Annotated in this window: 110 protein-coding genes and 1 tRNA gene (2 of these 111 cut by a window edge); 44 read left to right on the top strand and 67 right to left on the bottom strand. The window is 36.4% G+C overall.

From position 1 onward, the window contains the following. Positions 1-1,080, top strand: the 3' portion of a protein-coding gene (locus ACMAYL_RS04310) for an ATP-binding protein (protein WP_412470785.1). 267 nt of this gene lie to the left of the window's left edge; only the last 1,080 of its 1,347 coding nucleotides appear in the window; its start codon lies beyond the left edge, outside the window; its stop codon occupies positions 1,078-1,080. Here ACMAYL_RS04310 and ACMAYL_RS04305 read toward each other — a convergent pair. Together ACMAYL_RS04305 and ACMAYL_RS04300 are read right to left on the bottom strand one after the other, a co-directional pair. After that, a complete protein-coding gene (locus tag ACMAYL_RS04305; RefSeq protein ID WP_412470784.1) occupies positions 1,077-2,147 on the bottom strand; it encodes a hypothetical protein in 1,071 nt (356 codons plus the stop codon). The two genes, ACMAYL_RS04310 and ACMAYL_RS04305, sit on opposite strands and share 4 nt — an antisense overlap. Positions 2,148-2,397: 250 nt before the next feature. Further along, positions 2,398-2,934: a hypothetical protein gene (locus tag ACMAYL_RS04300; protein ID WP_392991372.1), complete on the bottom strand. Its 537-nt coding sequence runs from the start codon at positions 2,932-2,934 to the stop codon at positions 2,398-2,400. Between the two features lie 138 nt (positions 2,935-3,072). On the opposite strand from ACMAYL_RS04300, the gene ACMAYL_RS04295 reads away from it, so the two are divergent. Continuing rightward, positions 3,073-3,876, top strand: coding sequence for a TIGR02147 family protein (locus ACMAYL_RS04295; protein WP_103216763.1), 804 nt, complete (start codon positions 3,073-3,075; stop codon positions 3,874-3,876). A gap of 139 nt (positions 3,877-4,015) precedes the next feature. Here the strand turns inward: ACMAYL_RS04295 and ACMAYL_RS04290 are convergent, their stop codons facing one another. Continuing rightward, positions 4,016-4,441, bottom strand: a complete 426-nt coding sequence (locus ACMAYL_RS04290; RefSeq protein WP_412470783.1) for a hypothetical protein — start codon at positions 4,439-4,441, stop codon at positions 4,016-4,018. Between the two features lie 75 nt (positions 4,442-4,516). Here ACMAYL_RS04290 and ACMAYL_RS04285 point away from each other — a divergent pair, with 75 nt between their 5' ends. Further along, the gene (locus ACMAYL_RS04285) at positions 4,517-4,933 is read left to right on the top strand and encodes a hypothetical protein (protein ID WP_392991376.1); all 417 of its coding nucleotides are present in this window, start codon (positions 4,517-4,519) and stop codon (positions 4,931-4,933) included. Here the strand turns inward: ACMAYL_RS04285 and ACMAYL_RS04280 are convergent. From ACMAYL_RS04280 to ACMAYL_RS04225, 12 genes are all read right to left on the bottom strand, one after another. Then, positions 4,930-5,421: an RrF2 family transcriptional regulator gene (locus tag ACMAYL_RS04280; RefSeq protein ID WP_392991378.1), complete on the bottom strand. Its 492-nt coding sequence runs from the start codon at positions 5,419-5,421 to the stop codon at positions 4,930-4,932. The genes ACMAYL_RS04285 and ACMAYL_RS04280 overlap by 4 nt on opposite strands. Before the next feature lie 88 nt (positions 5,422-5,509). Next, positions 5,510-5,713 (bottom strand): DUF5522 domain-containing protein, encoded by a 204-nt coding sequence (locus ACMAYL_RS04275; protein WP_392991380.1) that lies wholly within the window; start codon positions 5,711-5,713, stop codon positions 5,510-5,512. 8 nt (positions 5,714-5,721) lie between these two features. Beyond that, entirely contained in the window at positions 5,722-6,222 is a 501-nt protein-coding gene (locus ACMAYL_RS04270; protein ID WP_412462800.1) for a hypothetical protein, read from the bottom strand. A gap of 113 nt (positions 6,223-6,335) precedes the next feature. Continuing rightward, positions 6,336-6,650 carry a VF530 family DNA-binding protein gene (locus ACMAYL_RS04265; protein ID WP_103216766.1) on the bottom strand — a complete coding sequence of 105 codons (315 nt, stop codon included), beginning with the start codon at positions 6,648-6,650 and terminating at the stop codon, positions 6,336-6,338. Between the two features lie 950 nt (positions 6,651-7,600). Beyond that, positions 7,601-8,221, bottom strand: coding sequence for a DNA-3-methyladenine glycosylase I (locus ACMAYL_RS04260; RefSeq protein WP_412470782.1), 621 nt, complete (start codon positions 8,219-8,221; stop codon positions 7,601-7,603). 17 nt (positions 8,222-8,238) lie between these two features. Further along, positions 8,239-8,526: a YciI family protein gene (locus ACMAYL_RS04255; RefSeq protein ID WP_412462798.1), complete on the bottom strand. Its 288-nt coding sequence runs from the start codon at positions 8,524-8,526 to the stop codon at positions 8,239-8,241. Between the two features lie 14 nt (positions 8,527-8,540). Beyond that, complete coding sequence (locus ACMAYL_RS04250) at positions 8,541-9,110, bottom strand: TetR/AcrR family transcriptional regulator (RefSeq protein WP_412462797.1); 570 nt, start codon at positions 9,108-9,110, stop codon at positions 8,541-8,543. A 345-nt stretch (positions 9,111-9,455) separates the two neighbouring features. Continuing rightward, positions 9,456-9,531 (bottom strand) — tRNA-Ala (locus ACMAYL_RS04245). Between the two features lie 55 nt (positions 9,532-9,586). Next, positions 9,587-11,788: a hypothetical protein gene (locus ACMAYL_RS04240; protein WP_412469731.1), complete on the bottom strand. Its 2,202-nt coding sequence runs from the start codon at positions 11,786-11,788 to the stop codon at positions 9,587-9,589. Positions 11,789-11,852: 64 nt separating this feature from the next. Further along, positions 11,853-12,464, bottom strand: a complete 612-nt coding sequence (locus ACMAYL_RS04235; protein ID WP_412470781.1) for a hypothetical protein — start codon at positions 12,462-12,464, stop codon at positions 11,853-11,855. A gap of 95 nt (positions 12,465-12,559) precedes the next feature. Continuing rightward, positions 12,560-13,888, bottom strand: a complete 1,329-nt coding sequence (locus tag ACMAYL_RS04230) for a tetratricopeptide repeat protein (protein WP_412470780.1) — start codon at positions 13,886-13,888, stop codon at positions 12,560-12,562. A gap of 30 nt (positions 13,889-13,918) precedes the next feature. Continuing rightward, a complete protein-coding gene (locus tag ACMAYL_RS04225) occupies positions 13,919-14,353 on the bottom strand; it encodes a hypothetical protein (RefSeq protein WP_412469730.1) in 435 nt (144 codons plus the stop codon). Positions 14,354-14,545: 192 nt separating this feature from the next. On the opposite strand from ACMAYL_RS04225, the gene ACMAYL_RS04220 reads away from it, so the two are divergent. Beyond that, positions 14,546-14,830, top strand: coding sequence for a hypothetical protein (locus tag ACMAYL_RS04220; protein ID WP_103216771.1), 285 nt, complete (start codon positions 14,546-14,548; stop codon positions 14,828-14,830). A gap of 54 nt (positions 14,831-14,884) precedes the next feature. Here the strand turns inward: ACMAYL_RS04220 and hisS are convergent, their stop codons facing one another. After that, positions 14,885-16,303 (bottom strand): histidine--tRNA ligase, encoded by a 1,419-nt coding sequence (hisS, locus tag ACMAYL_RS04215; protein WP_412470779.1) that lies wholly within the window; start codon positions 16,301-16,303, stop codon positions 14,885-14,887. Positions 16,304-16,407: 104 nt separating this feature from the next. Here hisS and ACMAYL_RS04210 point away from each other — a divergent pair, with 104 nt between their 5' ends. Both ACMAYL_RS04210 and ACMAYL_RS04205 read left to right on the top strand, forming a co-directional pair. Continuing rightward, a complete protein-coding gene (locus ACMAYL_RS04210; RefSeq protein ID WP_412469728.1) occupies positions 16,408-17,364 on the top strand; it encodes a M23 family metallopeptidase in 957 nt (318 codons plus the stop codon). Beyond that, the gene (locus tag ACMAYL_RS04205; protein WP_103216774.1) at positions 17,364-18,569 is read left to right on the top strand and encodes a DNA recombination protein RmuC; all 1,206 of its coding nucleotides are present in this window, start codon (positions 17,364-17,366) and stop codon (positions 18,567-18,569) included. Before ACMAYL_RS04210 ends, ACMAYL_RS04205 begins: the two co-directional genes overlap by 1 nt. A 203-nt stretch (positions 18,570-18,772) precedes the next feature. On the opposite strand, the gene ACMAYL_RS04200 is transcribed toward ACMAYL_RS04205, so the two are convergent. Then, positions 18,773-19,024, bottom strand: coding sequence for a BolA/IbaG family iron-sulfur metabolism protein (locus ACMAYL_RS04200; protein WP_392991396.1), 252 nt, complete (start codon positions 19,022-19,024; stop codon positions 18,773-18,775). Positions 19,025-19,054: 30 nt separating this feature from the next. Further along, on the bottom strand, positions 19,055-19,450 hold the full coding sequence (locus ACMAYL_RS04195; RefSeq protein ID WP_103216776.1) for a hypothetical protein: 396 nt from the start codon (positions 19,448-19,450) through the stop codon (positions 19,055-19,057). A gap of 130 nt (positions 19,451-19,580) precedes the next feature. Between ACMAYL_RS04195 and ACMAYL_RS04190 the strand changes: the two genes are divergently transcribed. Further along, complete coding sequence (locus ACMAYL_RS04190) at positions 19,581-22,490, top strand: helicase C-terminal domain-containing protein (protein ID WP_412470778.1); 2,910 nt, start codon at positions 19,581-19,583, stop codon at positions 22,488-22,490. Between the two features lie 3 nt (positions 22,491-22,493). On the opposite strand, the gene ACMAYL_RS04185 is transcribed toward ACMAYL_RS04190, so the two are convergent. The 4 genes from ACMAYL_RS04185 to ACMAYL_RS04170 are packed head-to-tail and all read right to left on the bottom strand — an operon-like array spanning position 22,494 to position 25,747. Further along, positions 22,494-23,291, bottom strand: coding sequence for a hypothetical protein (locus ACMAYL_RS04185; RefSeq protein ID WP_103216778.1), 798 nt, complete (start codon positions 23,289-23,291; stop codon positions 22,494-22,496). After that, positions 23,291-23,785, bottom strand: coding sequence for a hypothetical protein (locus ACMAYL_RS04180; protein ID WP_412469726.1), 495 nt, complete (start codon positions 23,783-23,785; stop codon positions 23,291-23,293). The genes ACMAYL_RS04185 and ACMAYL_RS04180 overlap by 1 nt, the downstream gene beginning before the upstream one ends. Before the next feature lie 28 nt (positions 23,786-23,813). Next, positions 23,814-25,004: a DUF4056 domain-containing protein gene (locus ACMAYL_RS04175; RefSeq protein ID WP_412462791.1), complete on the bottom strand. Its 1,191-nt coding sequence runs from the start codon at positions 25,002-25,004 to the stop codon at positions 23,814-23,816. 2 nt (positions 25,005-25,006) lie between these two features. Beyond that, the gene (locus ACMAYL_RS04170) at positions 25,007-25,747 is read right to left on the bottom strand and encodes a hypothetical protein (protein ID WP_392991406.1); all 741 of its coding nucleotides are present in this window, start codon (positions 25,745-25,747) and stop codon (positions 25,007-25,009) included. 46 nt (positions 25,748-25,793) lie between these two features. On the opposite strand from ACMAYL_RS04170, the gene ACMAYL_RS04165 reads away from it, so the two are divergent. The 16 genes from ACMAYL_RS04165 to ACMAYL_RS04090 all read left to right on the top strand — a co-directional run bounded on the left by ACMAYL_RS04165 (position 25,794) and on the right by ACMAYL_RS04090 (position 40,922). Next, entirely contained in the window at positions 25,794-26,297 is a 504-nt protein-coding gene (locus ACMAYL_RS04165) for a potassium channel family protein (protein ID WP_392991408.1), read from the top strand. Beyond that, the gene (locus ACMAYL_RS04160) at positions 26,294-26,647 is read left to right on the top strand and encodes a SirB2 family protein (RefSeq protein ID WP_103216783.1); all 354 of its coding nucleotides are present in this window, start codon (positions 26,294-26,296) and stop codon (positions 26,645-26,647) included. The genes ACMAYL_RS04165 and ACMAYL_RS04160 overlap by 4 nt, the downstream gene beginning before the upstream one ends. A gap of 19 nt (positions 26,648-26,666) precedes the next feature. Continuing rightward, entirely contained in the window at positions 26,667-27,971 is a 1,305-nt protein-coding gene (locus tag ACMAYL_RS04155) for an MATE family efflux transporter (protein ID WP_412469725.1), read from the top strand. A gap of 1 nt (position 27,972) precedes the next feature. After that, positions 27,973-28,635 (top strand): class I SAM-dependent methyltransferase, encoded by a 663-nt coding sequence (locus ACMAYL_RS04150; RefSeq protein ID WP_103216785.1) that lies wholly within the window; start codon positions 27,973-27,975, stop codon positions 28,633-28,635. A gap of 12 nt (positions 28,636-28,647) precedes the next feature. Further along, positions 28,648-29,118, top strand: a complete 471-nt coding sequence (locus tag ACMAYL_RS04145; protein WP_199177506.1) for a YchJ family protein — start codon at positions 28,648-28,650, stop codon at positions 29,116-29,118. Positions 29,119-29,278: 160 nt separating this feature from the next. After that, on the top strand, positions 29,279-30,622 hold the full coding sequence (locus ACMAYL_RS04140; RefSeq protein WP_103216787.1) for a Na(+)-translocating NADH-quinone reductase subunit A: 1,344 nt from the start codon (positions 29,279-29,281) through the stop codon (positions 30,620-30,622). Next, a complete protein-coding gene (locus ACMAYL_RS04135) occupies positions 30,622-31,827 on the top strand; it encodes an NADH:ubiquinone reductase (Na(+)-transporting) subunit B (RefSeq protein ID WP_103216788.1) in 1,206 nt (401 codons plus the stop codon). Before ACMAYL_RS04140 ends, ACMAYL_RS04135 begins: the two co-directional genes overlap by 1 nt. A 10-nt stretch (positions 31,828-31,837) precedes the next feature. Continuing rightward, positions 31,838-32,611, top strand: a complete 774-nt coding sequence (locus tag ACMAYL_RS04130; RefSeq protein ID WP_199177507.1) for a Na(+)-translocating NADH-quinone reductase subunit C — start codon at positions 31,838-31,840, stop codon at positions 32,609-32,611. Further along, positions 32,611-33,228, top strand: coding sequence for an NADH:ubiquinone reductase (Na(+)-transporting) subunit D (locus ACMAYL_RS04125; protein WP_412470777.1), 618 nt, complete (start codon positions 32,611-32,613; stop codon positions 33,226-33,228). Before ACMAYL_RS04130 ends, ACMAYL_RS04125 begins: the two co-directional genes overlap by 1 nt. Positions 33,229-33,241: 13 nt before the next feature. Further along, positions 33,242-33,853, top strand: coding sequence for an NADH:ubiquinone reductase (Na(+)-transporting) subunit E (gene nqrE / locus ACMAYL_RS04120; protein WP_103216791.1), 612 nt, complete (start codon positions 33,242-33,244; stop codon positions 33,851-33,853). Positions 33,854-33,881: 28 nt separating this feature from the next. Continuing rightward, positions 33,882-35,108 (top strand): NADH:ubiquinone reductase (Na(+)-transporting) subunit F, encoded by a 1,227-nt coding sequence (nqrF, locus tag ACMAYL_RS04115; protein WP_103216792.1) that lies wholly within the window; start codon positions 33,882-33,884, stop codon positions 35,106-35,108. Between the two features lie 141 nt (positions 35,109-35,249). Next, positions 35,250-36,590: a sensor histidine kinase gene (locus tag ACMAYL_RS04110; protein WP_412470776.1), complete on the top strand. Its 1,341-nt coding sequence runs from the start codon at positions 35,250-35,252 to the stop codon at positions 36,588-36,590. Positions 36,591-36,650: 60 nt separating this feature from the next. After that, a complete protein-coding gene (locus ACMAYL_RS04105; protein ID WP_412470775.1) occupies positions 36,651-37,505 on the top strand; it encodes a hypothetical protein in 855 nt (284 codons plus the stop codon). Between the two features lie 188 nt (positions 37,506-37,693). Beyond that, entirely contained in the window at positions 37,694-39,103 is a 1,410-nt protein-coding gene (locus ACMAYL_RS04100) for an ATP-binding protein (RefSeq protein ID WP_103216795.1), read from the top strand. Positions 39,104-39,242: 139 nt separating this feature from the next. Further along, on the top strand, positions 39,243-40,067 hold the full coding sequence (locus ACMAYL_RS04095; RefSeq protein WP_412470774.1) for a ThiF family adenylyltransferase: 825 nt from the start codon (positions 39,243-39,245) through the stop codon (positions 40,065-40,067). A 9-nt stretch (positions 40,068-40,076) separates the two neighbouring features. Beyond that, on the top strand, positions 40,077-40,922 hold the full coding sequence (locus ACMAYL_RS04090; protein WP_412470773.1) for a hypothetical protein: 846 nt from the start codon (positions 40,077-40,079) through the stop codon (positions 40,920-40,922). A 47-nt stretch (positions 40,923-40,969) separates the two neighbouring features. Here ACMAYL_RS04090 and ACMAYL_RS04085 read toward each other — a convergent pair whose 3' ends face one another. Continuing rightward, positions 40,970-41,593, bottom strand: a complete 624-nt coding sequence (locus ACMAYL_RS04085) for an iron-containing redox enzyme family protein (protein ID WP_158246779.1) — start codon at positions 41,591-41,593, stop codon at positions 40,970-40,972. Next, positions 41,568-42,260 (bottom strand): hypothetical protein, encoded by a 693-nt coding sequence (locus ACMAYL_RS04080; RefSeq protein ID WP_103216799.1) that lies wholly within the window; start codon positions 42,258-42,260, stop codon positions 41,568-41,570. The genes ACMAYL_RS04085 and ACMAYL_RS04080 overlap by 26 nt, the downstream gene beginning before the upstream one ends. 171 nt (positions 42,261-42,431) lie before the next feature. On the opposite strand from ACMAYL_RS04080, the gene ACMAYL_RS04075 reads away from it, so the two are divergent. Both ACMAYL_RS04075 and ACMAYL_RS04070 read left to right on the top strand, forming a co-directional pair. Further along, a complete protein-coding gene (locus ACMAYL_RS04075; protein ID WP_412462786.1) occupies positions 42,432-43,805 on the top strand; it encodes a sensor histidine kinase in 1,374 nt (457 codons plus the stop codon). A 124-nt stretch (positions 43,806-43,929) separates the two neighbouring features. Continuing rightward, on the top strand, positions 43,930-45,687 hold the full coding sequence (locus tag ACMAYL_RS04070; RefSeq protein ID WP_412469720.1) for a DEAD/DEAH box helicase family protein: 1,758 nt from the start codon (positions 43,930-43,932) through the stop codon (positions 45,685-45,687). Here the strand turns inward: ACMAYL_RS04070 and ACMAYL_RS04065 are convergent. Next, positions 45,661-46,269 (bottom strand): hypothetical protein, encoded by a 609-nt coding sequence (locus ACMAYL_RS04065; protein ID WP_146037766.1) that lies wholly within the window; start codon positions 46,267-46,269, stop codon positions 45,661-45,663. The two genes, ACMAYL_RS04070 and ACMAYL_RS04065, sit on opposite strands and share 27 nt — an antisense overlap. A 73-nt stretch (positions 46,270-46,342) precedes the next feature. Between ACMAYL_RS04065 and ACMAYL_RS04060 the strand changes: the two genes are divergently transcribed. The 4 genes from ACMAYL_RS04060 (at position 46,343) to ACMAYL_RS04045 (ending at position 51,151) form a co-directional block, all read left to right on the top strand. Then, on the top strand, positions 46,343-48,517 hold the full coding sequence (locus tag ACMAYL_RS04060) for a toprim domain-containing protein (protein ID WP_392991431.1): 2,175 nt from the start codon (positions 46,343-46,345) through the stop codon (positions 48,515-48,517). Positions 48,518-48,542: 25 nt separating this feature from the next. Then, complete coding sequence (locus tag ACMAYL_RS04055; protein ID WP_103216804.1) at positions 48,543-50,006, top strand: DNA gyrase subunit A; 1,464 nt, start codon at positions 48,543-48,545, stop codon at positions 50,004-50,006. Between the two features lie 308 nt (positions 50,007-50,314). Further along, positions 50,315-50,719 carry an integration host factor subunit alpha gene (locus tag ACMAYL_RS04050; protein ID WP_392858006.1) on the top strand — a complete coding sequence of 135 codons (405 nt, stop codon included), beginning with the start codon at positions 50,315-50,317 and terminating at the stop codon, positions 50,717-50,719. Further along, on the top strand, positions 50,720-51,151 hold the full coding sequence (locus ACMAYL_RS04045; RefSeq protein ID WP_103216805.1) for a MerR family transcriptional regulator: 432 nt from the start codon (positions 50,720-50,722) through the stop codon (positions 51,149-51,151). It begins immediately after the preceding gene. Here the strand turns inward: ACMAYL_RS04045 and ACMAYL_RS04040 are convergent. Genes ACMAYL_RS04040 through ACMAYL_RS03980 form a run of 13 tightly spaced genes read right to left on the bottom strand, consistent with a single transcriptional unit; the run spans position 51,110 to position 66,108 of the window. Continuing rightward, entirely contained in the window at positions 51,110-52,081 is a 972-nt protein-coding gene (locus ACMAYL_RS04040) for a polyprenyl synthetase family protein (RefSeq protein ID WP_392991433.1), read from the bottom strand. The two genes, ACMAYL_RS04045 and ACMAYL_RS04040, sit on opposite strands and share 42 nt — an antisense overlap. 35 nt (positions 52,082-52,116) lie before the next feature. Beyond that, on the bottom strand, positions 52,117-53,043 hold the full coding sequence (gspN, locus tag ACMAYL_RS04035) for a type II secretion system protein GspN (protein ID WP_412470772.1): 927 nt from the start codon (positions 53,041-53,043) through the stop codon (positions 52,117-52,119). Between the two features lie 29 nt (positions 53,044-53,072). Continuing rightward, complete coding sequence (locus ACMAYL_RS04030) at positions 53,073-53,690, bottom strand: hypothetical protein (RefSeq protein WP_412470771.1); 618 nt, start codon at positions 53,688-53,690, stop codon at positions 53,073-53,075. Then, on the bottom strand, positions 53,690-55,267 hold the full coding sequence (pilM, locus tag ACMAYL_RS04025; protein ID WP_412470770.1) for a pilus assembly protein PilM: 1,578 nt from the start codon (positions 55,265-55,267) through the stop codon (positions 53,690-53,692). Before pilM ends, ACMAYL_RS04030 begins: the two co-directional genes overlap by 1 nt. Before the next feature lie 60 nt (positions 55,268-55,327). Beyond that, a complete protein-coding gene (locus ACMAYL_RS04020; protein ID WP_103216810.1) occupies positions 55,328-56,695 on the bottom strand; it encodes a hypothetical protein in 1,368 nt (455 codons plus the stop codon). Beyond that, complete coding sequence (locus tag ACMAYL_RS04015) at positions 56,679-57,593, bottom strand: type II secretion system protein J (RefSeq protein ID WP_412470769.1); 915 nt, start codon at positions 57,591-57,593, stop codon at positions 56,679-56,681. Before ACMAYL_RS04015 ends, ACMAYL_RS04020 begins: the two co-directional genes overlap by 17 nt. 3 nt (positions 57,594-57,596) lie before the next feature. Then, complete coding sequence (locus ACMAYL_RS04010) at positions 57,597-58,109, bottom strand: prepilin-type N-terminal cleavage/methylation domain-containing protein (protein ID WP_392991437.1); 513 nt, start codon at positions 58,107-58,109, stop codon at positions 57,597-57,599. Beyond that, on the bottom strand, positions 58,094-58,759 hold the full coding sequence (locus ACMAYL_RS04005) for a prepilin-type N-terminal cleavage/methylation domain-containing protein (protein ID WP_392991439.1): 666 nt from the start codon (positions 58,757-58,759) through the stop codon (positions 58,094-58,096). The genes ACMAYL_RS04010 and ACMAYL_RS04005 overlap by 16 nt, the downstream gene beginning before the upstream one ends. A 22-nt stretch (positions 58,760-58,781) precedes the next feature. After that, a complete protein-coding gene (gene gspG, locus ACMAYL_RS04000; protein WP_412462782.1) occupies positions 58,782-59,237 on the bottom strand; it encodes a type II secretion system major pseudopilin GspG in 456 nt (151 codons plus the stop codon). A gap of 45 nt (positions 59,238-59,282) precedes the next feature. Continuing rightward, positions 59,283-60,491 (bottom strand): type II secretion system inner membrane protein GspF, encoded by a 1,209-nt coding sequence (gspF, locus tag ACMAYL_RS03995; protein WP_412462781.1) that lies wholly within the window; start codon positions 60,489-60,491, stop codon positions 59,283-59,285. Positions 60,492-60,517: 26 nt separating this feature from the next. Next, positions 60,518-62,254, bottom strand: a complete 1,737-nt coding sequence (locus ACMAYL_RS03990; protein ID WP_103216816.1) for a GspE/PulE family protein — start codon at positions 62,252-62,254, stop codon at positions 60,518-60,520. A 20-nt stretch (positions 62,255-62,274) separates the two neighbouring features. Next, positions 62,275-64,641 (bottom strand): type II secretion system secretin GspD, encoded by a 2,367-nt coding sequence (gene gspD, locus ACMAYL_RS03985; RefSeq protein ID WP_103216817.1) that lies wholly within the window; start codon positions 64,639-64,641, stop codon positions 62,275-62,277. 15 nt (positions 64,642-64,656) lie between these two features. Continuing rightward, the gene (locus ACMAYL_RS03980) at positions 64,657-66,108 is read right to left on the bottom strand and encodes a hypothetical protein (protein WP_412470768.1); all 1,452 of its coding nucleotides are present in this window, start codon (positions 66,106-66,108) and stop codon (positions 64,657-64,659) included. A gap of 244 nt (positions 66,109-66,352) precedes the next feature. Between ACMAYL_RS03980 and ACMAYL_RS03975 the strand changes: the two genes are divergently transcribed. After that, the gene (locus ACMAYL_RS03975; protein WP_158246782.1) at positions 66,353-68,119 is read left to right on the top strand and encodes an acyl-CoA dehydrogenase family protein; all 1,767 of its coding nucleotides are present in this window, start codon (positions 66,353-66,355) and stop codon (positions 68,117-68,119) included. 74 nt (positions 68,120-68,193) lie between these two features. After that, positions 68,194-69,864, top strand: a complete 1,671-nt coding sequence (locus tag ACMAYL_RS03970) for a CRTAC1 family protein (protein WP_412470767.1) — start codon at positions 68,194-68,196, stop codon at positions 69,862-69,864. Between the two features lie 18 nt (positions 69,865-69,882). Here the strand turns inward: ACMAYL_RS03970 and ACMAYL_RS03965 are convergent, their stop codons facing one another. From ACMAYL_RS03965 to ACMAYL_RS03955, 3 genes are read right to left on the bottom strand one after another with little or no spacing between them, the layout of a single operon-like run. After that, positions 69,883-70,386, bottom strand: a complete 504-nt coding sequence (locus ACMAYL_RS03965) for a YtfJ family protein (protein WP_103216822.1) — start codon at positions 70,384-70,386, stop codon at positions 69,883-69,885. Between the two features lie 9 nt (positions 70,387-70,395). Beyond that, the gene (locus tag ACMAYL_RS03960) at positions 70,396-70,740 is read right to left on the bottom strand and encodes a hypothetical protein (protein WP_103216823.1); all 345 of its coding nucleotides are present in this window, start codon (positions 70,738-70,740) and stop codon (positions 70,396-70,398) included. After that, on the bottom strand, positions 70,730-71,227 hold the full coding sequence (locus ACMAYL_RS03955) for a hypothetical protein (RefSeq protein ID WP_103216824.1): 498 nt from the start codon (positions 71,225-71,227) through the stop codon (positions 70,730-70,732). Before ACMAYL_RS03955 ends, ACMAYL_RS03960 begins: the two co-directional genes overlap by 11 nt. 73 nt (positions 71,228-71,300) lie before the next feature. Here ACMAYL_RS03955 and ACMAYL_RS03950 point away from each other — a divergent pair, with 73 nt between their 5' ends. Then, positions 71,301-71,978, top strand: coding sequence for a hypothetical protein (locus ACMAYL_RS03950; protein WP_103216825.1), 678 nt, complete (start codon positions 71,301-71,303; stop codon positions 71,976-71,978). A gap of 32 nt (positions 71,979-72,010) precedes the next feature. Next, on the top strand, positions 72,011-73,042 hold the full coding sequence (locus ACMAYL_RS03945) for a CpaF family protein (protein ID WP_103216826.1): 1,032 nt from the start codon (positions 72,011-72,013) through the stop codon (positions 73,040-73,042). On the opposite strand, the gene ACMAYL_RS03940 is transcribed toward ACMAYL_RS03945, so the two are convergent. The 3 genes from ACMAYL_RS03940 to deoC all read right to left on the bottom strand — a co-directional run bounded on the left by ACMAYL_RS03940 (position 73,037) and on the right by deoC (position 74,426). Continuing rightward, positions 73,037-73,306 carry a TIGR02530 family flagellar biosynthesis protein gene (locus ACMAYL_RS03940; RefSeq protein ID WP_103216827.1) on the bottom strand — a complete coding sequence of 90 codons (270 nt, stop codon included), beginning with the start codon at positions 73,304-73,306 and terminating at the stop codon, positions 73,037-73,039. The genes ACMAYL_RS03945 and ACMAYL_RS03940 overlap by 6 nt on opposite strands. A gap of 91 nt (positions 73,307-73,397) precedes the next feature. After that, positions 73,398-73,685, bottom strand: coding sequence for a hypothetical protein (locus ACMAYL_RS03935; RefSeq protein ID WP_103216828.1), 288 nt, complete (start codon positions 73,683-73,685; stop codon positions 73,398-73,400). Between the two features lie 72 nt (positions 73,686-73,757). After that, complete coding sequence (gene deoC / locus ACMAYL_RS03930) at positions 73,758-74,426, bottom strand: deoxyribose-phosphate aldolase (protein ID WP_412469714.1); 669 nt, start codon at positions 74,424-74,426, stop codon at positions 73,758-73,760. A 71-nt stretch (positions 74,427-74,497) separates the two neighbouring features. On the opposite strand from deoC, the gene ACMAYL_RS03925 reads away from it, so the two are divergent. From ACMAYL_RS03925 to ACMAYL_RS03910, 4 genes are read left to right on the top strand one after another with little or no spacing between them, the layout of a single operon-like run. Then, positions 74,498-75,448, top strand: coding sequence for a sensor histidine kinase (locus tag ACMAYL_RS03925; RefSeq protein WP_392991450.1), 951 nt, complete (start codon positions 74,498-74,500; stop codon positions 75,446-75,448). Further along, positions 75,449-76,126: a response regulator transcription factor gene (locus tag ACMAYL_RS03920; protein WP_103216831.1), complete on the top strand. Its 678-nt coding sequence runs from the start codon at positions 75,449-75,451 to the stop codon at positions 76,124-76,126. It begins immediately after the preceding gene. A 29-nt stretch (positions 76,127-76,155) separates the two neighbouring features. Next, positions 76,156-76,923, top strand: coding sequence for an enoyl-ACP reductase (locus tag ACMAYL_RS03915; RefSeq protein WP_103216832.1), 768 nt, complete (start codon positions 76,156-76,158; stop codon positions 76,921-76,923). Positions 76,924-76,925: 2 nt separating this feature from the next. After that, positions 76,926-77,702 (top strand): exodeoxyribonuclease III, encoded by a 777-nt coding sequence (locus tag ACMAYL_RS03910; RefSeq protein ID WP_392991453.1) that lies wholly within the window; start codon positions 76,926-76,928, stop codon positions 77,700-77,702. A gap of 54 nt (positions 77,703-77,756) precedes the next feature. On the opposite strand, the gene ACMAYL_RS03905 is transcribed toward ACMAYL_RS03910, so the two are convergent. The 6 genes from ACMAYL_RS03905 to hemC form a co-directional block, all read right to left on the bottom strand. Continuing rightward, positions 77,757-78,956, bottom strand: coding sequence for a M20/M25/M40 family metallo-hydrolase (locus ACMAYL_RS03905; RefSeq protein ID WP_103216834.1), 1,200 nt, complete (start codon positions 78,954-78,956; stop codon positions 77,757-77,759). Between the two features lie 148 nt (positions 78,957-79,104). Continuing rightward, positions 79,105-80,142 carry a uroporphyrinogen decarboxylase family protein gene (locus ACMAYL_RS03900; RefSeq protein ID WP_103216835.1) on the bottom strand — a complete coding sequence of 346 codons (1,038 nt, stop codon included), beginning with the start codon at positions 80,140-80,142 and terminating at the stop codon, positions 79,105-79,107. A gap of 2 nt (positions 80,143-80,144) precedes the next feature. Beyond that, entirely contained in the window at positions 80,145-80,843 is a 699-nt protein-coding gene (locus tag ACMAYL_RS03895) for a response regulator transcription factor (protein WP_103216836.1), read from the bottom strand. Then, the gene (locus tag ACMAYL_RS03890) at positions 80,836-81,750 is read right to left on the bottom strand and encodes a sensor histidine kinase (protein ID WP_103216837.1); all 915 of its coding nucleotides are present in this window, start codon (positions 81,748-81,750) and stop codon (positions 80,836-80,838) included. Before ACMAYL_RS03890 ends, ACMAYL_RS03895 begins: the two co-directional genes overlap by 8 nt. Continuing rightward, the gene (locus tag ACMAYL_RS03885; protein ID WP_233189681.1) at positions 81,741-83,012 is read right to left on the bottom strand and encodes a glutamate-1-semialdehyde 2,1-aminomutase; all 1,272 of its coding nucleotides are present in this window, start codon (positions 83,010-83,012) and stop codon (positions 81,741-81,743) included. The genes ACMAYL_RS03890 and ACMAYL_RS03885 overlap by 10 nt, the downstream gene beginning before the upstream one ends. Before the next feature lie 17 nt (positions 83,013-83,029). After that, positions 83,030-84,559 (bottom strand): hydroxymethylbilane synthase, encoded by a 1,530-nt coding sequence (hemC, locus tag ACMAYL_RS03880; protein WP_412469712.1) that lies wholly within the window; start codon positions 84,557-84,559, stop codon positions 83,030-83,032. Positions 84,560-84,782: 223 nt separating this feature from the next. Here hemC and ACMAYL_RS03875 point away from each other — a divergent pair, with 223 nt between their 5' ends. After that, positions 84,783-86,114 (top strand): S8 family peptidase, encoded by a 1,332-nt coding sequence (locus tag ACMAYL_RS03875; RefSeq protein WP_103216839.1) that lies wholly within the window; start codon positions 84,783-84,785, stop codon positions 86,112-86,114. Between the two features lie 30 nt (positions 86,115-86,144). Here ACMAYL_RS03875 and ACMAYL_RS03870 read toward each other — a convergent pair whose 3' ends face one another. From ACMAYL_RS03870 to ACMAYL_RS03850, 5 genes are all read right to left on the bottom strand, one after another. Continuing rightward, a complete protein-coding gene (locus ACMAYL_RS03870) occupies positions 86,145-87,128 on the bottom strand; it encodes a hypothetical protein (RefSeq protein ID WP_392991461.1) in 984 nt (327 codons plus the stop codon). 2 nt (positions 87,129-87,130) lie between these two features. Then, a complete protein-coding gene (locus tag ACMAYL_RS03865) occupies positions 87,131-87,934 on the bottom strand; it encodes an HlyD family efflux transporter periplasmic adaptor subunit (protein ID WP_412470766.1) in 804 nt (267 codons plus the stop codon). A gap of 22 nt (positions 87,935-87,956) precedes the next feature. Beyond that, entirely contained in the window at positions 87,957-90,080 is a 2,124-nt protein-coding gene (locus ACMAYL_RS03860) for an ATP-binding cassette domain-containing protein (RefSeq protein ID WP_412469710.1), read from the bottom strand. Positions 90,081-90,088: 8 nt separating this feature from the next. Then, the gene (locus tag ACMAYL_RS03855) at positions 90,089-91,735 is read right to left on the bottom strand and encodes an ABC transporter transmembrane domain-containing protein (protein WP_412469709.1); all 1,647 of its coding nucleotides are present in this window, start codon (positions 91,733-91,735) and stop codon (positions 90,089-90,091) included. A gap of 71 nt (positions 91,736-91,806) precedes the next feature. Continuing rightward, on the bottom strand, positions 91,807-92,703 hold the full coding sequence (locus tag ACMAYL_RS03850; protein ID WP_146037768.1) for a hypothetical protein: 897 nt from the start codon (positions 92,701-92,703) through the stop codon (positions 91,807-91,809). A 300-nt stretch (positions 92,704-93,003) separates the two neighbouring features. Between ACMAYL_RS03850 and ACMAYL_RS03845 the strand changes: the two genes are divergently transcribed. Together ACMAYL_RS03845 and ACMAYL_RS03840 are read left to right on the top strand one after the other, a co-directional pair. Further along, a complete protein-coding gene (locus ACMAYL_RS03845) occupies positions 93,004-93,330 on the top strand; it encodes a hypothetical protein (protein WP_412470765.1) in 327 nt (108 codons plus the stop codon). Positions 93,331-93,359: 29 nt separating this feature from the next. Further along, entirely contained in the window at positions 93,360-94,988 is a 1,629-nt protein-coding gene (locus tag ACMAYL_RS03840) for a PhoU domain-containing protein (RefSeq protein WP_412462774.1), read from the top strand. Here ACMAYL_RS03840 and ACMAYL_RS03835 read toward each other — a convergent pair. The 9 genes from ACMAYL_RS03835 to ACMAYL_RS03795 form a co-directional block, all read right to left on the bottom strand. Continuing rightward, positions 94,985-95,566: a hypothetical protein gene (locus tag ACMAYL_RS03835; protein ID WP_392991468.1), complete on the bottom strand. Its 582-nt coding sequence runs from the start codon at positions 95,564-95,566 to the stop codon at positions 94,985-94,987. The genes ACMAYL_RS03840 and ACMAYL_RS03835 overlap by 4 nt on opposite strands. A gap of 67 nt (positions 95,567-95,633) precedes the next feature. Then, positions 95,634-96,398, bottom strand: a complete 765-nt coding sequence (locus ACMAYL_RS03830) for a hypothetical protein (RefSeq protein WP_103216848.1) — start codon at positions 96,396-96,398, stop codon at positions 95,634-95,636. Between the two features lie 101 nt (positions 96,399-96,499). Then, positions 96,500-97,783: a S8 family serine peptidase gene (locus tag ACMAYL_RS03825; protein WP_412462773.1), complete on the bottom strand. Its 1,284-nt coding sequence runs from the start codon at positions 97,781-97,783 to the stop codon at positions 96,500-96,502. A gap of 67 nt (positions 97,784-97,850) precedes the next feature. Further along, positions 97,851-98,783: an endonuclease/exonuclease/phosphatase family protein gene (locus tag ACMAYL_RS03820; protein ID WP_103216850.1), complete on the bottom strand. Its 933-nt coding sequence runs from the start codon at positions 98,781-98,783 to the stop codon at positions 97,851-97,853. Next, on the bottom strand, positions 98,784-99,548 hold the full coding sequence (locus ACMAYL_RS03815; protein ID WP_412470764.1) for a hypothetical protein: 765 nt from the start codon (positions 99,546-99,548) through the stop codon (positions 98,784-98,786). It abuts the gene before it with no gap. Positions 99,549-99,633: 85 nt separating this feature from the next. Then, complete coding sequence (locus ACMAYL_RS03810) at positions 99,634-100,698, bottom strand: hypothetical protein (protein WP_103216852.1); 1,065 nt, start codon at positions 100,696-100,698, stop codon at positions 99,634-99,636. Between the two features lie 144 nt (positions 100,699-100,842). Next, the gene (locus tag ACMAYL_RS03805) at positions 100,843-105,852 is read right to left on the bottom strand and encodes a hypothetical protein (RefSeq protein ID WP_412470763.1); all 5,010 of its coding nucleotides are present in this window, start codon (positions 105,850-105,852) and stop codon (positions 100,843-100,845) included. A 191-nt stretch (positions 105,853-106,043) separates the two neighbouring features. Then, on the bottom strand, positions 106,044-108,224 hold the full coding sequence (locus ACMAYL_RS03800; RefSeq protein WP_412470762.1) for a hypothetical protein: 2,181 nt from the start codon (positions 108,222-108,224) through the stop codon (positions 106,044-106,046). A 97-nt stretch (positions 108,225-108,321) separates the two neighbouring features. After that, complete coding sequence (locus tag ACMAYL_RS03795; RefSeq protein ID WP_392991477.1) at positions 108,322-109,407, bottom strand: tRNA dihydrouridine synthase; 1,086 nt, start codon at positions 109,405-109,407, stop codon at positions 108,322-108,324. Positions 109,408-109,471: 64 nt separating this feature from the next. Between ACMAYL_RS03795 and ACMAYL_RS03790 the strand changes: the two genes are divergently transcribed. Next, complete coding sequence (locus ACMAYL_RS03790) at positions 109,472-110,140, top strand: HAD family hydrolase (RefSeq protein WP_103216856.1); 669 nt, start codon at positions 109,472-109,474, stop codon at positions 110,138-110,140. Between the two features lie 11 nt (positions 110,141-110,151). Further along, positions 110,152-111,594 (top strand): signal recognition particle protein, encoded by a 1,443-nt coding sequence (gene ffh / locus ACMAYL_RS03785; RefSeq protein ID WP_392991479.1) that lies wholly within the window; start codon positions 110,152-110,154, stop codon positions 111,592-111,594. A 318-nt stretch (positions 111,595-111,912) separates the two neighbouring features. On the opposite strand, the gene ACMAYL_RS03780 is transcribed toward ffh, so the two are convergent. The 3 genes from ACMAYL_RS03780 to ACMAYL_RS03770 form a co-directional block, all read right to left on the bottom strand. After that, positions 111,913-112,383, bottom strand: a complete 471-nt coding sequence (locus ACMAYL_RS03780; RefSeq protein ID WP_412462767.1) for a hypothetical protein — start codon at positions 112,381-112,383, stop codon at positions 111,913-111,915. Between the two features lie 473 nt (positions 112,384-112,856). Further along, positions 112,857-113,681, bottom strand: a complete 825-nt coding sequence (locus tag ACMAYL_RS03775; protein WP_412470761.1) for a hypothetical protein — start codon at positions 113,679-113,681, stop codon at positions 112,857-112,859. A 133-nt stretch (positions 113,682-113,814) separates the two neighbouring features. Further along, on the bottom strand, positions 113,815-114,357 hold the full coding sequence (locus tag ACMAYL_RS03770) for a YceI family protein (RefSeq protein WP_158246784.1): 543 nt from the start codon (positions 114,355-114,357) through the stop codon (positions 113,815-113,817). 34 nt (positions 114,358-114,391) lie between these two features. Between ACMAYL_RS03770 and ACMAYL_RS03765 the strand changes: the two genes are divergently transcribed. After that, positions 114,392-114,637, top strand: a complete 246-nt coding sequence (locus ACMAYL_RS03765) for a hypothetical protein (protein ID WP_021266900.1) — start codon at positions 114,392-114,394, stop codon at positions 114,635-114,637. A gap of 444 nt (positions 114,638-115,081) precedes the next feature. Next, positions 115,082-115,343, top strand: the beginning of a protein-coding gene (locus ACMAYL_RS03760) for a DUF885 domain-containing protein (RefSeq protein ID WP_412469703.1). 1,481 nt of this gene lie beyond the right edge of the window; the window shows 262 of its 1,743 coding nt (coding positions 1-262); the start codon lies at positions 115,082-115,084; its stop codon lies beyond the right edge, outside the window.

The raw sequence follows: 115,343 nt of genomic DNA, 5'->3' as shown, positions 1-115,343 counted from the left end.
ACTACTCATGAGGATTTGAAAAACGGTAGTGAAGATAAGGGAATAGCTCCTGCATTTACGCCAAATATTAAGCAGCAGTATAAAGATCTCGATCCCATTTTAAGTAGTATTGATAGGAATATTAACTGTATCGTAAGCTTGTGTGAAAATCAAAAGAGAAGTCTTGAAGAGATTGTCAAAGATACAGATTTATTTTTAAAAAATATGAATAAGATTGTTTTTGAGTCTGCAGATTATTCTAAAACGAAAATATTAAATTTAAGTAAAATAGAGCTGCTTTTATTCTCATTAATCATTCTTCTATTAATTTACGAATTTTTTAAAATTCTTATTCCTATTAAAAGAAAGCTTGTTAGTCAATTAAAAGAACTACAACAAAAAGATCAAGTGATTACTCACAGTTCAAAGCTTGCGGCCATTGGGGAACTAGCCGCTGGTGTTGGCCATGAGATTAATGGGCCACTAACAATTATAAAGGGATACCTTGCCCGACTAAAAAAAGAGAACTTCAAATCTAGTGAGCATAAAGATTATATCGTAAAGTCATTAGAGAAAATAGAATCGTCAGCAACACAGATTGAAAATATTGTTAAAGGCTTAAGGAATTTTTCTCGCAAGGATGGTCAAGGATTAGTTTTATTTGATCTATCTGCAGTCTTAAATGACTGTATACTTATGATTGAAGAGATATATGAACACTATGGGATTAGCGTGTCATTTGAAAATTCTTTAGGTGAGTTACAGGTGAAAGGAAGTCCTGGGAAGATACAACAAGTTGTGATGAATTTACTTACCAATGCTAGAGATGCTCTTGAGCAGAGTGAGGTAAAGCAGATCAAAGTAACTCTCACTAGTCGTGACGATAAGGCCGTTATTGAAGTTTCTGATAGTGGTGCAGGGATTAGTGAAGAGAATAAACGAAAAATTTTTGAACCATACTTTACAACTAAGGAGTATGGAAAAGGAAGTGGATTAGGTTTATCTCTATCTCATAATTTCATCAAGGAGCATGGTGGTTCAATTACCATTGATTCTAATTCTGGGGGTGGAACAACTTTTAGAATTGAAATTCCTCTTTAATCACAAAGTGGGGATAAGATCGTTCTAAGTTGGCTACCATTTAACTCGGCTTGATATGGTGAGTAACCACTTGGTCCATCACCCATAATATTCTTATCATCTAAAATGATTTTTCGATCAGGACATCTTCTATCTTTATATGCATCAGCTAATCCCAAATTATGGGCGAGTTCATGGATATAAAGCTTACATCTTTTTTGATCATTAATATTTGCAACGTTTGCAAATTTATGAGTTGCCCATTCTTTGGCCGTAGGCCTTTTGTGTTCCTTAGAGATGGTAATCGTGTGATCGCATTTGAATCGATCCATGATGCCAGTCTCTTCTTTTAAATCGACATTAAGCTTTAGCCCGTGTCTTGCGTAAAAATCTTTCACACAAGGCATTGAGTTTCTTACAAGTGCCATTGATTCTTCTTTGTCTTTCTCATTACCGTCAAACTTTAGGTAGAGTGAGACATCGACATTGACAAGGCCTTCTTTAATGTAGGTTTTATACTTTGTCTTTGTTCCAACATACTTTAAGAGGTCGCTACTTTTATCACAAAGTGATTGTGAGTTATAATCGACCTCGACTACCGAGTCTTCAGGTCGATTCTCCAGACAGCTTTTAATATATGTGCTCTTATTAGCGTAGTATGAGATTCTTCTTTCGCTGCTACCATACTTTAAATTCCACCCTTCAAATTCTCGATCAGTTGAAAAGTAGAGGAGTTCATTATTTAGGCAAAGATTCTTATCCTTCACAGCATTTATATTTTTAAGTTCACCCGTTACTGATCTAACGATGAGCTTACTCTCTAATGCCTGAAACTCTTCTTTTAATGGTCTTAATCTTTCTATAATATCTTTATTCTCTTTTTGTAGTCTTGCTATTTCTGCTGCCGTTTCTTGGGGTTTGAGCATGCGATGATAGAGAGTGTTCTTCTTTGATACCTTTTCTTGATTCTTATTAAACTGAGAATGAAGTCGATTAATTTCTAACTCTAATTCGTAATAGGTATCGAGATCACCTGCATGAGTAGGTAAGGAGATGGCAAATATAAGAAGGCTTATAAAATAGAACATATTTTCTTTTCGGTATAAAAGTAAAAAAAATTACTTTTAAATATATAATGGGAAGTTACTAAGATTCTGATATTACATGCTTTTTGTCTTGGGGAGCTAATAAAAAAGCCAGTAAACTGGCCTTTTCAATAACTATTTAAATGGGTAAATGAGAATAAAAGTACTGTGAATGGGTACTATTTTTTTATGTTTTAATATGTGTTGTTGAATTAGGCCGAAAAGGAGCTCTTCTCGGCCAATCGATATATCTTTAAAGTTTGATTCTAGTGCTATCAATCATAACTGCAACATAGAAGTCACGATTGAAGAAGTATGGAACATCAGTAGGGTAATCAATACCAGCTTCTGCTTTCACAATTTTTACAACTTCAGATACATTAATAACTTCACCGCTTGTTAGCTTCCATAATAGGTTGTCATTAACATCAAAAGTAAGTCTAACAGGGTAGCGAAATTTACTTTCTAATACTAGGACTCTTTGAAATTTCGTCCAATATGGTGCTTGGATATCTGTCGGATAATCTGTACCTGCTTCTGCGCGAACTAACTCGGCATGGTCAGTATAAACTGGAATTCTAACTCCATTATAAAGTGATAGAACGTAATCGTATTGAGGAGCCGGTGCATCAGTTGGAAAGTCGATACCTGCTACAGAGTTATCAATATGCATTGTGCTTATCGCTGGATGGGCCATAGGGCCAGCACTAACGATAGGGCCTGCAAATACTGGGTTAATTAGATGTAATGCCATTAAGATAAAAGCGATGATTTCAATTTTTAGTTTCATATAAGTACTCCCTTTAGAAAAATAGTTTCAATTGATATTGAACAGGAGTAGATTTAACAAGCAATAAAATATGTGTATATATTTTTTATATACATTTTGTCCCTTGAATGTTTATTTTTAATATACTATTCTTCGTAAATGGAAATATTCGAGTTTAAAAATTATCATAAATTTCTTCGTTACTTGATTCTCGAGGCTTATGCACAAAGGGGACTTCAGGCAAAGTTATCAAAGGCAATTGGTTGCCAAGCTGCATATCTATCGCAGGTATTGAAGGAAAAGGCCGATCTAAGTGAAGATCAAGCGTATAAATTAAGTGTATTTTTTAACTTCTCCAAAATTGAAACAGAATATTTCTTAAATCTAATTCGCTACGCTAGGGCCTCAACTCACGAACTTAAAAGTTACTTGAAGTACAAGGGCGAGAAAATTGCTGAGGAAGCAGGTAATCTAGCTTCTAGAGTCAATTCAATGGTTATTGACGATGAAAATGAGCAATATAAAGACTATTTTATCTCATGGATACCGTCTGCGATACACATCGCGACTAGTTGTCCCAAGTTACAAACAATTCCTAATCTGGCCAATCACTTTGCACTAAGTGAGAAAAAAGTTAGATCAACTCTTATCTACTTAGAAAAGCTTGGCCTAGTTGAAAAACATGATCAAAACTACATCTTTAGCGGAAAGTCTATACACCTTCCATTTGAGTCTTGGCTAAACACACCTCATCAGATGGCAAAGAGAATACAAGTGTTAGACATCATTGCCAAAGAAGAGCCTAATAATATTCATTATTCTTCTACATTTACGATTGATGAAAAAGATTTCTTACCTCTGAAGGAGAAAATTTTAAAGCTAATTCAATCCACTCAAGATGACATTAAGGAATCTGGAACAGAAGTTGTTTGTGGCCTGAATATTGATTTATTTGAAACTTAATTAAAATAGGATAGCTCTTTAAGGTACTTCACTTTCATTTATTAGTGCGTGACATGGGCAAGCCGGTCCATGGGTAAAGTAATATGTTAAAAAAGGGGAGAGTCCTAAATAGATTCCAACCAAGAGGAAAAATAAATCTTTAAACAAGCTTCCCCCCTTTCATTGAACTCTGTTCCTTATGGTAATAAAACTGCATGAAACCAACTAGTAGAGGAGGCATGTAGCATAAAGGTATATCCATGAATAAATGCTCCATTGCAACCAGCCCTCTAAGTGTATCGAAGAGATGAACTATGGCATGGGCCGTAAACCAAGCCTGTAAGATGAAGAGTGTATTCTTTCTCCATGAACTATCGATAATTGATTTAAATGAGATCACACTTAATACTAAAAAAATACATCCTAGATCACGAACAAAATGCTCATTTAAAGGTCCAAAGTCAGGAATTCTTCCTGGAAAGTTTTTATACCAATGTACAGGGCCTACTAGCATCCACAAACCGCTTATAAGATTTCCTAGAAATAATAAGAAGAAAAATAATTTCCATCTTTTTTCCTGACTCATATCTATCCTTTTTTTTATATTGCAAAGGTATTATTAAGGATATATTGTATCCTTAATTGGTTCAAGGAGAAAAGTATGTGTTTTAAAAAAGCTCTTTTAATATCTAGGTATCTTCTCGCAATCACGTATTTGTGGGTTGTAGCTGATCGATTAAGCCTACTAGGGCCTGCTGGAAATATGGGAGTTGTTTGGGGTGATTTTGATACTTTTTTGAGCTACACAGCAAGCCTAAACCCATGGTTTCCTAAAAAAGTGTCATACTTTTTTGGGTATATTGTCACTATCGTTGAAGTCTTATTAGCTGTCTTTTTTATTTTTAATGTAAGGTTAAAAGAAACTTTCTTAGCAAGTTTTATACTCTTAGTAACTTTTACTTTCAGTATGATTTTTTCAGTAGGGTTTGAACAGGCTTATGACTTTATTATCTTTACTGTTATATTGGCCTTATTAAATGGATACATGTTTTGGAGACTTAAAAGAGGCGCCGTTTAGGACATCTCTTTATTTACCCACTGTTCTGATAAGTCGAAGATTTCTGCTGGAACTTGCGCGTTTATTCCTGAAACAATGTCAGATAATTTCTTTTCTCTAAGAACATTTCTCCAAGCTTCATCGGCCTCAAGCATTGCAATTGCAATTGTGCACTTTACACTTTTATCTTTGTCTTTTTTCTTTAGGCAAGGGTTGTTAAATCGAATTTCCTGACAATTAAATGTTCTTTTCTTTCCTTCAATGGCCTCAACAATTTCTAAAAGACTAATTTGGGAAGGGTCTTTTGCTAATTGATAGCCACCTTTAGGACCTAAGGTCCCTTCAATCAATCCATTTGAGGCCAAGAGTTGTAAGGCCTTAGATAGGTATTCCTTAGGGATTCCATGGAATTTGGCGAGAACTTTTGTTGGGATAAATACACCTTCTGGAACTCTCGCTAAAAATTCCATGCAATGTATTGCCCATTCGATTTGATTTCTTAATTTCAAAGTTGTTCACCTGTATTTGTCATTAACGTCAAAATTATAGCATGATATCTCTACATTGTTTAGAGCAGTGATCCACTTACTTTTTAATTTAGCTTCTTTTCTTGAAGCCCCAAGGGCAATGGCGGCAGCCATACTTACAGCATTTTCTCATACGCTTTAGGCGTACTTCTGTTGAAACAATACCGCCTGTAACAGGGTCCTTATAATAGTCTTCACCATTTTTGACGGCTTCGTCATGTAGAATGCGGTACTGTTGTTTTAGGTTATTTTTTTTATTCTTATTTCTAGACATATATTAAGTTATGCCGCCTGTACTTGTTTGGAACTTTCCTCTAATGCAGCAACTCCACTTTTATAATCTTTTGTAAACTTAATAAACTTATATAAGTAGATTGAACAAACAGCAATGGCAAAGTAAGCAAAGTGCCTAATCGCTATTTGAATATTTTCGTATTGTATTAAAGAAAGCTTTCCAATCCAGTAACCTACAAAGGTTGAGATGAGGAAGCTGTCGCGAATACAATAAAATGCAACGGCCGTAATAATCATGGAGTCATCTGAGGCCAACATTAATTCACCTCTTCTAGATCTTGCACCAATGATAAATTGAAACTTTTTAACATTCATATAAGAAATTTCAATTTCTTCACCTACACAAATATGGTCAGCGATATATGTAGTAGTGATGACATTCTTAAGTTTGGTACCATCTTCAAATTCAAGAAATGTGTACTCTCTAGTTTTTCCCTTTACCTTAGATGAGCCATATCCAATAACTTTTGATTTAACTGTTGAAGCCACGCTTTCTCCTCACTTTATTAACGTTCAATAGTCGGCTTAGCGGGCGAAAATCTTTAATTGATGTGGTTTTAGATATTAGAAACACTTCCTAGTGATTATTCTTATTATGCCTCTCAGTATTTTGTCTTACGCCCACCAGTACCACTTCCAAGTGCAAGGTCTTTTTTTGATACCGTTCCATCGCGTTTCATTTTTTCTATCGTTTCTAAATTCCCACGATACATCTTCTCTATCTTTTGAATGGCCCATGGATTTTTTCTAATAAATTTTAAAATTTTATTAAACATGGGAGGCTCATCATTGAAACTATTGATCTCTGTCATTGCATAGATTTCTTTACAGCCAAAGAGATTGATAACATCTGTTAACATCATCTTTAAAGTTACACCCTCTAAGGGGTCTTTCTTGCGATTTGTTTGATCATTCATTTTTTTTACCTAGTTTTATATTGTTTAAGATATGGTAACTTATAAAGTGTTATACATCCATCTACACTTTATTGCTTGGTTAAGTTGGCAAGGAGCCAGATATTCTGCTGTTTTTTGTTCTTAAAAGGGGTGATATATGAATATAGTATTTATTAGCATTTATGCATTTTTATTTTTTGTACTCGGCGTATTGTCTACATATAATTCTTTGCTCTTTATTAGATTGAAAAAGGACTATGATGTTTCAAAGTCATCTAATATGTTTGAATTTATAAAGGAATGTGATGATTATAGATGTGTAAAAGCACGAAAGATATCTTTAGCTGTAAAAGCTGTAATATCGATAATTATTATTATGACTGTTTGGATACTGTGTGGCTTTTAAGTTACTGTCCGTTCGTTTTTGTGTGGTATATAGAAACTGTAGTTCCAGGTGCTCTTTCTTTACGCACGGTCAACGGAAAGTGACCTGGAACCTTATATTAAGATTACAAAGACTTTCTTAATGCACCGACTTATTGGAAAGGGGAGGGTACTCAACTAAACCCGTTTCAACAAGATAAACCATGGAGGAGACTGTGTTGAAAAAGCTTTTTAAAATAATTATATTAATAATAATTTTTATTATTTGTACAATTATATATCGTTTTTTTATTTATGATAACCCAATCGAGAGAGTAATAGCCTAATTGAGTTAGAGTCTTAAAGTCTGTTGATTTATTCTGTCCGGTTGTTGGCAATTATCCCAAGATCAAATCGTCATATACTCAATCTATACACAAGAAAAGTGTCGTTACAATATGTAACAAAGTTCTTTTCGTATTGGGGGGCGCAGTTGTTGGTGGGCTCGTTGGTGCAGTAGTTGGTGGAGTTCTAAAACTGTTGTTCCAAGTGCTCTTTCTTTACGCACGGTCAACGAAGAGAGATCCAACGGAAAGTGACCTGGAACCTTATATTTTTTCTATTTTAGGTTTTTTAAATTTTTTTCGAGACTTTTCAACATTCTTTTGGATGGCACATTTAGAAACGTGGTCGTTAACTAACCCCATCGCCTGCATGAAAGCAAAAATAGTTGTTGGGCCAACAAATTTCCAACCTCGCTTCTTTAAGTCCTTAGACAGTAAAGTTGATTCAGGAGTCACAGAGACAGTTTGCGGTTTTATTGGTTTTTTACTATTCGGCTCAAAGCTCCAAATATAGGTAGCTAAAGAACCAAACTCTTTTACTATTTTTTTTGCCATTTTAGCGTTGTTAATTGTTGCCTCTATTTTTCCACGATGTCTAACAATTCCTTCATTTTGAAGTAGGCGATTAATATCTTTTTCGTTAAATCTAGAGACTTTATCAAAATTAAAATCTTTAAAGGCCTTTCTGAAATTTTCTCTTTTAGAAAGAATTGTTCTCCAGCTTAAACCGGACTGAAACCCTTCCAAGCAAATTTTTTCAAATAATCTATAGTCATCTTTGACGGGAAATCCCCATTCCTTATCGTGGTATTCAATAAATTCAGGGGAAACGCCACACCATTTACATCTTAATTTTCCGTCAGTACCTTTAATTGTATTTTTCATTGCTCACACATACTTTTCTACTTCATTAAGAATTTAAACTTATCATGGGCCATCGAAGGCGATATTTCATGAATTTCATACTTAACAATATTTTTTTCAACAAATGGATCATTCTTTACTCTTTCTTCTAAATCTGAATAAGATGAACATGAAGCAATGATACCTCCACCTAGGTTTGGCTGCAGTGAGCCAACAACCATAAATACATCATCATCAATTCCTTTTTTTATCCATTTTTTATGGGCATCCATAAAGTCCGCAGCTAGATTTTTATTTTCTGAAAACTTTAAAAACACTACAAACATTTTAATCTCCTAATTTATTTATTATTTAAACCCTTTACCCAATCAATCAAAACTTTAACTTCATAATTAACAAACGATTCATCTCTATAGGCATTTGCCAGCGTTGCAATTCCTTGACTTCTTGCTAATACATGCATTGCATATTTGTTAGCATTTTTTTTAAATCCTAAATCAACAAATTGCTGCCTAAGCCAGTCACGAAATAGGTTAAATATTTCATTAGCTTCACTTCGTGAAACGTGCTCTAATTTATTCAACTCAGTAGTAAGCGTTCCGACGGGGCACCCATAAAGCTTAATTTTAGTCAAATTTGCAATTAGAATATGAATGAAAAGTTGAATTCTTTTTTGAGGGTCTTTGCCTTTTAACTGCCATGTTTCTAATAGCTTTTCAGTCTTCTTGAGGCGGTATTGTATTACTGCACTTAAAATTTCATCTTTAGATTTAAAGTGATGATAGAAATTACCTCTAGAGATTTGAACCTCTTTTGCAATATCTGTAAAGGAAGTCTTCTCAAAGCCTTGTTCATAAAAAAGTCTATCAGCATTTTCTATGATTTCGTCTCTAGTGGATAAGTCTGACATTTTTACCTCTTACTTAATTAGGACTAGTGTCCTAATTGGTACAGTACTAGGACAATTGTCCTAGTGCAAGCGAAAGATTAGTTTTCCAGTTGCTTTTTCTTTATGCAGAGCCAACGTAAAGTGATCTTGCACGAAATGTTCTTTTTTAAATAGTGAGCTAGTTTGCAGGGGAGTCGACTTTGGCATCTTGGTAAGATGATTGGCAAGCACGCATGGGAGTCGACTTTAGCTCCTGCGTCGTCGACACGATGGCATCCATGCCATCGACCGCCAAAAGCAATTAGATCTGATACTAATATCAACAAAAACAAAAAAGCCCACTCTTGCGAGTGGGCTTTTTTGTTTTGGTGGACCTTAGCGGGATCGAACCGCTGACCTCTTCGCTGCCAGCGAAGCGCTCTCCCAGCTGAGCTAAAGGCCCTCAATTGAGATATTTTGTAGAAAGATAATAGCCAACCCTGGTGGGGTTGGCAATATTATAATTCTGGTAAATCACCACTTTGATCAAGTTCACGAGCGATTTCTGCTTTCTTTGTGCTTACGGCCTCTTCGTAATCACGATAGAAACACTGGTTTTTGTAAGCTTCATTCTTTGTTGAAAAGCGCTCTGTACCTTGGATGAGGTACGGGATTCCGCCACTTTTATCCAGTAGCTCCTTACACCTTTTAAGAACATACTTTGCTCTTAGGCCCATACCTTTTTGTTTAATCATCGGGTAGTAGATGGCACAAGAGTGGAGAGTGTCACGGTAGATATCGTCACGGCTTCCTTTATCAAGGGCGACTTTTACATTCTTGTTTAGAACCTTGATAATCTCTTTTGCGAAAACTTTTTCAAAGTTTTTACGTGCTGTATTCATTAGTGGGATATTACTTGCTCCCACATTATCTCCACGAAGAAGGCTTTCTTGCATTCCACGATAAATTGGAACTAAGAAAATATACTTCGAGTAGTTTAAGCTATCTTGGTATGTAAGCTCAGGAGATTCAGCATATGGAAGGCCATATAAGAAGAATTCTTCAACTGTCCTGATATAGTTGTAAAAACTTGCATCAATTGTTTCTACTGAAAGTACATCACCATCAGATAGGTTATTTGCAAGGTACGTATAAGCAGCTTGAGAAAGGTCCTTGAAGCTGTCACACTGGCATGTTGGATTGTCGATATCACAATCTTCTGGCGTTAGTCCTTGTGTGTCTGTCACAACATTTTCAAAATTAACGAGTGCCTTAAGGGCCTTTAGTGCTTTCTTAATTCTAATTGAAAACAGTGACGTTGCCTCTGGCCTTGTTGTCGTGTTTTCTAGGTCTTCTTCAAAGATTTGAATAACTTCAGAAATCGAGAAGTCCTTCTTGTTGTCGCGCCAATTATCTTCTGCTTCGATTACTTTATAAAGTCTTTCAACGTTTACTGAGTTTCTAAGTTTTTCAGAAAGTCTTTCCTTATCGGCACCAAGGTCAGCTAAGGCCGGCTTAATTACTTCTTGGATATATTGCGTACGATCTTCATCACGTGCAATAGCAGCTTCCTGACAGTCACTATTTTCTTTTACCCAGTACTTACCATCTTGGAACTCTCGACAATAAACTTTAAGTTTAGAGTTGATATTTGTATACCAAGTCAGCATATGGGCCCACTCTGCCCATGGACGAATATTTTGATAGCTATCATTCCACTCTTCAATCTCGTAAGGATTTGGTTGATAGAGTCTAAGTTTTGCTTGCTCTTTTTGTAGAGTGGCAATCGTTACAATTGTATCCTGTTGGTTTGCTGTCTCGTAAATATCACGAAGTTCACTAAGGATTCGTTGAAGACGAGGGTAGTGCTTTCTTAAGTCTTTTACTCTTTCAAAATCTTTTGTTGGAGTATCAAGCTCCTTAATATAATTGTACAGCCACTTTGCTTCTTCTCTTGTTGCATTTTTGCGACGAAGGTTACAAGTCATTGCATTGATATTCTTATAAGCACACTTGTAAGAGACGTAGTAGTTACGATTATTATAGAGATCTTCTAAAGCTTGGTTAGCATCATTACCTTTAAATTGAACGTATGAAACAAGACTGTCCACCATATTGGCAAGACCTGTTGAAGCCGCTGCTGTAAATAGGTTCGATCCAGGATAAAGTGCGCCTGCAACTTGACCCATAAGCATGATCGTTGGACGAATCATTTTTGTGCCAAGATCCTCATCACACTCTGGTGCCGCTCTAAGATCATCAAGAATCGTTGTGGCCATACTAAGCGAATCAACAATTCCATTATTACGGTTATTATCCGCATCAAGTAGTTCTTGTCGTCTACGCTGAAGACTTAGAATTTCTTGATCAAATTGTCCCGTATATGAGCTAGCTGTAACAAGCTTATAGACTTCACTCGAAATGGTCTCAAGGTTTGAGTCAATAATTGAAAGCTCACTAGAGCTTGATCGGTATTGTTCATTTAAAGAGGCGAGGAAGGCCTTTGAGTTGGCATAAATTGACTGACAACGGTAGCGCTCATCATTGATATCTTTGATGGCCGTGATTAGTGAGTCGACAACTTCAAGGACTGCTTGGTCACTTACGAATTGACATGAGTTTGCAAGACGCCCGCTAAAAAGGATTGAGCTGTTAAATTGAGCCTTAGAAAACGTGGCCACCATCGTGATGGCCACTATTTTAATTATAATTTTAATCATTAAAAAAACCTGTGTGTTGTGTTCTTGTGTGTATTTATTTTTTTAATTTTTTAATCTTTAAATTTTATAGTCTGCGACGATCAACTTTACTTGGTCCTGAGATGCAGCTTCTAAGTGCATCAACAACCTCTTCTTGATCGTTACATGAATTTTTTGACTTACACTGCTTTTCAAAACAGGCTACATCAAAAGTTCCAGTACATTGGTTTGTAATCGCTTTTAAGTCTTCAAGACTATCAAAGTCTCTTGGGTGAAGTCTTGAAAGAGCACTTGCTAAACAAGAGTTTTGAACAAGCCAAAGTCTCGAGTTAATAAAAGTGATCTCTGAGAATTCATCACGATCATAACGGTACATATTCTTCATTGCTGTTTGATGAGCATATCCAGATACATACTGACAAGAGCGAGCAATTGAAACCATCTCTTCAATTTCATTTTGCTCATAGCTTGAAATAAGCTTCATTGATAAATCAATACATCCTAAGTCTAGTTGTCTTGAACATGCATCAAAGATCATACGATGCTCTGTTCTTGAACTACACTCACCTGGAATATTTGCACATAATTTCTCAACACATTGAGCTTGTGTATGAGATGGAATTTGTGGTGCTTGAAATTGCGCCATTGTACTAGTTAAGTAAACAATAGCAGCTAGCAAGATTACTGCTCTAAACATAAATACCCCCAAAAATTTCCTATTCTTATATAATTTTGGTGGGCCTATGCAAAGGGCTTTATAGTACGGCGCGGAGCGAAGTGTTCGAAATTACATTAAGCATTATAAAATTTATCGAGCCTGACCTTCATATTTGGAAAGATTTTAATGGCCTGCTCATACCACTCTTGGGTGCTTTCCTTCTTTCGGTTCATCTCAATAGAGCGCTTAATGATGATTTCATAAAGGATTTCTGATTTATAGCCGCTGTTTAGTGTATCAATGGCCATCTTTAATGATTGAGAAGCAGTTGAATCTTTGTCACATACAAGGGCATCCATCAACGGTGCATTCTCATATTTTGGAAACTTCTCTTTTTGTTTTACTTGAATAAATTTAGTCGTTTTATTGTCTGGCGTATGGGCCAGAACCACTAGCATACGCTCTAAAATTGCAGGCTTTGTCGTACAGATAATTGAAGCTTCTTCTAAGAGCTTTAATGAATCCTTATATTTCTTGTCTCTTAGAAGTTCTTGAATTGAAGTATTTTCGAAATCAATCTTATCCAATTCACATTGAACATAGATAACAAGAGCTGCAGCAATGGCATCTTTAATATCATCAGATGGTTCATTCACTTTCTTATACGCCTCATAGTAGTTTAAGATAAGCTCATGCTTTCTCGCTGCAACTGCAACCATCGATAGATCTCTTAGCATATCTGGAGAAATAGGGTAGGCAGCATGAAGTTTTAATGAATACTGAAGTGCCATATAATAATTTTTTTGATGCTTATATGCTTTAAAGAATAACTTTAATGTATTGAAGTCTGTTGAATTTAGAGCATAGGCTTGTTCAAGTGACTTTATCGCCTCATCATACTTTTCTTCTTTAAACTGGCAAAGACCTTCAAGGTAGTGTGTTTCAAATGGATTTTTTGATAGCTCACGGGCTTTTTGCGTGATCTCAAAAACCTTGTCATGCTTTGAACCAACATACTCGTAGGCTTCATTGATTAATTGTCTATACTCACTAGGGGAAGACTTCATTTTGTAAAGTTCTTCCATAAGTGCTTTGATGCTATCGACTGTAAAAGGAATCGGAAGAACAAGATCGACTTGTTGTTGCGCGATTCTTGAAATGGCATCAATAGAGTCATTTTGTGTTAAGAGAATAAAACTATTCTTTGTACGATTTGGAAGTATTTTTAAGTGCTCTTTAAGAACTTGGTTATAGCGTCCTTCCGCTAGAACTTCATAAGAGAATACAAGAGTAGGCTTAAAGCTTTTCATCTCTTTAAGTGCATCTTCAAAAGTTTTAGCAAATCGAACATTCTTTCTCTGGACCCCCAGAGTTTTAAATGCATTCTCATAGGCCACGCGTGCGTTTCCTATGGACTCGACTACTAAAACTTCCATGTCGTTAAAAAATGCTTCTCTATTCATTTCTTCAATTCCGTAACTGTCTCTTATTTTTTATTCTTCGTGTGTGTTTCTATATTGATTTAAAAGTTCATTGAAGCGCTCTTGTCTTTCTAAGATCACTGCTTCAATTTTCTTGTGCTCCTTCATGTTGTCCTCTAGTAAACGAAAAACAACTTTATTTTCTTCAGGGCCATACTCTTCAATCTCCACGACTTCACTCGAAAGCTTTATGACATTGCTAAGTTTCGTAATATCGCTTAGCTGACCTTTTGGGACCTGCGAGCTTTGAATGATGTAGAGATTAATTTTGTGCCCACTAGCACATGTTTTCTTTGGAATAATTGCACAAATACTACTAGGTGATTCCAACATCAGTATTTGGTTTTTTTCTGTATCGTAGACGTTTGTATTACTTGTAATATTCTCAAACGCTAATATAAATTTATTGCTTTTTTCTGAAGCAATTTTAATAGCTTGTTTATCCATCACTAAAGATTAGCTTAAGCTTGGAATCGGTGCAAAGGTGACCATTTTACCCACTTATTTAGTTGAGATTAGTGCTATTTATCGACAAATTAAAGAGGCATTCCGTTTTTTTTATTGACGTAGTTTAGGCCAGGTACTTAAAATTACATTATTACAAATTTTTCATTAAAAACACTAAACACGAGGTTTAAAATGGCAAAGAAAAAAGCTACGAAAAAAGCAGCTCCAAAGAAGGCAGCAGCAAAGAAAGCAGCTCCAAAAAAAGCAGCTAAGAAAACAGCTAAGAAAGCATCTAAAAGAGAAATGCTACTAGTTGGTTCAAAAACTAAAGAAGCACTTAAGGGTAAAGGATACAACGTATCTTCAGACGCTCTTGAAGCAATGAACGAGTACGTATACTGGCTAGTTGATCAAGCTCAAAAGAGATGTACAGCTAACGGTAGAAAGACAATTCGTCCATACGATATCCTAGGATAATCGACACGAATCAATTTCGTTAGAAATAAAAAGGCCACTCTTAGAGTGGCTTTTTTATTCTATGATTGGTTCGCATTCACTTTCATCAAATGTATTTTCGTGCTTTTCTATAATACTTATGTCTGGTAGTTCATTTCTTGAGAGAATGTATTGTTTCCCTGTTCTCATACCTTTAAATTTGATCGTATTATTTTGTTTTTCTTCTTCACCATAGAATACTACACATTTAACACCTTTTTTATTGGCGAAGTTTAATTGTTTTTTTAGCTTTGCAGTAGTCGGGTAAATTTCTACGCGATTTCCTTTATCCCTAAGCTCTTTAGCTAGCTTTAGATACTCTAGGGTATAATTGCTATCAATATTTGTAATTAAATAGTCAATATTCGATACTGAATCATCAAATAATCCGCGATCAAGCATCACATCATAAATTCTTTCTGCTCCAAATGAGATACCAACACCTGAGAGTTTCTCTTTTTGACCAAACATACTTGTTAAGTCATCGTAGCGTCCACCGCCTCCGATGCTTCCCATTGAACCATCAACTAGCTTAACTTCGAAGATACAGCCAGTGTAGTAATCAAGTCCTCTGGCCAGAGTAGGGTCAAATACTAGGTTTTCAATACCAAGCTCTCTTACGTTTGAAAGAACAAATTCTAGCTCTTCTAGGCCAAGCTTACCAATTTCATCAGCACCAAGGAACTCTCTAATTGTTGAAAGCTTCTTATCTGAGTCACCTTCAAGTGTTAGTAGAGTAGAGAGGCGACTTACTTGATCTTCATTGAATCCGCGGCCAAGTAGTTCTTCACCAACTTTTTCAGCACCAATTTTATCGAGCTTATCAATGGCAACTGTCATATCAGTTAGTTTGTCACTAACTCCAAGAACACTTGCGATACCCTGAAGAATCTTTCTGTTATTGATAACGATTTCAACACCGTCGATTTTTAGATCTTTAAATACATCGTGATAAACCTCAACTAGAGAAACTTCACTTAGTAGTGATTCTGTTCCGATGATATCTCCATCACATTGATAGAACTCTCTATAGCGACCTTTTTGAGGGCGATCAGCTCGCCATACAGGCTGAATTTGGTAGCGTTTAAATGGCAGGGCCAGCTCATTAAGATTTGCACATACATAACGAGCAAATGGAATTGTTAGGTCGTAGCGAAGGCCACGATCACACATTTTGCTCGAAACAGCTGATAGATTCTTTTCTTCTAAATCTTCTGGTTTTACTTTCTTTAAAAAGTCTCCTGAGTTCAGAACACGAAAAAGAAGTTTATCTCCTTCCTCTCCATATTTTCCCGTAAGTACGTTCAGGTTTTCAACGGCCGGCGTTTCAAGTGGCATAAAACCGTGAGATTGGAACCTCTTTTTAATTGTTTCAAAAATATGATTTCTTCTTGATGACTCAATTGGACCAAAATCTCTTGTACCTTTTGCATTTTGCGGCTTAATAATCGCCATTAAATTACCCCTTCGAAATAAATATATTTGTTTATACCCTGATTTTTAGTACTTTTAAAGCAATAGGCGTTTAAAAAACGTGACTTCTTTGCCATAATTTTCTTATGAGACAACACACAAAGCTATTACTATTTTTCTTTATTCTATTTATTTATTCATGTGCTGGAATTAAGCCATTACCTAAGCTTGGAACTTATGAAGTTGAGCAGCGTGTGGCCTATCCTGGTAAGGTCAATAAAATCGTCTTGCAATTGCCAAGTATTGGCGAAAAATTTCGCGTTCTATGTGGCGAAGAGACACTTGGCCACAATGTGAAAGGGAATACGCTTGAAACAGTCTGGGCACCGCAGTATTGGTATTTTGAAACAAAAGACGGTGAAGAGACAAACGCACCAACTTCGGTTCACTGTTACCTAAAGTCTGAAGTATACGGACAAGAGGTTCAATATCATATTGCAACTTTTGAAGTTAAGCCATTTGAGTATAAGAAGTCTTATATTAAGGTTTCTAAAAAACACGTGGATTTAGCTCCTGAGGATGTTAAGCGTTGGCAGGAAGAGGTGAAGTTACAAAAAGAAGCCTATGCAACTGCTGAACTTGAAAAGTCATTAACTGATAAAGAATTTATTAAGCCACTAAACTCAAAAATTACTGCCTATTATGGAAACCGTCGTGTCTTTAATGATAAGAAAAATAGCTGGCACTCGGGAACAGATATGCGTGCCAGAAGGCCAACTCCTGTAAAAGCTTCGAATGATGGTAAAGTTATTCTTGTTAAAGATCTCTTTTTTAATGGAAATGCCATCTTTATTGACCACGGTGCAGGTGTCATCACGATGTATTGCCACTTGTCAAAATTCAAAGTTAAGCAAGGTGAAACAGTTAAGCGTGGTCAAGTCATCGCTTTAAGTGGTAATACTGGTCGTTCTAGTGCTCCACACTTACACTGGGGTGTTCGTGTGCAAGGCAAGTGGATTGATGGACTACAGTTCATTAAAGAGAAAGGGCGAGAGCAAAAGGCCCAAAAATATGTTACGCCAAAAGTTGAAGGGAAGAATTAATGACTCCAATAATTATTGTCATCGTTTTACAAGTTGTAATCTTAGCTTTCTTATTTCTAATTTTTAAGAAAGAACACACGGTTAATTTTGATGAAGTGACAAATCTTATTCGCTCTCAAAAAGACGATATGACAGAGACGCTTTTTAGAAATAATAATCAGCTTGCGGAGAATTTTTCAAATCTTAGAGAGATCGTTGTAGAGCGCTTAATGGAGACAAAGGGCGCACTTAATAAAGACATGTTTAGTTTTAAGGATCAGCTAACTCAAGATCTTGAAAAGAAATTTGATAAGACTAATCATGCTATTCAAGAAAAGCTTGAAAAGATTAATAATAAGGTTCAAGAAAACTTAAATGAAGGTTTCAAAAAAACTAACGAAACTTTTACTGGAATCATTGCTCGTCTTGCTAAAATTGATGAGGCCCAAAAGAAAATTGAATCTCTTTCAACGAATGTTGTAAGTCTACAAGAGGTATTAACAGATAAGAAGTCACGTGGGATTTTTGGTGAGGTTCAATTAACTTCTCTTCTTAAGTCTGTCTTTGGAGAAGGTGATAAGTACTACAAGCTTCAGTTTAAGCTATCTAATGACAAGCTTGTGGATGCCATGCTTGATCTTCCTGAGCCAATTGGAAGACTTTGTGTGGACTCGAAATTTCCGTTAGAGAATTTTAAGAGAATGTTTGAGGGATCGGTTGAGGAAAAGACTGTTGCTCGTCGTGAATTTGTGAAGAACGTTAAAAAGCATATTGATGATATTTCTTCTAAGTATATTATTAAGGGAGAAACTTCTGAGCAGGCCGTTCTATTTCTTCCTGCTGAAGCAATCTTTGCAGAGATCCATGCTTATCACGAAGATATTATTGCTTACTCACAAAAGAAGAATGTTTGGATCGCTTCACCGACAACTTTTATGGCCACTTTAACAACAGTTCAATCAGTTCTGATGAATATGGAGCGATCTAAGTATATGTCGATTCTTCACGAAGAGATTAATAAGCTAGGAGTTGATTTTGGCCTCTATGAGAAGAGATGGGGCGATCTAACTAAGCACTTAGCGACGGTTACTAAAGATGTAAATAATATTAATATAACAACTGGAAAGATTTCTAAGAGATTTCAGAGGATTATGGAAGTTGAAATCGATAAGGGGCAAACCCCAGAAGTCGAATTTTCTAGTCAGGAAAGCCTAAATGACCTATAATGGTCATTAGATTTCAAAGAAATTTAATTAAAAGGAATAATATATGAGTTTAGAAGTATTCGTAGCACTATGTTTAGTTGGTTTCTGGGCCCTTCTTCCAGCGTCTCTTGCAATTGCATGTAAAGATTTTGATGATGCGATGATGGATGATCACCACTAAGAAATAATCAATTTGATTTTTATTTAAAAAATATGAACAGGGACTAGATTAGTCCCTGATTTTTTGCCTGTTCAACAGTTAGCGTCTTTAGCTGTACCGCATGTAAGTCTTCACTTAACTTTTGCTTTAAAATATCCATGACCATTCTGTGCTGAGCTAAAAGCATTTTACCTTTAAATTCATCACTCACGATTGTGATACCAAGATGATCGCCTCCACCAGTTAGGTCGTAGATCATTACTTGTGAATCTTTGATATTTTCTTCGATGATTGTTTTTACTTGTTCAAATAACATAAATAACTCGCTTTATTATTTTGCGTTTTCTTATAGTACAACTTTAGAAGCTGCATAGAAGCTTGTGATAAAAGTTAAAATTCTAAACGCTAGAGTAGTAATACCTAGGTAACGGTGCTTTTTAATAAAGCTAGAATTACCTTTTAGAATCATACGGCCAGAGATAACCATTGCGATGTAAAGAAGTACGCTTGAAACCGCAAAGAATAGGTGAATCTTTAGAGCTGTTTGCGATTGGAATACTTCCATTGCTTTATCAATTGCACTGCGGCTTAATTCAATTTGTAGAATTAAAATAACATCCCAAATCATCGCTCCAGACATTATCTTAACGTGCTTCTGGCGTTTTTTGCTCTGGGTTACTCCATAAATCATTAAAGATAGGATCAAAAATGATTGAATTTGAAAAAATGTCGCTGAAGACATGGCGCACCCTTACGTAATGAAATTATTAATAATATGTAGCCTAGAATAAGGCATAAAAAGGTGATTATCAATACGATTTAACAATGTTAAGTTAAATAAAGGCGAAGGCCTATGGGAGCAGTAAAGAAGCATGGATACGATGAATACAGAAAATAACACACTAGGCAAATGGGCACTTCTTGATATCGAGACAACAGGTGCAGATTGTAGTGTTGATGAAATAATTGATGTTGGTTTTCTTCAGTTTGAAGGAACTAAACTTGTTCATAAATATGAATCACTATGTCGTCCTAGTTTTGAAATTTCGAAGTTCATTCAAAAACTCACAGGTATTGATAACAAAATGCTAAAGCGTGCTCCGCTTCTTGATGATGTTATTGGAGAAGTTCTTGAGTTAGATGGCCACGACATTCTCGCTCATAACGCAGATTTTGAGGCCGGCTTCTTAGACCAGCACTTTGAAACACTCGATTTTAGAGAAGGTCACCGTTGGCAAGACTCTCTTTATTTTCTTTCACTCCTTTTCCCTCATATGTCTTCACTTAAACTTGAAAACTTTATTGTTGGTTTTGGATTAGCTGAAAAAGAATTACACCGAGGGTTTCAGGATTCAGTTGATCTTTTAAAAGTTGTAATTGTCGCAACACTTATGACAAAGAAAGATGCCGGTAAATATAACTTCATGATGTCAATAATGCATAAGTACTCACTTCATGATTATTGGTTCTTTAGGTTTCTATGTCTTTATGAAGAAGAGCTATTTGAAATCTCTGAGCAGATAGATTTTGATCCAGCAGCTCATATTGAGATGGCCCTAGAGTGGGCATATCCTAAAACACTTGAAGATAAGCAGGTGTATGAGCAAAATTTCGATATAACTTTTAACGGGCAAAACGTAAAAAATATCTTTAGCAATGAAGAGAAGGTTTCGACATTATTCAATGGCTATCGCTATCGTAAGTCACAAGAGGATCTGGCCCTTAAAGTTGGCCAATCTTTTAAGAATCATATTCACGCCATGGTGCAAGCGCCAACTGGAACGGGGAAAACTCTTGGCTACTTAGTTCCAAGTGCTTTATTTGCTTTAAGTGAACAAAAGCAAGTTCTTGTTGCTACAGGGACAAAGACTCTTCAGGCCCAGGCCATGAATAAAGATGTTCCGGCACTTCATAAACTTTTAGGAGTTTCACCAAAAGATCTGAAGATTCGCCAGCTCATTGGTTCAAGTAACCACTTTTGCGAACTTCTATTTACTCAAAGACAAAATGAGGAAGACCTTTTTTCTCAAAGTAATGACATAAAAGATAAGTTTGCAGATATCTATTTTGAATCTCTTTTCTATCACAATTCAAATAGTGCGCTTGAACATATGATCTCTAAAGATGATCTCCCATTTGTTCTTCGTATGAAGCTTGAAAACTTTACGCAAGCTCAAAAAGACTTGGCCGTAGATTACCGCGCTTGCTCAAGTAAGCAGTGCCCATTCTACGCCAACTGTACTTATATTCGAGGTTTAAAAGACGCTAAGGAAGCTGATATTATTATCGGAAACCACGCTTTGATGTTTTCTTGGACAAAGTCTTTTCCTAGACCTGCTTACGTGGTTGTGGACGAGGCCCATAAAATTGAAGGTGAGGCGACAAAGGCTTTTTCTGCAGAAGTGGCACAAAGTGATCTTGAAAGTCTTCACAAACAATTTCAAAACCTACAAGGTTTAGGTTCTCTTTTCTACTTAATCAATACAATGATTGAAGAAAATCAAGAGGAAGAGATTTCGTCTCTTCGAATGTTATCAATTGATACGGCCTCTATGCTTAGAGATCACTTATTTGAGCTTCCAGAAAAGTTTGAGATGATCTTTAAAAAGATGCCTCGCTATACAGATAAATTTTGGAATGAGCTTCCAATGATTATGCCAACAGAAAAAGAAGGACTTCGCTTAAGTGTCTTCCACCATCTGGAGAGTATTTTCTATCTTCTAAAATCAGTTTATGAAAGATTATATCCGTATACAATTCGTTGGCAGGCAAGTGATATGCAAGGCCAAGGTGAAATTACTGCTTGGACTCGTTTTGAAGCATTTGTCGGTCAGCTTGAAGATGTGATGAATGCTCTAGCTGTCTTATTAAAGATTGAAAGCTCATCGCAGCCTCATTCTTTATCAATGAAGTATCATGAACAACAAGGCTTCTTACTAACTGCAGGCCCAATCAACACTGGGCGTATCTTACATGACCAGCTTCTGCAGACCTCATCATCTGTTGTCTATACTTCTGCAACTCTTGGTAATGAGCATGGAGATCAGGGAAGTCGTGGCATGGAATGGTCGACGGGCTACCTCTATAGTGAGCCTGAAAGACGCTTTAGAACAGGGCTCTATCTACCTTCAGTATATGATTATAAGAATCGTACAAAAGTTTTCTTGTGTGACGATACACCATCGCTTTACGACAAAGATTTTGTAAAGACTATTTGTGATCGTCTAACACCATTCATTGAGGATATTGATGGTAGAACCCTTTTACTATTCTCTGCACGCGCTCGTTTTGAAAAGGCCGTGGAATATATGCTGGATAAATTTGAGGGCAAGCTACCTGTTTTCGTTCAAGGAATGGGTGCCAATGTTGTGGAAGAATTCAAAGAAAGTGGTAATGGTATTCTCATCGGAATGGAGTCGTTTGGAGAGGGGATTGATGTTCCAGGTGATGCTCTGAGATTTGTTTTCATTGATAAAATCCCTGATCTTTCAATGGAGCAAGTTATTCGTCTTCGTCGTGAGTACTATGAAACTAATATCGGTAATGAATTTGAAGATTACTATCTTGCACACAGAACAAGAAACCTTCATCAAAAGCTTGGAAGACTTTTAAGAACTGAGTCGGATGCAGGAGCGGTTGTTGTTATTGATTCTCGTATTAAGAAGTGGAAGAATTCGACTATGTCCAAGCTAACAAAGCAAATGGAGCCATATCAAATTCATCGCACAAATTTTAAGGATGCTCTTGAAGCTTCTAAAGATTTTGTTAATACCCTTGATTAGGACTTAGAAACGGTAGCCAAATTCTAAAAGATACATGTAACGATCGCCAAAGCTAAGTTCTGTGGTTAATCCGAATTCACGATTGATTTCGTAATTGAGGCCCGCAAGTCCGTGCCATCCATATGAAGAAAGGCTTACGTTGAGGACAATATCTTGGCGTGAGCCAGTGATTTTAATATCACTATCAATATACATAGCGCCCGTAAAAATTTGAAGTTTGCCAGCGTTGTATCCACCTCGGAAAGCAATACTATAAAGACTCACATCTAATTCATCTTCAATGATAACGTCAGTTAAGTTAACATTAGTCATTGCAAACCAATTATTGTAACCAGCGACAAGAACTCCTCCAAGGTTTGCAACTGTCCCAGTCGCTTTAAATGGAATTTTATGTTGTTGGGCACCAACGATTGGCAATTGAGTTTTAAACTCAAGTTGTACATCAGAATGAATCTGACCAATCCCAAGATATAAGTTAAAGAATGGTAAAAGCCAGAAGTCTGTACGAATCATATTTATTTTTGTTTCAGTATCGACTTTTACATCTCCTGTTACAGGGAGTGCATCAAATAAATTTTCACCATTTAGAGTTGCTTTTTTTACACCAAATTTTTCATCGTGCTCAATTCTTGAAATATTGATTCCATAAGCTCGAGGAAGTGTGTAGCCCATCTTCTTTGCTTCTTCTCCCCAGATTGGAAAATAGCGAGGTTTTTCTTCACTTACTTTATTAACTGGCATTTCTTGGGCCAAACTCATTAAAGAGCTTAGGAGAATTATTAGAGAGATGATTAGCTTCATTAATTTGTTCTCCTTATATATTTGTTAATATCTTCGAACTCTTTTGGAGCGACTGTTTTTGCATAATCGATTTCTTCTTGTGTTAAAGGAATATAGCCTCTGTCGTAGTTCCAACCGTAGCCCCAACGATAAGAGGTCTGGTATTGAGGGCCTCCTCCAATACGCACTCCAAGGTACATGACTATCGACATCCAATCAGTAAACTCTTCTTTTACACATGCCTTTAGTTGTTGATCTGCATTAAATCGCTGCGCTTCCGTTCCACCAAGCCAATAGTGTTGATCGTGAACAAAGCAACATTTCAGCCATGCATTTGGTTTTGAAATTGTTCCGTCTGGCCACTTTGAGCAACCATCAGACATGAATGGTGATAATTGTTTTGAAATATGTGTATTATTTTTCTTTTTAATTTCACTTCTGCTGGCCGGAAGTTTTGCGCATGAAGTTGCCAACAAGAGTAAAGCGAGAATAGGTGAAAGTAGATTATTCTTCATAGATCTATATTATATACGTTTTTTGAAGTTAATTATTCTTAAGGTAATTGTCGTCAAATTCTTTATCGTATTGAGCAATCTTTCTAAGGTCTTTAATCGTTAGCTTCTTATTCCAAATATGTTTTGGAACATGATTAAATTTATCTTCGAATGAAGGATCAATTTCAAGCTTAAGAATTGCAATTTTATCTAAGTTGTAATTTCTAAAAAATTCTTTAATTTCAAGTGTCGCTGGATCTTTTAGCGGAGAAGTCGGAATTTCAAGAGGAGAGAGCCTTAACGATAAGCTATAATCCCTTTTTCTCAGCATGAACTTATCAGGTAATCTAATATCTTGATCCCACCATATTTTGTTCGTCGTCATTAGAAGTCTTTGAGTTTCTTCTTTATCGACAGGCCCTAACTCTTTTAAAGTTTGCTCAAGCCAAGAAGTCATATTCAAATTATACTGAATACTTGAAAAGATGAGCTGTTCGTTGATTAGGGCCGAAGCAAGTTTTGCACCAAGTATATTTGAATAGAGATCTTCTGGTGAGTAAGCTGATTGCTCCTCTGGAAATATTGAGACATTCCTATAACCATGCCACTGGGCAAATTCGTGTGAAACTGCCATCTCGTAAGCAAGTTTGGCCGCTAGTGCAGAGCTTAGGAAGATTCTATCTTTTCCTTCCATTTTACTTGTATCAAAAGCATTGAAAAGAATTGATCGTTTACCAATTTCTCGAGGTAACTCAATTTCAAAATTTGTTCCAAGCCTAGGATAAATTTTATAGAAGAGTGTAAGCGTGACATCTGCAGTATCTCTGATATGTGCAGTATCGATTAAACCACCTCTTCTTGTATAAATTAGGCCATTTACCTCTGGCGTTCTTTTACCGATTGAGGCCATCTCTTCTGCTGAAAATTTTTCTATATTGTATATATGGGTTCCAAGAGAATCGTAATTGACCGTATTTGTCTCTTTAAAAAAGGGGATAGGTATTGATAAGAGGGCCACTGTGAAATTAGTACCAAAAGCACAACAAGGCCTAAAGTTATGAGTGAATTCTACTTTGTCGGAGTGATTAAGTTTTAAATTTAAATTTGAACTTTCACCATTTTCTTTAGACAGGATGCTATTGATAGCTTTCGAGTCAGGCTTAGTGCTTTCTAACCAAATTTTACCTGCGCAAGAAGATGTCAAAACGATTAGAAATAATCCTGTCCACAGCCTTTTCATTCTTAGCCTCGATCGAGGTTGTTAAGATACTTTATCGTTATATTAGTTCCTTGCTTGTCTTTAATAATATAAGGAATTGTTTGGTGTTGGGATAACCAGATGCTTAAGAATTCAGGATCAACTTTCATATCTTTGGCATCATCAGAATCTAATTTCTCAAATAATTTGTACTGAACAGCTGTCACAGTGGCCCCTGCAATTTTAATGGACTCTGAAGTTTGTGCAGCTCTTTCAACAACAATATTGTTATTAATGATTGGGCCTTCGTATTTCCACTGATTATTAGTGGAAAAGAACGAATAGTAATTCTTTCCAACGGAATCAAATTTCTTTGACCAAAGAAAAAGCATACTACAGCAGCTCAGCGGTGTTGTGACATAGAATTTTGGAGAAGTCGTAATAGATTCTAGCTTAACTTCACCATCGCAATCAAATTGGTACTTGAGTTCACTTGTTGAATGATCAAATAAGAAAATCTCTTTTGAGATTTGTTCCCCGAGGCTTTTAATAATTTGAACTTTAACAGGTGTGTACTCTTTATCAACGGTGTAGGCGACATTGATTTTTAAGAGCTCACCAGTCATTACACGCGCCAGCATTTCTCCTTCAAAGTAGATTTGATGGAGTTTTGGTCTGCGGTAAACTTCAAATGTTTCTTCAGCATAGAGACTATCCTTGCGGTAGTAGTTGTATGCACCGCGTAGGATCTTTTCTCCTTTATTGCTGTTTCCAAAATAGCTCATATTAAATATTATATATTAAATTAAAATTTTGTAGAAGAGGTTAGTTTTGCGCACAGGCTTTCGCGTATTTGTTGAACGCTTTATTTATTTATTCAAAACTGTTGCTTTCTGGTTTATTACAATCATGGGGAACCTTGGTGTTATTATCTTCGCCTTCGTCTTTCTACATCTTGAAAAAGGGCATAACCCAAAAGTTATTGAACTTGGGGATGCTGTTTGGTGGGCATTTACGACAATAACAACTGTTGGTTATGGTGATATTACTCCTGTCACATTTGCTGGGCGTATTATTGCTGTCGTTCTTATGATCTTTGGTACAGGGCTATTTGCCACTTATACCGCTATTTTTGCAAATGTCATGCTCGGTCGACAATTTCTTACGATCGGAAGACGTGTACAAGTCTTAAAAAGAAATGTAGAAGGGATGCAATCAAGTCTACATAGAGAAGATTTAATGCTAGAAAGAGAGCTAGCAAAAGTTAATAAAACTTTAACAATATTAAATGATAGAATGACGAGTCTTGAAGAGAGAATTGGAGAAAAGAAATGAGTTATGAATTTTACAAAGTACTTCACGTGTTTATGGTTGTTCTTATGGTTGCTGCATTTGCACCACAATTTGTAAGTACTGAAGCGCAAAACAGAAAGCTTTTTAAAATTACTTCTGGGATTGCAAGTTTCCTACTTTTCGTAGGTGGTATGGGGCTTCTTGCTCGTATCGGTGTTAGCCACGGTGCTGGTTGGCCAGTATGGGTAAAAGTAAAAGTTGGACTATGGGTTGCAGTTTCTGCGCTTGGGCCAATCCTTGCAAAACGTATGAAATCAAACCGTCTAGCAGGTCTTGGTTTAATCCTTGCGTTAATCTTTATTGCAATCTTCTCTGCAGTAACTAAATACTAAAATTTACAAAGTAAAAATTTTGGACCGCAACTGGTTAACATACAAGGGCCTTTGGGCCCTTTCTATCCCTTCCATACTCGCATCAATGCTTGAGCCTCTAAGCTCAATTGTTGATACTGCACTTGTTGGAAATTTTGATACAAAAATGCTGGCCGCGATGGCCATTGGTGTTTCGGTTATTTCATCTATTACCTGGATGTTTAACTTCTTGGTCCATGCACCAATCCAAGCAATCTCTCAAAAACTAGCTAAAGGTGAGTATGAGAATGTAGTCTCGCTTATTAAGGTGACTTTCCTAATCGCTTTTTCGATTGGACTTTTTCTCGTTCTCATTTTTGTTCCCGCACGCCACTATGTTTACGAATTTTTGAGTGTCACGAAGGATCTTTATTCTTTATGTGATGACTATTTTTTAACCAGACTATATGGCCATGTATTTATTCTTTTATTTATGTCGGCCTTATCAGTTCTAAGAGGAATGGCGAAAGTAAATATCGTTTTAGGAATCATTGGGGTAGCAACTTCGATTAATATTGTATTGTCTTACCTAGGTCTCTATCAACTTAATATGGGGCTTTCAAGCGTTGCGGCCGCTACGATTTTTGCTAATGCTGTAGGCTTTCTAATAAGTTTATACTTTATTCTGACTCACGAAAAAATTCGTCATTTGTTTTTAAAACAAAAAATCATGTTAGCGGATGCCTTTCATATTGGAAAAAGTTCTATCAATGTTTTTATGCGCTCGGCTTTTTTAACTCTAAGTTTTTTCTTGGCCACAAAAGTTGCGAGCTCAATCTCTTTAAAGGCTCTCGCTGCTCATCAGGTTATTCTCAACCTATGGTTATTTGCATCTTTCTTTACTGATGGAGTCGCGACTTCTGGAAATATTATAGGTGGGACACTTTTCAAAAATGAAGGCCATGAGCACTTAAAAGATATCTTTCATAAGCTTCTTTTTATGGGGGGGATTATTGGAATTATCTTCTGTTTCATTTTCACTTTTGCCAATGGCCCATTAATTTCACTTTTTACGTACGATGAAAGTATTCATGAAACGATTAAAGGCATTATTTATTTCTTGGCCATTGCTCAAATTCCTGTTTCAATTGCATATGTCTATGATGGGCTAGTCTTTGGAATCAATCGCTTTGATTTCTTAGGTCGTCACATGGTGATAGCCTTCTTTACGTGCTTTGTGCCACTGGCGTATTTGAGCTATCAAAATCAATCCTTCTTGCTTCTTTGGGGGGCAATTTTCTCTGTGGGTATCTACCGATTTATTTCGAATGCATACTTAATCGGAAAGACACTAAAGGTTAAATAAAATGAAAGAAAAAGGTTCTCTTGGTTTTTCCCAGGACTATTGGGATGTAAATTATGAAGAAGCTGATCAAATGGATGGAATAGGCAATGTCGAGCAGCACGTTGGCTATATTAAAAATTTATTTGGATTAGAGTATATTGATATCAATTCTATTATTGATTTAGGCTTTGGCCTTGGTCATTTATTTGAGGCACTTTTAGACGAGTTTAAGCCATATAAGGCCCATGGAATTGAGCCCAGTGAATACGCTTACAAAATTGTAAAAGAGCGTGAAATAAACAAAATTGAATCAACTCAGTTTAAGTTAGAGAGAATGGATATTGTTAGCTGGTGTCGCAAGAATGAGAAGAGTAAGAAATCTTTTGATCTTGGTGTTTGCACAAGTGTATTTCAATATCTCACAGATGAGGAATTAGAGTATTGTCTGCCAATTCTTGCATCCAAGTTAAAGTATTTTTATCTAACAGTTCCAACGGATAAAGAACTCGATCGCCAGATCGAAGATCTTGAGTTTAAAGATGAATATGCCATTCGTCGAAGTCGTACAAAATACCAGAAAATGCTTAGAGAGCATTTTACATTTATTTCTAGTCGACTACTAGAAAGCAAGGTATATTTTGATGAAACAAACACAAATTTTACCGACTTATTATATCGATATTAAATGGAGTTTATTATGAGTAATTCTGGTCTTGATACAAAGACATGTGAAGCAATTGTTAAGGGTGAAGCCAAGGCCCAAACTGCAGCTCAACTTATGAGCGCACGTTACTTTGCTTATACAATCGGCAATATTGATTTCATCGTTGATTCAACTCACCCTGATCACAGAGATGATATGGATGTAAATGAAATCAAGGCGTGGTCATCACAATCTGAGTGGAAGGGTCTTGAGATCGTTGACACTGCAGAAGGAACTGAGAGAGATGACTGGGGAATGGTTGAGTTTAAGGCGACTTTTGGTTTAGGTGGCCAAGACCATGTGCATTATGAGCGTTCTGAATTTGTTAAGGTTGATGGAGACTGGTTCTTCGTTGACGGTGAGCCAATCGTAGCGCAGGTTAAGAGAGATGGTGCTAAAGTTGGACGCAATGACCAATGTCCTTGTGGTTCAGGCAAGAAATTTAAGAAGTGTTGTGGTCGATAATTGTCGACTAAATAGCCTTTGTTTTAACGCGTCATGGTCGCTAAGTGCGGTGGTGTGATTAGTTAAAATTAGGGTTACAACTTTATGTATTTCTGTTAAAAAACTAATAATTTCATAAATATTTTATTGTTAACAAACCAAGATAACGGGATTTGTCGCTATGATTCACATTAAGAGAGGATTGGATCTTCCTATCAGTGGGAAGCCATCACAAAAGATTGAGGTAGGACCTCAAGTGACTAAAGTCGCTCTTACTGGGCCAGACTATGTTGGAATGAAGCCAACTATGCTTGTTCAAGTAGGTGACGAGGTTAAAAAAGGTCAGGCGTTATTTTCTTGTAAGAAAGTTGAAGGTGTTCTTTATACAGCACCTATCAGCGGTAAGGTTATTGAAATTAACCGTGGTGCAAGAAGAGCGTTTGAAACTTTAGTAATTGAAGTTTCAGGTAACGAGCAAGTTACATTTGAAAACTTTAAAGGGACGGGAGTAAAAGATTTAACGAAAGAAGCTGTTCAAGCTCTTTTAGTTGAGTCAGGTCTATGGCCAGCTTTCAGAACAAGGCCATTTTCTAAGGCACCAGCTTTAGGTTCTGAGCCACACTCTATTTTCGTAACTGCAATGGATACTAATCCTCTTGCAGCTGATCCAGCAGTAGTAATTGCTGAAGCAAGCGAAGATTTCACGAATGGTGTTGAGATTATCTCAAAACTAACTGATGGAAGAACTTTTGTTTGTAAAGCAGCTGGAGTTAATATTCCAAAGCCTTCAACGACTAAAGTTGAAGTGAAGGAATTTGCTGGTGTTCACCCAGCAGGTAACGCAGGAACTCACATTCACTTTGTTGATCCTGTAAACGCTAAGAAGATTGTTTGGTCGATTGGTTACCAAGATGTAATCGCAATCGGTAAGCTTTTCACTTCAGGTGAACTTTCAACTGAAAGAATTATCTCAATTGCAGGTCCTGCATCTGTAAACCCAACTCTTGTTAAAACAGTTCCAGGTGCTCATTTAGGTGAAGTTACTTCAGGAAAAGTTGGACAAGGTGAGGTGAGAGTTGTTTCTGGTTCGGTTTTCAACGGTCGCGCAATGGTTGGAAGTTTTTCTTACCTAGGTCGTTTCCACAACCAAATTTCTCTACTTACTGAAGGTCGTGAAAGAGAGTTCTTAGGATGGCACAAGCCAGGTCTTAATAAATTCTCTGTTAAGCGTACTTTCCTACACTGGTTAAAGCCAGGGCAAATTTTCGATTTCACAACTGCTACTCATGGTTCTGATAGAGCAATGGTTCCAGTAGGGTCATATGAAAAGGTAATGCCTCTTGATATGCTACCAACTCAACTTTTAAGAGCACTTGTTACAAAAGACAATGACTACGCTGTAGAGCTTGGTTGTTTAGAGCTAGATGAAGAAGATTTAGCACTATGTACTTTCGTAAGTCCTGGTAAAGTTGATTTTGGTCCAGCTCTAAGAGAAAGTTTAACTACTATTGAGAAAGAAGGATAATTACAATGTTGCGCAAACTTCTAGATTCTCAACATGATAATTTCGCTAAAGGCGGGAAATTCGAAAAGTTTTATGCTGTTTATGAAATGATCGATACTTTCCTTTATACTCCAGGTGGAGTAGCGAAAGGTTCAGTTCATGTTAGAGATGCACTTGACTTAAAAAGATTAATGATCACAGTTGCTATTGCTCTTATTCCAGCAATGTTTATGGCAATGTACAATACTGGTTTCCAGGCTAACTCTGCTCTTGCAGCGGCTGGTATGACTCCTGAAGGTTGGCGTGCTGATATCATCATGGCGCTTGGTGCAGGTTTCTCTCCAGAAAGCTTAGTTGCAAACCTACTTCACGGTTTCTTATACTTCTTCCCAATTTTCCTAGTGACTCAAATCGCTGGTGGTTTCTGGGAAGCACTATTTGCAATCGTTAGAGGTCACGAGATTAACGAAGGTTTCCTTGTAACAGGGATGCTATTTCCATTAACTCTTCCTCCAACAATTCCTCTATGGCAAGTTGCTGTAGGGATCTCTTTCGGTGTTTTAATCGGTAAAGAGGTTTTCGGTGGTACAGGGAAAAACTTCCTTAACCCAGCACTTACTGCTCGTGCATTCCTTTTCTTTGCATATCCTGCACAAATTTCAGGGGACGCAGTATGGACTGCAGTAGATGGTTTCACTGGAGCAACAGCTCTTTCTCAGGCAGCTCTTGGTGGTGTTGGTGCAATCACAACTTCAATGCAAGATGCTTTCTTAGGATTTATGCCAGGTTCAATGGGTGAGACTTCAGCTCTTGCTTGTTTAATCGGAGCAGCAGTTCTAATCATCTCAGGTATCGGTTCTTGGAGAATTATGCTTTCAATGGTTCTTGGAGCAGTTGTTACTTCAGCAATTTTAAATGCTATCGGTTCTGATACAAATATGATGTTCTCAGTAACTCCACTTTGGCACTTAGTGATCGGTGGTTTTGCTTTTGGTACAGTGTTTATGGCAACTGATCCAGTATCAGCTTCTATGACACACAAAGGACACTGGTTCTATGGTGCTCTAATCGGTTTCATGGTTATCCTTGTTCGTGTTATTAACCCAGCTTTCCCAGAAGGTACTATGCTTGCAATCCTTTTCGGAAACTGTTTTGCACCTTTAATTGACTACTTTGTAATTCAAGGAAATATCAAAAAACGTGCAAACGGATACAAAACGGCTTAAGGGGGCAGTGATGAGTAATGATAGTACTGCAAAAACTCTGATCGTAGCAACAATCCTATGTGTTGTTTGTTCAGTTGTCGTATCTTGGTCAGCGGTTTCACTAAAGCCACTTCAAGATGAGAATAAAGTTTTAGACGTTAAGAAAAACCTTCTTATGACTGCAGGTCTTGTAAAGGCGACTGCTACTAAAGAAGAAATTTTAGAAGCTTATAAGCAAATCGAAGAGAAACTAGTTGATCTTAAAACTGGTGACTACGTAACTGATATGGATGTTACTAAATTTGATGCTGTTAAAGCTGCTAAAGATCCAAAAATGAACTACGCAATTCCTGCATCTGAGGACAAAGGAAAAATCAAGTTCCGTGCGAAATACTCTAAAGTATTCTTCGTAAAAGATGGTGAGACAACTAAGTCTGTTGTTTTCCCAATTCACGGTAAAGGTCTTTGGTCAACAATGTACGGTTTCCTAGTTCTTGAGACAGATCTTAATACTGTTAAAGGTATTGGTTTCTACTCTCACGGTGAAACTCCAGGTCTTGGTGGTGAAATTGATAACCCACACTGGAGATCAGTATGGCCAGGAAAGAAAATCTTTGGTGATGCAGGTAAACCTCAAATTCAAGTTATTAAAGGTGAAGCTAATAAAGCAAGCAGCTTTGATATTGATGGACTTTCAGGTGCAACTCTTACAGCTAATGGTGTAACAGGAACTGTTCGCTATTGGATGGGTGACGATGCATTTGGACCATTCATTGACAAATTCACACAAGGTGGGGGTGAATAATGAATTTTAAAGAAACAGTAGTTTCTCCATTATTTGAGAACAACCCAATTGCACTTCAAATCCTAGGTATTTGTTCTGCTCTAGCGGTTACGACAAAAATGGAGTCAGTAGCAGTTATGTGTTTAGCGGTAACAGTTGTTACAGCTTTCTCTAACTTATTCGTATCACTTATTAGAAATCACGTTCCTAGTGCAATTCGTATTATCGTAATGATGACGATTATTGCTTCACTAGTTATCGTGACAGATCAAGTTCTTAAGGCTTACGTTTATGACGTTGCTAAATCGATGTCAGTTTATATTGGTCTAATCATTACAAACTGTATCGTTATGGGACGTGCGGAAGCATATGCGATGAAGAACCCTCCAATCATGTCATTCTTTGATGGTGTTGGTAACGGAATCGGTTATTCAATCGTACTTGTATTTGTTGGATTCTTTAGAGAGCTTCTTGGTTCAGGAAAGCTATTTGGAGTATCTATTTTAGCAACAACTGGAGAAGGTGGTTGGTACCAAACTAATGGTATGGCACTTCTTGCACCATCTGCATTCTTCTTAATTGGTTTTTTCATCTGGGGACTACGTACTTGGAAGAAAGATCAAGTAGAAGAAATGTAAGGGTAGGTGAAATATGTTTGAACATTATTTAAGTTTATTTATTAAAGCAGTATTCATTGAAAACTTAGCCTTAGCATTCTTCCTAGGTATGTGTACATTCCTAGCAGTTTCGAAAAAGGTTAAGACTTCTATTGGTCTTGGTGTAGCGGTTGTTGTTGTACAAACAATTACAATCCCTATTAACAACCTACTTTATAACTACTTACTAAAAGAAAATGCTCTTGAGTGGGCAGGGATCTCTGGTACAGATCTTTCATTCCTAGGTCTAATTTGTTACATCGGTGTTATCGCGGCGATGGTTCAAATCCTAGAAATGTTCCTAGATAAATTTATGCCAGCTCTTTATAACGCTCTTGGGATTTTCCTACCTCTTATTACTGTTAACTGTGCCATCATGGGTGGATCACTATTTATGGTAGAAAGAGATTATACTTTTGGAGAGTCTGTTGTTTTCGGTATCGGTTCTGGTTTCGGTTGGGCCCTAGCGATTGCTGCTCTTGCAGGTATTAGAGAAAAAATGAAGTACAGTGATGTTCCAGATGGACTAAAAGGTCTTGGGATCACTTTTATCACTGTAGGTCTAATGGCACTTGGTTTCCTAAGTTTTTCAGGAATCCAACTTTAGTAACGGTAAGTAATAAAAAGGAAATATTATGAATGCAATTATTCTTGGTGTTTTAATGTTTACCGTTGTGGTTCTTGCTCTTGTTTTAGTAATTCTTTTTGCTAAATCAAAGCTAGTATCAAGTGGTGACGTTAAGCTAACGATCAATGGTGAGAAAGTGGTTCATATCCCAGCTGGTGGTAAACTACTTAACGCTCTTGCCGATCAAAAACTATTCGTATCTTCTGCCTGTGGTGGTGGGGGTACATGTGGTCAGTGTAAAGTTCACGTTCACGCAGGTGGTGGTGAAATTCTTGAAACTGAATTATCACATATCTCAAAGAAAGAAGCTCGTGAAGGCTTAAGACTTGCATGTCAGGTTGGTATCAAAACTGATATGGAAGTTGAAGTTGAAGAGTCTGTCTTTGGTGTTAAGAAATGGGAATGTGAGGTTATCTCAAATGATAACGTTGCGACTTTCATTAAAGAATTTAAGCTTAAGCTTCCAGAAGGTGAGTCTGTACCTTTTAGAGCTGGTGGTTATATTCAAATCGAAAGACCAGCAGGGCTTTCAATTGATTACAAAGACTTCGACGTACAAGAAGAATACCGTGGAGATTGGGATCACTTCAATCTTTGGCAGTATAATTCAACTGTAAACGAAGAAACTATCAGAGCTTACTCGATGGCAAACTACCCGGAAGAAAAGGGAATCATTATGCTTAACGTGCGTATTGCTTCTCCTCCTCCAAGAGCTCCTAAGGGAACTCCTCCAGGGAAAATGTCTTCTTATATCTTTAGCTGTAAGCCAGGTGACAAAGTTACAATCTCTGGTCCATTCGGAGAGTTCTTTGCTCGTGACACTGATAAAGAAATGGTATTCGTTGGTGGTGGAGCTGGTATGGCGCCAATGCGTTCACACATCTTTGACCAACTAAAGAGACTACACTCTAAACGTAAGATGACTTTCTGGTACGGTGCTCGTTCAGTTAGAGAAATGTTCTATGTTGAAGACTTCGACGGTCTACAGGCCGAAAATGATAACTTCACTTGGCACGTTGCTCTTTCAGATGCACTACCGGAAGATAATTGGACAGGTTACACTGGGTTCATTCACCAAGTACTTCACGATGAGTATCTTGCTAAGCACCCAGCTCCAGAAGATTGTGAGTACTACCTATGTGGTCCTCCTATCATGAACAAGTGTGTAATCGATATGCTTCTTGACCTAGGGGTTGAGCGTGACGATATCATGCTTGACGATTTTGGTGGGTAACTAGGATTAAAGTAATAAATTTACATATAGAAGAGGCCAGCTTTATAGCTGGCCTTTTTTATTAGCTAATTTCGAATAAAAGTTAAGCTAAGTTATCCTTTCTTCAATTGTTCATATATTCCACTATGTTAGTTTTGATGTATGGATAATATGACGGCCCTATATATCGTACTCTTATCATTTCTACTTCTGTGCGTTGTCAGTACTTATGTTGTTGCAATGGTGGATAAAGAAAGTGACTACCAGCAATTTAAAATGGCCCTAATTTTTAATTTCTTCCTCTATGCTACACGTTTTTATTGTGCTCAGTGGATGGAACTCGACGTCATATTCTTTGGCTTAAAATTCATTCCACTTTATTTGATATGTAATTTCTTTCTAAATAATCGATTAAGCCAGTATCGAGTTGAGTTGATGAGTCTTTTTGTTTTAAGTGGCATTGCTGGCTTTTTATTGTATTTAGCTGGGGTTGAGTCTGAATATTATTCCCTTACTGTGGCCATCGGAAGTTTCACTCCTGGTATCTATGCATTGGCCTACTTTGGTAAACGAATAAAGTATGTTGTGAATTTTTTCTATTTTACTATTTTTGCTATCGCAGGAATAGTCACATTTTCCTATCCATTTACCTTTGAAATAAAGGGCTCTGGGACTTGGGGCTGGAGTGCGGGCGTCATCACTTATATTGCAATCATGTTAGGGCTTCTGGTTAAGATCTTAGAAAAGAAAGTTGATGGTGATTATAAATTACAAGAAGAGTTAAAGCTTATTAATGCAGTTTATAAGGCCGTTATTCATGATACTTCAAATGACTTAAATTTTCTGTCTTTAAGTCTTTCAAGGGCGTTAAAAGATGAGAACTTGACCTATGTAAAGTTAGCCTATGATCGTTTAAGTGAGCTCATCAAATTTAAAGCAGAGATTCGTAAGCAATTTAATAAAGATAATCTTTCATATGATGTGGAGCTTTCGTCAATAGTAAAGTCTGTTGTCTCTCACTACCAAGACGACTTTAACAAGAAGCGAGTTCAGTTGGTTGTCACTTATCCCCATCAAAATATCGAAGCTTCGCTACCCATTAGTAAGGAGAGTTTAGTTAACTCGATTTTAGGTAATCTTGTTTCTAATGCCTTGAAGTTCTCTGAGCCACGTTCAAAAGTCTACCTCTCAATGATTCACGATAAAACTCATGTGTACTTTAGTGTTATTGATTCAGGGGGCGGTATCTCTGACGACATTATTTCATCAGTAACGAATTTCTCAAAAGTGAGATCGAGTAGTGGTACTCGTAACGAACTGGGCAGTGGAATGGGCCTTAGCATACTTTGCTACATCATCAAACGAATTGACGGTGAAATTAGCTTCATGAGTATGAAGAGTGGAACAAAGGTAATTGTAAAGATCCCTTTTGTTAACCAAGTATCAGAACATTTAGATAATAAACGTGATGGCCACGGTAGCAACGTAATATCACACGCTTAAAACTCTTATCTTTTCTTACATAACTAGTCTTATTAAGGCTTATTGGGTCTAATTATGGATATGAAATCGATACTCACTTTATTACTTTCAACTTATGTCTTGGCCTCTTCTCCGGTAGCAATATCTGATTTTTCTAACTCACTAGAAAATGAATTAGGATTGAAGCTTTCACGCTTAGATGATGTTGTAAGAAAGATTAGAGTCAGAAAACCAAATGTTTTTGAGAAATGGTTAATGAATAAAAGTGGTGCAGAGGCCACATATAACGACAAAACGAACACGATTGTTTTACGACAAAAGAATTGGCGTGGAGATCGAATTGTTAGCTCGTCTGATTTTCCAACTGGACAAGAGTATCAGTTCACTATCTTAGCATCGACTATTTTTCATGAGTTAATGCATGCGGACTTTGATGTTTTAATAAAGGGGAGTCGTACACGTTCTGATATTGCACTTAAGAATACCCAGCGTTGGTTCTCTCAAAATATTCCTGGAGTTAATGCTCATATTGCTGCCCATGAATTCTTTGGTTATACCGCTTCGGATCTCATCTTGGGAATTAAGAGTAAGCTTCAAGATATCTATATGGCCCACGGGATTAATAGCTATAAAAATACGTGCTTTGGAAAGAAAGGCCTTAAGAGAATTAAGGATCGCCTTTTTCCTGATGGCGATATTCATTTTAAAGACACGTTAAAAATTTCAAGCTTTGCGAGTGTATTTACGCCCAATACAATCTTTGTAAAGGGCAAAGATTTTAATATCAAAGATAAGAACTTCCCTGACTCTTATCGCAAAGATGTCTATCAACACTTTGTGGACAATTACCATGCTCCTAAAAATTCAAGTGATTTACTTGAGATCGCTACGAGAGAGTATGGTGAATTATTACAAAAATGCTTCGAAGGAATATAATTCTAATCCAATCTAAATAGAAATACTTTCAAATAGTTTAGGTTCTCGGCAACTTCTGCTTCGCTATTAAGAATCTTGGCCAAAGGTTACAATATATATTGTGGTGTAAAGTTAAAGAAATAACTTAAGTTGCCATTTTAATTCTTGTAGTGATAATCAGTATTTATTGTTTTATAAGGTGTAATTGGTTGGAAGTTAGTAATAAGGCATTAGTCGCATATTTTGATGGTGTAAAGTCGATGGGGGATTCCGTTGAAGATTTTATTGCCGAGCTTCCAGTTAAAGACAAAGATCTATTAGATGTAAAGTCGCGTATAAGCTGGCAAGAATTTAAAGATATCACAGTCTTCTTCTCTGAAAAGTACCCGAACTATACTGAAATTATTAGTAATACCGGTGTTTCAAACAGAATCATTAAACCATTTTTTGACATCATTACATATGTAATTAGTTATAGCTTACTCTATGAGTTCTTTTTAAAGCTATCTTTTAAGATGCTTTATACCAATATCAAAATTGATACAAAGAAACTTAGCTCAGATTCTTTTCAAATTATCTTTGAGTTTTCAGATTCATCTCAGATCTTTCATGAATTCATAAATATGTATGTTGAACTTTTCAAAACGATTCCAGTTAATTTCGTTGGGTGTCGTACATATTCAAGAGTGAAGTATCTTGTCGTAGATGACCGAGTTGTATTCTCTGTTAGTAATGCGGCCTTCGCTAAGGTCAGCATTCCGAACTTGCTTTACAATTTCTTCTTCACAAAGAAAAAACTTCACGAAGTTATTCTAAAAAATGTGGAGTATTCGAATCTACTTGAGAAGCAAAATTTAGAGCTTGAAGAGTATCGAAAGAACCTTGAGCTATTAAATACAGAATTGAATTTAAGTAATCGTACCTTACACCATGATGTTGCTAATAAACTTCTTAGTCTTGAAGTAGCTAAGAAAAGAATTGAGAATGGTGATTATGAGCAAGCGGTTAATAAGATTAATCAATTCTCAAACTCAGTTAAGGGAATTATTCAAAACTCAATTGTTACGACACATATTGATGGTGAACTTTTTGAGCTTCAAGAAAATAATTTATATGACCTTTTAATCGAAGCAGTAACAGAGTATGACGACATTGCTATCCAAAAAGGTGTTCGAATTATTCACGACTTTAAAATTGATCAAAACCTAACTTTATATACAAATAAAATCGCACTACAAAATAACCTCATTTCTAATATTATGTATAATGCGATCAAATTCTCACATAAGAATGAAAGTATTGTTTTCTCAGCTTCTGTTTGTGATGAGAACCTTTGTCTAAGAATTGTTGATTTTGGTGTAGGTATTCCAGAAGAAAAACTTAAGCTTATCAAAAGAAATGTTGGTCTAATTGGTTCAACTAAGGGGACTAATGGTGAGAAGGGTTCTGGACATGGAATGAGTATCATTATGGATACTGCCAACGCACTAGGCTTCAAGGTTAATATTTCATCGAGTTTAGGAAATGGAACATCAATTGAGTTAATAAAAAATATTTCTCAAGAAGATACAGATTTTACAAACGTTCTTTTCCTAGACGGTCAAAATACAAAGTCGTAAATCAGTCTCATAAGTATTAATTATTACTATTGTGTGCCAAGTATTTTTGCTGAGCTCAGAAAATGCCCCATTTGTAACTCCCCAGATTCTCCAAAAAAATCATTTTAACTTATACTCTCACGTTAACTGGAGGGTAGAGATGTTTTCAAGAAATATTGGTTTAATTACTCAAGAGGATCAAGATAAATTACAAGGAGCATCAGTTTTAGTTTGTGGAGTTGGTGGCATGGGAGGTGTCGCTAGTGAAGTTCTTGTTCGTATGGGAATAGGAAAAATTAAAATTGCTGACTTTGATCGTTACGAGCCCCATAATTCAAATCGTCAAATACATTGTAATGCAAAGAACTATGATCGCTATAAAGTCGATGTCTTAGAAGAAGAATTCAGAAGTATAAATCCAAATTTAAAAATCAAATCATTTAACGAAGGTGTTACAAAAGATAATATCGAAGATCTTTTAGATGACGTTGATATTGTTATCAATGGAATGGATGAAATGTTTTACTCATTAATTCTAGAAAGAGCAGCGCGCAGAAAAAATATCACAATCGTTGATGCTTGGATCACTCCATTTGCATCAGTCTTTGTAATGACTCCGGATTCTCCCCACTGGGAAGAGTATCTCGATTTATGTACCAAGAATACTGCGGTTGAGGATCTAACGCCTGAACTATGTAACCAGGCAGTTAGAGAAGAGGTTGATTTTACCTTCAGTCATTTTTCTCCATACAAATATATTTCTAAAGATCTCGTTGATAAGATTGTTACTAAGGAAGCAACAAGGCCTAGTTTTACGCCTGTCGTTTGGTTATCTGGAGTTCTCATGGCCAACGAAGCTTATAAAGTTATCTGTGGCCTACCACATACGGATCATTTAGGGGTGTTTTTTGACCAGTATGAATTTCAACTAACGAATGCTGGTTCAAAGAGTAAGAAAGGAAAACAAGTAAAGAAAGCTGCCTAGGGAGCACTTATGAATGAGGTAAAGTGGGGGAGCTACTCCTTCAAAACATATTTCAGGCCAGGCCTGTATTTGGATGATTTTAATTTAAAACGTTTGTATCGTTCAATTATAGAAATTAATAATACTTCTAAGAAAAAAGTAAATATTAGATACCTTCAGCTAGAAGATATCGATGAGATTAAAAGTTTTTTGAGTCATATTATTGTTTCTATAGTTCATACACGTGGAAAAGATATTTCATTTTTAATGAATTATATTATTGAAGATGGTGATGTAAATATTCTTCATGTCGGAATTATGATTGCAAATTCTTATACTGGTAATGAAGCGATGGCCATGATGGCATGCTTTAATAAGTTGGAGTATTTTAAGCAGCATAAATGTTTTTATACGACTAATATATCAGCGACTCCTGCTGCAATTGAAGCCTTTGATAAGATAAGTCGTAAAGTTTGGCCATCTCCAAAGAGTCAGATCAAGAAACCACCAAAGGACTATATTAACGTTGTAAAACTTCTTGAAGAGTTCTACATCAAAAAATGGTTTCAGGACCCTACAGAGTGCAATATTGACCCGTATCGCTTTGTTCTTAAGTCTCCATGCAAGAAGATGGGATTTAAAACAAATATGTTTCAAATGAGTCGGGCAAATAATATTGAGTACCAAAATTTTTGCAATAGTTTAATCGATTACGAAAATGAAGAGGACCTAGTACAGGTTTCTACGTCAGGTTACCTTGAATTGATAAAAACCTACTTGTTGACCAACCTATATCTGGTCTTAAAAAAACCACCTCGCTTTTATGAGGAAGAGGCAACGATAGGTGATGAGAATGATTTAAGTAAAATTGCTTAGTTTATAAAAGAGGCCCTACTTCATTAAATTGTAGTAGGGCCTATTTGTTAAGATGCTTTGCTAAGAGTCTGAGCACTACTTTCACATGCTTGTAATAACCTGATATAACGTTTAGTTGTTTCTTTCATATTATTTATAATGATATCTTTGTTTGGTAGTTGATTAACTGCTTCTAATGCCTTTTTGATATGTTCTATATCTTCATCTGTATGTACTTTCATAAATCTTGTCGCTGATTTTCCATACTTTTGAATTAAGTTATTAACAATTATTTGAGGAAGATTTGCTGCGAATGCCTCTAGTGCTAAGACCCAACCAAAAACACTTTCACCTCCATATGTATTGGCATAGTAAAACTGTGACTGGTAGAAGATCTTTGTTTCTTCATACTCCTGAAAATCACAAATGTTATAACCTAAACTCTTTAAGTCACTAAGGGCCAGGTTCTCATGTCCAGACTCTTCATCAGCATGTTCTAACCATCGCTTTGATAATTCCTCGGACTTGCAATGCTTTGCACTCGTTCTCAAAATACTTTCAGAGACAGAGGTATAATAGTAAGTTTGCGCTAGCCAATTGGCGTATACATTTTCATCTTCAAACTTTATTGCTCTTACTTCTTCGATTATTTGAGTAACACATTCATTAAGCAAACTTTCTAAATGATTCATAATTTTCCTCCTCATCTGGAAACTTTAAAAATAGAACTGAATCTCTATACTCATCATAGAGTTTGTTAACTTTTCTTTTAAGAATTTCATCATTTATATCGACAGCTGTTTTTTCGTTAAAATATAGAAGATTACATAAGAGTCCCTTGTAAATAATATTGGCGCAGATAATATCCCCATGCTTTTGACCTTCCTTACTTGCGCTATTAGTTTTTACAGTTGGTGCAATAACATGTTTTGCTTGAATATCTCTTGTAATATTCACTAGAATTTGTCGCAAGATACTGTAGAAGTCTAAGTGGTGTCTTTTCTTACGATAACTCGGAGAAATTGTTAGTAACTCAATACTGTAGACGTTACTTATGGCCAGCTCTTTTATTGCCCTGATGCCTTTCATTGGAATTTCTCTAAAGTATGATTGCTGTTTAAATAAAGGAATGGAGAAGTCATGCTTACTCATTGCACAGTAAGCACATACATTATTATCAGCGTCTAAAAGCAGAATATGAAGCTCTTGCCTTAGAAATGTATCTGAGCAAAAGTTATCTTGGATTTTAAAGATTTCGGCCCATGTTTCTTGATACATTAGAAAGGCCTTTTGAAGCAGTGCTTTGTTAGCGCTACTAAATATTTCTTGCTTGTGAATAATTTTTAGTTGAATTTCCATTTGAGAATTGTAGTACGACTAGAGAGGATCTATACTGCAAATTAATTTATCCCGTTATTTCAGTTACTTATGAGATTAGCTGATGTAGGTGTTATTTGTTTACAAGCCAATAAACTGTGTAAAATTTATTTATGGAGTGAATTTGTTGAATAGTTTTGGTACTTAACTTTCATGTACGAATTTAAATGCTCCAAGCTAATGGCCCGTCTGATTATAGATTCAGTCACAAAGCTTGGTGTCGATAAAGCTCCATTCAATGAATTATATTCTAAGTATGAAAATACTTGTGATAAGTATATTTCTTATAAGTTTTTAAATGACTATGCAGATCTTCTTCTACAAAAAGTTGATGAGGATGAAGTTATTCGAGTTATTGCCAATGATGGACTAAATTCAGAAAAACTAAGTGTATTTAAAAACTTAGTTTTTAGTATTTTATCTCTTAAAAGCCTTTATAACATTCAATCTAAATTGGTTTTAACATATTTATTCAAAGGCGTTACTTTGAATGTATCGACACGTGGTAAAAATATTAGACTTGTCCAAGAAGCTTCGGCACCGAAAGTGCATTCGTTATTTTTCAAGATTTATGCAGAAGTTTATAGGAACTTTCCAATGATAATTGGTCGAGAACCTGCCAAAGTTGTTAGCTTAAGGATTGAAAACTCTTCAATGACAATGGAGATATCTCCAAGTCAAAAGCTGAATATTGTTTCTACAATTGGTCTTTTTCTTAAAACGAGATTTGCACATTTGGCCGCAAAATCAATGTATATAAATCTAATTAATGAGCTTAGAGAAGAATCAGATCAACAAAATTACGAACTTAAAAAGTTAAATGAACAACTTGATCAGTCGCTAAAACAAAAGAGTGTGTTAGTTCGTGCTTTAGGCCATGACATTAATAATTCAATCGTCACAATCAAACTTTCATGTGAAAGGTTGCTACGAACTTTAGAGGATGAAAAAGATCTTAAGGTTGCAACAACAATATCGAAACACATCGAAATCATAAATCTTATCGCTAATAATGCACTTCAAAATGAAATAGATGAAGACCATATTGTTAATAATTACTCAATTGAGAATGTATCTAGTGTCGTTGATGATTTAGTTGATAGTTTCAAAGATAAAATTTTACGAAAGAATCTAGATGTTATTACTGAAGTAAGTACTCAGAGTAGTGACTTTTATATTAATAGACCAATCTTTACATATAATATTCTTGCAAATTATTTTTATAACGCAATTAAATACTCATTTCCATATGGAAGGATCATCATCTCTATTTCGGAGATCAATGATTTTTTCGTGTTTAAAATCATTGATGAAGGAAAGGGGATGAATGTTAGCATGTCAAAGCAGGTATTGGGTACTGAAGGGGAAACTGGACGTGGCCAGGGAATGATAATTGCAAGAAATTTATTGGCCAAAATGTATGGTGATGTAGTTGTATCTAGTAAACAAGGTGTTGGGACTAGTGTTTCAATAAGTATTCCTAAGTCACTTTCAACAACATCAAACAGTAATCATTTTACACTTTAAATTAAATAATAAGTTTTCGACTTCGCGAGTCATCGAGTGGGGATGCTCTTTAAATGTTTGATGTTGATTAAAATCAATAGGCCACTTTTTTTCCATTTCAAATATTCTTGTATACAATACGTCAATGAAATTTAAACTCAGGGATTATCAAGTTGAAGCTGTTGAGAGAGTGGTCTCTCACTTTAGAAAATGTGCTGATCCTTCTCTTATTGTTCTCCCAACAGGTGCTGGAAAAAGTTTAGTCATTGCTGAACTTGCGCGTATTGCACGTGGGCGTGTTCTTGTGATGGCCCATGTAAAAGAGTTAGTAGAACAAAATCATGCTAAGTATGAGTCCTATGATTTAAAAGCGGGAATCTTTTCTGCCTCTATGAATAGAAAGGATAAGGACGAAAAGGTTATTTTCGGCTCGATTCAATCTATTGCCCGTGCTACTGATGATTTCTTCAAAGATTTCTCTCTTGTTATCATTGATGAGTGCCATCGAATTTCACTAGAAGAAGAGTCTCAATACCAACAGGTTTTTGACAAACTAAAAGAAGTAAACCAAAAGGTTTTCTTTCTTGGCCTTACGGCAACACCATATCGCCTTGGAATGGGATGGATTTATAACTATCACTATCATGAAATTCTAAGGACAAAAGAAGAGCGCTTTTTTAAGCATTGTATTTATGAGTTGCCACTTAGTTATATGATTAAAAATGGTTATTTAACTAGGCCAATTAAAATTGATTCTCCTGTTGCTTGCTATGACTTTTCAAAACTTGAAGTTAATGAGAATTCTGGACGATTTTTAACTCAAGAAATTGAGAAAATTTTGAATGATAGCGCTCGTGTTACACCAGGGATTGTTAAGCATATCGTCCAAGAGGCAAAAGAGAGAAATGGGGTTATGCTTTTTACTTCTACAGTAAAGCATGCCAATGAAGTCTTGAGTTTTTTACCTGAAGACTCTAGTGCCATTGTAACAGGTGAAACTGATCAAAAAGTTCGCGACCAAATCATCGATGATTTTAAGAATCAAAAAATAAAATTCTTAGTAAACGTCTCTGTTTTAACAACTGGGTTTGATGCTCCTCATGTGGACTTGATTGCAATCCTTCGTCCAACAGAGTCCATTAGTCTTTATCAACAGATTGTTGGACGAGGTCTAAGACTTTTTGAAGGAAAAGAAGACTGTTTAATTCTCGATTATACTGGACTTGACCACGATATTTTTAAACCTGAAGTCGGTGAAATCCGACCACATGGAGAAACTCAAGAAGTGCAGGTGATGTGTCCTGATTGTGGGCATGCTAATATCTTTTGGGGCAAGGTTGATAGTGAAGGTTGTATTACTGAACACTATGGCCGAAAGTGCCAAGGTATCCATATTGATGAAAGTAATATGACTGTCCAAGAGTGTGGCTTTCTTTTTCGATTTAAAAGCTGTGATAATTGCGGACAAAGTAATGATATTAGTGCTCATGAATGTGTACATTGTTCACATGAATTACGTGACGCTGATAAGAAATTAAAAGAGGCAATGCAACTTAAAGATGCCCATATTATGCGTGTGGAAGAGATGATCTTTAGTGAACATCAAGGTAAGAAGGGACGCTCTCTTGAAGTCAGCTACTTTGATGTGAACGGAGAGTCTTTAAAAGAATATTATCAGCTAAATAGTAAGTCGCAACAGATGGCCTTCTATCATGCTTTTGTGAAGAAACACTTAAAAACACCTGAGCTTAAGTATTATATTGATGATCTTGATAAAATCTTAAAGGATCGAAAGTATTTTAGAGAACCGAAATTCGTGATTGCGCGAAAGAAACAGCGTTTCTGGCAAATAAGAGAGAAAATTTTTATAGAAGAACTAAAGTCGGCGAGATACACGAAATAACTTTTCCATCGCAAGCTCTCCAAGGGTTTCTGAAAACATCTCAAAGAGAGTGTCTGGTATCGAAGATTTTTCACCCTTCCAATAACTTTTTGAAAAGAAGAGGCATCTACCATCCGAAAGTTGTCTCACATTGATTTCTCCCCTTAGTCCTTTTAAGAATCCCTTATCAAATGTAAATGGATAGGCACCCGGTTTTGTGATGCGGGGAATTTTAAAATTTAGCGACATCGGAAAGGGCATGAGAGTATGGTCGAGATACAGATAGATCTCTTTTTTCTTTTCTGAATAACCTGATAGTTTTACTAGGTCGATATATTCATTAAATTTTTCGTAGCGCGACAATTTTCTTAAAGCGACTTTGCATTTATTTGGATGGATTCCATATATTTGGTAATCTAAACTTTGTTTGTTTTCTTGGGTCTTAACAATGGCCTTTCGATAAATTCTTTTTTTATCAACTAAAATTTCTTTGATATCAGCATCAATCCCCTTGAAATCAGAGGCGATAGCAAGATTTGAAAATACCAAAATCAAGTAAAAAACTGCTGTAATTATCAATGGTTGACGCGTTGTAACTTTCAAGGCCTTTAAGTTTCCCTTATTCTTTATAGTAAATTCATTATAGCACGAAGCTAAGATAGGGGAAAATTTAAGCATGGGACGCAGCATTGAAAAAGTTAATCGTAAAGGTAAGACGAAAGACGCCGTCATTGAGAGTAAAGATCAAAGGTGGCACTGTCGAAACCGTATTACGCTCGTCTTTGGTTCTAATGATATTGAAGATTTAGAAACATATGTCTACGAAGATAAGTCAGTAGATTTCAAAACCGTTAAATTTCATCAGGCAAAATCAAAGGCCATTGAAGAGCTTTTAGATAACTGTATTGATGAGTATTACCGCGGGCACGTTACAGAAATTCACACTTCTCTTAGTGAAGATGGGAAAACTGTTGTTGTTGCCGACAATGGTATTGGTTTCCCATTAAATAAAGTCAAGCAGGTTTATTCTGAGTTTAGAACTGGTTCTAAGTTTAAGGATGAAGAAACAGATGAGAAAGGCTTCTTACACAGAACTTTAGGACAGAACGGACTTGGTGCTGCTGCAACTTGTCTTACTGCAGATGAGTTTATTGTTACAATTAAACACTATAACTCTAAGAAAGAGCAGACGACGAAGTTTATCGACGGGGCCCTAAAGATTACTCAATCAAAACCAAAAGCCTTCAAAGGTGCATCTGGTGTATCAATCCAAGTAACTCTGTCAAAAGAAGTATACAAAGATAATAAGATTGATGAAAACCTTCTGAGAAAGAGAATTATTGACCTTGCTTACAATAATCCAGGGCTAGCTTTCTACTTTAATGGTGAGAAGTATCACTATCAAAAAGGTCTCTTCCAACTAGCTCAAAGAATTGATGAAGAGAATGCGCATGATTTTGGTGAAGCAGCCTATATCTACGAAACAGTAAATACTAAGAAGAAAAAGGTTAAGGGAAAGATTGATATGTCTCTTTCTCTAACTATTGATAAGGGAAGTGAAGAAAGAGAGAAATTTATTTCTTTTGTTAACTCTACTCCTACTTATGATGGTGGTTTCCACCACGATCGCGTAAGAAGAATTTTCATTAATGCGATTAAAGACAAGTTAGAACGTCAGGCAAAGAAAGAGAAAATTAAGTTAGTTGATAATGATATTCTTTCTGGTCTTACTTTTGTTCTTGGTGTGACAATGCCAAATCCAAGGTTTGAATCGCAAACTAAACGTAAGTTAGTTCGTGATGCACATCTTGAAAAGGCCCTTGAAGAATTAATGGCAAAGTCTATTGATAAATTCATGAGAAAAAACAAAGACTATCTTGAAGTTGTTATTGAAAGAGCTAAGTCTCGTCACAAATATCAAGTTCTTAAAGAAGCGGCATCTAAGGGCCGTAAGCAAAAAAGACAAAGAGTTGAAAAACTTCTTGATGCCAACGAAAGAAAAAAACGTGATTTATGTACACTCTTTATTTGTGAAGGGGATTCGGCCATTGGCGGTCTAAGATCTGCTCGTAATAAACTGTACCAAGGTGGGATTGCTCTTCGTGGTAAACCTATGAACGTTGCCCAAGCAGGTATCAAAGACATTTTAAATAATCAGGAATTTTCAGATATCATGGCTTCAATCGGTCTTGTTCTTGGACAAGAGGTTGATGAGAAGAAACTTCGTTATTCTAATATCGTATTCCTTGCCGACTCAGATGTTGACGGTGGGCACATCAATACGCTTCTAACAAATTTCTTCTACCAATTTTGGCCAGAATTATTTGAAATGGGTGCTATTCAAATTGCAAAAGCGCCACTTTTTGAAGTCGTGACAGATAAGAAAACTCTGTATTTCGAATCAGATAAAGAACTAGAAGAGTTTAGAAATTCTGGAGAAGTAAGAATAAAAGAAATTCATCGAAACAAAGGGCTTGGTGAGATGTCACCGGAAGCCTGGAAGTATGTTTTATCAAAAGATGAATATACAAAAATTATCGTTGATCAAAAATCAAAAGCTAAAGAGATGTTAAATATCTGCTTTGGTAAAGATACGAATCTTAGAAAAGATTTATTACTTGATGAAGAGCAGTCTGAGATTATGTCAGAGGCAATTTCTGAAGATAAAGTTGTAACTAAGCCTAAACCAGCTAAGAAAGTAGCTAAAAAAGCTGCGAAAAAAACTGAGAAAACGGCGAAAAAACCAGCAAAAAAAGTCGCTAAGAAAGCTGCTAAGAAAAAGGCAAAGAAGGCCGTTGCAAAAAAAGCTGCAACTGGTGGTCTGGCCGACATGATTGATTACCTTGATTAAAAAAGAAATTGGAAGGAAATAAATAATGCAAGAAACTTATCTTCATTCACTTGAATCAGTAAACTTAGAAGATATCGTAAGAGATGAATACCGCACGTATCAGATCTATACATTAATGGATCGTGCGATCCCTTATCTTCAAGATGGCCTTAAACCGGGTCAAAGACGTATTCTTTATACGCTTTGGAAAAATCAGTCGAAAGGACTTTTAAAAGTTTCAGCTGCCACTGGTCTCGTTTTAACTCTTCACCCGCACGGACCAGCTTCGATTGAATCGGCCATTGTAAATATGGCCCAAGATTATACTTTCTCTAATAACTATCCTCTTATTGATAAGAAAGGATACTTCGGAGAGAGGATGGAAACTGATCCGGCCGCTGGAAGGTATATCGAATGTAAGCTAGGTAAGGTATCTGATCTCTTACTATTTGATGATATGAACCAAGTTGAAATGGTTCCAAATTATGATGAACGTTCGATGGAGCCAGTAGGGCTTCTTCCAAAGCTTCCTCTTATGTTATTAAACGGAGCTGAGGGGATTGGTACAGGTTTCTCTTCGACGATTCCAAGTTTTCATCACAAAGATATTATTAAGTCGATGATTTCATTTATTGAAACTGGTAAGGTGAAGAAGTTAAAACCTTACGTTCATAATTATTCTCTACCAATTCATGTTGATAAGAAGACTGGAAAACTTACGTTTGAAATGTCGATTGAAGAAAAAGGTGGAAAGTTCTTTATTACTGAACTTCCTCGTGGTTACGATGCTAAGAAGATTTATCGTCACCTGACAAAATTCATTGATAGCGGTTATATCAAAGATTTCGTTGATGCTTCTGTGGATAATGAAATCAATATTGAACTTCTTTTAAAGAAGGGCCAAGAAGCAACACTTAAAGAAATTCAAGATACAATTGGTGCAACTTCAACTCTGTCTCCAAATTACACTCTAATTTCAGAAAGAGGGGTAAAGATCTTTGATCAAGCTGAAGAGATTATTGAAATCTTCACTGGTGAAAGGTTAAAGGTTGTTACTCGTCGTTATGAACTTCTTTGCCTTGATCTGAAAGATTCAATTACAAAGAATAATGAAATTATCAAATTCATCAAAAATAAAGAATACGAAAAGGCGACAAAGTCGAAAAACAGAAAGTCTTTCGTAGAGTATCTTGATAAAAAGAAGTACGTTTATGCTGACTATCTAGCAGATATGCCAATTTATCGTATGACAAAAGATGAAGTTGAAAAACGCAAGTTACTTATTCAGGATGAAACGAAAAAACTTAATGAGTATACAAAAATTGCGAAGTCACCTAAGCTTGTTGCCAAGAAGCTAATTGAAGAGCTAAATGATGTTGATACTAAATTAACTGACTGGCTTAAGAAGAAAGATGCGGAAAAGCAAAAGCTCCTAAAAAAGATTGCTAAAGATCAAGAGAAACTTGGAAAGAAAAAGGCCAAGAAGAAAGCAGTTAAAAAGAAGTCTTAATAATCTAAGTGAAATAGTCTGATAAAAAAAATCCCCAGCAGAAGTGCAAAACTTGTGCTGGGGATTGTTCATGTCAATACGCCAATTTGACAAGAAGAAGTTGATATAAACATAATACATGGTATTTATTTAGCTACTCAACTTAATGTTTTCTTAAAACTGGCTTAATTGACATCTTTACGCCGAAAAAGGCTAAGTTATTAAAATGAAATATATTTCCCACAAAATTTTTTTTGTGAAATATTCATAATTCTGCTAACCTATTAATATATAAAGGTTCTTTTGATTCATGGAGGAATGCAATGAGCTTGACTAAAGCTGATATTGTCGAACGAGTTTATAAGGAAGCAGGGTTTTCTAAAAAGGAAGCTTCTGACCTTGTTGACTTAGTTTTTAAGGTAATTAAAGATACTTTGGCCCGCGGGGAAAAAGTAAAAATTTCTGGTTTTGGAAACTTCTCAATTCGCGATAAAGCATCAAGAGTTGGCCGTAACCCACAAACAGGTGAGGCGATGGAAATTTCAGCAAGACGTGTTCTTACTTTTAAACCTTCACAGGTGCTAAAAGAAGATATTACTGGACGCTACGTTCACCGTATCGATGATAAAGGTAAGGAAGACACTTCAATTGCTCCTAAGGAAGGAACACCGAAAGCATTAACATCATTCAGAAATGATACTGATGATGACTACGAGAGTGAAAACGGATTTTAAATGCTAGAAACATTATCGATTCCACAAAAATCGTTATTTAAACTTGATGAAGTTTGCTCAATCGTTGGTGTAAAGCCATACGTATTAAGATTTTGGGAAAGTGAATTTGATGAAATTTCACCTCTCGTTTCTTCTACTGGTCAAAAACTTTTTGAACAAAAAGATATTCAAATGCTGGCAAAAATCAAAGGCCTTCTATTTGAAGAAAAGATGACTATTGAAAAAGCTAAGCTAGTTTTAAGAGGTCAATTAGATCTTTCTAAAGACAGTGCTGTTGCCAAGAAGAAGTTAAATACTAAGCCTGCAAAGTCTTCTAAATCAAAAGTTGTAAATTACAATATTGATTTAGATAAACTAGAGCAAGCGAAGAGCATCCTGAATCAATTGAACCTAAAGAGTCAAAGTATTCAACAAAGAAATAATTGGATCTAAAGAGGCGGGCCTAGCGCCTGTCTCTACATCTAAGTGACCAGTTATTGTTCTTTGATTTGGTTCAATAATACTAAGTATCTTTCCAAGATATTCTCCGTAAACTAAACGGATATTTTCGCACGCGTACTTTTCAAAAAATACTTTCATATATTCTAGATTAGATTGTAATTCATTGAAACATTCTTGCGATCGTGTCTTCCAAGGATTTACAGCTTCCTCATGTTCACTTAAAACTTCATCTTCTAATTCGCAAAGATCATCAAGAAGTTGAAATGCTATTCCCATGTGATGTCCAAGGCGGTGTAGTGCCTTTGCTGTTTTTAAATCCGCATCGTCATTAAATAGGTATGGCCCAACAATTGAGAGTTGAATAAGACGTGCTGTCTTAAGCTTATGAGTAAGAATTAAATTCTTAAAACTCTCTGTCATATGGTGGCCTAAATCGAGGGCCTGGCCAAGAATTAGTCCTTTGGCGCCTAAACACCAATGAGCATAATTTAGAATTTCGTATTTATTCCTAACTTGTATTTTGTTTATTAAATTAAAGCTTAGAGATTGTAGTGCATCTCCGGCCAGTAGTGCTTGCCATTGGCCAAATTTTGCATGAGTTGAAAGTCTGCCACGACGATATTCATCATCATCCATACAAGGCATATCATCATGAATAAGTGTATATGTATGATGAATTTCTAATGCACATGAGAAGCTCTTAATTGACTTCTCAAGCTTTTGATTACTAAAGTCTATACCAAAGTCTTTTGCAGTGGCATAAGCGAGCAGAGGGCGAAATAACTTTCCTGCAGGTAATAACGAATAATCATATATCTCACTGAAGAAATTGTGATAATTATTTTGATCGATAAATAACTTTAGGTCAGCTTCAATTTGCTGCCTTGCTTCTTTTGGCTTAAGTAGTGATTGATTTTGCATTGAATTAAGATGCTTTAAAGTTGGCCTTTAGTCAACTAGCGCTTAATCATTTTCGGCGTGTTTGGACGTCCAAGAGTCCCATCAATTTTCATATGGTAGAAACCTTGTTCGTCAGGAGTACCATTGCCTAGAAGAAGGTTGATAATCGCAAAACTTTCGATAAATTCTGGTGTGAATTTAACCTGTGCTTCGAGATCGATTTTTGAATTTCTAATATTTCTTTTATCTAGAGAAATTGTTCCACTTGCATTGGCACGAATAGGTGAGTTGCTATCTCCAATGATTAACTCTTGGATTTCAACGGCCCCTCCATCTTCAGCATGTGCTTTAAATGAAAGATTTTTTATTGCTAGAGTAGGTAATTCAAAACTTTGAATGACTTGGGCCGGAATCGTAAAATTCTTTGATGTTAAATAAATATCGAGATCTTTTATTGCTTTTAAATCTGTACTAACAAGTGCGTTTAGATTGATCGTTCCATCTATTTTAAATGCATTCATTAGCGGGCCAAGGGCCTCAAAGCTGATTACAGAATTTTCTATCTTAATGTATTGAGTTGAAAAATTGTGAATCGATTTAATATTGATATTATTATTTAATCCCGAAATCTTACTTATTTCTGTATTAAATGTAAGACCCATTGGTGCAAAGCTTGGAAGTCCTAAAGAAATATCGGCCTCTGAAATAGTTAGTCCTGATGGAGCATTTAAACATCGAGATGAGATATCGATTTCTTTTAAGTTAATACCTGGAAGAAAATAGCTAAGAGAGGCGTTCTGATAATAAATAGGGCAGCTTCGATTCTTTCTAAGTCCATCATAAACGAGACTCATTACTTTATCTTCAACTGAAAAATTGAAAATGAATCCAAGAAAGAGAGATAAGAATGCAAGGATCGTCATTAGAAAAATTGTTTTCTTATTTATCTTGTATACGTCTGTTTGTACTGCTTCTTCACTCATATTATTCTTCTGGATACCCATATTATGTATTAGTTAACTTTTGCATAAAATTCGACAAGAAATTTGCCTGAAACAAATTTACCATCAGCTGTTTTTTCAAGATAGATTTCTGTTATGATAACTTTAAACTTTCGGTGTAGTTCGTTTAGTAAGCCAACGAAAGCCTTATTAGTAAATTTATCAATCATAATACTTGTTTCAATACGATTGATTGAACCACCTAAGTTTTCTTTTTGAAAGCCATCAACATTAATTTGATTTGCTTTTAAGTTTAATCTCGAAGTCGCATCCGTTAATTTATTTACGAAATCAGATTTTTCGTAGATTGCATCATTTATTACAATAGGGCCTTCTTGGGCCTTGAGCTTCACGTTGCCTTCTTTAAAGCTCACAATAGCGCTCTCTAATTCTTTTCTTGTGTTCAGATCACTGACTTTCATTGTTCTAAAGATAAAGACACCAAGTAGAGCTATGACAGGAATAATAACAACTAGTCCAGATAAGAACTGATTAATAATTTTTTGCTCAGTTTCAGAGAAAGAGCGTAGTTGGTCTGCAAATGATTGAAATACACCAGAATTTCTAGCTTCTTCTATTTGCTTATCAATAGCGACATCAATTTCTTTAAACATGCTCTTTTGTGTCATTATTTACCTTTAAAACTAATAGTAATCTTATCTTTATTAGATTCATCAATATTGGCATCGTCAACATTAAGTCCTTTAAGGACTTTTAATAATTGTTTTGTATCTCGATCACTCTTACTTTGAAATTGTGCAAAACCTGAGTTTAGATCACCTTTGTACTTAGTTAATGATACTTCTTCGTTTCTTTTTATCGCACTCGTAATTGTGTGTAGGTTAGCAAGAGCACTAGTCTTTGGAACTTTTGCTAAAACTTTTAAATCAACATCAATTGCTTTATTTTTTTGTTTAATAATCTTTGTTAGCTTCTCAGGAGTTTTTCTAAGATATCTTTCCTGTTTTTGCGTAATATTCAAGTTACTCGATTTAATTAGCTTTTTGATCTCACGATCTGTTGACTTGATTTCTTGATTTACGAAGTAGAGTGATTCCACTAAGAATCCTGCACATAAAACTAGGCAAACTATAGCAAGACGATAGAAAGTAAAGATTGTATTTTCTAGTTTAATTCCATCTTTAAGTGCAGAAGCAAATTCTTTCGTAAAAAAGTTTTTTGCAGGTTCTCTGTATGTATTTGAAGCACCCATTGTGTAGGCGAGTGTTAGAGAGTTGTATTCTTGTGCAGAAACCATTCTCTCAAGACCTGGTGTCATAAATTGTGAAACACTTACGTGAAGTCTTTCTGTAATATAGTTATCAATATTTTTGATATTGGCACAACCACCAGTTAAGTAGATATGTTCGATACTTTGACCTGTTTTTACTCTATGTCCAAGTAGCCATCGGTCGATTTGAGAAAGTAGGTCTTTAAAAGTATGATGCATCATAAGAGCAAAGTCTTGCTGCTCTTTTGTTACACTATCAAGTTGTGACTTCGTTAGAAAGAAGCTATTTTCGTGTTTAAAAATACGTGCTTCTGCTGCCCCAATATTGTAAGTCTTTGAAATGGCCTCATCAATGGCCGAACCAGCAACATATGAAATATGGTGAGTGTAGATAATACCGTTATAAATTAGGTAGGCCTTCGTTGTCTGATGACCAATATCTAAAATACATACATTTGATTCTAATTTCTTTTCTTCAACAAAGCTCTGATAAACACTAAGTTCCGACGTTAAGTTTGATGGAACAGTATGGTAGGCTTGTAGAAAATTACGATAAGTCGCAAAGACACTCTTTTCTGCAATTTGAACAATTGCTGAAAATTGACTATTGATCTTTTTATAAAGATTAACAATGTAGTGAGTATCGGCGATATTAAATGGTAGGTCCTCTTCAAGTTGAAAAGGAATCATTAGTTCCGCATCTTTCTTGCTCTTAGCTGGAAGATCAAGATAGCGATTCGTTAAGAATTCATTTGGTAGTTGAGTAATGATTCGACCATTGTAGTGCTGGTCTTTTAGAAAGCCTGAGATGATTCTTTGTTGAAGTTCATGAATCGATACTTCTTGGTCACTTGGCCCACGAACATCTTCGAGTAGAACTTCTTCAATATCATCAATAATGAATCTTTTTTTGTGTACTCGGCCTTCAACAAATTTAATACTGTAGGCACCACAGTCTATTACTAAAATACTCATAAATTTATTTTACCAAATTTCAATAACTTTGCTGTTTTTTTTTGAATGAAAAATTTGCCATTAGTAGGTGCGTATCTCAACAACTCTTGGACGCAGGAGATAGTACTTACTTGAAGACTGTTGCCCTTGTTGACCTGTACTTGATTGTTGTTGTCCACTACCTTGGTCGTCATCATCATCTGGATTCTGTGAACCACCTGCTTGTTGGCCAGATTGTCCTTGTGATGTCGTTGTTGGTGCCTGAGGTTTGATTGGTAAGTCGATAAAAGCAGTCAACTTATACGTTGTGTCGGCATACATACCGATGGATTCTAATTTGAAAAGCTTACCACCTGTACCAATGATAATATCTGCGTCAGCAAATTCTTTAATTCTTTTATCAAAGTCTGATGCTTCGACAGCTCCGAGACGATTTGTAATAAGTTCTTTGAAGTCCTTGTCACTTTTAAATGAACTTGGTGAAGTTCCATTTTCCTCATCACCATCACGGTACTTAAAGAATTCTTCCAGAGCAACGTCAGACATTTCAGGAAATAAAACTTTAAGTTGATTGATTGTAATTTCGTTAACATTAATTACGGAAACATTATGAATTGAAATTCGATCCTTTATAAGATTTACGATCTCATCATCCCAGCCTGCAAGAGAGTAAAGCTCTTCTGCTGTTTCAAATGCAGCATGTTTGGCTTCAACACCAAGGTTTTGATAAGTTCTCTGGATATCTGCTTTTTCTGGCTCATCATAATCTTCTTTACCAGAAACAAAGTACTTTAATTCTTTAACAAGTAGTTTCGGATCAAGATTAGAGTAGTGAAGAGCGAAGTCTTCATTATTTTCGATCTCATTTCTAAATGTTGTTTCAAGCATTTCTGTAAAAGTTTTCTCCATGAATTGATGAGGTGTTATTGTCGAGCTCTGTTGGCCACTTGCCTCAGAGGAAGATTGTGAAGAGCTTCCATTCATTGGTTTGATTACTCTTAGGGTATTAGGATTAAGAAATCCTGTTATAGGCTTAAGACTAACTGAAATTGATCCTTGTATTAGTGATTCTTTTTCAAACTCTGCAATAGCATTTTTTTGAAGAGCACTTAATTCAGTCGTAACCGGAATTGGCACAACGAATGGTTGTGTGGCAATAGCTTCAATATCACTTTTAGAAATTGTCGATTGAAGGGAAGTGTTATCTTCAAGTTTGTTCCACGCTTCTCTATATACCTTTAAGACAGACAAGGCGTAATGAAGCCCTGCTTCAGCATTTAGCTTAGCTTGTACTTTATCGATTTGACCTTCAATTCTGATTTTGTTTAGTTTTGTCTCATACGTAAATTGAGCAAGTAGAACAGTTAGAATTGCAACGGCCGTCGTTACCATAATAATGGCGATACCAGACTCATTCTTAAGTAATGTCTTCTTATTTTTTAAAGTCATACTTTTCCTTTAAGTCTGCTGCTGCATCAAATTCTGGCCACATTACTCTAATTGTTCGATTAATTTGTATTTCATCTCCATTCTTTGAGACGTAATCGATATTCATACGAATAAGACGTGGAGTATTTCTTAATTTATTTAATTCTCTAAGTGATGAAACAAACTTTTCTTTTTCTGGACTATAGAATTCGAAAGAAAAGTCTCTTAAGTTTTCTATTACTGGATATTCTTTTGCTTTTTCCCAATCTAATTCAGTATTATAAATATCAACTGGAATGATTGTTCTCGTTAGGGAATATGGAGCTTCTGTATTTTTTTCTTCTTCCTCTTGCCCCTCTGTCGATGTCGTTACCACTCGGTAGCGTACCCACATTAAGTTAGATTGCTTCATATTCTTTATAAGTCTTCTGTTTGCTGAAGATAGAAAAACTAGTGAACCTTTCTCTTCATTTTGTAAAATTGGAATTGGAACATTTCCTGACGATAAGTTATCAAAATTCTTATTCTGATATATATGAGAAGTCATCACATATTTACTTGATTGTTGTTGCTGCTGTTGCTGTTGAGACGATCCTCTAAGCCTTGATCCCGATTGAGATTGTGACTGTGAGGCATTGTAGATTTTTGCAAAAGCTTTGTTATCTTCTGCTTTAGACGATTCGTAATAAAGAGGAGAGTTGATGAGTTCGATATCTCTTTCAATTCTCATCATTCCAATTTCTAACTGTAGTCTCTCGCGGTCTTCTTTAGTAACACGATCGTTCGTGTTTACACTGCTGTCGACGATTGTATAAATGGCCGTCATGAGTACTGATAAAATAGCGATAGCGATAAGAACTTCAATTAATGTGAAGCCCTTTTCATTGTTGTGAATATGATCGGTTTTAAAACTTCTCATCTTCTAGAGTCCGTTTATCTCTACTTTATATTTATCATTTGAAAGCCACGTACTTATTGTAAACGTTTCTTCTGTAGTATCATCTTTAACAGTGACACTAACTTGCCAAATAAGTTTTTCAAGGTTCTTTTTAACAACACCAAAGATTTGTTTTTGAATTGAGTTATTGCTATCGTCACCATCATCTGGTGTTTCAGAGCCCGTTATCTTTTCGAAGTCTGGTACCGTAAAATTCTTCCATTCAACGCTATAGCTAATATTTTCATTACTTTCAAATTTCCCTACTTCAGGCTTCATCGTAATACTATCTTTTAGCTCCGGTGGGTAGGCCAGAATCTCATTCATTTTTTCAATTCCATATTCACGAAGAGTTATCTCCGTTCGCATCTCCATCGAATCTGTAATATTTAGGCCTTGAGCAGTGATATATGAAGTTATAAAGACAGCGAATATTGCAAGTGCAATAAGAACCTCTATGAGGGTAAATCCAGAATTATTTTTTAATTGCTTAACCATTCGTTATAAAGTTCTTCTGCTTTTGTTGTTAGTTTTTCAATAAAGTCGTCACTAGAGAAGTTAACATCTTCCAAGGCCACGTACTCACGATTGATTACTTGACTGTATGGCTCTGTTGATAGTGCGACCATTTCATCTTCAGTTGCAAGAATAATTATAACAGAATCTTTCTCACCTGTGGGGTAAAAGTAGACATATGGTTTGCCAGTTATGTGTAATTTTTGTGTTAGTGTGCTGCCAACTGCAACAATGCGAACACCGCCCGTTGGACGGAAGTCATTAGCATCAAAGTCCGGTAGAGGCATGAAGCGACCTTTCTTATTTGCTTCTTTTTTCTCTTCATCAGTCATGTCATCGTAATTCTTTGTTGAATCCATATCAATTACAAAGTCATTACTTTGTGCCATTTCTAAAGAGAGTTTTTGGTCGATATCTTCTAAATCAAAACCAACGCGTAGAAATTTATTTGTTAAGCTCGCTTCATCACTTGAGAAGCGAATAACTCGTTCAACATTTTCAATCGTATCATCTAGGTTGCGGCGTGAGGAAAAGGTTGATCCTGCAACCATGTAAAGAAGTAGGGAAGCTAAGGCCATGGATACCAGAATTTCAATTAATGTAAAACCTGATTGTCCATGTGCCTTATGCATAGTTTCCCTAATTTATTTTAGATTACTTATTGTCTCTTAAGTAGATATCGGCAGCGAAACCTTCTCCGCCTTCTTCGTTATCATTACCATAAGACATGATGTTGTAAGTCTTTCCATCTGAAGTATAAACATACTCCATATCCCATGGATCTAATGGGATTTCATCCGCATCGATAAATCCATTTGGTGGATAATTCTTACACTCGCGTCCGCCAGACGGTTTGTTGATAAGTGCGTCTAATCCCATCTCTGTTGTAGGGTAGAAGTTACACTTTCTTCTAAAGTCTTTCAGTAGTGACTCTAGTGATTTCATTTGAATGTTAGCAGATTTTACACGACCTTCTTCTAGTGAGTCGAAAACTTTACCTGCAATAAATGTCCCCATAAGTGAAATTAGAGTAAGGGCAATTAGGATTTCAATTAATGTCATCCCGGCCTGACTCTTCATTACTTGGCGTTTAAAAAAATTGTACTTCATTTAAAATCTCCTTAAATGTCTTCTTTTCTATATCCTCTAAAAAGCTTAATTGATTGAGTTTAGCTCCATCATTGGAACGACAACTGACATTACAATGAAAGCAACAGCTCCACCCATGCCGACCATCATAATAGGTTCGAGTACAGATGTTAACCCACTTAATTTAGATTCTACCTGATCCTCGTAGTTTTCCGCAATGATGTTAAGCATTGGTTCGAGTTCACCTGATTTTTCACCTAAGCTTATCATATGTGTAACCATGATAGGGAAGTATCCTGATTGTGCAAGGGGCGCTGCCATGGAAGAACCTTCCGATATATTAATACGAGCGCTTTCAATTGCATCTTGCATATGGACATTACCAATTAGGTTTTTAACAATCTTCATTGAAGCAAGAATTGGTACACCTGAATTTAAAAGTGTTGCAAGAGTTGAAGCAAAGCGTGAAACGTTCACCATTGTAATAAGTGAACCAAATACTGGAAGCTTTAGAGTCACGTAGTCCCATTTTGCGCGGCCATTCTTTGTATTAATATAGCGATTAAATAGCCAATAAAGACCAAAGGCGCCAATTATTACGGCCCACCAATATTGTTGTAAAAACCCTGATAGCCAAATTGAAATTTTTGTCGGCAGAGGTAACTCTTTTTTCATCGAAACAAAAATCTTTGTAATCTTAGGAATAACTAAAACTAGAATTACACCCATAACAAGGGCTCCAACTAGTAACATGATGATTGGATACATCATGGCACCTTTAACTTTATTTTTTAATTTAACTTGCGCTTCTGTAAATTCTGCAAGACGAAGTAGAACAATATCTAATGTACCTGACTGTTCACCGGCTTCAACCATGTTGACATAAATATGGTCAAAGATTTTTGGATAGTCTGAGAATGCAGAGGCAAGGGAGCTACCTTCATTTACTTTTTGACGAATCTCAGAGAGAACAACTTTTAATTTTGGGTTCTCACACTGTTCAATAAGTGCATTGAAGGCTTCAACAATTTGAATCTTTGCTTTAACAAGAGTGGCCAATTGTCTTGTCATAAGTGAGAGGTCGTTGATTGAAACGGTACTTCCGAAATTTAGCTCAAAAGAAGACTTACTAGAAGACTTATGTTCTTTTATCGCAGTAAGCATAATACCCTTAGCACGAATTTTGGCCTTGGCCGCCTGTTCGTTTTCAGCTGTGATATTACCTTTCTTTTCAGTTCCGGTACGATCGATACCTTTGTAATCAAATATGGCCATGTCTTCTTACTCTTTTTACTTTTTCTTTATTGTTCCTGACTCTCGTCTTCGCCTTCAATATTGATTGCACGGTTCATTTCTGCAATTGAAGTGATTCCCATTATAACTTTCTCAATGGCATCATCTCTAAGAGTTTTCATCCCGTATTTCTGTGCAACTTTTTTAATCTGCCCTGATGGAGCAGAGTTAATAATAAGTGAGCGAATTTCATCATTAATCATTAAAAGTTCTGCGACAACAGTCATACCTGAGTAGCCTTTATTGTCACAACTTGGACAACCTACGGACTCATACACAGTTGCACCTTCAGGTATTTTATCTATTCCTAGTACTTCTAGATCAAAGTCAGTAATATCTTTTGGCTTCTTACACTCCTTACATAGTGTTCGAATAAGTCTTTGCGCAAGAGCACCAGAAAGAGAAGAGGCAATCATGAATGGTTGCACTCCCATATCAATCAGACGGTTTGGTACTGACGATGCATCGTTAGTGTGAATCGTTGATAGTACAAAGTGACCAGTAATTGAAGCTTGTATCGCCATCTCTGCAGTTTCGTAATCCCTTGTTTCCCCAACCATGATAACATCAGGGTTTTGACGAAGAATGGCACGAAGTGCTTTAGCAAATGAAAGTTCAATCTTATGGTTTACCTGGATTTGAGAAATACCAGGTACTTCGTATTCCACCGGATCTTCAACTGTAATAATCATTCGATCTGGTGTATTGATTCGACTTAGCATCGCAAATAGAGTTGTCGATTTACCGTGACCAGTTGGACCTGATACATAAACAATTCCATCTTTTCTTTGCGATAGGGCATCGAGATCATCAAGAACCTTACCGTGGAAACCAAGGTGGTCTAGTTGAAGGATATTATTGTCTTTTTCAAGAATCCTCATAACGATACGCTCACCATTTTGAACTGGTACCGTTGAAAGACGGATATCGATATCTTTACCGGCCATCTTAATTGGAATACGGCCATCTTGAGGAAGACGTTTTTCTGCAATATCAAGTTTTGCCATAACTTTAATACGTGAAGCTACAGCAGAGTGTGTTTTAAGCGGTTGTCTTAAGACTTCCGTCATAACTCGATTGATACGAAAACGATAAATTGATTCTTTTTCATACGGCTCAATATGAATATCTGTTGCACGCTCTTTTACTGCTCTAAAAATAATCGAGTTAACAAAACGAATAACAGGGGCTTCATCCGCACCAGCATCTAGGATATCAATCGGACCGTCAAGATCTAGTGATTCATCAAATTCGTCTTCAAGAGACTGAACCATATTCTTATTTGCTTTTTCATACACGCGATTAATTGCGTCATTAACTTTTAATGGTTGGGCAACTGAGATATGGATATCTTTTTTAAAAATTTCTCTTAGGTCATTGATGGCATCAAAATTAAATGGATCCGTAATAATTACTGAAACAAAGCGGGGAGTTTCCATTACTGGGATAAGCTCCTGCGTCTTTGCATAATTAATTGGAATATTCGTAATTAATTCAGGATCAATTGTATCCACATCAATTTCAGACTCGTATGGTATTTCAATTTGGTGACAAATTACTTTTGTAATATCGTGAGGGTGAATATAGTTCTTTTTAAGTAAAATTTCACCAATAAGCATTCCTGATTCTTGTTGAATCTCTAGTGCTTCATCTAACTGCTCACGTGTAAGAGAGGTGTGCTTAATTAAAAGCTCACCAATCTTTTCTTTACCGTGTTCAAATGTTTCTAGCATTTGGTTTCTCATTTACATCAAGCCTTTTTAAATTACTTCTTAATCACAACTTCTTTATCTGAAGACTTTACTTTTATAGCAGGGGCCTTCTTAGGAGCTGATTTCTTCGCATTTACTTTTTGAACGACATCATTGTAGCCAGGCTCAATAACAGAGTCATTCATCACGCTATCTTGGTTTTGTTGCTTGTAGTACTTGTTACGTTGCTCATCATAAAGAGGACCTTGCTCTTGTTTTTGGGCCTTGTTGTAAAGACCTTTAGCAGTCGACTTAAATGGATCTTTTTCACCGTGGAACTCTTTTAGGTGAGAAGCACGACGATTTAAGCTTTCTTTAACTGTACTCGCAATATCTTCTTGATAGTTATCAAGAATTTTTGGCGTTAAGAACATTAGCATATTTAGTTTCTCAGTTTGTGTCGTCGTATTCTTAAATAGCCAACCAAGAACTGGAATATCACCAAGTAGAGGAACTTTACTTACTGAATCAGTTGTCTTGTCTCTCATCATACCACCCATTGCAATTGTGTCGCGATCACGAACAGTTACAGTTGTTACAGCACTTCTTACGACTGTACCAACACCAACTGATGCTACACCAGAAGGAAGGGCCCTACTTGAGAAATCTTCAAAGTTTTGGTCAATTTTTAGTTTGATATATCTTGTTACCTTGTTAATTTGAGGAGTTATCTTCATCTTTAAAGTAACATTTTGTGTGTCTAGTGAAGTCGTTGTTGAACCATTAGATGCCTGGCTCTCTTTAGGTACAGGAATCTTTTCACCAACTTCAAAAATACCTTCAGTATTATCTAGAACTAATAATTGAGGAGTAGAGAGTACGTTTGTGTCTCCGTTACTTGCAATTGCAGAAATAAGTGCGTTTACTGAATCAATTTTCACTGTTTGACCATTGATCTCTGTTTCAATTTCATTTCCTAGACCAACACCGGCAAATAGACCACCAATTGATGTCCAGGTTCCAGAAATAAGTTGTGTCAGAACAGAACCTGAAGTTCCGTGAATTGAACCAGCACGGTCTGCAGCACCTGATCCGTATGCACCAACGATAGAGACACCAAGATCACGTGATTTTGAGATATTTGTTTCCATCACTAGACCTTCGATAAATACTTGGTCTTTTGGTTGATCTAGTTTCTTAATAACTTTTTCAAGTGTAAGCCAGTCAGTAGGAGAGGCAGTTACAACAAGAGCATTATTAGACTTGTCTGCAGTAATTCTAACTTCTGCATTAAATAATTCGTTATTATCTTCAGTTGCTGTTCTAGAAAAACGAGAAGTTCTTCTTGAGCTTGAAGAATTCGATTTTGATCCACTTACTAGCTCAGATAGTGTCTTAGACATATCTTCAGCATCTCCGTGGTAGAGGTAGTAAACATGAATTTGTTCGTTATTAGAAGCAACTAATTCAACATCTAGCTTATTGATTAGTTCCTTAAGTCTCTTTGCTCCACTTGAGTTTGCCATGGCAATAATCGAGTTTGTACGTGGCTCTGCCGTTAATTTTGAGATGATCTGTCCACCACCATCAGAGCTTCTTCTTGAGGCAGTTTTCTTAGAAGTATCATCTTTTAGAATCTTATCAAGTAGCTTTGCAATTTCTGATGCCGAAGTATTCTTAACAGGGATGATCTGTAGTGTTTCTTCGTGGCCAGGAACATCGATGAATTTAATTAAACTCATTAAACGATTAATATTAGAACCAGTATCTTGAATAATAATAGTATTTGTTTGTTTGATTTCAATGATTCGTCCGTAACGAGACATAAATGGTCTAAACGAGCGTGAAACTTCTGTCGAATCAATATTTTTAAGGGCAATAATCTTCATTAGGTAGTTTTCTGTTTCTGGAACATAGTTACCTGTGTAGATTTTAGTAGGGATGTAGCGAATATCTCTAGCTTGTACAATTTTGTAGAATGCACCAGATTTAACCATCGTTAGGCCATTCATATTCAGTGCTGCTAAATATGCTTTCCATGCATCACCAACAGTAATAGGTGTTGGTGCAGAAATAGAAATCTTTCCTTTTAGGTCTTTGTCGATAATCAGATTTAAACCTGTAAGTTTTTGCATGTGCTTAGTTAGGTCTTGAAGAGAAGTGTCTTCGAAGTCAAAACTTGTAACAATCTCTGGACCAAAAGCAGTCTCTGGATTTAAGTTAACGTAAGCATCATCAGTTTTCTTAGGCTGAGTTGCAGTTCTTCCAAATGCATCACTTCCTGACTCTGCATTGCTGCTATCGAGTAGGCTAGCTGCCGAAGGATTCGCATCGCGATTAACCTTGGTTTTTGATTTGAATTGTCTAAACTGTGCTTGAGCAGGGTCTGCTGCAAGACAAAGTAAAGATAGCGCTGAGAGATTTAAAAATAGTTTCTTCATCCATGATCCCTATAATTATTCGACAAAATTGTAGTTGTAGCTTTGTTGAACTCCGTTTCTCTTAATACCGAGTTCGTAATAGTCCGTAGACTTAATTTTTCCAAACATTCCCATAATTTGATTCATATTTTCGATTTTTGCACCGTTGATTTCACAAATTATGTCATCGTTTTGAACATTTAGATATGAATAGATTGATCCTGGCTTCACTTCTGTCATTTTAAAGCATAGGGATCCGTCTGGATTCTTAATTGTAATGGCCTTGGCCTGCGTTAGAACATCTCCAATATTACTTAAAAGAGAGTCACGTAGTTCCTTCTTTATTTTGAAGTTATTTCCTTCAACTTTAATATCCTTGTTAAATTCAGGCATTACGTCTTTGGCGCTACTTGGTGGAAGAATTTTAGTGTTGGCCTTGCGAGCAAAGCGCTTGGCCTTCTCGTCAACGTTTGCAATGAATTCACATTCACCAGTTCTTAAGTTTTTAAAGATAACTTTTTGACGTGTGATACTTCCAATCTCTGCTATATTATTGATCTTTCCACCAACACGAACATTTTCTACCTTTCCACGGTTAGAAACACTTGCAACAGACTTGGCACTGTTTTGAAGAACAATTGTATTTAAGAGTTTGAAACCAAGTCTTGATTCTTGATCAGCAGCAAGGCAGATCTTTACAACATTCTTCGGACGTTTAACTTTTGTTTCAGTTTTTTCGTTTTCATCTTCTTGAATATTGAATGGGTTATAGTTTCTAATATTAGCAATTGATGCATTGTGATCGTAAGTATTAGGGCGACTAAAATCTGTTTGAAATTTTGCGCCACCGTCTTTGCCATTTAAGAAAAGGGCCGCAAATTTACCAATTTGATATAAGAAGGCACAAGTTAAAAGAATTAAAAAATAATGATGAATCTTAGGGCGCGATTCATTACTTAATAGGTTAGGAAGAAAGTATTGTGCGCCAGTCGGTTGACCTTTTGTTCTTTTTCCAAGACCACTTCCAACTCTTGATAAGTCAAAGTCTTCTGTCTTTGATTTGATTTTATCAAGCATGCGTTGCATGACATTGTATTTATTTTCTGATCCTTCAGTTTCGTCTTCTTCGTCACTATCTTCAGAGTCAGCTTCTTCATCAGCTTCGTTAGTTGATTTGTTAGTTAACTTACTTTTTAGCTTAGAAAGAAAACCGGCATCTTCTTCGGAGTGAGCTTCTAGATCGTCAATATAAACTTCTAGAGTGGGGTCTTCTAAGACCTGGTCTGCGTCTGGGGTTGGTGCGGGAGGTAGGGGAATGTCGACGTCTTCTTCGTAGACTTCGCCGTTGTCCTCTTCTTCGTACTCTTCCTCGTACTCATACTCTTCACCGTCATGAAGATTTTCTTCATGCTCAATAAATTCCCCATCATCCTGATCTTTGGATAATTTTGATTTAATTTTAGAAAAGAATCCTTTCTTTTTCGTCATTAAGTTTCTTCTTGAAAGTTTTTATATTTTAATACCTTATAGTATTTTAAGGTTGTTTACCCAAAGCATCAACCATTGATATATTCGGTAAGAATTTTCTTGCTTTTTGACCGAGTTAAAATGTCGGTTAAACTTAAGTAAGTGTTTGCTTTGATTATTTGACGAATGTCGTGCTAAAATGTCAGGGAATTCCTGTCAATCAATTTTCTACCCACATAGATGGATTTTAAAAAAGGACTTAATGATGAGTGAAGAAAAGCAAATGATGGACTCCATTGTTGGAGATCTATTCTTTGGTGAAGTTAAAGAAGACAATGTATTTCCATACCCAGGTTTTACTGATGAGCAGCAAGACTTTGGTCGTGAGATGGTAAACGCTGTAAACAAGTTCTGTGAGGGGACTTTAGACGGTGAGAAGATGGATCATGAGGGTGTGATCCCACCAGAAGTAATGCAAGGTTTAGCTGAGCTTGGGCTTTTTGGGATGGGTGTTCATGAAGATCTTGGTGGTCTTGGTCTTGACTACACTCTTTATAGTCGCGTTTTCGCTGAAGTTGCTTCTTTTGATGGCGCAGTTGCAACGATGATCGGTGCTCACCAATCTATTGGTTACCGTGCACTTTTAAACGAGGGGACTGAGGAGCAGAAAGCAAAGTGGCTTCCACAACTCGCTTCAGGTGAAAAGTTAGCAGCATTTTGTTTAACTGAGCCAGGATCAGGTTCTGACGCTTATTCAATTAAGACAAAGGCCGTTGATAACGGTGACGGCACTTATACAATTACAGGGCAAAAGCTTTGGATTACTAACGCAGGTACTGCGGAGTTCTATTCTGTGTTTTGTAAGACAGATCATGAGGTAGACGGTGAAATTAAAGAAAAAATTTCTTGTTTCGTCGTTGAAAAAGGAATGGAAGGTCTTTCATTTGGCGAAAAAGAAAACAAAATGGGGATCCGTGCATCTGAAACACGTGCAGTATACTTCGATAAAGTAATCGTTCCAAAAGAAAATATTCTAGGTGAGCTTGGAAAAGGTTTCAAAATCGCCATGAACGTTCTTAACTCTGGACGTCTTTCTCTTGGTGCTGGATGTGTAGGTGGAATGAAGACAATCCTAAAGCTTGCTACTGAGCATGCTAAAGGTCGTAAGCAATTTGGTGCACCAATTGCTGAGTTTGGTCTTATCCAAGATAAACTTGCTCTTATGGCAGCAAGAATTTATGCAACAGAGTCAATCGTATACATGACAACTGGTAATATGTGTAAAGGTCTTAACGACTACTACCTTGAGACTGCTGTATGTAAGATCTATGGTTCTGAATCTCTTTGGGAAGTTGTTGACCAAGGAATGCAGATTGCTGCTGGTAACGGTTATATGAAAGAGTATCCATATGAAAGAATTATGAGAGACTCTCGTATTAATATGATCTTTGAAGGAACAAACGAAATTTTAAGAATCTTCCTTGCTCTTTCTGGTATTAGAAATCCATCTGAAAGTATGAAAGCTCTTGGAAAAGCAGCTGATGTATCAAAAGCTCTTCAAGATCCAATTAAGTCTGTAGGTGTTTTAACTAACTTTGCTAAAGGTCGTCTATCAAAGATGATTGGTCAGCGACTAATTACTAAGCATCACGCAAAACTTGATAAAGAAGCAGGGAAGTTTAACTCTCTTCTTGGTCAATTCGCGATTCAAGTTGAAAACACTCTTATGAAGTATGGTAAGAATATTATCGGTAACGAGCTTCCACAAAAGAGAATTGCTGAAATGGCAATGAATCTTTATGTAATGCTTGCTGTAATTTCTCGTACAACTTCAATTCTTAATAGTGATAAGATCGAACAAGATAAGAAAGACTATGCTCTTAACCTTGCTCGTGTTGCACTAAAAGATGCAAGAGCAGTAGTTGTGACAAATCTTAAGGCAATGACTTCACACGATGACAAAGTTGTTAAAGAAACTTCTGATCAAGTTTGTGCAAATGATGGATACGGCCTAGATATCATTAATTTCTAATTATTTCTCATTACAATTAAAAAATAATCTCTTAGGCCCTAGTAAAAAATGCTAGGGCCTATTAGAATATTCATATGAAATATTCTTTACTCCTACTTTCTTCGGCCCTAATTGCTACTTCATGTTCAAGTAAGGTCTTTAAAAAGAAAGAAAAAAAATCGAAAGCAAAACAAGTCAAGGTTAACTATGGGCCAACAAAGGCAAGTTCGAAATTTGTCGATGTAACTCAAAAGCTTGGTCTTGATGGTATTAAGGCATCACGTGTTTATGTTTACGATATAAATGGTGATGGAAGAGAAGATCTTGTCTTTTTAAATGGGAATTATTCTGTTCCTCAATTTTATCTTGCGACAGACGATGGATTTGTAAAAGCTAAGAATATTTACTTTGAAGATGATGTTCAGGTTACATTCATGCAATTTGTAGACCTCGATAAGGACGGCATTGTAGATGTAATTACGGGAATTCATAATCAAAAGTCAGCACTGACGAAAAAGCCACTTGTTTCTTACAAAGGTAGTCCATCGCGAAATAATGGAATTGTTTTTAGAAAATTTAGTGAAACTAGTTTTGATTTTATAGCGCCAATCTCTAACGTAAATATCTTTGATTATGACAATGATGGTTTTTTAGACTTCTTTGTTGCCAATTGGTTTGATCGCAACGAAGAGGGTAAAACAATCGAAAACAGACTTTTTACTTATAAGAATGGAAAAATTTCTGAAATCTCGGGAGCACTAACGAGTGAATTAGAAGAAAGAGGCAATACTTATATTAATGTGGCCCCTACATTTTCTTCAAGTATTTGCGATATAAATAATGATGGTTTCGCAGACATTTTAACAAGTAATTCTGCAGGCCATCCAAATAAGTTGTGGCTTTCCACAAAGCGTGGAAAGAGTATCGTCTATACTGATGCAGGAGTGAGCTCCGGATATAGTATGGATGCTATCACAAGTGGTGGCCGCTTTAATGGCGGAAATTCAACTTTTGCAATTTGTGGCGATTATAATAATGATGGCTATTATGATATTGCCATGGGAGAAATCTCGCACTCTCTGGACTTAGAGTCTCGTGATCGCTCAAGTATTTTAACTAATAAAGGGCTTAAAAGTATTTCATTTATTCGTACAGAGTATACAAATGATGAGGCGAAGGCGAATTGGAACCAAGGTGATATGAGAGGACTTTGGACTGATCTGAATAATGATGGCCTTATTGATCTACTCGTTGATAATTCAGGGTTTCCTCCTCACTCAAGGCTTGTGTCTTTTGTGCAAGAAAGAGATCATGAGTTAGTTAACCGAGGCCCGGATCTTGGTATTGATATTGTTAACCCTAGCTCAACAGTAGTGTTTGATTTTAATGATGATGGACGAATGGATATCTTAACGATTCAGACAAATACTCGTGATTTTAGAATTCAGCCTAGAGTATATCTTTTTGAAAATCGACTACCACAGAAGAATTATATAAAGCTAAAATTAGTAGGAAAGAATTCAAATAGAGAAGCTTATGGAGCTAAAATAATAGCTGATACGAATAAAGGTAATACATATACTCGTCAGCATTATCCATCATTTGGCCAATTCCAACCTCAGAGTACATCTTATATACATATTGGCCTTGGTGACGAGAAGGTAAGTGAAGTTGTTGTTGAATGGCCTTATCTGTTAAAAAATGGGAAGAAACTTAGAAAAACTTATCCTGTCTTGATGAACTCCACGACAGTTATAAAAGAGTAGGTGCTTTCGCACCTACCACTACATATTCTTTTTGATAATTGTAATCATCTCTTTCACTTGAGCTTCGCTTGCTTTGCCATTGATCTTGTAAACTAAGCTACCTTTTTTATCAAAGACAAGGATATTCGAATCGTCATCTTTTACGATTCCTTTCCATTTTTTTACGATTACTTTTTCAAGATCTTTTACGTAAATTGTATCTGGGTATTTCTTTTGCTTATCTTCTAAAGCACCTTCTAGGATTGAGTTTGGAAGCCAAGTTGCATCCATATTAATTACTGCAACTGAGGCATATTTAGTGCGGTCAAACTTTTCACGAGCTAGTGCTTCTGAAGCATGGTTATTTAAATCTTTTTCATCAGGATCAACATAAAAGAGTACGTGAACTTTGTCTTTTAATTCAGTTGACGACCACGCTTTACCATTTAAACGGCCACCATTTTCACCCGAAATTTCAACTGTAGCTGGTTTCATTGCCAGTGTTGATGCACAAATAAGCGCCATCATAAAAAACTTCTTCATTCACTTCTCCTATTCGATAAAAGTTTTATTAAATATTTGCTTTAAGTTTAGACTAAACTTTGAGTCTTTTAGAACTGTCTTTTTTAACACTTTTGCACGAAGTTGGTCATTATATTCAACCAATTCTTGCATGAGCTCATCAAATTGATTCAATTCAATCACATTTGGAACTCTCGTTTGAAAGAAGTCCTTTAGCTGTTTAATGCGATTCTTTTCAATATCGAGAAAATTCGTCAGTTTATGTTCTTCACTACCAGAAGATTGCTTTTTAGGAATTGGTGCAAATTCATCACCTAAGACTTTTTTAATATGTTGGTCAATTTTCTTTAAGTCGTTGTTATCGTTATCTGACATTTTCGTCTTCCAAGATTGAAATTAATTTCTCAAGTTTTGCACCTTCTTTTGCAAGTGCTTTTATTATCCTTTGGGATGCAATTGTACGTCCAAACTCATCAAGACATAACTGTACATCTTCATTTCTTATATTTGAAGCTGAGATATCAATGAAGTCTAAGACTTTTTGTTCTTTATTAGTTGGCCTTGCCGCTTCAAATTGATAGTACTTTGGTAGATCTTCAAGAGATTTAAAGATTGGAAAGCGCGTCCAAATATCTTCAACATCCGTTATCACATAGAAAGGATAAGGGAATTTTGGTGAAAGATTTTGCTCCTCTAAAACATTTGATAAAAGCCCAAGAAGCTTTATTAGTCGATCCCTCTGTAATTTCGATGCATCGAGATAGAGAGGCTGATGACCAACTCGGTACGTTTTAAGTGCCGTCTTAATTTCTTCCTTATCAATTGCCTTGAGTTTGAATTCTTCTAGAATAGGTGTTTTCATAGATTCATTATAACAGGAGCTCCTTACTAATATAAAGCTGGAATCTCATCTAAATCTCATTTATCATAGTTTTATGGAATTAGATTATGTAGAGCTTCCCGATAGATTTTGTCAGTTACTAATAAGTGATGTTTCAAGTTCAAGTAACACATCTGTCGATTTGCAAAGATTTATTTTTGAATCTCCTGCTATGGGTAGGATTCTTTATCGTATTTTAAATGGCGGTGAAGAAACAGATTTAACTTCTCTTGTGAAGAAGTATGGCTGGCACGGTATTCGTGATCGTCTCTTGGCCTACTATATGAACTTTCTCTATAATAGTAATCATCCGCATGCTGTCGTTATTGAAGAGATCGAAGATATTAAAAAAATAGAATCTCGTTTTCGTGACAAAACAGTAAGTGGGTATTCGCGCCTAATTTCACTTGGAATGTATTTAAAAGTATCTTGTTATGAGTCTGATATTGAAAAGATTGAAGATCATCCATACTTTCCGGATAGAAGAATTGATCAGCTTTTATCTCTTTCAAAAAATCGTAATATCCGCATTGATATCCTTATCCTTATGCTTGTTCACTTTCTAAAATATTTAGGAGAGGAGAAGCTCTTTGGATTAATTAGAGCGAAACAAAGCTTTGATACAATAGAGTCGATGCTTGCTACTGATCAAAAGTATCAATTACAAAAAAATATAATTAATTACGCCTTAAGTATTGGAGATACTGATTTAATTGCATCTAAGACTGTGTAAGTCAGTTTTGTTCAGTATGAAGAAGGAAGAGTATGGCAGAAAATAGTGTATGGAAAATGTTAGAAGACCTTTCAACGAAAAAGGGGATTTCTGAAATTGTAATCAATGGAACAAAAAATGTTTTTGTTGAAAGAGGAGGAGAGTTTATTGGACTTAACGTACCTCTTAATAAGAAAGATATTCTCGATTTCTCAAATGAAGTGGCACTATTTAATAAGAAGAAATTTTCAAACGAAAATCCTATCTTAGATGGAAGACTTCCAGATGGTTCACGTATTAATATTATTAGTGAACCATATGCATCTCAAGGTACTTCAATCACTATTAGAAAATATCTTTCAAATAATTTCCAACTCGATAAGCACTCTCAGCTTTTTGGAATTAATGAAAAATATATTCCTTTCTTCAAATCACTTATTAAGGCCAAGAAAAATATTCTTATTTCTGGTGGAACTGGTTCAGGTAAGACGACATTTATGAATATGCTTCTTAAGGAAGTTTCTCCTGATGAGAGAATCATTACAATCGAAGATACTCTCGAGTTAGTTGTTCCTAATACAAATTGTGTAAGGCTAGAGGCCGGACTAACTAGTGGACAAGAGGGGCTTTCGATGAGCCAACTCGTTAAGAATACACTTCGTATGAGACCAGATCGTATCTTTATTGGTGAGGTAAGGGGAGCTGAAGTTTTTGATATGATTCAGGCCATGAACACTGGACATGATGGAAGTATGACTTCGATTCATGCCAATTCTCCTGTGGAATGTTTACAAAGAGTAGAGGCCCTCTTTTTAATGGCAGGCTTTGATCTTCCTTATCATGTTGTTAGAAAGTATATTTCAACAGCAGTTGACTTCATTATTCAATTAGGACGTACTGATGACGGCCGTAGAAAAGTTACGCAAGTGCTGGAAGTCAATAATATGGAAGGAAATAATATCCTTACGACTTCAGTTCTTGAAATTGAAAATGGTGAGTTAGTATTTGGCGGTGCGGTTCCAAACCTTGCAAGTGAGTTAGCTCGAAAAGGTGAATTACCAACAAATTATTGGAATGAGCTATAAGATCATTGTTGCATCAATTTTAGTGAAAATATTATCACTAAGTTCGTCTTTATTTACTGCTGTTATTAAACAGTAGCGATCGATGTCGAGAATAAAGGCTGCATCGTCAGTAATAACTAAGGATTCCTTTACGCCTTTTAACTTCAATTTATGAGCAGCTTCATTTAAGCGGCTATAATCATTTTCGCTAAAGTGAATTTGGCGCTCAAGCAGGCGCTTTTTTGCATGTTTTGAAATTGTTAATTGGTGTGTGACTCTCTCCATATAACCCTTCCTGGCCTTGGCCTAAATGACTCTAAAGTCATTGTGGCACTTTGCTTGGCGCAATAGTAGGTAGGCAAGGGTAAAGAAAATCTTATAACTTCTTCAGCTCATTAAGCTCTAATAAAATCCCAAGCTGCTGATGTCTTAGGTTTTGGCATCCTGATTTGAAGTAGTAATTTCTCGTGTTCTTAATAAGTGATTTAATTCGATTTCGAATGTCGTCATTTACTTGAGAATTTTCTGTGATTTTCTTTTTGATACTTATGAATTCGCGAGTGTTTTCATAAGCCAGGTTTTGGTCGAGTTGCTCACATGGCAGACTTGCGTACGCCTTGATTGAAACTAAAGTTACAGTTGCTGATAGCAAAATAGACTTCATGAAAACTCCTTGTGTGAGTCCCTCTCTCTCATCTACTTCTATCAATAGCATACTAAGATGCAAACTTACACATTAGTAAGAAGTTGTGATATTTTTTTCACCTTCCATGATCGCGACACCAGAACTCGTTCCTAGTCTTTTTACACCCATTTCTAGATATTTACGTGCATCCTCAAGACTTCTAACCCCACCAGAGGCTTTAACTTCACATTTTCCTTGAGCCTCATCAATCATTATTGAGACGACTTCAGGATTAGCTCCTTCACTTGAGAATCCAGTTGATGTTTTTATGAAGCTAGCACCAGCACTTATGGATGCTTTGGCCGCTAAACGAATTTCTTTTTCATTTAAAAGACATGTTTCAAAGATAACCTTTACAACTTTTCCGTTTGCCGCCTTAACCACTGCGGCGATATCTTGTTCAACGTACTCAAGATTACCTTCTTTTAGCCTTCCGATATTTAGAACCATATCAATTTCATCAGCACCTTTTTCGATGGCATCTTTAGTTTCAAAAACCTTTGTTTCTGTCGTCATGGCGCCAAGTGGAAAACCAATAACTGTACAAATAAGTGACTTACTTGGGTCAATATGCTTCCTTGCTTCGAGGATATTACTTGGATTTATACAAACTGATTTAAAGCCATACTCATTAGCTTCTTGGCATAGCTTTTTAATTTGTAGGCTACTTGCTTCAGGCTTTAATAAAGTGTGGTCAATAAATTGAGCGATGTCTTGCATAGTTGTCCTCGATAGAAATTCTTTTATTATTTTCTTAACTAATAGTGCCAATAATTGCTAATATTTGCAATATGTCACTTATTAAACGCGGTCCATTTTTTATTCACCCGCTCTTTATCTTTATATCGAGCTTGGTGGCCTTAGGTATTTCTTTATATCTCTATATTTCTTCTTACTTAGAGGTTAATGCCAAGTTAACGGACTTTGTTAAAAAGTCGAATATTCCTCTTGTTCAGTTCCAACAAACTGAAACATGGGTAATGATCTTAATTCTGTCTATTTTAGTTTCACTTATTATCGTTGGCTTTAGTATGGTTTTTTATTATTACCAAAAACTTCGCCAGCTCTATCGTATGCAGCAAAACTTTATTAATGGATTTACTCACGAACTAAAGACTCCCGTTGCTTCGATTGCAATCTTTATTGATACTTTAAAACGCCACAGCTTTGAGAGAGAAAAGCAGTTGGAATATCTCGATATTATGAGACATGATACAGAAAGACTTGGTGATAATATTGAGCAAATCCTTCAACTTGGGCGTCTCGAAGAAAAGAAAGTCGAGCCTGATTTAAGACAAATCAATATCCGCCAGACAATCGAAGAGTTTGTTCATCGTAATCGTCATAATTTCTCTGAGCTTGATATATCGTTTGTACATCTTGATAATGAAGAATCAATCGAATTTGATAGCAAGCTTTTTGATATTCTATTAATGAATATTTTGACTAATGCAATTCGCTACAATAGCAAAGAAGTGAAGACAATGGAGATCATCTTTCAAAAAGGGAAACGTTTTAGTGAACTCTTCTTTGTTGATAATGGTGATGGTGTAGAAGAAAAAGATTTGAAAAATATTTTTAAAAAATTCTACCAAGTTGGAAAGTCATCAAAGGGAAGTGGTGTCGGACTTTATATGGCCACTCAAATTATGAAAATTCATGGAGGACGCATTAGCGCTGAAAGTGAAGGTGTCGATCAGGGGATGACATTAAAGTTATTATTTAAAAATAGGGTTAGTTAAATGAGTCGTATTTTACTTATTGAAGATGAGCAAAATATTGCGAAAGGTATTATCTTAAACCTCGAATTAGAAGGCTATGAAGTCGTTCATGCAAATCGAGGAGATTTGGGAATCAAATTTTATAAGGATCAAGAGTTTGACTTAGTTGTCTTGGATCTCATGCTTCCGGTAATAAGTGGTGAGGATATTCTTGTGCAAATACGAGAGATTAATGAGAAAACACCAGTTCTTGTTCTTTCGGCAAAGGATAGCTCGAAATCAAAAGTGCGCTGTTTTAATTTAGGTACTGATGATTACTTATCGAAGCCTTTTAACTTAGATGAGTTCATCTTGCGAGTAAAGCGTCTTTTAAAGCGCTCTAGTTGGACAAAAAAGGAAGTCACTATATATAAATTTGGGGCCAATGAAATACACTTTTCTGACTTTAAAGCACTCTGCCAGGGAGAGGAATATACTCTAACAGAGCAGGAAGTGAAGATTTTGACACTTTTAACGCAAAATGAGGGTGAAGTGGTTACGCGCGGTGAGTTACTTGAATTATTAGGCTACAAAAAGGATTCAAATACTCGTACCATTGACAACTTCATTGTACGTTTTAGAAAATACTTTGAAGAGAACCCTAAGGAACCAAAACATATAATAAGTATCCGATCTGTCGGATACAAATTTATTAAATAATAAATAACTAAATAGAAATGGAGTAATAAATGGGAATTTTAGAAGGAAAGAAAGTTCTTGTCCTAGGACTTGCAAATGACAAGTCAATTGCATGGGGAATTGCAACACAAATGAAAGAACAAGGTGCACGTCTTGCGTTTTCATATCTTAATGAAGCACTTCAAAAAAGAGTTGAGCCACTAAGTGAACAAATCGGTGGAGAGTTTACATTTGAACTAGACGTTCAAAATGAAGATCATATGACTCAGATGGCGGAAATCGTAAAAGAAAAATGGGGAGAGGTTGATGTAATCGTTCACTCTCTAGCATTTGCTGATAAAACTGATCTTAAAGATCGTTTCCATAAAACAAGCCGTGAAGGTTTCAAGATGGCACAAGATATTTCAGCATACTCACTACTAGGTGTGTGTAATGTTCTAAAGCCTATTATGGCAAAAGATTGTTCAGTTATCGCTCTTACTTACCACGGATCAGTTAAGGTTCTTAATGGTTACAATGTAATGGGTGTTGCCAAAGCATCTCTTGAATCAACAATGAGATACCTTGCAGATGATCTAGGTCCAGAAGGAATTCGCGTAAACTGTATTTCAGCAGGTCCAATTAGAACTCTTGCTGCTTCTGGTGTTCCAGGGCTTAAAGGTTTCCTAAATGATGTTGAAGAGAAGTCGCCACTTCGTCGTAATGTTACTCAAGAAGATGTTGGTGGAGCAGCGGTATTCTTAGGTTCTCGTCTTGCTAACGGTGTTACTGGACAAGTTCTTTACGTTGACTCTGGTATCTCGATCTTAGGAGCTTAGTTTTGACTAAAATTTCTAGTTGGAACGTCGCAGGTCTTAGGGCCTGCGAAAAAAAAGGTTTTTACGATTGGTATTTAGAAGATAATTCAGATGTAATCTGTCTTCAAGAAACGAAGGCATTACCTGAACAATTAAGTGATCGCTTAAATAATCCTGATAACCACGAAGTGCTAATTGCTCCTGCTGAAAAGAAGGGCTATTCAGGTGTTGCTACTTGGGTTCGAAAGGGGATCAATGTTAAGCACACGATAGGGCTTGGAATTCCTGAGTTCGATTGTGAAGGCAGAACGATCATTTCTGAATTTGATGATTACATTCTTTTTAATTGTTACTTTCCAAATGGACAAAGAGATCACGCTCGAGTTCCATATAAGTTAAACTTTTGTCGTGCTGTTGCTGATAAAGCATTAGCTCTAAAGAAGAAGACGAAAAAAGAAGTTGTGATTTGTGGAGATTATAATACCGCGCATACGGCAAATGATCTTGCAAATCCAAAGACAAATACAAAGACGACTGGTTTTCTTCCTATTGAGCGCGAATGGATGGATGAGTTTAAGGCCCAGGGCTTTACTGATTTGTTTCGCGAGTACACTTCTGCTGAAGAGAATGGCCACTACACTTGGTGGACTTACCGCGGAGATTGTCGTGCAAGGAATGTAGGCTGGCGTATTGATTACTTCTGGTCAACTGATGAGTTTGTTTCTCGTGTGAAAAACTGCTGGCATCAGCCAGATGTTATGGGAAGTGATCACTGTCCACTATCGATTGAATTTAAATAAAAAAAAAGCCAGCATAAGCTGGCTTTTTTTATTTGATCAAAGTCGAGAGATATCCTATCTATCAAGTTCGATTGTGAATGCTAGTGCTAGTTTCGCAAACTTTAGAGCGTGATCAGCTGTTCCACCCATATTATCTAGAGTGTCACGAGATGAGTGGATTTTTCCATTCATTTCACGTTTGCGAGTTTCAAATGGTGTTGAAGCAGGGAAGCCTTGAGCAGTCCATGAAGCATGATCTGAACAAGCATAACCACAAGTATCACGTCCCCAAGATAGTTCTGGAAGATACTTATCTAATAGAGAACCTAGGAAGTTATTTTGTGCTTCGTTTGTATAATCTGTGATGATTGTGATGTCATCGTTTGAACCATTGAAGTTTGTCATATCAAGTTGCATAACACCAACAACGTTCTTACCTTGTCTTTTAAAAGTTTGTGCAATTTCTTTAGAACCTAGAAGACCAACTTCCTCGGCAGCATAAGACATGAACATAATTGTTTTTTCAGGTTGGTAACCACTTTGAGCTAGTGTTTTTAAAACTTCAGTAACCGTTGCTACACCTGAAGCGTTATCATCGGCACCTGGTGCGTGAGCGTTTGTGCGTCCCCACCAACCTGCGATTGAGTCACCGTGACCACCGATTACAATAACATCATCACTCTTACCTTTGATTGTCGCAATAACTGATGGTTGTGGGTATGAAGAGTGGTTAAAGAAATCAACACTAATATCAGAACGGTGTGATGTTAGGCTTGTCCAGTGATCTTTAAGCCACTGTTGAGAATCAACACCTGTTTCAGATTTATAATATCTGTTATTGTAGCTAGAAAGCTTTTCAATAACACTTCTTATTGAGCTTTCTTTTGCATTTGCAATGGCCGATCTAACAAGATCTTCTTGGTTGATTGTGTAATCAGCTAAGAATGCATTAATATTTGAGTTTTCTTTTTGTTCTTTTACGAATTGAAGTGCTTCTTCTTTCGTTTGAAACGCAAAGAAACCACCACATCTTTGATGCTCTTCGTGTGCAAGGTGAGAGATCTCAGCTTGCTCGCTCATAATTTTTGTCTTAGCAATAACAAGGTCTTTTTCAACCTTAATAATATCAATTTGCAGATTCGAGTGTAGACTTTGCGTTGACTGGAATAAGTCCTTTCCTGTCACGATGTAGTTGTGCTCAAACGCATGAGTATTAATTGTAAGTAGTGAGAGTCCTGCTAGTAACTGAACACAAATCTTGCGTGTAATTTTCATCTAACCTTCCTTGGTTATTTTATAACTGTAACTAAATTATTTTAGGGCCAATCAGATAATTAAAATAGAGATAGATTCTGTTATCTTCTTACACAGATGTTGGAGAAGACGTCTAGGAAGGGAGTTTGGGCGCTTTGCGCCCAAATAATTAATATTGAAATTTTGTTTGAATTAAATCAACACTTTTACGTACATTTTCTTGATCGATCCACTGAAGGCATCCGTGTCCAAGACCGCAAATCCATTTATTCATCGGCGCATTAGCATTTTGCACTGACTCATATAGGTCCATCCACTTCTTCTCAAGAGTCTCCCATGGAAGTCCTAGATAAGCTGGTTCAAGGTTTCCTTGAATATAATAGTCATTTCCTAGAGTATTTAAAACATGACCAAGGTCATGACGCCAATCGATACCTAGTACATCAATATTGTCATCTTCAATCGCCTGTAGGTATCTAAGGTGAGTCATTTTTGAGTAGTAAATTACTTTCTTATTTGGGAATTCTTTTTTGAATTCAGCAGTTACTTTCTTAAGTACTGGTAGTACTTTTTGAGTGTAATCTTCAAAATTAAGCTCACCGGCTGCTGTATCAAAAAGACACATTGCGTCTGCGCCACCAATGGCCTGAGCTCTCATTTCTCCTAGTAGTTCTGGAAGAAGTAGATCGACAAATGCATCCCAACGTCCGTCATATAGACCAATTTTTGAGCTGTATAAGGCACCAGCATGAGATCCTTCAACTGCATATGTATAAAGAGTGAAAGGAGCACCTACGAAACCTAGAAGTGTCTTGTTACTTGGTAGAGCATCTTTAAGAAGAGTACATGCTTCTCCTTGGAATTTATAAAAGTTCTCTGCGCTATCTAAGAATTTAAGTGCTTTTACATCTGCAACAGTTTCTAGAGTTTTTTCAAGCTTTGGTCCTGGAGCATACTCTAGGCCCATTCCCATTTGCTCTAGAGGGAAGAGTAGATCTGAGAATAGAATGGCCGCATCAAATTTAAAGTCATTGATTGGGCCCATTGTTACTTCACATGCAAGCTCTGGTTTTTTACATAGCTCCATGAATGTATGATCTTTTTTCATACCTTGGTAGTGGTCGTGGTAGCGCCCAGCTTGTCTCATAAACCATACAGGTACAAATTCTTTTCCATTTTCACTTTTGCGATCGTTAAATAATCCCATTTTTATTCCTTTATAATAAGCTTGTAGCCAATTCCGCGAACACTTTGAATCTCAAGTGAGTTCTTTGAGTCACTCTCGGCCCATTTTCTAAGTTTAACAATATAGTTATCTACAGTACGTTGTGATGGAAATTTATCCTCACCCCATACTTCATCAATAATAAAATCTCTTTCAACAGCTTCATTCTTTTTCTTTAGTAAGATTTCTAGAATGGCACACTCTTTTTGTGTTAGATTTAGTATCTTGCCGTCGCCATCTTGTACTTCAAATCGCTTTGGCCAAATTTTTAAATCACCAATAAGAATTTCTTCCTCAAGGGAGTCGATATTAGTCTTAAAGCTTAGTAGTCGATCCAGTCTTATCGTTAGCTCTTTTAGAGCAAATGGCTTTGTAATATAATCTTCGCCACCTGCTTCAAACCCTTCAACTTTTGTTTGAGGATCATTTAGAGCAGATAAGAAAAGAAGAATGAAGTCTTTTCTAAGCTTTCTAAAGTCTTTAGCAAGATCAATCCCATTTCCGTCTGGAAGTCCAATATCCATTAGAATGATATTTGGTTTGAAGTCTTCGAAATAGTAACGAGCGTCTTTAACATTCTTTGCAAGTCGGCATTCGTGACCGATGTCGCCTAAGTATTCACTTAGTGTATCACCAAGATTGTTATCATCTTCAACGACAAGAATCTTTCCGAAGTTATTCATCTTTACCTCCGTCACTTTGTTCTGATAGTGGTAATTGAATATCGAAGATTAAGCCTTTATCTAAAGTTATATTAAATTGACCTTTCATCGTTTCAATTAATTTCTTCGAAAGGTATAGGCCTATGCCTGAGCCTTTCGTCGATTGGTGCTTGTAGAAAAGCTTCCCAAGCTTTTTGACATCACCACTAAAACTGCCGCGATCATGATATCTGATATTTACGGCCTGTCCTTTAGTACTGATCGTAATTTCAACTTCATTCGAATCAGTATGTGAAATAGTATTTTCTAAAAGGTTTTTGAAAATGATACTTAGAGCAAACTCGTCAGCTTGAAGGCTAATGTTTTTTACTTCCTTAGTTACCGTAACATTCAATTTATTTTGGTAGCCACTCTCAATAATATTTTCTAGGAAATGACCTACTTCAATATCTGTACAATTTAAGTTTCCACCTCGCTCTATACGTGAGAGCTGTAGGATTTTATCCATTTGATTCTCTAGTCGAATCGTATCGTCAATTAAGCGAGTCGTAAGTTTTTGAAGTCTTTGGTTTGAGTCTTTTTCAACTTCATCTTTAATGACTTCAGATTGAAGTTTTATGCTTGCAAGGGGAGTCTTAAGCTCATGCGTAAGCCCTGCAAAGAAAGCTGCAATCGAGCGATTCTTTCTCTGGTCTCTGATAAAGAGGAGAGTGTGAGAGCTCACTAGAATGAGAATAAGGACCAGAAACGTAATTCCTTCCCATTTAATTAGTGAGCCTATGTCTGGGCCCTCTGTGATATTAAGTTTTGCCAAGCGGTCACTCATTTTAAAAATTAAAAAGAGCCACCACAAGCCAAAGAGCCCAATTAGTCCCGTCGTAATCGTTGAGATTAAAAAGAATGGAGAAGAAGCTTTCTTTAGTTCCAAAGTCTGTTCTCTAAATCCTTCGCAACTTCTTCGTTATGTGCAAGTGAACCAAATCCAACTTCATATGCATTTGGAGACAGGTAAATTCCCTTTTCAAGAAGAAGTTCAAATAGTGGAACAAAGTCTTCACCAATATTGCCTGGAATATTTCCAACTGACTTTATCTTATCTCCTGGAACGATCCAAAATAGAGAAGAGTGGTGAATTACGTTGTAGTTTGAAAATTGACCATCGTTATATTCAGCAAGCCACTTCTTAAAGATATTAACAATTCTTAGAGTATTATCTTCAAGCTCTTGGTAGCTCTCTTTTGTCATTTGTTTAAGTGTCTCAAGTCCACCAACCATTGCAAGTGGGTTTGCACTTAGAGTTCCAGCTTGGTAAACACCACCAACAGGAGCAAGGTGTTCCATAATTTCTTTCTTGGCCGCAATTGCTCCAACTGGAAGACCACCACCAATTACTTTACCGTAAGTAACGATATCTGGAGTGATTCCAGTCAGTTCTGCCATACCACCAAAAGCAACACGGAAGCCTGAAATTACTTCATCAAAAATTAGAAGTGCATCATTTGCTTTTGTGATCTCTCTTAATCCTTCAAGGAATGCTTGGTCTTGAATTAAGAGACCATTATTTGCCGGAAGTGGCTCAACAATGATTGCAGCGATTTCATCTTTGTGATCTTCAAAGCATTTCTTTACACCCTCAAGATCTTCAAGCTCTAGAATTAGAGTGTCATCTGCAACACCTTTTGGAACACCAAGAGAAGAAGACTCAGCAGCACCAGCAAGTCCTGATCCCGCTTTAATTAGCATGGCATCAACGTGACCGTGGTAGCAACCATTAAACTTAATAATTTTATTTCTTCCTGTCACACCACGTGCAAGACGAAGTGCTGTCATAACTGCTTCTGTTCCCGAGTTTACAAATCTGATTTGATCAACATGTGTAAGACGAGAAAGTAGGTATTCAGCTAGATCAACTGAATATGGTTCACAAGCACCATAACTCCAGCCACGACCTAAGGCCTCAGTTAGTTTTTCTTTTACAGTTTCGTTTTGGTGTCCAAGAACGAGTGGCCCAAAGCTCATGCAAAAGTCGATATATTCTTTACCTTCGATATCTGTAAAGTAAGCACCTTTAGCGCTTTTAAAGAATTTTGGTGTTGATGTCATTCCTTTGAATGAACGAACAGGTGAGTGAACTCCACCTGGAACCATCTTCTTACTTTTTTCAAAAATTTCTGTGTGCATATTGCTCATATGTAATCCTTTTATATTTATTTTTTTAGCCAAGCTTTAAATTCTTCCATACTCGCGAATGGACGAACAGTAACGCCTTCTTTTGAAAGTTGTTCAAATGTTTTACCAAGTCCACAAGCATGAAATTTGTCTTTTAACTCTGGAAGGTGTTCAACATAAGTTTTGTATTGTGAGTAACTAGTCCAAAAGAATACATCGCACTGTCTAAGCTCATCTAAGAATGTTTCACGAATTTCTTTATTGCTCTTTTCATATGATTCAAATACTTGTCCATAGTCAGAGTAAGAGTCTTTATGTGTTAAGATTGTTAGCTCTTGTTTAGGGCCATTTAAAACTTCAATGGCTTTTGAGCTGCGAATCTTGTCTAGTGTGTCTTCTCCTAGGCCATCACATGATCCATGAACCCACTGGCCATTTTGAGCAAGTAGCTTCCAAGTTGAAGTACCAGCAGTATAAACAGCTTTACCGTGATTCTTTAGAAGGCTTACACCATAGCGCGCAGAAAGAAGAACGTCGTTATTTGGAACGCGAGCATTCTTTAGGGCCTCTTTGTGGATTAGCTCACAATAGATATATTCTTGTTCTCTGTGGTCAGCATGCGGAAGACCAATGAATGCCTTTGCCTTAGAGGCTGGTGCAGGGAAGCTTCCTTCAAGGTGTCTTTCATAGATTACCTTGTCATCAACTTTTCCCTTATGCGTATGAATATAATAATCACCTTTTTTTGTGACATTGATACCAACTGCAAGGTGACAACCGCCTCCATAGCTTGCAAATGCTTTACGCTCACGGCTTACTTCACTTACTGTATCTTTGTCTTGAAGCTTAAAAAGTTTTTCTTCTAGTACTCCGTTGTCATCACGGTTTTCTAAACATTCAATTCCAAGAGCTCCTTGAGAAGCGGCAGCTGGAAATTGACTGTGAGGTAGAACAGCATAAGTCATTCCCGAAAGTAGAACCTCAAGCTCTTTTCTTGAGCTTTCTGTAATAGCAAGTCTTTCGATACCAGGCATTGCTAGAACGATCGCATCGTAGTTGTCATCTCTAAGTTTTTGAATACGTGAGTTTACATTTCCACGAAGCATCTTTGTTGATACTTTTACATTGTCTCCATAAGGTAAGAACTCCGATAAAGAGCTTTCAATATTAACAATTCGACGTGGAGAAGAAGTTCCAACAACAAATTCTGTTAGTTCTTTGGCCATTAACTTACTAACAGTCTCTTCCTTAATTAGGAGAATATCGTAAGCATAGTCACGTTTCGATATTGCTGCTAGCTTTATTCCTTCCGGTCTATCACTTCCAAGATCTTTATATGAGTGTACGACTAAGTCGATTTCACCTTGTAGTAGGGCCGCATCTAATTCTTTAGTGAAAAAGTCTTTCCCTTCGAGTTGCCAAAGTGGCTTATCAACAATCTGGTCACCTTGAGTCTTAATTACCTTTAATTCAAACTCGTCACCAGTTAGTTCTTCAAGTTGATCTTTTACTTGATTACATTGAGTCAGGGCCAATAGTGAGCCACGTGTTCCGATGATGTATTTCAAAATAAATCCTTGTTTATGGTGTGAACGTAAAATACATTAGATAACTTACTTTTTTGTCATGAAATTGTCATTAAAACCAAGCATGCGCGATGAGTCTATTCTTTGATTTTTAACTAAACTGGTCCCATCTCCGAGTGAAAATGTAAGAAAAAGACATTTTTTATATCGTTTTTTTATATATACACTTAAGTCATTGAAATTTTATTAGCAAAAGGAATTGCAAATGAATCGATCGATCTTAATAGGAACAGTCCTAATTTTATTAGGTTTTTTCCTTAACATCACAGCTAAGGCATCGTCTCTTAACATCAACCCAAAACGCATTATTGTAAAGTTAAAGAATGGTAAAGATATTCCGGCGTTTAAGGGAATAAATAAATCAGTTTACTTTTTTGAATCCACATATGTTCTCTATACAAATGGGGATGAGTCACTTTTAAATAAATTAAGAGCGCATCAAAATATTCTTGATGCACAATTTGATACTTTCTCAAAACGTGAGCCTCTTCCAATGCCAGTTGAATCTTTTGAGTCAGAATCAATTGAAGAAGGAGATGAGATTTATAGCTCTGTTTTAAATGATCCAAAACTTTCAAAGTTATGGGCATTTAAAGATGCTGACAAGCATGGCATGAGTGTTAATAGAGTTTATGAGGATAGTGGATTGTCACAATCTAATGCTCCAATTATTGTCGCAGTTGTTGATACAGGTGTTGATTATAACCACGAGGATCTTAAGGATGTAATGTGGGTCAATGCTAAGGAAATACCTGGCAATGGAATTGATGACGACGGCAATGGTTATATCGATGATGTTCACGGAATCAATACACTTGAGCGTGATAGTGAAGGGAATGCAACTGGGGATATGATGGATGGCCATTCACATGGAACTCACGTTTCAGGAACAATAGCAGCAACACAAAATAATGGAGTTGGTATTGCAGGTGTCGCATCAAATGTTCGCATTATGGGACTTCGTTCAGTTCCAAGCTATGGTGATGAAACAGATGTCGATATTGCGGAAAGCTTTCTTTATGCGGCAAAGAATGGTGCAAAAGTAATTAACTGCTCTTTTGGTAAGTCACATAATGAAGGTGGAATGCTGGTAAAGGAGACAATTGATTATATCGCAAAAACATATAACACTCTTGTTGTTGTTAGTGCTGGTAATAGCTCACAAAATATTGATACAAAATTAACTTATCCTGCTTCTTATGAAAGTGAAGGGATGTTAGTTGTAGCTTCATCAACTCGCTATGGTCGCTTTTCTTATTTTTCAAACTATGGTGTTAAAAGTGTTGATGTTGCGGCCCCGGGATCATCAATTTATTCAACGACTCCTGGAAATCGCTACGGAAATATGTCAGGGACTTCAATGGCCTCTCCTAATACAACAGGTGTAGCCGCAGAAGTACTTTCAAGACACCCTTACTTAACAGCAGTTGAATTAAAAAATGTTTTAATGAATAGTGTAACGGCCAAGTCTTCGATGGATGGAGATATCCTAACGGGCGGGGTTGTCGATTTATTTTCTGCTTTAGAAAATCTTTAAAATAATGGCCCGTTAATAACGGGCCTTTTTTTAGTGCCAAAGTTTGAACTTTTCCTGATGTGGAATATTAATTTCAACAATATTTCCTGGAACAATATAATTTAACTCGATTCCTTTAGTACTATTGGCAATAGCAATTCCTTTTTCAGATTCTTTGATAGAGTTACTAAGGTTGGCCTTTAGGTATTTTTTGAACTCAAAACCATCTCCTCCATCTATGACAGAGATACGATAGGACTCTTCTAGCTTTTCATATGTCACAATAACAGGCTCTTTATTTCTATTGCATAGGATATCAAGATAACTTTCATAGTCCCCATTGGCCTTTATTTTCTCTCGCTCGAGTTTATCAATCTTAAGTTGACCGTGCTCAAGAGAGTTTAGAATAATTTCAAAAAATGCCCTTTCTTGAGTAATTGATGAATTTGTAAATAGCTTTAATGTTCTTGCACATCCGGCAACATCAGCTAGTGTTCTTATGTGCATTTGTGCGTTTGATACGATATCAAGCCCACTATTGTGGTTGAGAGAATAATTAATAATAGATTTTATCTTAGCTTGAAGTTTTATTTTTGAGTTAATTAACTGTTTAATGTTAGAGAAACTTTGAAGATCAATGAAATCATTTAAGTCATTGCTTAAATAGTGTGACTTTCTCTTTTCTGTAATTTCTTGTGCCAAGACTATTATTGGAACACTTGAGAATCTGGGGTACTTTTTTAGCATTGAAAAGATTGATAAGTCTTTACTTAAGCTTGAGTCATAGAAGAGAATAAGATCAACGTCATTTTTTTTTACATCTGCAAAGATTTGAATGATCATTTCAACTTTATCTCGCTGTATAATATCATAAGTGTCGTCCAATACTTGCATCAAGCGTTCAGTGATATATTTATTATTGCTTATGATAAGTATCTTAGGTTTTTTCGTCTCATGTTCTGGCATGTGAGACTTATCACTGCTACTTGCTTCTGACATGTTGTCCTGAATGGCCTGCTGTAGTTTTTTAAACATAATTATCTCTCTGTTAATGCATAGTTAAGTGAGGACTCTAGAGGTTTTGTTAAATAAGACAGAATACTTCTTTCCGTTATAAAGATATCCGCTCTTGTTTTGACACCTGGTAAAATTAAATTCTTATTAGGGTCTCTTCCAAGGTGATTTTTAAAGAGAAGTGCTTTGGCCTGGTAGTAGGCCTTACCATTGTTAGAATAAAATGTATTAGAAGAGATCGATGTAATCTCTCCTAGGATTGTTTCATACCTGTTGCCAACTTTAAACTTTAGCTGAACAGGCATTCCATTTTGAATAGAGTTAATATCATCGGGAGTGATTTCAATAGATGCTGTGACACTGTCAGCGATAGGCTCTAGTCTCATTATACTTTGTCTTGTTGAAATTCTTTGTCCAATGGCCTCTATCATAACGCTTCTTATGATTCCTCTTGTGTTTGAACGTATATAATGAGTGTTATCCTTCTTCTTTGTTTTATCATCAACAAGTGTATAAAGGAGTTCTCCTTCCTCTACATACTGTCCCTCCATAACATAGAGTGCATTAAGTATTCCTGACTTATTATGTTGAATAGTGATAATATTTCGAGTTGATTCGATGATTCCATTACCACTTACAAGTTCATTTACCGTCGAAAACGATATCCATGCAAAAAAAGCAATAAGAGTAAAGCAAGAGAGTAGGATCATCGATTTTGTCGCTAGTGGTACCCTTGCTTCTTCTAGCAGAATGTCTTGTCCAATATAGTCGGATTGCTTTTCATAATCCGAGATATTTTTAAGAGATATTTTTTTTTGTTCTTTCATAAATCTCATTCCTTACATCTTTCTACACAAGTGCACTTTCTTCGAGGATATTTAGAAGTTCTTCTTTTTTTCCAGACGAAAGTTTTGAGCCAGGTGCCATATAAATTATATTATCTGTTTCTTTTAGTATCTCTTTATGTTCACTACAGAAAATAACAGAGAAATTACCTTTAGAAAGTTTCAAGAATTTCTTTAATAATTTAAATTGTTCGTTAATCATATTTGAAGGGATATCTTCGATAAGAACTACTTTTGCTTGAGTGCAAAATGGTATCGCTAGAACAATCGTCGAATAGAGCTCGTTTGATAATTTCAATTTCATTGAACCGCTAAGAGGAGTATCTATTGTTAGCCCATTTTCTTCAAGTAACTCACCAACACCGAAGATACCTAGGTGTATCATAATATCTTCACGTGAAATAAGCGGGTTAATGTATTTTATATTTTCGTAAATACTCATGTCCTTCAACAAGGACTTTTTGAGATTTAAAGTCAGGATATATTGTCTCAAATAGAGAGTATCAAATTGGCGGTGATCAATTCCTCCTATTCGTATTGAACCTGATTTTGGTAGATATGTTTTATTAAGTAGTTTTATAAAAGCATTTTTTCCTGAGTTTATGCCTGCATGAATACCATAGATTTCATTTGGCTTTATTGTAAGGTTCACATCTTCAAAGATATTTTCTAGAGTGTCAGGATATTGAAATGATACAGATTTGAATTGAATCTCAAAATTTTTAGTGTAGAGATCTTCAATTGATCGGTATGTCCTCGTTTCACTTTTTGAGCATAGGAGATAATGTAGCTTTTTAAATGAAGAGTTAACGGTATCTGTTTTTTGTAGCAGTTCTAAGAGTTTCTGAGCTGGTGTTAAGAGATGCCATAGTAAGAACATTAACCCAAAGAAACTTCCTACTTCTAGGCCTTGATTCCAAATTAAATTAAGACCAATTGCTATTGAGATAATTGCAACACCAACCATAAAACAATATGAGAAGAGATATGTTTTCTGTGAATGCATTTTAGTTTTATGTTCTCTGTAACATGAGTTGGAACTAAGTGAGGATAGGCGAGTGCTAAAGACTGGAAAGAGATTCTCAAGGTATATTTCTTCTGAAGTTCTTTTAAGTTCATCAACGAGATTGTTCTTGTTCTCATTTAAACTATCAAACTCTTTCTGCTTCAATCTGATATTTGAAATATTGTATAGATAAATAAAAATGTAGAGAGGAGCTAAAATTAGAGTAGGTAAAGCAACTTGCCAAGAAAGAAAGATAATTGGAAAGATGAGTAGGGTATTACATAATATATCAATTAACTTTAAAAAGTTTTCGGATGATAAAAACTCTACTGAGTTTCTAATCTCTTCAAATCGATTGTTTTGAAAGTCAATCTTCTCTAACTCCCTTTGATGATCTGACATATTTGATACTTTCTCAAGTATGGCAACTTCGAGAATATAATCTAGTCGCTGAACACACCAGGTTATTATATTTGATCGAATATTTCGAGCAGTGAAGTTTATTGCAAGTAGTAGAATAATACCTGTTGTTGCCGGTATGAAAAATGACATGTCTCTTGCATCAATCATTATGTCATATATAATGATTGCGTAGAGCGCTAATGCTATTGTTGTTATTGTATTAAGTAGTGAAATAGAAATTACAGTAATGAATTCCTTCTTAAAACGAAGAAGTAAAGCCTTGATCCATTTTGGGAAACTCTTTTCTGTATTTCTAAAAATTACTTCGTTATCGAGTTCGTTATGGTTAATTTGTTTAATAAATAGAGCATACTTGATAGAGAAATTTTCGATGTCTACTTGTCTCTTTAAGTCATGATCATTAATTAGATAATGTTGTTCTAGGTGGATGTCATAGCTAAGTATAAGATGATCTCCGTTGTTGCAAAAGTTTTCAATATATTGGTCCGCAACTAGTAAACATGGAAGCGCACTATTTTCAATATTTTTAAGATTGATTTTTAGCTTTTCAGTTTTTAACCCAATCGATGCTAGTGAGTTAATAAGATCAACTTCTCTCATATGCCGATAAGACATCAAAATTTCATTGACGTCTTCGCTGTAATTATCTTGATACTTAAGCTCCATTAAATTATGAAATATCATTTTTATATTCGACATAATTCTCCCTAGGCCAAGTAAGTATCTATTTCGCCAATGCGATTATTCAAAAGATCTCGATTACATAACTTAAGTAAGTTTTGATCTCTGGTATTGATAAATATAATTCGTGACTCTCTAATATTTGCAATATATTCGAATACCTTAATATAGTTTTCTCTATCTACTCCTGCTTCAAATTCGTTTAAAACAATAATCTCTGGTGTCAGTGCAAGCTGTCTGGTTATATAGATTAATGATTTTACTTCATCAGAAATATTATCTTCAACTTCTGATGTCAGCTTTGTATCAAGTCCGTTTGGAAGATTTCGAATTATTTCACCAAGCCCCAAAATGTTAATGAATTTTTGGGCCTTTTTTTCATCGACTAGACCAAAAGAAGTGATGTTCTCTCTAATTGTGCCGTTCCATATATTTGGCTTTGCGTTTATGATTGCAATTTTCTTGTAAAGACTTAAGTCATCAACATCTGATAACTTATAGTCATTTATATAAACTTTTTTTGTGATGGCCTTCAAATTAGGTGCAAATAAGAATTCCTTTGTATCCTTGTCTTGATATTTTAATGAAATAGTATCGCCCTTCATGAATGGAATTTCGTGCTTTTTACCTCTTATATAAATAGGGATAACCATCGAATAAACACTTTCTAGCTTTTGTTTTTCTTTTGCTTGAGCTGAACTTGTTGGATGAATAATTACATCAGACATGACTTTAGCCTCATGTACTTTCTTAAATACTTGAAATATTTTTGTGACTGGTGCTACACATCGATTGGCCAGAATAAGTGAAGCAACAAGTGATCCAATTCCTATTTGTCCTGTTCTTACTAGATAAACTCCTAATGCTAGAACGGCAACAGATGTAATTTGTGTTGTTAATTGACCGAGGTTAATTAACTGTTGCTCATAGCAATTAAGCTGATAATTATTTTTAGCAACTCTTGCCTGTTTCTTTTTAAATTGATTGTTAAATAGTTTAATTCTACCAAACTTTCTAATCACAGTAAGATTATCGAGAATTTTATAAAGTAGGTTATTTTGATCAATATCAGTTATGTGCTTGAGTTGGATTATTCTAGTTATCCTCTTTAAAGAATAGAGTGAGGTCATCATATAAACTGACAGTGTAAAAAATGGAATTAATGCCATAAACGGATTTATATAAAAAAGGAATCCAAAATAGAGGCATAAGAATGGTAGCTCTGTTAATGTAATTATCCCTTGTCCTGCAAAGAATGACTTATTTCTTTGAATCTCTTTTAAGGAATACTGAAATACACCAACATTATAAAAATCTGAATCTGTAATTGTTTTCTTAATCAGCTCTTGTGAGTGTTTACTTTCAAATCGGGCACCTGCAAAGGTAATAATATAGTAGCGCAAGTATCTCAGAGCTGCTTCGGCCATTAGGAATAGAGTTAGTCCAAGTAATAAAATAATCGCTGTTGCTGTTCGATGATTTGGTATCATTCGATCATAGATTTGCATCACAACAATTGGAAGTGCAAAGGATGTAATATTGATGAGTAGACTAAGTAGCAATAGCATTCTTAAAGAAATAAATTCTTTATCGAATACAATTGAGTTTTTTCGAATCCACTTAAGTGTACTAAGCGGTATATGTCCGATTCGATTTGAGCTATTAATCTCCATGTCGTCTCCTACAGTAAATTACTGTAGATAACAGATCGACTTAGATAACGGTGCTTTTGAGTTAATTAATACTAAAGATTTGCGCGTACTGTAGCTAAGTGCTTAGCTCTCTTCTCAACAAGAGATTCAATGGCCATCTTCGCTTGGTCTAGTTTCTCAATCTTTTCTTCATCTAGCATTTTACCGTGATTAAGAATATCTCCTAAACGATAAACACCCTGTTTCTTGTCAAATTCTGTGTCAATTACAGAAGGTGAGCCAAGGTCGACAAAGATTGAGTTATTTGGACAGTGGCCAGCAAAGAACTCTTCAGCAAAGATCTTTCCTGAGCATCCGATAGTGTTCACATAGCTATTAAACTTGAAGTATTCGTTATAATCCTTCCAGCCAACAGCAGTGATATTGATATTTGGAAAATCATTAATGATATCTTGTACTTTCTCTGGATTTCTAGCACTAATATAAACATTATACTTTTTCATTAGGTGCTTAATAGAATCTCTTGCTAATTGTCCTGATCCTAAAATTAGAACATCTCCAGAGTCATATTTTGATTGAATGATTCTTCTTGTAATACCTGCATAAGATTGTTGACCAATCTTAATTAAGTGCTCTTTTCTTACTTCTTTAGCATCCTTAAATAGTTTTTCAAGGACTCTAAGAATTAGAGAAGAGCGAATATCTTCTTTTAAATAATTTGAGAATGCTTCTTTGAATTGGGCAACGATCTCGCTCTCACCCTTAAGCTTACTTTGTAGGCCACAAATAGTTTCTAGTAGAAAGTGATAGGCCTTCTTTCCAAAGTAGTATTGTCCTAGTTGTCTGTCTTCATCACTGAATTCAGTAGTTGTTAGGATGATTGTTCTTTGACATGTAATAAGAACAAACGCACCTGGCATTTTTAGCAGGTGAGTAGGTATATTTTCACTCTTAGTTTGAATGTTTAATAGGTGTATTTTTTGTAGCAAAAAATCTTCCTTGCACTGTGTCGTCTATAGTCCCTGTGACTTAGATTACCCAAATCGGTACCCAAAAGTGTCATGGAATTGTAGACCTTGTTTTTCTTTATTCGTCTTAATTCTTTTTGTTAGATATTGTGCTAATTTGTATTGTCTGAGTGTATTAGTCAATATCTTCTTCCATAATATTACTATCTTATATATCTTGATTCGGGGCCAATAGAAATTCTATATGGTGTCATTAATAGTTGTTCAAAGATTCCTAAAATCCTTTTCACCACTGTTTTTCTCTGCTAATTTGTGCTTATCATGAGCTCAGTTACTAATAATGCAAACGAACTAGATAAGAATAAGCAATCAGAGCAGAAAACTGTTCTAAAGTCCTTACTGGAGCGACTAAAGGCTCCTTTCCTGGCATTTGATCGCAAGGTCGATGGTGCTATTTCATTCTTCATTACCCACTATGGTAAAACAAAATTTATGGTGGCAATGTCTAAGAAGATTCAATACTTGGGGATTGAAGGATTATGGAATAAAGGCCCAAAAGCTTTTATTTATTTTTTCCTATTTTATCTGATCCGAGATACAATACTCTACATTATTATCCCTATCTGGGTGGCCAAGGCCACTTCTTAAATCTTACAAGGATTTATATTTAATAAGTCATGGAATACTTGCAAACGGTTTTATTTTTTATCTCAGGACTCGCTATATTTTATTACGGACAACGAATTATCTCTGCAGGTATTCAGAGTCTGGGTTCTGGTGCTATCAAACATATTGCTTCAGATATTGATGGAAAGAACTTTGTCGTCAATTTCTGGAATGGTGCAAGGCTGAGTCTACTAGCATTCTCACCAACAATGGCCAATATCGTGACGGTAGGTCTTGTTAATGCCAACTTGATTAAAAAGAATCGAGTAATTCCTATGCTTTTTGGCTCTGTCATTGGGGCCGTTACGATCTTTCTTATTCTAATGCTTTCAAGACAGGAGATAGGTCTGAATCTTATGGCCTTTGCTCTTATTCTTGGTCTGGTATTTACACAACGCTTTGTGAGAAAGCTAACAAAGCTCCTATTTGGACTAGCATTTCTTTTTCTTGGTGTATCGGTAATGCATGAGAGTCTTGTCTCTCTTTTAACTTGGGATCTTGTTCAAGATATTGTTGTTCGATTTGTTGATTATTCTTTATTTACAAACCTTCTAATTGGATTTGTTTTTGGAACTTTAGTATCGTTCATCTTAAGAAGCCAAACGATGACATTGGCCATCGCAGTGGTCATGATCTTCACAAAAGTTTTTCCTGTTAGTATTTGCTTTTCAATTATTTGCGCCTCAACACTAAGTTCATTTTTTATAAATTTTAATACGGCAAGAAAAGTTGCAAGACCTCTTGCAATTCGTTTGTCCCTCCATCCATTAGTCCATTACTTAGTGGCCACATTTGCTAGTTTCTTATTAATTGTGATCATTGATCATAATGTTGAAACAACAGTTGGAACGGTTAGTCTTGTTGTCATAGGGCAATTCTTTGTTATTTCACTGGCAATCCTTAATTACTTCTTCTTTAAGAATATTGTGGCGGAACTTATTCAGGGAATGTATCCGGATGCGAAATTTAAGGATCGTCCAAAGTTAAAATTCCTTGGCGAAAGAAGACATATTTCTTCGACAATGGCATATGTTTTAGTCGAACTTGAAATTGGTAAGCTTTTAGATATTGTTTCAAGAATGTTTGAGAAGTGCCACGAGTATATTGAAAGTCCTACTAAGGGGGCCCGTGCTCTGGCAAAAATTAAAGATTACGAAAAAATTATTGATAATATTCAACTTGAAATTAATGATTTTATTTCAAAAGTAATTGCTAATGGTGCAGAGGAAGTTGAGAGTCGCAATGCTATAAAGCTCATGCAGATCGCCTCTGACCTCGAACAATTAGCAGATAGCTTAGATAAGCTTACAACTATGCTTACAAAGTATTACGAAAATTGGAAGCTATCAGCAGATGAAACCGATCGTCTTCTAAATTACTTTTCAGAAGTTGAATCTCTCTATCAAAGAAGTATTTCAGTCTATAAAGGACAGATTGCAACTGAAGATGAAATTAATGAGGTCATTGTTAGTACTCGTGAACTCAAGAGGCACCTTATGACTGAAAGAGAAGATTTTGCGAAAGTTCATCACAATGAAGATGGAAGAAAGCATATCTATTATTCGGATATGATGACATCAATATCTGTGGTTCGTGCAAATGTTAGAGAGGTTTATTTACTCTTAACTGGTGTTATCTAATTCCACTTATTAGTTAATTCATTTTTACAAACAACAATGGGTAGCTCTTTTACAATAGTATTCTGATTCTTATTTATTGCGAAAGGAAAGAACTTCTTCGTTGATGCTATTTTTCGATCAATCATACTTTCTTTATGGCGACGAGAAGCCTTCACCTTTCTGTAGCGAATACATTTCTTTCCTCGCATTCGTACACATTGACTGATAAGAGCTACCTGATCTATTTGCTCTTCGTAGTATCTAATTTCTTTTTCTAATTCAACTTTTGTATTTGTGATGGGAATGAACTCTTCACCCTTTGTTGTTCTAATTCGATACTTTCCAAATGGACGATTCGGTCTTAGGGTTAGTAGGTCTTCTTTTGCCTTAAGGTTGATATCAAGTTTATATTCGTAGCAATTGTAATTTTGATCTAAGACTTCACTTTGTATATCAATTGAGACAATCTCGATATCAAAGAATGAAGGGATTTCGTAAAAATTTCTTGTTATCTCTGATAAGCGGCCCTGCTTGGGGTGATCTTGATTGCAAGATAGCAATGCAATAATGAATAGGGGAATTAAAAGTAGAACTTTCATATGAACATCATAGGTTCTACTTAAAGTTAATTAAAAGGTCGGTAAGGCCTAATTTAGTTAAAGATTCCTAAAACCAAAGTGCTTGCATTCTTCTAAAAGAAATTTCCGTATACTCAATATCTTCTGATTTTGAAGCTAGTCCACGACCGATATTAACTTTCTTCTTTGTTGAAAGATTGTCGATTAGTAATTTGTTAAAAACAAGACTTGTTTTAACTAGTGAGTTTGCACCTTCACTTGTTCCTGCATAAACTTTATTACTTTTTGCTAACGAAATATAGTTTTCGAAAACGTAGTAATTATCAGAGAAACCATTGTCACATAGTTTTGATATTTCGTAATATGTACGATCCATATGTTCTTTCATTGCAAGAGGAAGAGTTGCTTTTGTTGCTCTCTCTCCATCATATGGAAGGTGCCAAACCACATTTTCAATATTGTCATCAATATCTTCTCTTAGCTGATAACTCCAAGTCTTTGGTTTGTCATTATATGAGCTAAACTCTTGATGAAAGTAAGCACATGTTTTAACGTCTTTTTTAAAACTAGGGTAGAGGTCAGAGAATGTTAAGTATTGTTCATAAAGCGAAAGAAAGTAGACTTTCTTATTATCAAGCTTAGAGATATCTTTAGTCAGTTCTTGACCAACACTCGCTGGGCCACGACTCTTCTTTTTAAAGCTTCTAATTTTATAAGAAGGGATTGGATTAACTTCACTATCTGAGCGATCTTCAAAGCCTGCAATTTTGCTTTCAATTGATTCAGTTTGGTGCGTACTACTCGCACAGCTCATTAATGAAGATAGTAAGATTAAAGTTGCTAATTTGTTCATATGATCCACCTCTTATCTATTCTTATCGTCAAAATAGATAAGAGGTTTAGGCAAAATATGCTCATTCCGTATGAAATTTCAGCTAAAATTTAGCATAGGTTTTACTTTAAATAGTAACGTGCAAGGCTTAGAGCGCTTTGTTGATCGAGTAGTCCACCACTTGTGCAAAGATTGCTTAAAGTACTCAGTTTTTTGGCCGAGTCTTCCAGTATGTCTTTTACAAAAGATCCATTAATATCTTTATTGTAAAAGTCCGCCATGGCATAAATCATTGCGGCCGTGTTTGTTACTTGTGGAGCTGCTTGAGAAGTTCCATTTATTGGAACATAGTTATCGCCTGGTGAGCATGAATTGATTGCCACTCCTGGTGCAAAGATTGTCACAGTCTTTTTTCCGAAATTTGAAAAATAGGCCTTATCTTTATTGTGTTCATCAATTGCGGCAACAGAAATAACGTTTTCTGCAATAATTGAAGATGGATAATGCAATAAAGAGTCCGTATCGTCTTTCTTATTTCCAGCAGAAAATACGAAAAGCATTTTAGGATATGCTTTTACCACTTCTAGACCTTTGTCCATCAGTCCTTTCATATAGCTATCACGCATTTGAGTGATTAGCTTTTCATATTTATCATTAACTTCTTTTTCTTTTAAATTAAATTCATCTTGGAAGAGCCCGTTGATCATATCATAGGCCGGCTCCCAGCTTTGCCCCCAAGATGCGTGGTAGATATTTGAAAACTTAGACGAGTACTTAACAGTTTCTCTCATTTTAGAAATCATCCAGTTTTCATAGTACATTAAGTATCTTTCGATATTTCTAATCTTTAGATATGACTTACTATATTTGCTAGGAATAAATTCCTTCTTAGCAAATAGACCTTTCGGATCATCTCCTAAGTAGCGAATTGGAAGATACTGGAGATCTCCTGACTTTAGCTCGTACGGCAAAGTTTTTGTGTTCATTGCAAGACATGCAACATGAGAGCCGTGCGTATATGAAGAGAACTCATCTCTGCTTTCCATAAACTCGTCGTCTTTTCTAATTTCCGTGTACCATTTAAGTTCACTTTCAGTTGCCGTCTTTAGTGTCTTCTTCTTTCTAATTTCATAGTATTCAAAAACTCTTGGGTCGAAAGTTCCAATAAGGCCGTCATCAAAAACCTTTCCAGAGTTTTGGATATAATTCCAACCATTAAGATCATCAATCTTTCCATTAGCGTCGCTATCTTTACCATTTTCGATTTCTTGGCGATTAGAAAAAAGATGATCCTTAAGATCAATATGATTGATATCAATTTGGTTATCACTGATGGCAACAACAGAAGCTGCAAAAGTAGGTAACGCAAAAAGCCAGATTAAGATGTGTTGTTTAATTTGATGCATAGAGAATTTATTAAATGATCTTTTTCATCCTTGCAATTGCATCGCGTAAATCATCAATTCTCGAATCTTATTTCAATAGTTTATAAATTGCGTACACAGGGTAGTGGTCAGAGGGATTATTCCATATATCCGATCGTTTGCGCGGCGGGCCTAAAACCTTTCCAACTGAGTTGCGGTAGCGATAGACAGCAGCATCTGCAATTTGATTTTTAAATCTTTCATCAATAAAGAGGTAATCAAGTTGAAGGGGGTGGGCCGCTTGGCCAACGAATTGATAGAATGTTGTTCGGTACTCTAGTGGTAATTCAAAAATTCCAAGTACATCTTTAAGATTTGTTTCTGAGTATAGTGATAAAAATTCTTCATCTGTTTTTTCATTCGAAGCATTACCGTTAAAGTCTCCACATAAAATGACAGGGGTTTCTTTAAAGAGTGAAGATTCTTGTTTATAGACGTGAACAAGTAACTCAAGCTCGGCCTTTCTTCTTCTAACTGATCTAAAGTCATGGCCGGAATCATCTCGTTGGGACTTTAAGTGAACATTCAAAAGACTCATTATATGTTTTGTTTTCTCTTTATCGCTAAATACTCTTAAGTGAGAGAAGTCACGTGATAGAAAGTAATTTGTTTCATCTTCATCGTGCAAGATAAAATCAATCTCTTTATCAGTGTGAGAGAGATGCTCAAAATAGAAAGGCAGGCCCTTTCTAACTAAGAAGGCGTTTTCAATTCCTCGATCACTATTTCCTTGGTTGTGATAAATTTCGTACTCATTTGAAAGGTAATTTTCATTAAAGTAATGAAGACTTTCAATATAGCCAATCTCCGTTAGAGCATAAATATCAGCATTTATTTCACTAAAAACTGTACGCAATTGATTGAGATTTAGTGGTGATTTAAAGTAGTTTAGGTTTGGAGGATGATCAAAGGCATCCTTTATAAATAGATTTTCTAGGTTGTAAACACAAAGCTCAATTTCTTCTAATTGTTTCTGTTGCAATTAACAGCTCCATCCAAAAATATAGCGAAAGTACTTCTTCGCCTTTGCATCATAGATAAGCTTACAATATGCACTTTGATAGAGCTTTTGACTATTAATTTCCTTAAACTTAGTTAAGAGCTCTTCGCTGCAAGCTCCACTTTGTATCTCATAGTTTTGAAGTTTATCCGTGAAGAGGGAGACCTTTTCATTTTCTATTTTAAACTTAAAATCAACCCCGCGATACTCTTGTTGAAAGTAAATGGCCGCTCCATTTGTATAAAATGGAATAGAGTGGCGTGGGATGATCGTTGGTTTATCTTGCCCTTGCCTTAACATGATATTAGGTAGGATATCTTGATTGTTTGAAAGCTCCTTCGTGCTCTTAAGAAATCTAATTCCTTCATAAATAGGCTGCCTGTCATTTACAATTTTTCCAAATTTATCTTTCTGAGGATGATGAAAACTACACTTTGATTGATAGGTAATTGTATTTTTATCTTTAGGGAGAGTTGTCCAGAAAGTGAAAGGCAGACCATATTTGTTTGCGAATTCTTTCTTCTTGATCAAGCTATCCTTTAAAAAAGTTTGCTTAAAGTCTTCTGATACTTTTCCCATTTGTGAATTACATTCAGAGTTTTCTGGACAGCCTTTTATAAGATGCTCCACCATATGCGGCTCAAACTTTACTTCTTCAATAACTTGCGCCTGAGGAGGCGGAGGGCTTAGGGCCATTGAGAAATGACTGATTGTGGCAACAAGAAGCACTTTGTAATAATTTTTCATATCTAAATTGTATATGGAATTGGAATATTTCTCAAAACAAAAAAGCCCGCATGATGCGGGCCTTTAAAGGGGGGAGGGGTATTTATTATTGTGATCTTGAGTTAACTGATCCACCTAGGATAAAGTCAATCTGATCATCTACTGTATACTTTTCTGTAGTTTCGCCTCTTCTGATATCGTTGATCGTTGGTTGATTTGGATTTACACGATCACTATTACCTTTTTGGGCCATAAAGTTTTGTTTTTCTTGTGCTTCAAATTTTACAACTACTTTTTGCTCATCTTCATCGCTATCAACTTTTGCAGAGTTTACTCTTGTTTCAATTGTCGTCTTTGTCTTAATGTCTTCTAAAGTATCTTTGTCGTTTACAGGATTATTAACACACTCAATTTTAGTAAACTCTAGTGCTCTAATATCACTTGCAAATGTTGAGATGCTTCCATTGGCCTGTAGAACTCTTAGATCAGCATTGAACTCCATACGCTCTTTTCTTGATGTTTCAAAGTCTTCTGTAACTGTTCCTGATTCAACATTGTCTCCAAGATCAAAGATACCTCTTTTTGTGATCTTAAATGCGGCAGATGAGCCAGCGCCATCAAATCTTGATTCTAGCTGATCACTTACATCCTGAGGTGTTTGAACTTGACCCATATGCTCTTTTTCAGCGATAGAAACAAGTGCACTTTTTGCTTTAGCTTTCTTGTCACCAAGGATATTCTGGCAAATGGCATCAGCATCAGAAACTTTTTGAAGATAGATTTCTTTATTACCTTCGAATACTTTATATTTCAGTGATGCACGGTATGCGATAATAGGTGAGTTATCATAGTAGTCTCTAAGATCTTCTGTTGAAAGCTCAATTGACTCACGGTCTTTTATGAAGTCAGCATGCTTCTTTTCATCTTTTTCGATATTTGTTTGTTTCTTTTGAAACTTCTCTTCAGCAATCTTATATTTTTCTAGATCACATCTATCCTTGTATTTATTGTATCTTTCTTGAAAGTCTTTATCGAAGTCACTAATCTTCTCAAAACCTTTTCTTTCAAACTTCCTTTCTACAATAGTACAAATATTTGCATAAGCAGAAAGTGGAATTAATCCAGTGAAGATGGCAACTTTAATCAGTGTTGATAGATTTTGCTTTTTCATAGTTTCCCCATTTGGTTTTTCATTTCTTAAGTTTAGATACTATGTATAAAGCAATAGGTGTGCCAAAAAACAGAAGGGGCAAGATATTGAATTTTCGTTGTGTTTGAAGAAACTACTGTCTATTAAATGAACAGTGTATGAAACTTATTCACAATAGAAGTGATGATTCCAACGGAAACCTTTAATAAAGCTTGAGTAGTTAGCGTCATCAGCAGTTAAGTCATCCATTGAGTCGACAATCGAGTTATAACCTTTTAACTGAGTGTCTTCAGTAAAGTAGCCGGCCGCCGGTTGAGGATAGTAATAATCAAAGGCGCTACCTGTTCTTACTTTTCCAAGTTGACAGAAGCGGTTACCAATTTGATTTAGTTTAGATTTTACTTGATCAGCATTGGCACCCTCAACAAGTGGAAATCCTGTTCTTAGATCATAATGCTTTTCTGGATCAAGTGACATATCCGCACTTTCTGTTACGATACCTTCAGATGAGATAAATAAGTTTAGATAAGTGTTGATATTTGTCCCACTAGGTAGACGACACTCATAAGTATTATCTTCATTTAAGACACCAAAGCCTGAACAACACATTGAGCCTGGGTCTGTAACGTTTGTCCCTAGCTTTGAACAACACTTAAAGTCGTTGGCCGCAAAAATCTGAGGTAGGGCAATCGTTGAACCATCTGTTTTGTAATATACTTGATTATCAATTGCATCAGCTGTTCCAATATTTGGATCTGTTGCAGGAATTCTATCTGGATCAGTAAAGAACGGATCACTTACTTCATTATAGATACCTTCAACTAGTCGTCCTTCATTTGAAGTGTGGGCCGCAGGATTGGCCTTCTCATCATTACAACGAATGGCCTCATAAGTAACTTGTGGAACACCTAGTAACTCATATCTTTCGAAGATACTTTCGTAGTATTTTTGTCCTCCTGGAATTGTCCCAAAAGCACTCGCAGGGAAATTGTATCTAAATGATACCCATCCAATTTGCATTGGTGTCGGAGCAGACAGAAGATCATTATTAATTCTAAAGAACATGTATCTTAAGTTATTTTCAGTAACAGTACAGTATGCCGGCTGACTAATTGAGGCCAGTGCTAGTTCGGCACCTGCTACACTTGGGCAGACAACTTCAGTCATTGCTGCTTCATCGTGTGTTGAAAGGTCTGAAAAGTCCGTCGCATCTGGATCAGTAATATAGTTAAGGATAACATCGTTAATCGATGCACCATTAACATAGTCAGGGATGTAAATCGCAAGCGTTTGTTGCTCAAGATCATCAGCTCCAAGTGCAGGGGCAATAGGGTTATTGAATCCTGCCGGTTTTACAACCACTGGCGAATACGGGGCATTGAATGTGTCATTAAAACCAGTATTCTGGTAAAGTCCAAATGCTATCTTCGTATTAAATAGAGTTCCTTCTTCATCGGCAGGGTAGAAGCTAATACGGCCATCAATAGGTGAAGTTGTATTAATGTTTTCAGGTACTGCTGCAGAGTCAGCATTAATATTTGCCTGAATACTTCCAATAGGATCACCTGGTCTTAGCCAAACAAATGGTTGTCCTACTTCTCCATTATAAGTACGGTAACCACCAATAGCACTCATGAAAGAGTATTCCATTAGCCAGTTATTACGGTAAAGAGGTTGAAGCTCTTCACGCCATGACTTCATTGAATAGTTAAGGCAAGCTAGCTTTGTTGGTGAAAGGTTTAGGCGTCCACCAGCTGTCCAGTTATTTGTTCCATCTTCAAACTTTCTAATGAAACCACCACCACAGCAATTTGAGCGTCCTGTTTCATTAATAATAAGGGCCTGACCATTATCTGGAAGAACTCCCGGTTCTACTTTCATCTCAATTGAGCTTGTATTAAATGTCTCAGATACTGAGTAACGAGAGTAGCGTCCTGTTGCATCAGGAGATACATTTGATGTTGTTCTCGTATTAAGAACCTCATTTTGTGAGTCATAACCAGGAAATGATGTATTTGTCTCGACTTGTGTGTACATCGTGAAGTCTTTTGAAATTTCACGACAACAACGGTTTTGACCCATATCATAGTTATAGTAACTACCCGCAAGAATCGTATTTAAAAGAGGCTCTTGTTGACTTTGGCCACAAACGAGTTCTTCTTCCCAGTACTTTTGCTCAGCGATTGTATCACCAAAGCTAGAAGGAGAGAGTCCTCTTGCCACATCAGCATGAAGGCGGTTTGGACCACAGTCTAAGTTAGTATGACAAACAGCTCCCGCTCTTCTAATACAGGCGTTGGCCGCGAGTGTTTCCGTTTGAAGCTGAAGGATATCTTTAATTAAACCAGCTTCAATTGATTTGAAAGATGATGTTTCATCTGTATCAACAGAAGCCGCTGAACACATATTTTGTAATACTGATGGAACATTGATTGTTGCATCTTCTACAGTCACATAGTTTCCGTCTGTGTCGAATACTGGACATGAACGGGTACGATTAAAGCCTGTAGCATCTTCATTACAAGAAGCTATTTGAGAAATATAATCAGTACGATTCTTATTATCTTCAGACTCGTGACGACTTTCAAATCCATTAGTTGTATCTGTTGAGCGCCCTGGAACACAAAGGCCCACATCTCCTGGCCCATAGGTACCAGTAGCTGCATATATTGAAAGGTTTGCAGCAATTGCTTGTTGAATATTTGTCGGCAGCTCTTCGCCGCGGTTACTGTAAGAGATTGGTCGTCCAAGAATACTTGCAGCTTGTCCGTAAAGGATTGCTGTCGGCTCATTAGGTGAGCGAATTAGTTCTTTTGAAAAACTTGCAGAGTCTAGGGCCGCACAGTAGAAGTTTGGAGCACAAGTTAAAAGTTTTGAGTGTGTTGTCTTTTTAACATTTGTTGTCGGGCTTAATTTACATAGTGAGCCGGCCCCGCGGTAAACACATCTCTTATTTTGACCACTACTAATATTTGTATTTAAAATAGAAGAGAGAGAAACTCCTTCTCTTGAATAGTTATTTCTTTCAAATGCATCAATATCAAATTTTGGCCAATTGGTTTTCACATCTGTTACCTGAGCACAGGCATATTCCCATCCAAGTTTTGCAACACAATCGCTATCAACATTACAAGCATGCATATACTGGCAACTTGCCCCGTACCCTTGACCTGCGGCCGAAGGATCTTTTGAGAAGTCCCAGTCATAATCTGCTGCCGTTTGACCACCAAGATCTTCGACAACAGAAACTGTATAATTTGTGTTTTGAGCAAGATCCGCAAAAGGAGCATTAATTGCTAAGAATAGTTTTTGCGTTGTCGAACGTACACGTCTTCCTGCTCCGACAGAGAACCAAGATACTCCATCAAATGAACCAATAAGGGCACCTTGATTAAAACCATACCAATCTCTTTGGTAACCGTTTACATACATTGCCGCTTGAGTTTCTAGACGGTTTCTTCTTTGCACACCTGCATCTGCATAGCTTATGTGTGAACTCGGTAGCATAGTCGGAGGGACCCAACAAGCACGTCCAAAAATTGTATCTTCATAATTTCCGTAAGTTGTATTACTGCCGATTTGGGCACGATCAGTTGTATACCCTCGCCAAGTTAACCCATAGCCTTTTGCTGTCTCTGGCTGTGAGCTAAAGACCTTTTGCCAAGCATCTTGTTGACAGTAAGGGCAAGGAGTAGCGTAACCACTTGTTACCGAGACAATATAAACTTTATCAACTTCGACATCTAAGGCCTTGGCCGGTTGTGCTTGTTGAAGATCAAGTGTCATCTGACCAATAACAGCGTTCATATTATATGACGTTTCTAAAGGGCCTGCCTTGTTTGCATCATCAAGATAGTAGAATGTATCGCCTTCTTGATTTGTTCCCTCTGGAATCTCTGATAAATCATCATAAGGAGTTCCCGCTAGAGAGAAGAAGCGGTGAGGAGCACTCTTTCCAGAAACTAAAACTGATAGGTTTTGAAATGGCCTGTCTTCATTTTCAATTACTGGAATATCACATTGAATATTTAAAATATTACCATTGGCGTCCTTTTCAGCTTTTAGGCCGTAGTCAATACAGCGAGAGTCTAGTTGAAGTTCTCCACCAATATACGTTGGCTCAAATGAACAACCACATTTTTGCCATACTTTCACACGCACACTATCAAGATTTGGATCACAGCTATCGAGCTGACCAAGTAGACACTTGTAATCTTCGATATCTTTTAATAGCTGTTGATTTGCATCATCAATTGGATCGCCATCGTTTGAATCATCGTCATCCTCTCCCGGATTAACGTTGATAGGACAGACATAGAAGAGTTCTGGATAATTTTTAAAACTATTTGCATCTTCTAAGATTTCAGCAAGAGCTGTTTTATATTCTGAACTATTTTGATCTGTTTCAGGTCTAACTTCACCGTCGATTACACATTGTCCGTTTAGACAACAGTTATAGCCTTGTTGCTGACATGAAGTATTTGTACAACTACCACCAGGTGTTGTTGATGAGCCATTAACATTGATTGTGACAGAAAGATTCGACAGGCTAACTGAAGTACTTGGAACAGGTGAGTGCTTTAGAACACCTGCTACCGACTCATGAAGAGTGAGTGCAATAGTTGTAAAACTTGTTGAACATTCTGGGCAAATTGTAGCAAGGCTGTAAGCGGCCTCGTTTGCGTCAACTAGCACTGAAGATCCAGAGCTTGTGTAGCTTACGATATTATCTCCACCACAAAAAGCAGCATTATCACCAGCATTGGCAACATTAATTCTTAAGCTTGTTTCTTGTGATTTACTTGATTTAATTGGCGTGGCCATTAATCTAACTTGTGACTTCTTATCCACTCCTGTAGAGCTAGCAGTATTAATAGAACCAACTAAACAGAACACTGAATTCTTTTTTTCTTGTGAAACAATGTAATTATTAACAATGCCACCAACAAGATAAATACTTCCTGTGTCGCTGGAATTTAGTGTTAGAGCACCATCGACATACTGACCTTTGGCGTACCAAGAAGGATTCGTAGGATTTTCGATAATATAATCTGATGACTCTTGTTCTGAGTCGTTTGAATCTAGATTAGAGCGGCGATTGTTGGCCGCTTCCATACATGAAGTAAGGAGCATCAATGTGCTTATGAATGTGAGTAAACTTACTTTAAATTTCATTGGTTTACATTTTCCTACCCATTTACTTTTCGTGAAATTCGATGCCTTTCTTTATATTAACCTGTTGATATTAAAGAAAAGGTAAGAAATACCTACTTATAGATAACTTGTTGAAATAAGGAGCATTTTTAGCACTTTGGTAAGGGAGCGAACTGAATGAGACGACAAATTTTTGTGTGTTTTAGCAGATTCTAAAATCCATAGCCATAATTGGCGTAGAAGTCGTAAGAGCTATAGAAAGGATTATAGCTTCCACTAAACATTCTCTGATTAGAGAGATCAAGCTTTTCCATGTACCAATCATAGTACTGTTGTTGATAGGCGAGTTGTTGCTGTTGAACTCGGCCCGTGTAAATGTATCCAGGAAGTTGGGCCCTTAATTGCTGAGTAGAGATCATTGGCCCAATGAAGGCATACGAATTCTGAGCAGCATACATCGCAACTTGAGGCCAGAAGCTCTTTCTGTGCTGGCGCTTGACCATTCGTTCTGAGACAGGGTCCCAGTCGAAGTACTCATTACTTTTAAGTTCAACACTACTATCGGCAAATGATTTTGTTTTTAGGTTACACGTTCGAACATGAAGAGCTCGACAGGCATAATCAAACTCGTCGCCACGGCTATCCTCATCATTTCCACTTGCACCATTTTCGACAACAGCTCCATTACAGCGCTTGTTTTTCTTTTCATGGCAGTAATCTAGTAGGTAGCGATCAGTCATGCGAAAATCATTAGGCTCTTGCTCACCATAAAAGTAGCGAGAGTAATCCTCTGTAATAATCTTATCATCGATACCATCACTTAGTTTTGTGAGAATCGAAATACCTTCATTACCCGTTTCAAGAGCTGGCATACAAGAGATATTAGCTTCTTTAAAGCCACTACAGTTTAGCTTATAAGTTTTTAAGTTAAGGGCCTTTAGAACTTCTAAGTCCTTCATTGGTCTTGTTGTGAAAATTGCTGCAATCTGTTTCTCAACGTCACCCAACGCTTCTTCACGCTCTTTTATCTTTTGACTTAAAGCTTCGTCATTTAATTCACTTTCAACACAGCCATATAAAATATCTGTCGTTGAACCACCCGGAGTTCCAGGGCAAAGCTCTGCAAGATTATCTGCTAAAATTTCACCAAAGTTATGATTACTCTTACTTGTTTTGTTTAAGGCAGATACTTTATCATTAGCATCTTTTAAGAATGAATGAATTTTATTCTTAAGATCATCTCTTCTTTTTTCGTCGGCCTTCTTCTCTTCCTCGCTAGGGTAGAGTGAAATGCTATCAAGTGTATTGTAATTACCAATCGCCGCTCTAGAGTCATTGATAGCAGTTTTTATTTTTTCTAAGTCTTTGCTCGCGTCACACTCTTTAATTTTCACTCGACAGCTCTTTAGACTTTTCAGTGCTGAAGATAAGTCACTAAATGACTGATCAGAGATACCACTATCTAGGTAGAAGGAAGCATAAGAACCTTTTTCAGTATTAAAGATATTTGGATCTTCGTTATGATCAAAAGTGTCTTCGTATAATTTTAAAATTGTATTTTCGTAGTAATGCTTTAATTGATCGTTGTGCGAAAGTAAATTTAAGCTATTGCCCGAAGTGTTGATTTTTATAGAAGGAGTTCCTTCTTTTGTCGTTGTTAATGCAACATTAACAGTATCGTCCTTTAGGGCCTCTAGGTGAGCTTCTAAGAAATTGTTTGCATCATCTTCTGTTGCACTTCCAGCATAAATTTTTTGTAAGATTACACCATAGTTATTGATTGTATCCTTGGCCATATCTTCATAGCCTTGATCCATCTCAAAGTTTCCTGTGAAATCATTGAAGACCTCGCATTCTTTTTGTACGCTTGCATCTCTGCCACGACACGCAGATTTAACATAAGAGTAGAGATCCTTCCCATTTCCATCTTTAAGATGATTAAAGAGTTTTACGAAAGCATTTTCTTCTTTGTTATTCTCAGCGATACTTGCAGCTTGCTTCTTTGCTAAAGCCGATACAGTCGAGTGAATGACTGCATACTTTGTCACAGCTTGAGTGTGTGTTTCAAGCTCTTTTAGCGCCTGTGCAGTATTAGTATCAAAGAGTTTAGCGACATCAAGTACCTCGGCTTCTTTTTTAAAGCTTAGGTATTCATTACGAATTTTCTTTAATGATCTCAAGGCCACGACTTGTGCCATTTGAGCATCGCGAATTTTTTTGAGTTCGATAAGTGTTGGAGAGTCCGCCTTATCATCTTTTTTCATTTGATCTTGTTTTTCATGGATGGCAGAGATTTCATTTTCAAGATCTGTACACATATCAGAGGCCATCGCATTGAAGGCCAATGTACCGATAAGCACTGTATTGAAAATATTTTTAAAAAGTCTCTTCATCTCTTAACTTAAGTATAAAGTAATTTACACTATCTCCACTAACGCCTCTTCGACATTTCAAGTGGAAAACTTTAGTATGAGAAGTGATTTCGGAGTCTTAGCCGTGTCCGCCGGCCATGAAGGCTTGAGTTAGATCCAATTTCTTGTGATCATTTTTTATGGCATCGAAATATTCGCGAGTTACCTTCATCGTTTCTTCGATATCAGGTGTTTGGAACATGACATTTCTAAAGTGAGTTACATTTGGAAAGCCTGCGGCCATCCAAACGATATTCTTTCTAAGTGTGATAAGAACAGTTCTTTCTCGATCAGTGTACTCTTCCATGTATTCACGGAATCTTTCGATAACTTCAAGATAGTCACTTGGTGTGAATGTAATATCATCATCTTCGTTTAAGAAGCTCTCGAGAAAAATAAATGGATTTCTAAGAGGTCCACGTCCAAGCATCAGCGCCTGACAGCGAGTTGCCATTAGGCGCTGCTTTGTCATTGGGGCCGAGTGAAGATCTCCGTTTCCAATAATTGGCAGGGGAGATGTTTCAGCAATACTCTCTAAAAGATCCCAATTTGCTAATCCTTTATAGGCTTGAGTTCTTGTTCTACCGTGGATAGCAACGAATTCAACACCTTCTTCTTTTGCAATATGAATAACTTCCCCAGCATTAATTGAATTCTCATCCCAACCAGTTCTAATCTTAATTGTTAAAGGTACTTCGATTGCATTCTTCATTTGGTTGAAGAATTTTCCAAGCTTAGAAGTATCTTTTAAAAGAGCAGATCCTCCGCCTTTTGTGACAACTTTACGAACAGGACAACCCATATTGATATCGATAAATTTCGGCTGTCTTTCTTCGGCCACTTTTGCGGCTTCGGCCATGGCCGTTCCATCTTCACCAAATAGCTGCAGACCAATATTCTTCTCTCGTGGGTGAATCTCAAGCATTTTCACCGTCTTTTCATTCTTGTAGTTAATCCCGTGACAGCTCACCAATTCACTTACTGTCCCACCACATCCTAGCTCTTCCATCAATAAACGATATGGAGCTGTGCAAATACTACTCATTGGAGCAAGTAGAAGTGGTGAATCAAATGAAATATTACCAAGTTTGACCTTTGGGCGACGTGCCATTAGAGTGTCAATCTTAGCTTGAAGAGATGGTGAAAAAGTGCGATTATTGGCCATGCGTTTATTTAGCAAGTAGCTAGAATTAGGTCAACATATTTCAATAATTTGGAAATAATTACTAATGTTTTTTGAAAATCCAAGAGGATATATTGTTTTTGATTGCGACGGTACTTTAGTTTCATCTAAAGAGGCCGTAATCTGCGCTGTGGCCGAGATGATGACGATTATTTTAAATCGTGATGTCACGATCGAAGAGGCCCGTTCAAAATATGGGCCAGATCTTGTTTACACAGCAAATCAGTTTGGTCTTGATCCTGTGAACTCTGAACTACAAAGAAACAAGCTCATGACGACTTGGAAAGAAGTGACGGCAAAGCAGAGCAATAACTACAAACTCTTTGATGGAATGAAGAGACTAATTTTAGATCTTCTTGATCACGAATTTCAACTCTATGTTTGGACGGCACGTGATCGCAGATCAACGTTAAGAATTTTAGACGACCAAAATGTCCTTCAGCATTTTTTAGAGTTACGATGTCTTGATGATACGACTCCTAAGCCACACCCGCAGGGGTTAAGTGAGATGCTTGAAGATATGCCAAAGAATAAGATTCTTATGATTGGTGATAGCTACACGGATACTCAAGGAGCAAAGGGCTTTGGGGTTGAATCAATTGGCGCTCTATGGGAGAGTGGGATAACTAAAGATGGCTTTGGTGAGCATAGTGCTGACTACTGGGCCACGCACCCAAGTGAATGTTTAGATATAATTTTGAATAAAATAAAATAAGGACGACAAGAATGTTTGATAATTTAAGTGATAAGTTTTCAGAAGCGTTTAAGAATATCTCGGGTAAGGGAAAGATTACTGAAAGCAATATTGAGGATACTCTAAAACTTGTAAAGACTGCACTGCTAGAAGCTGATGTTAACTTTAAGGTTGTAAAGAATTTCATTAACAACGTTAAAGAAGAAGCTCTTGGTGAGAAAGTTATCAAAGGTGTTAATCCTGAAGAACAGTTCATTAAAATCGTTCACGATGAACTTGCAAAAACGATGGGAGACACAAATACTGAGCTTAACTTTGTTGAAGGCGGTATTACTCCAATTCTAGTTGTTGGTCTAAATGGTCAAGGTAAGACAACATTCTCTGGTAAGCTTTCACTTTTCCTAACAAAGAAAGAAAAAAAGAACGTTCTTCTTGTTCCTGCCGATACTTTCAGACCTGCCGCTAAAGATCAGCTAATTACTCTTGCTAAGTCAATGAATATGGACTGGTTCGATTCTGATCTAGGGAAGCATCCGAAAGATATTGCAGCAGAGGCAATGGCCTATGCAAAAGAGCACGGTAAAGAAATTGTTATCATTGATACGGCCGGACGTCTTCACGTTGATGAAGAGCTAATGGGACAAATCAAAGAAGTTCGTCAAAGCCTTGAGGGACTTAATCCTGAAGTTCTTATGGTTGCAGATGCTATGACTGGTCAAGAGGCCGTAAACGTTGCTAAGAGCTTCCACGAAGCTGTAGGGCTTACTGGTGTCGTACTTTCAAAAATGGACTCTGATGCTCGTGGTGGTGCCGCACTTTCAATCAAGCACGTAACTGGAGTTCCAATCAAGTTCATCTCTACAGGTGAGAAAATGAAAGACCTTGAACTCTTTCATCCGGATCGTCTGGCTGGACGAATTCTTGATATGGGAGATGTTCTAACTCTTGTTGAAAAAGCAGAAGCTGCAATAGACAAAGATGATGCTGAAGGCATGATGAAACGTTTAGAGAAAGGAAAGTTCTCTGTAAACGACTTCATGAAACAAATGGATATGATGAAGAACTTAGGTTCAATGGCATCAATCATGAAGATGATCCCTGGAATGGGGGGCATGCTTAAGCAAGTAGGGGATTTAACACCTGCTGAAAATGAAATGAAAAGAATGCGCGTTATCATCAACTCGATGACAAAAAAGGAACGCGACAATTATAAGATCATGAAGGATTCTCACATCAAGCGTATTGCTCGTGGTTCTGGAAATACAGAAGCTCAGGTTCGTGACTTTATCGCTAAGTTCAAGCAGATGGAGCAGATGATGGGTGGCCTTTCTCAAATGATGAAAGGTGGAGCGATGCCGGGGATGCCTGGTATGCCAGGAATGGGGGGAGGTGGAATGCCTAATCTTCCTGGGTTTGGTGGCAAGAAGAAAAAGCCTCGCAAGAAGGGCGGCCCTTGGGGCGGTGGCTTCTTTTAATTCTTTAGGTCTCACTCCGTCTGCTGCGCCTGACTTCGGTCGGCGTAGCAAACTACGCCTTCCCTCGTCTTACGCTAGCATCCGAAGCAAGCCTTAAAGAATTAAATATCATTTCAAAATTTGTTTTGCGGCTTCGCCGGTGGCTCGGGCTGCGCCCATCGCTTTTGCTAGAGCTTCGCTCGTCGCTGCTAGGGCTGCGCCCATCGCTTTTGCTAGAGCTTCGCTCGTCGCTGCTAGGACTTCGTCCATCGCTGTTGCTAGGGCTTGCGCCCATCGCAAAAAAAAAGCGACACCGGAGTGTCGCTTAGAAGTATTGAATTACTTTAGGATGTATGGAGTAATTGTCGACTCTTTTCTGTCGTGACAGATGTCGTAGCTGTACTCTCTAAGTAGTGAAACTTTTGTGATTTTTACTTCTCTGTATTTTGCTTCAAAGTTAACTTCAAGCTGCGCATCGAAAACATAGTTGAATGCTTCAAATTCGTCACATTGGTAACCATTAGCAACAACGTCTCTGTCTAGAGATCCTTGAACTTTGTATAGGTAATCTGAACCAACAACTTCGCGCTCAACGATCTTTCCAGTGAATGACTTTAGTTCACCGTTAAGTACTGCTCTAAAAGTAACAGTTCTAGCAAAGATGTCTGAGTTTAGGTGCTCAACATCTGTAAGTGTAATTGTTTCTAGAGCTTTGTAGTCATAGCTAGCTTCAGAAGCTACAGTGTTTGAAAGTTGGTAAGTATTAGCAAATGCTGTAAGTGTAACAAAAAGTGCGATAACAAGTTTCATAATAATCTCCGAGTTTTATTTATGCTGGTTAAGTACCAACCAAAGACTCAAAAGAAAAGTTTGGTTTCTGTTAAGATTTGAATATTAGGAAAAGAAAAGACGTGGCACAAGTGCCACGCCAGATACTTAGAGAAATAGAAGTCAGGCTCGCGTACCTGATTCTATGAAAAGTTATATAGTAGTTGGATAAAAGATATAGCGACACACCAGAAGCGAATGTTCTAGCAAATCAATTTCAATATCCCCCTACAGATATATCTAAATTTTATTTGTAGTAACAATTAATTGACCGAATGAAAAGAAGAAAATTTATTTTGGAATCGCGGCAAGATTCAGGGGCCTTGCCGCGAAGTGTGTTCTCTAGACCTGATTACTCTATGCAATTGTAATTAAGTGGAGAGGATATTGTTCTTGTGTTCTCAATGAAAATAACAATAACAACTCCACTTGCAAAGTTGAGATTCTGTTAAGATTTAAAAGAAGTAATAACCGATATCCAATGTAACTGTTCCACGCTTGTGAAAGTCGTCAATGATAAGAGCATGGTCATTGTCACCTGATTGGGCTGCAGTGTAAGTTGCATAAAGTTCAACAAATCCATCACCCTTGGCATATCTTAAATAAGGTAGCCAAGCTACGAAACGATCGTCACCAGCTTTTCTGTCACCATCTCTGTGGTCAGTATACCACTCGCCACCAAAGCCAAGAGACCAGTTGTCATTAAAGTTGTAAAAAGCAAAAGTTCCAAACATTGTACGCCATGCATTTGCATTAGGATTCCTTCCATTCTTATTGTAAATCTGCAAGTAAGTATTCGCTTCTAAAGTTAGCTTTCCGTTAGCGACTGTTTTTGATGATAGGAAATAGGCCCTATGATATGAGTCGTATCCACTGTTGCGATCTTCACCATCAAAAATATAATTTCGGTTTTGAAAGTTTAAGTTAATTCCGTGCTTATCTTCAGTTAGGATATTGTTTACGTACCATCTTAATGATGAGTAAGCGTATTCTCCTTGAAGTGTTTTCTTTCCTTCTTGTCCTATATATTGAGTGTAGACAGGAACCCAACGAATATTCTGATTCTTTGATAGGTTTAAACGAAAGTAGAAGAGGTGATCCATTGTAATACCATCTCTATCTTTTGAATTGATCTCTGCGTATGTAGAGTTTAAATAAAGAAGTTTAAAATTCTTTGATAGGGAATCAAGAAAAGAAGCTTCTTCGATTGAGATTTCATTGACCTGCGCATAGGTTATATTAATGACCAATGAAAGTAGTAATGTTGCTATCTTTTTCAAATATGCCTCCAAGCTTACTTAAATAGGGTTCGACCCTGAACTTAGAGGGAGTATGATAGTTAATTGAATTAATCACAAAAAGATGTGGGTGAAGTTAGTGAAGGTTCACTTTCTTTACCCACAATTGAGTATATTATTTACACTTTGAGAACTTAGATTCAATAGAAACTTGAACATCGTTCCAAGTTTTCCCTTCGTGAAGGGCAAGACATGCTTTATTGATAGCAGATAGGTTTTTTCCTAGAGCAAAATCAAGAACATCAATTGTTCCTTCTGCCTCTAGCTCACCATCTTCGATATCGTATTTCATTGGAACCTTGATTGTTTTTCCACCTAAAGTCATATCTACATAAAGGTAGTTGCTATCAACTTTATTAACAACACCTGAGATTTTCATATCTTGAAAAAAGAATTTCTCAATCTTTGCATCACGAGAAGCATCTTTTGTGTGAACAGAGTTTACGTCAATTGTAAAACGTGCACCACGAATTAGATCCTCAATAGAACCTTGTTTCTTCGTTGTCTTGATGTCGAATTTTTTAAATTCACCTTTTACACCAACTTTTTTTGCAGTCTTGTATGCTTCCCACTTTATCTTCGTATTTGCGTTACTAACTTCGAAACAGTTTGCAAATGTCATACTAGAAAAGAGGAGCCCAGCAATAATAAATTTCATTGTCTTTCTCCTTTGAATTAGATACATCAAGTATATGAAACAAAATGATTATCCGAAAGATTTTTATGTAACTTTACAAAATAATGACAATCTCATTGGTCAAATTGAAGTTAATAAAACATCTCGTGGATTCAATGCAGATATTGCAATCGTCTATAAAGAAACAAAAAAGATTTTCAAACACGTGGATCAAGTTTTTAACGCAGAAGATGAAACTGAAGCTTGTGATATTGGGATGATGAAATTGTCTCGTTTCTTGAAGTCAGTAAAGTCAATTTAACAACACAAAGACAATGTGTGTCAGTCATAAATATGACATCGCCATTTTATGAAACTACGTACTATTAGTACCTTTTCGCTGCGTCAGTGGTTTTGAAAAGTTGGCACGGGCCTTGCTTATATATAAACGTGTGTGTGTTGGAGCAGAAGAAAGGATTTTTTCACTCCGTCAAAAATGTCTCTCTTTAAGAAGCCGGATCAGTGATCCGGCTTTTTTTGTTTGCAGCATTTGCCACGAAGGCAAAATGATGCAATACAACCCAGAGGCGACCACGAAGGGAGCCTTCGGGTACGGTCTCTGCAAATCAAACTAATTCCCTTACCCGATTACCACCCAACCGCGACACTTCGCGAAGCGAAGTTAGCTTAATAAGGTACCAAACCTAGACACTCCAATACCCAACTATTAAACTTTTCTAATCTAAATATTTACCCAAGGGCCATAATGAAAATGTTTAATCACTTAATCTTTCTATCTTTATTAATTATTTCTTCATGCTTTTCTCAAAACGAAAAAGACTGGGGAGAAGCGTCAGATAAATTGGCCGAAGAATTTACATTTGCTCTTTCTGATTTAAATCCTGAAATCGGTTCATCATTTGGATATGAACAATATGATAAGTTAGGGACAAACCCTCGCATGGAGTTGGATGAAGCTTATGATAAGTTATTTATTAAGTGGATTAAAAAACTAGAGAAACTAGAAG

Origin of the sequence: Halobacteriovorax sp. RT-2-4 (assembly GCF_047085445.1) — a bacterium.
Lineage (GTDB): Bacteria > Bdellovibrionota > Bacteriovoracia > Bacteriovoracales > Bacteriovoracaceae > Halobacteriovorax_A.
Note: the sequence above shows the minus strand (reverse complement) of the source record. Positions and strands in the feature narration are given on the sequence as shown.

Excerpts from the sequence above, each read along its gene's own strand:
- gspF (WP_412462781.1), bottom strand. The coding sequence starts at position 60,491 with ATGGCCATATTTGATTACAAAGGTATCGATCGTACCGGAACTGAAAAG.
- ACMAYL_RS03780 (WP_412462767.1), bottom strand. The coding sequence starts at position 112,383 with ATGAAACTTGTTATCGCACTTTTTGTTACACTTACAGCATTTGCTAAT.
- ACMAYL_RS04005 (WP_392991439.1), bottom strand. The coding sequence starts at position 58,759 with ATGCATAAGGCACATGGACAATCAGGTTTTACATTAATTGAAATTCTG.
- ACMAYL_RS03945 (WP_103216826.1), top strand. The coding sequence starts at position 72,011 with ATGGCAGAAAATAGTGTATGGAAAATGTTAGAAGACCTTTCAACGAAA.
- ACMAYL_RS03980 (WP_412470768.1), bottom strand. The coding sequence starts at position 66,108 with ATGACGAAAAAGAAAGGATTCTTTTCTAAAATTAAATCAAAATTATCC.
- ACMAYL_RS04275 (WP_392991380.1), bottom strand. The coding sequence starts at position 5,713 with ATGTCTAGAAATAAGAATAAAAAAAATAACCTAAAACAACAGTACCGC.
- ACMAYL_RS04200 (WP_392991396.1), bottom strand. The coding sequence starts at position 19,024 with ATGTTATTTGAACAAGTAAAAACAATCATCGAAGAAAATATCAAAGAT.
- gspD (WP_103216817.1), bottom strand. The coding sequence starts at position 64,641 with ATGAAGAAACTATTTTTAAATCTCTCAGCGCTATCTTTACTTTGTCTT.
- gspN (WP_412470772.1), bottom strand. The coding sequence starts at position 53,043 with ATGAGTGAAGAAGCAGTACAAACAGACGTATACAAGATAAATAAGAAA.
- ACMAYL_RS03765 (WP_021266900.1), top strand. The coding sequence starts at position 114,392 with ATGAAACAAAATGATTATCCGAAAGATTTTTATGTAACTTTACAAAAT.
- ACMAYL_RS03830 (WP_103216848.1), bottom strand. The coding sequence starts at position 96,398 with ATGAACAAATTAGCAACTTTAATCTTACTATCTTCATTAATGAGCTGT.
- ACMAYL_RS04235 (WP_412470781.1), bottom strand. The coding sequence starts at position 12,464 with ATGTTTAGAGCAGTAATCTTGCTAGCTGCTATTGTTTACTTAACTAGT.
- ACMAYL_RS04160 (WP_103216783.1), top strand. The coding sequence starts at position 26,294 with ATGAGTTATGAATTTTACAAAGTACTTCACGTGTTTATGGTTGTTCTT.
- ACMAYL_RS04195 (WP_103216776.1), bottom strand. The coding sequence starts at position 19,450 with ATGTCTTCAGCGACATTTTTTCAAATTCAATCATTTTTGATCCTATCT.
- ACMAYL_RS04105 (WP_412470775.1), top strand. The coding sequence starts at position 36,651 with ATGAAATCGATACTCACTTTATTACTTTCAACTTATGTCTTGGCCTCT.
- deoC (WP_412469714.1), bottom strand. The coding sequence starts at position 74,426 with ATGCAAGACATCGCTCAATTTATTGACCACACTTTATTAAAGCCTGAA.
- ACMAYL_RS04260 (WP_412470782.1), bottom strand. The coding sequence starts at position 8,221 with ATGAAAAATACAATTAAAGGTACTGACGGAAAATTAAGATGTAAATGG.
- ACMAYL_RS03855 (WP_412469709.1), bottom strand. The coding sequence starts at position 91,735 with ATGGAGATTAATAGCTCAAATCGAATCGGACATATACCGCTTAGTACA.
- ACMAYL_RS03950 (WP_103216825.1), top strand. The coding sequence starts at position 71,301 with ATGGAATTAGATTATGTAGAGCTTCCCGATAGATTTTGTCAGTTACTA.
- ACMAYL_RS03825 (WP_412462773.1), bottom strand. The coding sequence starts at position 97,783 with ATGCATCAAATTAAACAACACATCTTAATCTGGCTTTTTGCGTTACCT.
- ACMAYL_RS03865 (WP_412470766.1), bottom strand. The coding sequence starts at position 87,934 with ATGAAAGAACAAAAAAAAATATCTCTTAAAAATATCTCGGATTATGAA.
- ACMAYL_RS03935 (WP_103216828.1), bottom strand. The coding sequence starts at position 73,685 with ATGAAGTCTATTTTGCTATCAGCAACTGTAACTTTAGTTTCAATCAAG.
- ACMAYL_RS04300 (WP_392991372.1), bottom strand. The coding sequence starts at position 2,934 with ATGAAACTAAAAATTGAAATCATCGCTTTTATCTTAATGGCATTACAT.
- ACMAYL_RS03840 (WP_412462774.1), top strand. The coding sequence starts at position 93,360 with ATGGAATACTTGCAAACGGTTTTATTTTTTATCTCAGGACTCGCTATA.
- ACMAYL_RS04075 (WP_412462786.1), top strand. The coding sequence starts at position 42,432 with ATGTACGAATTTAAATGCTCCAAGCTAATGGCCCGTCTGATTATAGAT.
- ACMAYL_RS03915 (WP_103216832.1), top strand. The coding sequence starts at position 76,156 with ATGGGAATTTTAGAAGGAAAGAAAGTTCTTGTCCTAGGACTTGCAAAT.
- ACMAYL_RS03940 (WP_103216827.1), bottom strand. The coding sequence starts at position 73,306 with ATGGAGAGAGTCACACACCAATTAACAATTTCAAAACATGCAAAAAAG.
- ACMAYL_RS04060 (WP_392991431.1), top strand. The coding sequence starts at position 46,343 with ATGGGACGCAGCATTGAAAAAGTTAATCGTAAAGGTAAGACGAAAGAC.
- hisS (WP_412470779.1), bottom strand. The coding sequence starts at position 16,303 with ATGGCGATTATTAAGCCGCAAAATGCAAAAGGTACAAGAGATTTTGGT.
- ACMAYL_RS04040 (WP_392991433.1), bottom strand. The coding sequence starts at position 52,081 with ATGCAAAATCAATCACTACTTAAGCCAAAAGAAGCAAGGCAGCAAATT.
- ffh (WP_392991479.1), top strand. The coding sequence starts at position 110,152 with ATGTTTGATAATTTAAGTGATAAGTTTTCAGAAGCGTTTAAGAATATC.
- ACMAYL_RS03965 (WP_103216822.1), bottom strand. The coding sequence starts at position 70,386 with ATGAAGAAGTTTTTTATGATGGCGCTTATTTGTGCATCAACACTGGCA.
- ACMAYL_RS04175 (WP_412462791.1), bottom strand. The coding sequence starts at position 25,004 with ATGAAAAGGCTGTGGACAGGATTATTTCTAATCGTTTTGACATCTTCT.
- ACMAYL_RS04020 (WP_103216810.1), bottom strand. The coding sequence starts at position 56,695 with ATGACTTTAAAAAATAAGAAGACATTACTTAAGAATGAGTCTGGTATC.
- ACMAYL_RS04140 (WP_103216787.1), top strand. The coding sequence starts at position 29,279 with ATGATTCACATTAAGAGAGGATTGGATCTTCCTATCAGTGGGAAGCCA.
- ACMAYL_RS04230 (WP_412470780.1), bottom strand. The coding sequence starts at position 13,888 with ATGAATAGAGAAGCATTTTTTAACGACATGGAAGTTTTAGTAGTCGAG.
- ACMAYL_RS04095 (WP_412470774.1), top strand. The coding sequence starts at position 39,243 with ATGTTTTCAAGAAATATTGGTTTAATTACTCAAGAGGATCAAGATAAA.
- ACMAYL_RS04085 (WP_158246779.1), bottom strand. The coding sequence starts at position 41,593 with ATGAATCATTTAGAAAGTTTGCTTAATGAATGTGTTACTCAAATAATC.
- ACMAYL_RS03905 (WP_103216834.1), bottom strand. The coding sequence starts at position 78,956 with ATGAAAATTACACGCAAGATTTGTGTTCAGTTACTAGCAGGACTCTCA.
- ACMAYL_RS04045 (WP_103216805.1), top strand. The coding sequence starts at position 50,720 with ATGCTAGAAACATTATCGATTCCACAAAAATCGTTATTTAAACTTGAT.
- ACMAYL_RS04080 (WP_103216799.1), bottom strand. The coding sequence starts at position 42,260 with ATGGAAATTCAACTAAAAATTATTCACAAGCAAGAAATATTTAGTAGC.
- ACMAYL_RS04220 (WP_103216771.1), top strand. The coding sequence starts at position 14,546 with ATGGCAAAGAAAAAAGCTACGAAAAAAGCAGCTCCAAAGAAGGCAGCA.
- ACMAYL_RS03810 (WP_103216852.1), bottom strand. The coding sequence starts at position 100,698 with ATGAAAAAGCAAAATCTATCAACACTGATTAAAGTTGCCATCTTCACT.
- ACMAYL_RS04090 (WP_412470773.1), top strand. The coding sequence starts at position 40,077 with ATGAATGAGGTAAAGTGGGGGAGCTACTCCTTCAAAACATATTTCAGG.
- ACMAYL_RS03955 (WP_103216824.1), bottom strand. The coding sequence starts at position 71,227 with ATGAAAACACCTATTCTAGAAGAATTCAAACTCAAGGCAATTGATAAG.
- ACMAYL_RS04305 (WP_412470784.1), bottom strand. The coding sequence starts at position 2,147 with ATGTTCTATTTTATAAGCCTTCTTATATTTGCCATCTCCTTACCTACT.
- ACMAYL_RS04190 (WP_412470778.1), top strand. The coding sequence starts at position 19,581 with ATGGATACGATGAATACAGAAAATAACACACTAGGCAAATGGGCACTT.
- nqrE (WP_103216791.1), top strand. The coding sequence starts at position 33,242 with ATGTTTGAACATTATTTAAGTTTATTTATTAAAGCAGTATTCATTGAA.
- ACMAYL_RS04250 (WP_412462797.1), bottom strand. The coding sequence starts at position 9,110 with ATGTCAGACTTATCCACTAGAGACGAAATCATAGAAAATGCTGATAGA.
- ACMAYL_RS04170 (WP_392991406.1), bottom strand. The coding sequence starts at position 25,747 with ATGAGCTATTTTGGAAACAGCAATAAAGGAGAAAAGATCCTACGCGGT.
- ACMAYL_RS03845 (WP_412470765.1), top strand. The coding sequence starts at position 93,004 with ATGAGCTCAGTTACTAATAATGCAAACGAACTAGATAAGAATAAGCAA.
- ACMAYL_RS03875 (WP_103216839.1), top strand. The coding sequence starts at position 84,783 with ATGAATCGATCGATCTTAATAGGAACAGTCCTAATTTTATTAGGTTTT.
- ACMAYL_RS04010 (WP_392991437.1), bottom strand. The coding sequence starts at position 58,109 with ATGGTTAAGCAATTAAAAAATAATTCTGGATTTACCCTCATAGAGGTT.
- ACMAYL_RS03860 (WP_412469710.1), bottom strand. The coding sequence starts at position 90,080 with ATGTCGAATATAAAAATGATATTTCATAATTTAATGGAGCTTAAGTAT.
- ACMAYL_RS03920 (WP_103216831.1), top strand. The coding sequence starts at position 75,449 with ATGAGTCGTATTTTACTTATTGAAGATGAGCAAAATATTGCGAAAGGT.
- ACMAYL_RS03970 (WP_412470767.1), top strand. The coding sequence starts at position 68,194 with ATGAAATATTCTTTACTCCTACTTTCTTCGGCCCTAATTGCTACTTCA.
- ACMAYL_RS04285 (WP_392991376.1), top strand. The coding sequence starts at position 4,517 with ATGTGTTTTAAAAAAGCTCTTTTAATATCTAGGTATCTTCTCGCAATC.
- ACMAYL_RS03925 (WP_392991450.1), top strand. The coding sequence starts at position 74,498 with ATGTCACTTATTAAACGCGGTCCATTTTTTATTCACCCGCTCTTTATC.
- ACMAYL_RS03960 (WP_103216823.1), bottom strand. The coding sequence starts at position 70,740 with ATGTCAGATAACGATAACAACGACTTAAAGAAAATTGACCAACATATT.
- pilM (WP_412470770.1), bottom strand. The coding sequence starts at position 55,267 with ATGAGTATTTTAGTAATAGACTGTGGTGCCTACAGTATTAAATTTGTT.
- ACMAYL_RS03805 (WP_412470763.1), bottom strand. The coding sequence starts at position 105,852 with ATGAAATTTAAAGTAAGTTTACTCACATTCATAAGCACATTGATGCTC.
- ACMAYL_RS03975 (WP_158246782.1), top strand. The coding sequence starts at position 66,353 with ATGAGTGAAGAAAAGCAAATGATGGACTCCATTGTTGGAGATCTATTC.
- ACMAYL_RS03870 (WP_392991461.1), bottom strand. The coding sequence starts at position 87,128 with ATGTTTAAAAAACTACAGCAGGCCATTCAGGACAACATGTCAGAAGCA.
- ACMAYL_RS04295 (WP_103216763.1), top strand. The coding sequence starts at position 3,073 with ATGGAAATATTCGAGTTTAAAAATTATCATAAATTTCTTCGTTACTTG.
- ACMAYL_RS04125 (WP_412470777.1), top strand. The coding sequence starts at position 32,611 with ATGAATTTTAAAGAAACAGTAGTTTCTCCATTATTTGAGAACAACCCA.
- ACMAYL_RS04015 (WP_412470769.1), bottom strand. The coding sequence starts at position 57,593 with ATGAGAAGTTTTAAAACCGATCATATTCACAACAATGAAAAGGGCTTC.
- ACMAYL_RS03800 (WP_412470762.1), bottom strand. The coding sequence starts at position 108,224 with ATGAAGAGACTTTTTAAAAATATTTTCAATACAGTGCTTATCGGTACA.
- ACMAYL_RS03900 (WP_103216835.1), bottom strand. The coding sequence starts at position 80,142 with ATGGGATTATTTAACGATCGCAAAAGTGAAAATGGAAAAGAATTTGTA.
- ACMAYL_RS04180 (WP_412469726.1), bottom strand. The coding sequence starts at position 23,785 with ATGAAGAATAATCTACTTTCACCTATTCTCGCTTTACTCTTGTTGGCA.
- ACMAYL_RS04290 (WP_412470783.1), bottom strand. The coding sequence starts at position 4,441 with ATGAGTCAGGAAAAAAGATGGAAATTATTTTTCTTCTTATTATTTCTA.
- ACMAYL_RS03835 (WP_392991468.1), bottom strand. The coding sequence starts at position 95,566 with ATGAAAGTTCTACTTTTAATTCCCCTATTCATTATTGCATTGCTATCT.
- ACMAYL_RS04150 (WP_103216785.1), top strand. The coding sequence starts at position 27,973 with ATGAAAGAAAAAGGTTCTCTTGGTTTTTCCCAGGACTATTGGGATGTA.
- ACMAYL_RS04240 (WP_412469731.1), bottom strand. The coding sequence starts at position 11,788 with ATGATTAAAATTATAATTAAAATAGTGGCCATCACGATGGTGGCCACG.
- ACMAYL_RS04185 (WP_103216778.1), bottom strand. The coding sequence starts at position 23,291 with ATGAAGCTAATCATCTCTCTAATAATTCTCCTAAGCTCTTTAATGAGT.
- ACMAYL_RS04110 (WP_412470776.1), top strand. The coding sequence starts at position 35,250 with ATGGATAATATGACGGCCCTATATATCGTACTCTTATCATTTCTACTT.
- ACMAYL_RS04265 (WP_103216766.1), bottom strand. The coding sequence starts at position 6,650 with ATGAATGATCAAACAAATCGCAAGAAAGACCCCTTAGAGGGTGTAACT.
- ACMAYL_RS04145 (WP_199177506.1), top strand. The coding sequence starts at position 28,648 with ATGAGTAATTCTGGTCTTGATACAAAGACATGTGAAGCAATTGTTAAG.
- ACMAYL_RS04055 (WP_103216804.1), top strand. The coding sequence starts at position 48,543 with ATGCAAGAAACTTATCTTCATTCACTTGAATCAGTAAACTTAGAAGAT.
- ACMAYL_RS03795 (WP_392991477.1), bottom strand. The coding sequence starts at position 109,407 with ATGGCCAATAATCGCACTTTTTCACCATCTCTTCAAGCTAAGATTGAC.
- ACMAYL_RS03790 (WP_103216856.1), top strand. The coding sequence starts at position 109,472 with ATGTTTTTTGAAAATCCAAGAGGATATATTGTTTTTGATTGCGACGGT.
- ACMAYL_RS03770 (WP_158246784.1), bottom strand. The coding sequence starts at position 114,357 with ATGAAATTTATTATTGCTGGGCTCCTCTTTTCTAGTATGACATTTGCA.
- ACMAYL_RS04255 (WP_412462798.1), bottom strand. The coding sequence starts at position 8,526 with ATGTTTGTAGTGTTTTTAAAGTTTTCAGAAAATAAAAATCTAGCTGCG.
- ACMAYL_RS03895 (WP_103216836.1), bottom strand. The coding sequence starts at position 80,843 with ATGAATAACTTCGGAAAGATTCTTGTCGTTGAAGATGATAACAATCTT.
- ACMAYL_RS03885 (WP_233189681.1), bottom strand. The coding sequence starts at position 83,012 with ATGAGCAATATGCACACAGAAATTTTTGAAAAAAGTAAGAAGATGGTT.
- ACMAYL_RS03990 (WP_103216816.1), bottom strand. The coding sequence starts at position 62,254 with ATGAGAAACCAAATGCTAGAAACATTTGAACACGGTAAAGAAAAGATT.
- gspG (WP_412462782.1), bottom strand. The coding sequence starts at position 59,237 with ATGAAGTACAATTTTTTTAAACGCCAAGTAATGAAGAGTCAGGCCGGG.
- ACMAYL_RS04205 (WP_103216774.1), top strand. The coding sequence starts at position 17,364 with ATGACTCCAATAATTATTGTCATCGTTTTACAAGTTGTAATCTTAGCT.
- ACMAYL_RS04030 (WP_412470771.1), bottom strand. The coding sequence starts at position 53,690 with ATGACACAAAAGAGCATGTTTAAAGAAATTGATGTCGCTATTGATAAG.
- ACMAYL_RS04130 (WP_199177507.1), top strand. The coding sequence starts at position 31,838 with ATGAGTAATGATAGTACTGCAAAAACTCTGATCGTAGCAACAATCCTA.
- ACMAYL_RS04210 (WP_412469728.1), top strand. The coding sequence starts at position 16,408 with ATGAGACAACACACAAAGCTATTACTATTTTTCTTTATTCTATTTATT.
- ACMAYL_RS03815 (WP_412470764.1), bottom strand. The coding sequence starts at position 99,548 with ATGAAAAATTATTACAAAGTGCTTCTTGTTGCCACAATCAGTCATTTC.
- ACMAYL_RS04225 (WP_412469730.1), bottom strand. The coding sequence starts at position 14,353 with ATGGATAAACAAGCTATTAAAATTGCTTCAGAAAAAAGCAATAAATTT.
- nqrF (WP_103216792.1), top strand. The coding sequence starts at position 33,882 with ATGAATGCAATTATTCTTGGTGTTTTAATGTTTACCGTTGTGGTTCTT.
- ACMAYL_RS04070 (WP_412469720.1), top strand. The coding sequence starts at position 43,930 with ATGAAATTTAAACTCAGGGATTATCAAGTTGAAGCTGTTGAGAGAGTG.